Annotated in this window: 101 protein-coding genes and 1 pseudogene (2 of these 102 running past the window's edge); 54 read left to right on the top strand and 48 right to left on the bottom strand. The window is 61.5% G+C overall.

What is annotated here, in order from left to right; genetic code table 11:
• The 3 genes from FKV68_RS28405 to FKV68_RS28395 all read left to right on the top strand — a co-directional run.
• Positions 1-739, top strand: partial view of a dihydrodipicolinate synthase family protein gene (locus FKV68_RS28405; RefSeq protein WP_180943839.1) — the 3' portion only. 155 nt of this gene lie to the left of the window's left edge; the window shows 739 of its 894 coding nt (coding positions 156-894); its start codon lies off the left edge, out of view; the stop codon is at positions 737-739.
• Positions 736-2,082 (top strand): NAD(P)/FAD-dependent oxidoreductase, encoded by a 1,347-nt coding sequence (locus FKV68_RS28400; protein WP_180943838.1) that lies wholly within the window; start codon positions 736-738, stop codon positions 2,080-2,082. Before FKV68_RS28405 ends, FKV68_RS28400 begins: the two co-directional genes overlap by 4 nt.
• A 489-nt stretch (positions 2,083-2,571) precedes the next feature.
• Positions 2,572-4,104: an FAD-dependent oxidoreductase gene (locus FKV68_RS28395; protein ID WP_180943837.1), complete on the top strand. Its 1,533-nt coding sequence runs from the start codon at positions 2,572-2,574 to the stop codon at positions 4,102-4,104.
• Positions 4,105-4,282: 178 nt separating this feature from the next.
• Here FKV68_RS28395 and FKV68_RS28390 read toward each other — a convergent pair whose 3' ends face one another.
• On the bottom strand, positions 4,283-4,561 hold the full coding sequence (locus FKV68_RS28390) for a hypothetical protein (RefSeq protein WP_180943836.1): 279 nt from the start codon (positions 4,559-4,561) through the stop codon (positions 4,283-4,285).
• Between the two features lie 332 nt (positions 4,562-4,893).
• Between FKV68_RS28390 and FKV68_RS28385 the strand changes: the two genes are divergently transcribed.
• Positions 4,894-5,565 carry a protein-L-isoaspartate(D-aspartate) O-methyltransferase gene (locus FKV68_RS28385; protein WP_180943835.1) on the top strand — a complete coding sequence of 224 codons (672 nt, stop codon included), beginning with the start codon at positions 4,894-4,896 and terminating at the stop codon, positions 5,563-5,565.
• Here the strand turns inward: FKV68_RS28385 and FKV68_RS28380 are convergent.
• Positions 5,543-6,511: an AraC family transcriptional regulator gene (locus FKV68_RS28380; RefSeq protein ID WP_180943834.1), complete on the bottom strand. Its 969-nt coding sequence runs from the start codon at positions 6,509-6,511 to the stop codon at positions 5,543-5,545. The two genes, FKV68_RS28385 and FKV68_RS28380, sit on opposite strands and share 23 nt — an antisense overlap.
• Before the next feature lie 81 nt (positions 6,512-6,592).
• Here FKV68_RS28380 and FKV68_RS28375 point away from each other — a divergent pair, with 81 nt between their 5' ends.
• From FKV68_RS28375 to FKV68_RS28365, 3 genes are all read left to right on the top strand, one after another.
• Positions 6,593-7,555, top strand: a complete 963-nt coding sequence (locus tag FKV68_RS28375; protein ID WP_180943833.1) for an SDR family NAD(P)-dependent oxidoreductase — start codon at positions 6,593-6,595, stop codon at positions 7,553-7,555.
• Between the two features lie 534 nt (positions 7,556-8,089).
• The gene (locus FKV68_RS28370) at positions 8,090-8,527 is read left to right on the top strand and encodes a MarR family winged helix-turn-helix transcriptional regulator (RefSeq protein WP_180943832.1); all 438 of its coding nucleotides are present in this window, start codon (positions 8,090-8,092) and stop codon (positions 8,525-8,527) included.
• 136 nt (positions 8,528-8,663) lie between these two features.
• Positions 8,664-8,948 (top strand): hypothetical protein, encoded by a 285-nt coding sequence (locus FKV68_RS28365; RefSeq protein WP_180943831.1) that lies wholly within the window; start codon positions 8,664-8,666, stop codon positions 8,946-8,948.
• A gap of 293 nt (positions 8,949-9,241) precedes the next feature.
• Here FKV68_RS28365 and FKV68_RS28360 read toward each other — a convergent pair whose 3' ends face one another.
• The 11 genes from FKV68_RS28360 to FKV68_RS28310 are packed head-to-tail and all read right to left on the bottom strand — an operon-like array spanning position 9,242 to position 20,930.
• Positions 9,242-10,471: a CaiB/BaiF CoA transferase family protein gene (locus FKV68_RS28360; protein ID WP_180943830.1), complete on the bottom strand. Its 1,230-nt coding sequence runs from the start codon at positions 10,469-10,471 to the stop codon at positions 9,242-9,244.
• 2 nt (positions 10,472-10,473) lie between these two features.
• Complete coding sequence (locus tag FKV68_RS28355) at positions 10,474-11,619, bottom strand: extracellular solute-binding protein (RefSeq protein WP_180943829.1); 1,146 nt, start codon at positions 11,617-11,619, stop codon at positions 10,474-10,476.
• Entirely contained in the window at positions 11,616-12,479 is an 864-nt protein-coding gene (locus FKV68_RS28350) for an SMP-30/gluconolactonase/LRE family protein (RefSeq protein WP_245181460.1), read from the bottom strand. The genes FKV68_RS28355 and FKV68_RS28350 overlap by 4 nt, the downstream gene beginning before the upstream one ends.
• Positions 12,476-13,528 (bottom strand): ABC transporter ATP-binding protein, encoded by a 1,053-nt coding sequence (locus tag FKV68_RS28345; protein WP_180943828.1) that lies wholly within the window; start codon positions 13,526-13,528, stop codon positions 12,476-12,478. Before FKV68_RS28345 ends, FKV68_RS28350 begins: the two co-directional genes overlap by 4 nt.
• A 1-nt stretch (position 13,529) precedes the next feature.
• Positions 13,530-14,612 carry a hypothetical protein gene (locus FKV68_RS28340; protein ID WP_180943827.1) on the bottom strand — a complete coding sequence of 361 codons (1,083 nt, stop codon included), beginning with the start codon at positions 14,610-14,612 and terminating at the stop codon, positions 13,530-13,532.
• Positions 14,612-15,370, bottom strand: a complete 759-nt coding sequence (locus FKV68_RS28335) for an SDR family NAD(P)-dependent oxidoreductase (protein WP_180943826.1) — start codon at positions 15,368-15,370, stop codon at positions 14,612-14,614. Before FKV68_RS28335 ends, FKV68_RS28340 begins: the two co-directional genes overlap by 1 nt.
• Before the next feature lie 3 nt (positions 15,371-15,373).
• Positions 15,374-16,153 carry an enoyl-CoA hydratase/isomerase family protein gene (locus tag FKV68_RS28330; protein WP_180943825.1) on the bottom strand — a complete coding sequence of 260 codons (780 nt, stop codon included), beginning with the start codon at positions 16,151-16,153 and terminating at the stop codon, positions 15,374-15,376.
• A gap of 3 nt (positions 16,154-16,156) precedes the next feature.
• Positions 16,157-16,984 (bottom strand): carbohydrate ABC transporter permease, encoded by an 828-nt coding sequence (locus FKV68_RS28325; protein WP_180943824.1) that lies wholly within the window; start codon positions 16,982-16,984, stop codon positions 16,157-16,159.
• The gene (locus tag FKV68_RS28320) at positions 16,981-17,865 is read right to left on the bottom strand and encodes a carbohydrate ABC transporter permease (protein WP_180943823.1); all 885 of its coding nucleotides are present in this window, start codon (positions 17,863-17,865) and stop codon (positions 16,981-16,983) included. The genes FKV68_RS28325 and FKV68_RS28320 overlap by 4 nt, the downstream gene beginning before the upstream one ends.
• A gap of 58 nt (positions 17,866-17,923) precedes the next feature.
• The gene (locus FKV68_RS28315) at positions 17,924-19,141 is read right to left on the bottom strand and encodes an ABC transporter substrate-binding protein (protein WP_180943822.1); all 1,218 of its coding nucleotides are present in this window, start codon (positions 19,139-19,141) and stop codon (positions 17,924-17,926) included.
• Between the two features lie 28 nt (positions 19,142-19,169).
• The gene (locus tag FKV68_RS28310) at positions 19,170-20,930 is read right to left on the bottom strand and encodes a substrate-binding domain-containing protein (RefSeq protein ID WP_180943821.1); all 1,761 of its coding nucleotides are present in this window, start codon (positions 20,928-20,930) and stop codon (positions 19,170-19,172) included.
• A 242-nt stretch (positions 20,931-21,172) separates the two neighbouring features.
• On the opposite strand from FKV68_RS28310, the gene FKV68_RS28305 reads away from it, so the two are divergent.
• The 6 genes from FKV68_RS28305 to FKV68_RS28280 all read left to right on the top strand — a co-directional run bounded on the left by FKV68_RS28305 (position 21,173) and on the right by FKV68_RS28280 (position 28,279).
• Positions 21,173-21,625 carry a MarR family winged helix-turn-helix transcriptional regulator gene (locus tag FKV68_RS28305; protein ID WP_180943820.1) on the top strand — a complete coding sequence of 151 codons (453 nt, stop codon included), beginning with the start codon at positions 21,173-21,175 and terminating at the stop codon, positions 21,623-21,625.
• A gap of 47 nt (positions 21,626-21,672) precedes the next feature.
• Positions 21,673-22,074, top strand: coding sequence for a DUF1398 domain-containing protein (locus FKV68_RS28300; RefSeq protein WP_180943819.1), 402 nt, complete (start codon positions 21,673-21,675; stop codon positions 22,072-22,074).
• A 200-nt stretch (positions 22,075-22,274) separates the two neighbouring features.
• Entirely contained in the window at positions 22,275-23,573 is a 1,299-nt protein-coding gene (locus FKV68_RS28295) for an amidohydrolase family protein (protein ID WP_180943818.1), read from the top strand.
• A gap of 376 nt (positions 23,574-23,949) precedes the next feature.
• Positions 23,950-25,242 (top strand): dicarboxylate/amino acid:cation symporter, encoded by a 1,293-nt coding sequence (locus FKV68_RS28290; RefSeq protein WP_180943934.1) that lies wholly within the window; start codon positions 23,950-23,952, stop codon positions 25,240-25,242.
• A 290-nt stretch (positions 25,243-25,532) separates the two neighbouring features.
• Positions 25,533-25,922, top strand: coding sequence for a hypothetical protein (locus FKV68_RS28285; RefSeq protein ID WP_245181455.1), 390 nt, complete (start codon positions 25,533-25,535; stop codon positions 25,920-25,922).
• A 233-nt stretch (positions 25,923-26,155) separates the two neighbouring features.
• Positions 26,156-28,279 (top strand): mechanosensitive ion channel domain-containing protein, encoded by a 2,124-nt coding sequence (locus FKV68_RS28280; RefSeq protein ID WP_180943817.1) that lies wholly within the window; start codon positions 26,156-26,158, stop codon positions 28,277-28,279.
• Between the two features lie 112 nt (positions 28,280-28,391).
• Here FKV68_RS28280 and FKV68_RS28275 read toward each other — a convergent pair whose 3' ends face one another.
• From FKV68_RS28275 to FKV68_RS28265, 3 genes are all read right to left on the bottom strand, one after another.
• The gene (locus FKV68_RS28275; RefSeq protein ID WP_180943816.1) at positions 28,392-29,261 is read right to left on the bottom strand and encodes a sensor histidine kinase; all 870 of its coding nucleotides are present in this window, start codon (positions 29,259-29,261) and stop codon (positions 28,392-28,394) included.
• Positions 29,262-29,541: 280 nt separating this feature from the next.
• Positions 29,542-31,290, bottom strand: coding sequence for a PAS domain-containing sensor histidine kinase (locus FKV68_RS28270; protein ID WP_245181452.1), 1,749 nt, complete (start codon positions 31,288-31,290; stop codon positions 29,542-29,544).
• Between the two features lie 312 nt (positions 31,291-31,602).
• A complete protein-coding gene (locus tag FKV68_RS28265; protein WP_427916001.1) occupies positions 31,603-32,211 on the bottom strand; it encodes a response regulator transcription factor in 609 nt (202 codons plus the stop codon).
• A 223-nt stretch (positions 32,212-32,434) separates the two neighbouring features.
• Here FKV68_RS28265 and FKV68_RS28260 point away from each other — a divergent pair, with 223 nt between their 5' ends.
• The 7 genes from FKV68_RS28260 (at position 32,435) to FKV68_RS28230 (ending at position 41,739) form a co-directional block, all read left to right on the top strand.
• Complete coding sequence (locus FKV68_RS28260; RefSeq protein ID WP_245181451.1) at positions 32,435-34,267, top strand: ABC transporter substrate-binding protein; 1,833 nt, start codon at positions 32,435-32,437, stop codon at positions 34,265-34,267.
• A gap of 148 nt (positions 34,268-34,415) precedes the next feature.
• Positions 34,416-36,188 carry an ATP-binding cassette domain-containing protein gene (locus FKV68_RS28255; protein ID WP_245181449.1) on the top strand — a complete coding sequence of 591 codons (1,773 nt, stop codon included), beginning with the start codon at positions 34,416-34,418 and terminating at the stop codon, positions 36,186-36,188.
• An 8-nt stretch (positions 36,189-36,196) separates the two neighbouring features.
• Positions 36,197-37,039 (top strand): ABC transporter permease, encoded by an 843-nt coding sequence (locus FKV68_RS28250; protein ID WP_245181448.1) that lies wholly within the window; start codon positions 36,197-36,199, stop codon positions 37,037-37,039.
• Positions 36,943-38,031: an ABC transporter permease gene (locus tag FKV68_RS28245; protein WP_246452771.1), complete on the top strand. Its 1,089-nt coding sequence runs from the start codon at positions 36,943-36,945 to the stop codon at positions 38,029-38,031. Before FKV68_RS28250 ends, FKV68_RS28245 begins: the two co-directional genes overlap by 97 nt.
• A gap of 287 nt (positions 38,032-38,318) precedes the next feature.
• The gene (locus tag FKV68_RS28240) at positions 38,319-38,897 is read left to right on the top strand and encodes a helix-turn-helix domain-containing protein (RefSeq protein WP_180943811.1); all 579 of its coding nucleotides are present in this window, start codon (positions 38,319-38,321) and stop codon (positions 38,895-38,897) included.
• Between the two features lie 624 nt (positions 38,898-39,521).
• On the top strand, positions 39,522-40,700 hold the full coding sequence (locus FKV68_RS28235; protein ID WP_180943810.1) for a multidrug effflux MFS transporter: 1,179 nt from the start codon (positions 39,522-39,524) through the stop codon (positions 40,698-40,700).
• 781 nt (positions 40,701-41,481) lie between these two features.
• On the top strand, positions 41,482-41,739 hold the full coding sequence (locus FKV68_RS28230; protein ID WP_180943809.1) for a hypothetical protein: 258 nt from the start codon (positions 41,482-41,484) through the stop codon (positions 41,737-41,739).
• A 97-nt stretch (positions 41,740-41,836) separates the two neighbouring features.
• Here the strand turns inward: FKV68_RS28230 and FKV68_RS28225 are convergent, their stop codons facing one another.
• Both FKV68_RS28225 and FKV68_RS28220 read right to left on the bottom strand, forming a co-directional pair.
• A complete protein-coding gene (locus FKV68_RS28225; protein WP_180943808.1) occupies positions 41,837-42,838 on the bottom strand; it encodes a carbon-nitrogen hydrolase family protein in 1,002 nt (333 codons plus the stop codon).
• 20 nt (positions 42,839-42,858) lie between these two features.
• The gene (locus FKV68_RS28220) at positions 42,859-44,235 is read right to left on the bottom strand and encodes an aminotransferase-like domain-containing protein (protein WP_180943807.1); all 1,377 of its coding nucleotides are present in this window, start codon (positions 44,233-44,235) and stop codon (positions 42,859-42,861) included.
• Between the two features lie 176 nt (positions 44,236-44,411).
• Here FKV68_RS28220 and FKV68_RS28215 point away from each other — a divergent pair, with 176 nt between their 5' ends.
• Both FKV68_RS28215 and hemA read left to right on the top strand, forming a co-directional pair.
• On the top strand, positions 44,412-45,287 hold the full coding sequence (locus FKV68_RS28215) for a methylenetetrahydrofolate reductase (protein ID WP_180943806.1): 876 nt from the start codon (positions 44,412-44,414) through the stop codon (positions 45,285-45,287).
• Positions 45,288-45,450: 163 nt separating this feature from the next.
• Positions 45,451-46,674: a 5-aminolevulinate synthase gene (gene hemA, locus FKV68_RS28210; RefSeq protein ID WP_180943805.1), complete on the top strand. Its 1,224-nt coding sequence runs from the start codon at positions 45,451-45,453 to the stop codon at positions 46,672-46,674.
• A 110-nt stretch (positions 46,675-46,784) separates the two neighbouring features.
• Here the strand turns inward: hemA and FKV68_RS28205 are convergent, their stop codons facing one another.
• Positions 46,785-47,252 (bottom strand): SRPBCC family protein, encoded by a 468-nt coding sequence (locus FKV68_RS28205; protein WP_180943804.1) that lies wholly within the window; start codon positions 47,250-47,252, stop codon positions 46,785-46,787.
• Between the two features lie 252 nt (positions 47,253-47,504).
• On the opposite strand from FKV68_RS28205, the gene ric reads away from it, so the two are divergent.
• The 3 genes from ric to FKV68_RS28190 are packed head-to-tail and all read left to right on the top strand — an operon-like array spanning position 47,505 to position 49,720.
• Positions 47,505-48,164, top strand: coding sequence for an iron-sulfur cluster repair di-iron protein (gene ric / locus FKV68_RS28200; RefSeq protein WP_180943803.1), 660 nt, complete (start codon positions 47,505-47,507; stop codon positions 48,162-48,164).
• Positions 48,165-48,197: 33 nt separating this feature from the next.
• Positions 48,198-49,424, top strand: a complete 1,227-nt coding sequence (locus tag FKV68_RS28195) for an NnrS family protein (RefSeq protein WP_245181447.1) — start codon at positions 48,198-48,200, stop codon at positions 49,422-49,424.
• Positions 49,425-49,441: 17 nt separating this feature from the next.
• A complete protein-coding gene (locus tag FKV68_RS28190) occupies positions 49,442-49,720 on the top strand; it encodes a DUF6522 family protein (RefSeq protein ID WP_180943801.1) in 279 nt (92 codons plus the stop codon).
• A 68-nt stretch (positions 49,721-49,788) separates the two neighbouring features.
• On the opposite strand, the gene FKV68_RS33440 is transcribed toward FKV68_RS28190, so the two are convergent.
• From FKV68_RS33440 to FKV68_RS28150, 9 genes are all read right to left on the bottom strand, one after another.
• Complete coding sequence (locus FKV68_RS33440) at positions 49,789-50,346, bottom strand: IS630 family transposase (protein ID WP_245182071.1); 558 nt, start codon at positions 50,344-50,346, stop codon at positions 49,789-49,791.
• 1 nt (position 50,347) lies between these two features.
• Positions 50,348-50,740 carry a helix-turn-helix domain-containing protein gene (locus FKV68_RS33435; protein ID WP_246452504.1) on the bottom strand — a complete coding sequence of 131 codons (393 nt, stop codon included), beginning with the start codon at positions 50,738-50,740 and terminating at the stop codon, positions 50,348-50,350.
• A gap of 81 nt (positions 50,741-50,821) precedes the next feature.
• On the bottom strand, positions 50,822-51,817 hold the full coding sequence (locus FKV68_RS28180; protein ID WP_180943800.1) for an FAD:protein FMN transferase: 996 nt from the start codon (positions 51,815-51,817) through the stop codon (positions 50,822-50,824).
• A complete protein-coding gene (locus FKV68_RS28175; RefSeq protein WP_180943799.1) occupies positions 51,810-52,367 on the bottom strand; it encodes a nitrous oxide reductase accessory protein NosL in 558 nt (185 codons plus the stop codon). The genes FKV68_RS28180 and FKV68_RS28175 overlap by 8 nt, the downstream gene beginning before the upstream one ends.
• Positions 52,364-53,191 carry an ABC transporter permease gene (locus FKV68_RS28170; RefSeq protein WP_180943798.1) on the bottom strand — a complete coding sequence of 276 codons (828 nt, stop codon included), beginning with the start codon at positions 53,189-53,191 and terminating at the stop codon, positions 52,364-52,366. The genes FKV68_RS28175 and FKV68_RS28170 overlap by 4 nt, the downstream gene beginning before the upstream one ends.
• Positions 53,188-54,102: an ABC transporter ATP-binding protein gene (locus tag FKV68_RS28165; RefSeq protein WP_180943797.1), complete on the bottom strand. Its 915-nt coding sequence runs from the start codon at positions 54,100-54,102 to the stop codon at positions 53,188-53,190. Before FKV68_RS28165 ends, FKV68_RS28170 begins: the two co-directional genes overlap by 4 nt.
• Positions 54,099-55,475, bottom strand: coding sequence for a nitrous oxide reductase family maturation protein NosD (locus FKV68_RS28160; RefSeq protein WP_180943796.1), 1,377 nt, complete (start codon positions 55,473-55,475; stop codon positions 54,099-54,101). The genes FKV68_RS28165 and FKV68_RS28160 overlap by 4 nt, the downstream gene beginning before the upstream one ends.
• Entirely contained in the window at positions 55,475-57,394 is a 1,920-nt protein-coding gene (gene nosZ, locus FKV68_RS28155; RefSeq protein ID WP_180943795.1) for a TAT-dependent nitrous-oxide reductase, read from the bottom strand. Before nosZ ends, FKV68_RS28160 begins: the two co-directional genes overlap by 1 nt.
• The gene (locus FKV68_RS28150; RefSeq protein WP_425347621.1) at positions 57,394-59,655 is read right to left on the bottom strand and encodes a 4Fe-4S binding protein; all 2,262 of its coding nucleotides are present in this window, start codon (positions 59,653-59,655) and stop codon (positions 57,394-57,396) included. The genes nosZ and FKV68_RS28150 overlap by 1 nt, the downstream gene beginning before the upstream one ends.
• Positions 59,656-59,831: 176 nt before the next feature.
• Here FKV68_RS28150 and FKV68_RS28145 point away from each other — a divergent pair, with 176 nt between their 5' ends.
• Complete coding sequence (locus FKV68_RS28145; RefSeq protein ID WP_180943793.1) at positions 59,832-60,671, top strand: ferritin-like domain-containing protein; 840 nt, start codon at positions 59,832-59,834, stop codon at positions 60,669-60,671.
• Positions 60,672-60,931: 260 nt separating this feature from the next.
• The gene (locus FKV68_RS28140) at positions 60,932-61,369 is read left to right on the top strand and encodes a pseudoazurin (RefSeq protein WP_180943792.1); all 438 of its coding nucleotides are present in this window, start codon (positions 60,932-60,934) and stop codon (positions 61,367-61,369) included.
• A 66-nt stretch (positions 61,370-61,435) separates the two neighbouring features.
• On the opposite strand, the gene FKV68_RS28135 is transcribed toward FKV68_RS28140, so the two are convergent.
• The 3 genes from FKV68_RS28135 to FKV68_RS28125 form a co-directional block, all read right to left on the bottom strand.
• Complete coding sequence (locus FKV68_RS28135) at positions 61,436-63,604, bottom strand: methyl-accepting chemotaxis protein (protein WP_180943791.1); 2,169 nt, start codon at positions 63,602-63,604, stop codon at positions 61,436-61,438.
• A 203-nt stretch (positions 63,605-63,807) separates the two neighbouring features.
• Positions 63,808-63,999 (bottom strand): hypothetical protein, encoded by a 192-nt coding sequence (locus FKV68_RS28130; protein WP_180943790.1) that lies wholly within the window; start codon positions 63,997-63,999, stop codon positions 63,808-63,810.
• Between the two features lie 349 nt (positions 64,000-64,348).
• A complete protein-coding gene (locus tag FKV68_RS28125) occupies positions 64,349-64,795 on the bottom strand; it encodes a DUF2214 family protein (protein ID WP_180943789.1) in 447 nt (148 codons plus the stop codon).
• A 134-nt stretch (positions 64,796-64,929) separates the two neighbouring features.
• Between FKV68_RS28125 and FKV68_RS28120 the strand changes: the two genes are divergently transcribed.
• The 4 genes from FKV68_RS28120 (at position 64,930) to FKV68_RS28105 (ending at position 70,295) form a co-directional block, all read left to right on the top strand.
• Entirely contained in the window at positions 64,930-65,517 is a 588-nt protein-coding gene (locus tag FKV68_RS28120; RefSeq protein WP_180943788.1) for a TetR/AcrR family transcriptional regulator, read from the top strand.
• A 234-nt stretch (positions 65,518-65,751) separates the two neighbouring features.
• Entirely contained in the window at positions 65,752-65,994 is a 243-nt protein-coding gene (locus FKV68_RS28115) for a hypothetical protein (RefSeq protein ID WP_180943787.1), read from the top strand.
• Positions 65,991-69,128, top strand: coding sequence for an efflux RND transporter permease subunit (locus FKV68_RS28110; RefSeq protein WP_180943786.1), 3,138 nt, complete (start codon positions 65,991-65,993; stop codon positions 69,126-69,128). The genes FKV68_RS28115 and FKV68_RS28110 overlap by 4 nt, the downstream gene beginning before the upstream one ends.
• Before the next feature lie 15 nt (positions 69,129-69,143).
• Positions 69,144-70,295, top strand: coding sequence for an efflux RND transporter periplasmic adaptor subunit (locus FKV68_RS28105; protein ID WP_180943785.1), 1,152 nt, complete (start codon positions 69,144-69,146; stop codon positions 70,293-70,295).
• 80 nt (positions 70,296-70,375) lie between these two features.
• On the opposite strand, the gene FKV68_RS28100 is transcribed toward FKV68_RS28105, so the two are convergent.
• Positions 70,376-71,293, bottom strand: a complete 918-nt coding sequence (locus FKV68_RS28100) for a LysR family transcriptional regulator (RefSeq protein WP_209647322.1) — start codon at positions 71,291-71,293, stop codon at positions 70,376-70,378.
• A gap of 138 nt (positions 71,294-71,431) precedes the next feature.
• On the opposite strand from FKV68_RS28100, the gene FKV68_RS28095 reads away from it, so the two are divergent.
• The 4 genes from FKV68_RS28095 to FKV68_RS28080 all read left to right on the top strand — a co-directional run bounded on the left by FKV68_RS28095 (position 71,432) and on the right by FKV68_RS28080 (position 74,719).
• Complete coding sequence (locus tag FKV68_RS28095) at positions 71,432-72,250, top strand: sensor histidine kinase (protein ID WP_245181720.1); 819 nt, start codon at positions 71,432-71,434, stop codon at positions 72,248-72,250.
• A 120-nt stretch (positions 72,251-72,370) separates the two neighbouring features.
• Positions 72,371-73,003 (top strand): response regulator transcription factor, encoded by a 633-nt coding sequence (locus tag FKV68_RS28090; protein WP_180943782.1) that lies wholly within the window; start codon positions 72,371-72,373, stop codon positions 73,001-73,003.
• A 418-nt stretch (positions 73,004-73,421) separates the two neighbouring features.
• A complete protein-coding gene (locus FKV68_RS28085) occupies positions 73,422-73,901 on the top strand; it encodes a carboxymuconolactone decarboxylase family protein (protein ID WP_180943781.1) in 480 nt (159 codons plus the stop codon).
• Positions 73,902-73,960: 59 nt separating this feature from the next.
• Entirely contained in the window at positions 73,961-74,719 is a 759-nt protein-coding gene (locus tag FKV68_RS28080; protein ID WP_180943780.1) for an SDR family oxidoreductase, read from the top strand.
• A 257-nt stretch (positions 74,720-74,976) separates the two neighbouring features.
• Here the strand turns inward: FKV68_RS28080 and FKV68_RS28075 are convergent, their stop codons facing one another.
• On the bottom strand, positions 74,977-75,720 hold the full coding sequence (locus FKV68_RS28075) for an SDR family NAD(P)-dependent oxidoreductase (RefSeq protein WP_180943779.1): 744 nt from the start codon (positions 75,718-75,720) through the stop codon (positions 74,977-74,979).
• A gap of 539 nt (positions 75,721-76,259) precedes the next feature.
• Here FKV68_RS28075 and FKV68_RS28070 point away from each other — a divergent pair.
• The gene (locus FKV68_RS28070; RefSeq protein ID WP_180943778.1) at positions 76,260-77,234 is read left to right on the top strand and encodes an alpha/beta fold hydrolase; all 975 of its coding nucleotides are present in this window, start codon (positions 76,260-76,262) and stop codon (positions 77,232-77,234) included.
• 257 nt (positions 77,235-77,491) lie between these two features.
• On the opposite strand, the gene FKV68_RS28065 is transcribed toward FKV68_RS28070, so the two are convergent.
• Positions 77,492-77,911, bottom strand: coding sequence for an RrF2 family transcriptional regulator (locus FKV68_RS28065; protein WP_180943777.1), 420 nt, complete (start codon positions 77,909-77,911; stop codon positions 77,492-77,494).
• Positions 77,912-78,016: 105 nt separating this feature from the next.
• Here FKV68_RS28065 and FKV68_RS28060 point away from each other — a divergent pair, with 105 nt between their 5' ends.
• Both FKV68_RS28060 and hmpA read left to right on the top strand, forming a co-directional pair.
• Positions 78,017-78,697 carry a TehB-like domain-containing protein gene (locus tag FKV68_RS28060; protein ID WP_246452769.1) on the top strand — a complete coding sequence of 227 codons (681 nt, stop codon included), beginning with the start codon at positions 78,017-78,019 and terminating at the stop codon, positions 78,695-78,697.
• Between the two features lie 18 nt (positions 78,698-78,715).
• The gene (hmpA, locus tag FKV68_RS28055) at positions 78,716-79,930 is read left to right on the top strand and encodes an NO-inducible flavohemoprotein (protein WP_180943776.1); all 1,215 of its coding nucleotides are present in this window, start codon (positions 78,716-78,718) and stop codon (positions 79,928-79,930) included.
• Positions 79,931-80,798: 868 nt separating this feature from the next.
• On the opposite strand, the gene FKV68_RS28050 is transcribed toward hmpA, so the two are convergent.
• Positions 80,799-81,191 carry a response regulator transcription factor gene (locus FKV68_RS28050; RefSeq protein ID WP_180943775.1) on the bottom strand — a complete coding sequence of 131 codons (393 nt, stop codon included), beginning with the start codon at positions 81,189-81,191 and terminating at the stop codon, positions 80,799-80,801.
• A gap of 1,318 nt (positions 81,192-82,509) precedes the next feature.
• Between FKV68_RS28050 and FKV68_RS28045 the strand changes: the two are divergent.
• The 6 genes and pseudogenes from FKV68_RS28045 to FKV68_RS28020 form a co-directional block, all read left to right on the top strand.
• Positions 82,510-84,444, top strand: a pseudogene (locus FKV68_RS28045) (PAS domain-containing protein); the annotation flags it as partial.
• Positions 84,441-85,070: a response regulator transcription factor gene (locus FKV68_RS28040; RefSeq protein ID WP_180943773.1), complete on the top strand. Its 630-nt coding sequence runs from the start codon at positions 84,441-84,443 to the stop codon at positions 85,068-85,070. The pseudogene FKV68_RS28045 and the gene FKV68_RS28040, both read left to right, overlap by 4 nt.
• A 14-nt stretch (positions 85,071-85,084) precedes the next feature.
• Positions 85,085-85,462: a response regulator transcription factor gene (locus FKV68_RS28035; protein WP_180943772.1), complete on the top strand. Its 378-nt coding sequence runs from the start codon at positions 85,085-85,087 to the stop codon at positions 85,460-85,462.
• Between the two features lie 458 nt (positions 85,463-85,920).
• Entirely contained in the window at positions 85,921-87,972 is a 2,052-nt protein-coding gene (locus FKV68_RS28030; protein ID WP_180943771.1) for an MASE1 domain-containing protein, read from the top strand.
• Between the two features lie 350 nt (positions 87,973-88,322).
• Positions 88,323-89,357: an HlyD family secretion protein gene (locus FKV68_RS28025; protein WP_180943770.1), complete on the top strand. Its 1,035-nt coding sequence runs from the start codon at positions 88,323-88,325 to the stop codon at positions 89,355-89,357.
• Positions 89,354-91,135 (top strand): MFS transporter, encoded by a 1,782-nt coding sequence (locus FKV68_RS28020; protein ID WP_246452767.1) that lies wholly within the window; start codon positions 89,354-89,356, stop codon positions 91,133-91,135. The genes FKV68_RS28025 and FKV68_RS28020 overlap by 4 nt, the downstream gene beginning before the upstream one ends.
• Here the strand turns inward: FKV68_RS28020 and FKV68_RS28015 are convergent.
• Together FKV68_RS28015 and FKV68_RS28010 are read right to left on the bottom strand one after the other, a co-directional pair.
• Positions 91,028-92,482 (bottom strand): GntP family permease, encoded by a 1,455-nt coding sequence (locus FKV68_RS28015; protein ID WP_180943769.1) that lies wholly within the window; start codon positions 92,480-92,482, stop codon positions 91,028-91,030. The two genes, FKV68_RS28020 and FKV68_RS28015, sit on opposite strands and share 108 nt — an antisense overlap.
• A gap of 3 nt (positions 92,483-92,485) precedes the next feature.
• Positions 92,486-93,526: a patatin-like phospholipase family protein gene (locus tag FKV68_RS28010; RefSeq protein ID WP_180943768.1), complete on the bottom strand. Its 1,041-nt coding sequence runs from the start codon at positions 93,524-93,526 to the stop codon at positions 92,486-92,488.
• 241 nt (positions 93,527-93,767) lie between these two features.
• Here FKV68_RS28010 and FKV68_RS28005 point away from each other — a divergent pair, with 241 nt between their 5' ends.
• The 7 genes from FKV68_RS28005 to FKV68_RS27975 all read left to right on the top strand — a co-directional run bounded on the left by FKV68_RS28005 (position 93,768) and on the right by FKV68_RS27975 (position 100,444).
• Positions 93,768-94,241, top strand: coding sequence for a MarR family winged helix-turn-helix transcriptional regulator (locus FKV68_RS28005; protein ID WP_180943767.1), 474 nt, complete (start codon positions 93,768-93,770; stop codon positions 94,239-94,241).
• 115 nt (positions 94,242-94,356) lie between these two features.
• Positions 94,357-95,358 (top strand): nitrilase-related carbon-nitrogen hydrolase, encoded by a 1,002-nt coding sequence (locus tag FKV68_RS28000; protein ID WP_180943766.1) that lies wholly within the window; start codon positions 94,357-94,359, stop codon positions 95,356-95,358.
• 40 nt (positions 95,359-95,398) lie between these two features.
• Positions 95,399-96,334: an SDR family NAD(P)-dependent oxidoreductase gene (locus FKV68_RS27995; RefSeq protein ID WP_180943765.1), complete on the top strand. Its 936-nt coding sequence runs from the start codon at positions 95,399-95,401 to the stop codon at positions 96,332-96,334.
• Between the two features lie 189 nt (positions 96,335-96,523).
• A complete protein-coding gene (locus FKV68_RS27990; RefSeq protein WP_180943764.1) occupies positions 96,524-96,925 on the top strand; it encodes a cupin domain-containing protein in 402 nt (133 codons plus the stop codon).
• Between the two features lie 32 nt (positions 96,926-96,957).
• Positions 96,958-98,289, top strand: a complete 1,332-nt coding sequence (locus FKV68_RS27985) for an epoxide hydrolase family protein (RefSeq protein WP_180943763.1) — start codon at positions 96,958-96,960, stop codon at positions 98,287-98,289.
• Between the two features lie 98 nt (positions 98,290-98,387).
• A complete protein-coding gene (locus FKV68_RS27980) occupies positions 98,388-99,125 on the top strand; it encodes a response regulator (protein WP_180943762.1) in 738 nt (245 codons plus the stop codon).
• A complete protein-coding gene (locus tag FKV68_RS27975; RefSeq protein ID WP_180943929.1) occupies positions 99,122-100,444 on the top strand; it encodes an ATP-binding protein in 1,323 nt (440 codons plus the stop codon). Before FKV68_RS27980 ends, FKV68_RS27975 begins: the two co-directional genes overlap by 4 nt.
• A gap of 137 nt (positions 100,445-100,581) precedes the next feature.
• Here FKV68_RS27975 and FKV68_RS27970 read toward each other — a convergent pair whose 3' ends face one another.
• The 8 genes from FKV68_RS27970 to FKV68_RS27935 form a co-directional block, all read right to left on the bottom strand.
• The gene (locus FKV68_RS27970) at positions 100,582-101,217 is read right to left on the bottom strand and encodes a VOC family protein (protein ID WP_180943761.1); all 636 of its coding nucleotides are present in this window, start codon (positions 101,215-101,217) and stop codon (positions 100,582-100,584) included.
• A gap of 154 nt (positions 101,218-101,371) precedes the next feature.
• Complete coding sequence (locus FKV68_RS27965; protein WP_180943760.1) at positions 101,372-102,727, bottom strand: epoxide hydrolase family protein; 1,356 nt, start codon at positions 102,725-102,727, stop codon at positions 101,372-101,374.
• A 351-nt stretch (positions 102,728-103,078) separates the two neighbouring features.
• On the bottom strand, positions 103,079-104,125 hold the full coding sequence (locus FKV68_RS27960; RefSeq protein WP_180943759.1) for an alpha/beta fold hydrolase: 1,047 nt from the start codon (positions 104,123-104,125) through the stop codon (positions 103,079-103,081).
• A gap of 204 nt (positions 104,126-104,329) precedes the next feature.
• Positions 104,330-105,268, bottom strand: a complete 939-nt coding sequence (locus tag FKV68_RS27955; protein WP_180943758.1) for a GlxA family transcriptional regulator — start codon at positions 105,266-105,268, stop codon at positions 104,330-104,332.
• Positions 105,269-105,571: 303 nt separating this feature from the next.
• Positions 105,572-106,375: an SDR family NAD(P)-dependent oxidoreductase gene (locus tag FKV68_RS27950; protein WP_180943757.1), complete on the bottom strand. Its 804-nt coding sequence runs from the start codon at positions 106,373-106,375 to the stop codon at positions 105,572-105,574.
• A gap of 155 nt (positions 106,376-106,530) precedes the next feature.
• A complete protein-coding gene (locus tag FKV68_RS27945; protein WP_180944009.1) occupies positions 106,531-106,668 on the bottom strand; it encodes a hypothetical protein in 138 nt (45 codons plus the stop codon).
• Between the two features lie 116 nt (positions 106,669-106,784).
• Complete coding sequence (locus FKV68_RS27940) at positions 106,785-108,554, bottom strand: cytochrome c biogenesis protein DipZ (protein WP_180943756.1); 1,770 nt, start codon at positions 108,552-108,554, stop codon at positions 106,785-106,787.
• Between the two features lie 193 nt (positions 108,555-108,747).
• Entirely contained in the window at positions 108,748-109,422 is a 675-nt protein-coding gene (locus tag FKV68_RS27935; protein WP_180943928.1) for a type 1 glutamine amidotransferase domain-containing protein, read from the bottom strand.
• Between the two features lie 244 nt (positions 109,423-109,666).
• Between FKV68_RS27935 and FKV68_RS27930 the strand changes: the two genes are divergently transcribed.
• The 3 genes from FKV68_RS27930 to FKV68_RS27920 all read left to right on the top strand — a co-directional run bounded on the left by FKV68_RS27930 (position 109,667) and on the right by FKV68_RS27920 (position 111,775).
• Positions 109,667-110,599 (top strand): LysR family transcriptional regulator, encoded by a 933-nt coding sequence (locus tag FKV68_RS27930; protein ID WP_180943755.1) that lies wholly within the window; start codon positions 109,667-109,669, stop codon positions 110,597-110,599.
• Between the two features lie 142 nt (positions 110,600-110,741).
• Complete coding sequence (locus FKV68_RS27925) at positions 110,742-111,455, top strand: SDR family NAD(P)-dependent oxidoreductase (protein WP_180943754.1); 714 nt, start codon at positions 110,742-110,744, stop codon at positions 111,453-111,455.
• 80 nt (positions 111,456-111,535) lie between these two features.
• Positions 111,536-111,775 (top strand): tautomerase family protein, encoded by a 240-nt coding sequence (locus FKV68_RS27920; RefSeq protein ID WP_180943753.1) that lies wholly within the window; start codon positions 111,536-111,538, stop codon positions 111,773-111,775.
• A 152-nt stretch (positions 111,776-111,927) separates the two neighbouring features.
• Here FKV68_RS27920 and FKV68_RS27915 read toward each other — a convergent pair whose 3' ends face one another.
• The 3 genes from FKV68_RS27915 to FKV68_RS27905 form a co-directional block, all read right to left on the bottom strand.
• Positions 111,928-112,695 carry an SDR family oxidoreductase gene (locus tag FKV68_RS27915; RefSeq protein ID WP_180943752.1) on the bottom strand — a complete coding sequence of 256 codons (768 nt, stop codon included), beginning with the start codon at positions 112,693-112,695 and terminating at the stop codon, positions 111,928-111,930.
• A 248-nt stretch (positions 112,696-112,943) separates the two neighbouring features.
• Positions 112,944-114,779 (bottom strand): ABC transporter ATP-binding protein, encoded by a 1,836-nt coding sequence (locus tag FKV68_RS27910; protein ID WP_180943751.1) that lies wholly within the window; start codon positions 114,777-114,779, stop codon positions 112,944-112,946.
• A 41-nt stretch (positions 114,780-114,820) separates the two neighbouring features.
• On the bottom strand, positions 114,821-115,343 hold the final stretch of the coding sequence (locus tag FKV68_RS27905) for an aminotransferase class V-fold PLP-dependent enzyme (RefSeq protein ID WP_180943750.1). It continues 677 nt past the right edge of the window; only the last 523 of its 1,200 coding nucleotides appear in the window; the start codon falls outside the window, past its right edge; its stop codon occupies positions 114,821-114,823.

Raw genomic sequence — 115,343 nt, 5'->3', positions numbered from 1 at the left:
TGTTTACCTGTCCAAGGAAGAATCCAGGCAACTCGTTGAGCGCGGTGCAAAAATCATCAACGGGCGTGCGAAGGTCATAGCCCAGACTTCCGCGCTCCTCACCGACGAGGTTGTGGAGCGTACCCGGCACGCGGCCGGTTGCGGCGCGGATGGGGTCATGGTCCTGCCGCCGTTCTTCGAGGGGCCTACGGACGATCAGGGCATCATCGATTTCTATGCGGAGGTCGCGAAAGCGGGTCTCCCCATCATCGGCTACAACGTGCCGCAAGCCGTCGGCGTCGCGGTCACCCCGTCGCTTCTGAGGGAGCTCTGCGCCATCCCCGGCTTCTGCACCGTGAAAGATAGTAGCGGCGATCTCGGCAAACAGGCGTCGCTCATACGCACGGGTCTTCCCGTCATGAACGGCGCTGACCACCTCGTGCCTTACGCGCTCTACGCGGGCTGCAGCGGCCTCATCTGGGGTGGCGCGAACTTCGCCCCGCGAACGTGCGTTGCCCTGGCGGCGGCGGCTTCGGCCCAAAAGTGGGAAGACGCACGCGAAATCTGGTCCGCGCTCGAGCCGGTCATGTCCCTGCTATGGGAAGGCGACTACGTGCAATCGGTCTACGCGGCAGCCGAACTGACGGGCTACGGCGCGGGCAGCCCTCGCAAGCCTTTGAGGGGCTTGTCGGGGGACCGGATTGAAGCATTGCGGGCAGCCCTCGGGGACCTCGCCAGCCCGGAAGCGAGATCATTGTGAGCGGGAATTCAAAGAAAGTGTTCGTTGCCTCGAGACTCCCGAAGCACACGGGCGTTTCGGGCTGGGTTGCGATGCTTCCGGCTCGCGTCGAAAGACCTCGACTTGAAGGGTCTATTGCGACCGACGTCGTCATTATCGGCGCGGGTTTTGCCGGGCTGTCTGCAGCAAGGCGGGTCTCCCAGCTCGACCCCAATATCCGGGTCGCGGTTCTGGAGGCAGGCGTTGTCGGCGAAGGCGCTGCCGGACGTAACTCCGGCTTCATCATCGACTTGCCGCATGAGGTCTCATCCGACGACTACGGCGGCGACTCGGCAAGCAAGAGCAAGCAGGCGATCTTTATCAGTCGCAGTGCCATTGCGTTGGCTAAGGGGATGGCCGAGGAACAAGGATGGGGCGGGGAGATTTTCGACCCTTGTGGCCGATACAGCGTGGCGATCAGCAAGGAGGGTGATCGCCACCTCGTCGGCTATGCCGGACAGCTAGAAAAGCTTGGCGAAGAACATAGGCTCCTCGATGCACAGGAGATTGCCGCGATAACCGGCAGCCGTTCCTATACGTCCGCGCTCTTCACGCCCGGCACCGTCATCGTGCAGCCTGCTGCATACATTCGAGGTATGGCGGATTGCTTGACGCAGCCTGTCACGGTGTACGAGAAGACTCCGGCAGTGGCGTTTGAGAGCACCGGACAAGGATGGCTCGTCAAGACCCCTGCGGGCTCGATCAGCACCGACAGGATCGTCCTGGCCAACAACGGACACGCCGAGAGCTTCGGCTTCTTCAAAGGCCGTCTCTTGCACATATTCACCTATGCGTCGATGAGCCGAGAGTTCGACCCCGGCCGCCTGCCCGGCGAGAGGAAGTGGGCTGCCACCCCTGCCCTGCCAATGGGCACCACGGTTCGTCGCGTTCCCGGGCAGCGGGGCGATCGTATTCTCATTCGCTCCCGCTACACATACCACGCGGCTCAGATCGTCAGTGAAGGCGCACTCAGGCGTGCGGGCGCTCTGCATGATCGCAAGTTCAAGGCGCGGTTCCCGGGCCTAGACGATGTCAGCATGGAGTACCGGTGGGCCGGCGCCATGGCGGTGACCTGGAACTCGGTGCCGGCATTCGGCGAGATCGAACGTGGCGTGTTCGCCGCCTGCGGCTGCAACGGGGTCGGCGCCACGAAGGCAACGGCTTCAGGCATCGCCACCGCGGAATTGATGTTGGGCCACAGCACTGAACTTACCCAGATCTACCGGAGCTTCGAGGCGCCGAAGGCCCTTCCGCCTCAACCCTTCACAGCAATTGGCGTAAAGGCGAATCTGACGTTTCGCGAGTGGAACGCGGGTGACGAGTAGGACGCTGAAGCGAAAGGGGTTCCGTGGCCTCGGACCGGATCCCCTTTGGAGTCATGATCAGCGTTGCCAATGAAGTCGGCGCGATCCGCATCACGTGGGATCCGGCGCAGACCCCACATGTCCATGAAGATACTGCTGGCCTCTACCGGTATGCCATTGAAGACGGTGGGCCATTTGCTCGAGGGCTCGAGTACGGTTTAGATGTAACACGTCAATAGGTTAGAGATATCACTTTAAGCTTTTGTTTGGCGCGATCTCATCCGAAAGGTCTCCTACTTTTCGGTAGATGTGCCAGTGACGGCTCCCTCGGACGAGGTCCATTCGAGCTACGAGAGCGAACGCACCTGACTTCATCACAAAAATTCCACTCAACTTCAGGCCGAATTCATTTGCCTGCGAGCCGGAATAGCGGAAAATTCAAGGGAAGCTGCCTGCTAACCGAGCGTCGCAATGGGCGATACCGTCAGCTGCCCTTTGAGGGAGGAGAACATGGCCGGTAACCATTCACAGCCAAGCGGACCCGATCTCGCCCTCGGCATTGCGCTTGCCGATCTCCCCGATGGCGGCAAGCTGGTCGGCCATCGCGACGGCGAGTCCGTGCTTCTGGTGCGCCGCGGAGCGGAGATATTCGCCGTTGCTGCCGCCTGTTCGCATTATGGTGGGCCGCTGGTCGACGGCCTCGTCGCCGACGACAGCGTCCGCTGCCCCTGGCATCACGCCTGCTTCGACCTGCGCACCGGAGAGGCCCTGCGCGCGCCTGCCCTGTCTCCGCTCACCTGCTGGTCGGTCGAGCAGCGCGGCGAGAGGATTTTTGTTGGCGAGAAACGCAAGAAACCGTCGCCGGCCGCGCGCGAAAGCGATGCCGGGGCCTCTCCCGAAAGGATCGTCATCGTCGGCGGTGGCGCGGCCGGTTTTGCCGCCGCCGAGAGACTGCGGCGTGAACAATATCAGGGCGACATCGTCATGATCAGCGACGACGAGGCCCTGCCCGTCGATCGCCCCAACCTTTCGAAGGACTACCTCGCCGGCAAGGCTCCCGAAGATTGGGTCCCGCTGCGCAAGGAAGGCTTTTATGCCAGGAACGGCATCGACCTGCGCCTCGGAACCAAGGTTGCCGCCATCGATGTCCGTGCCAGCGAGGTCGTGATCGCCGACGGGGCACGGGTCGCCTTCGACAAATTGCTGCTGGCGACCGGCGCAGAACCGGTGCGACTGACGGTACCCGGCGCCGACCAGCCTCACGTCCACACGCTGCGCTCGCTGGCCGATTGCCGCAGGATCATCGCGCAGAGCGGCGCGGCGCGCCACGCCGTCGTGCTCGGCGCCAGTTTCATCGGCCTTGAGGTCGCCGCCTCTCTTCGCAGCCGCGGTGTCGAAGTGCATGTGGTGGCGCCCGAGGAACGGCCGATGGAACGGGTGCTAGGCCCTGAGATGGGCGACTTCATCCGTGCCCTGCATGAGGAAAACGGCGTCGTCTTCCACCTTGGGGATACCGCGGCCAGCATCGGCGCGGGCGAGGTCATGCTGAGCAGCGGCAGTGCGCTCGCCGCCGACATGGTCGTCGCCGGCATCGGGGTACGGCCGCGCGTCGATCTCGCCGAGAGAGCCGGTCTCGCCACCGATCGGGGCGTTCTGGTCGATGCCTATCTCGAGACCAGCGTGCCGGGAATATATGCTGCCGGGGATATCGCGCGATGGCCCGACCCCCACAGCGGTGAGAACATCCGGGTGGAGCACTGGGTGGTGGCACAGCGGCAGGGTGCTGCCGCTGCGCTCAACATGCTCGGACGGCGGAAGAAGTTCACCGACGTGCCGTTCTTCTGGAGCCAGCATTACGAGATTCCGATCAACTATGTCGGACACGCCGAGGGATGGGACGCGATCGAGATTGACGGCGACGTTGCCGCGAGGGATTGCCTCCTGCGCTTCAAGCGCGGCGGACGCGTTCTGGCGGTTGTCACGATCTTCCGCGATACCGAAAGCCTCGAGGCAGAACTGGCGATGGAGCAGAGCGAAGCCTAGCGCATCGGCCCGAAAATCGGAATCGATTTTCGGCAAGCACGATGCGTAGATTCAAAGACTTACAGCGTCCTTTGTGCGTCCTGATGGACGCACGGCGCTGTAGAGCATGGTGGGATCATGCCGCATGACCTCGGTCGGCAAACTGGCAATCCGAACAAACTTCAGGCGATGCGCGGAGCTAATGCACGGTGGACCGCGGCGTTCCACCTGGAAACAGCGAAAGAAGCGCGATGCCGTGCTGCAAGAGAAGCTCAGCCGCAGGCAGGTCGCTTGTCACGACGTCGCCAGCGCAGCCGCTTATGATCCTTGCCAGACTGATCGAGTTCGCCGCAAACCTGTCATTCCCCATCTCGTGCGCCTTCTCGGCCGTCGCCTCGAGCGCATCAGCGACTGACATCATCAAGTCCGACCGTTCGCGGAGTGTCATTGCATTGAGGGTCTTGGCAGATTCCCGCATGGCTACCTCTCTGTTCGTCGGGTGGGAATTGGTCGTCCGCGGCCGGGTCAGCCCGGGACGGACGTCTACCACCTTGATTGATCGATTATTGGAGTCCGGGAGCTCCAAAGCTGCTTCCCACCTAAGAGATCGGGGTTCGGGACGACTAATGCAAGGAATGGCTACTATGCGCATTCTGCATGCCGTGCAGTCCACACGTCTGAGAGCTTGCGTGTAAGCAGCCGCATCGCGAGGGCCACTTTTCGCATTTTGATCTTGCTATCATATATCCATGGTCTTTTAATGTTGAGAGGCCTGTCTGGCGACCAACTGTCAGAGGAGGGTCCGCCTTCATGAAGCCAATGAACGAAGAGCACCTCGCGATTCTGCGCAGGCACATGGTCGAGGTGATTGCAATCTATGCCGACCTTGAAAGCGAAGAACTGGGCAAGGCGGCGCTCGATGAACGGGTTATGGCAGCGATGCTGCGGGTGCCCCGCCACCTCTTCGTACCCGCTGCGGCTGCGCCCTTCGCCTACCAGGACATGCCACTGCCGATAGGCTTCGACAAAACCGTGTCGCAGCCCTTCATGGTCGCCCTCATGACCGATCTCCTTGCTCCCCAACCGCATGAGGCAGTGCTCGAGATCGGGACCGGCCTGGGCTACCAAACCGCAATTCTCGCGGAACTCGCCGGGCAAGTTTGGAGCGTCGAAATCATCGAGGAGTTCGCAAGCCATGCCGAGACTCTCCTGCAGGGCTTCGGCATTTCAAATGTCGGCATTCGTATCGGCGACGGAACACGCGGCTGGCCTGAGCACGCCCCATTCGACAAGATTCTGGTCACGGCGGCGGCTGAGGAGGCGCCGCCGGCTTTGCTTGAGCAACTGAAGCCGATGGGTCGTCTGGTTCTTCCTGTGGGATCTGAAGAACAGGTGCTGACGATCATCGACAAGGATTCGGCAGGACAACTGGAGGCGCAGCAACTCATCCCGGTCCGGTTCAGCCGGCTCGAGGCGGCCTAACGCGCGCGTGGACCTCTGGCTCAAGAGCCATCACGGACTCCCCACGCCGGCTCCGATATTGCCGCGGCGACATGCCCGTCACCCTTCGGAACATGGCGCTGAATCCGCTGTCCGTCGCAAATCCAAGTTCCATTGCGATGCGTGATATCGGGGCGTCACTTCTACGCAGCCGGGCAGCTGCCAATCGTACGCGCCAGCGCGCGAGATACTCGATAGGCGACAGCCCCACACGGGCGCGAAATCTGGCGGCAAATCCGGAGCGCGATTGCCCTGCGATACGCGCCAACTCGCTTACGGTCCAGGCGCGCATCGGCTCGGCATGAATGGCTTGCATTGCTGGCGCCAGGTTTCGGTCGATCAAGCCGTGCGGCCATCCAACCCCCTCACCGAGTTTCGCCAAATGAGCGCGCAACCCGTGAATGAAGGCAAGGCGCATCAGGTCGTTGCTGGCCAACCGAGCTCCCGGCATGCCGCTGTTCCATTCGCGGTCTAACTGTTCCAAAAGCCATCCGACCGGTGCCATTTCATCCGCTCGCATGACCACGACCGAAGGCAGTACACCGGTTACAAAGAGACTATCGACGGCGTCGAGTTGAAGCGTTCCGCCGAGGACAGCGAAATCCGGCGTGTCGCCAATTTGTGCGATGCCGCCTGTCGCAAACAGCTCTTGCGCGGGGATCGCGGGTGTATCCGGATCACTGGCAAGCTCATACGGCACACCTGCCACGATGACGCAATCACCGGCACCAATCCGCACTGGTTCGGCGTCCGAAAGGCGCAACCAGCATTCGCCGCGCCGGACCACGTCAAACTTGACTACCCGCGGGAGGGGAAAATGGATGGCCCATCTTCCGGCGGCCTCCAACCGCATCGAGCAAAGCGCACGCGCGTGCAAGCATTCTAGAACGGACGAAAGTACATCTTCTTTAGGCTTTTGGACGATCACGACAGTAACTTGGCGTTTTGACGATGGAGCCTCCAGGCTTAGTGCCGATATGTGGGCGGCACAAGCATCACGGAGATATCCATGCATAGTCAGCATTCCATTGCGACGCGTTTTGGCATCGCCAGCACCGCGAGCGAGGTGGTCACCGGGCTCGATCTCAACGGGACCACTGCGGTCATCACCGGCGGCTATTCGGGCCTTGGACTCGAGGCCACCCGAGCTCTTGCTGGCGTCGGCGCCGCTGTAATCGTTCCCGCCCGTGATCGATCGAAGGCCGAACGCAATCTCGCCGATCTGCCCAACGTGACGATCGTCGATCTCGACCTCACCGATTCTGGCCAGATCGCAGCATTCGGAGCCGGGCTCGTCGCCTCTGGGCGGCCGGTATCGATGCTGATAAACAGTGCCGGCGTCATGGCGACACCATTGTGGCGCAGCGCGGAGGGTCACGAGGGCCAGTTTGCGATCAATCACCTCGGCCACTTCCGGCTGACCGCTGCGATATGGCCCGCGCTTGTGCGCGCCAACGGCGCGCGCGTCGTGAGCGTTTCCTCTCGGGCCCATCAGGCGGGAGGCATCAATTTCGAGGACATTCATTTCTCGCGCCGAGCCTATGACAGTGTGCTCGCGTACGGCCAGGCCAAAACGGCGAACGCGCTGTTCGCAGTTGAGCTCGACAGGCGCGGCCGCGACGTCGGCGTGCGTGCTTTCTCGCTCCACCCGGGTCAGATTCTGACGGATATCGTCAGATACCTGACACCCGAGCACCTGGCACGCTTTGATGCATATGACGAGCTTGGAAACTTGCGCATTGATCCGGCGAACGGACGCAAAACCCCTGAACAGGGTGCTGCGACCATGGTCTGGGCAGCAGTCGGCTCTGAACTCGATGGTCTTGGAGGCTACTATCTCGAAGACTTCGACGTCGCCCAACTCTACAGCGGCGAATTGGGCAGTAAGGGAGTTGCCAATTGGGCAATCGATCCTGACGTCGCGCGGCGCCTCTGGGAGGTTTCAGTCTCCATGACGGGAGCCTTCGCCTGATCCTCACAGGTTTCAGAACGCTATGCCTCACGAAATCGCCAACAGCCCTAGCAGCACGACCACATAAGGGGCTGCGATAGCGCTCTCGGCTGGCTTGCCCACACCGTTGCGGCCTAGCGATCGGCCCGATTTCAAATCCTTTCGTTCCCAAAGATTGGGCGGCGCACGGTGCGCCGCCCGTCTTTCCGGATATCCGTTCAAGCTTTACTCGCCAGAGGGGCCATTTGCTGCCCGCGAGTGCATGCCCAAGCCGTGGTTGCAATGCCAAAGAGTGCCGGCAAGCTTGCAGCCGGAAAATCGCGCTGGGACTGACTTGGATAGTGCCAAAGCGAGATAATTGAGAAGCTCGACAAAAGAGCGAGCGAGCATCAAAGCCGTTTTCCAGGTGCCGATAAACGGGAACGGTCCATATCGTGCTACGACGTGAAACAAACCGGCTCGCAGTTGGCGGCAAATCGACCGCCGGCGGTCCTCTTGCCCGCCCTGACAAACACGGCCAAATAGGACGACGGGGAACAGATGAGGATTGAGATTATGGGCCGTTTGGAAGCGGAATTGACGCGAGCCGATTATGAGTCGCTGGCGACGCTTCGCTATACCTTGCGCAAATTCCTGGATTTCAGCACTTCGGCTGCCCAGGAAGCGGGCCTACCGCCGCAGCAGCATCAGGCGCTGCTGGCGATCAAGGGCCTTCCCGTCGGCGAGACCATGACTGTGGGGATGCTTGCCGAGAAGCTGCTCATTGCACCGCATACAGCAACGGAACTCGCGACCCGTCTCGTGAAGGCAGGTTACGTTTTGCGCGCGACGGACGCTGCCGACAAGCGGCGGCAAACTCTGAATCTGACCGAGAAAGCGGAGGCGAGCCTCCGGCACTTAAGCGCCATTCACCTGCGCGAGATCAAGATCATGGCACCAGAGTTGATCGCGTTGCTCGCGCGACTGAATGACAAGGCCTCCGCCCAAGAGTGACGGCGGCGTACTCGCGCCATACTGGCTCTCCCCTCGCCTTATGAATGGCACAGACGACGTCGGCCTCCGCCCGCGACCCTTGCCAGATATATCGTATTACGATATAAATTGGCTTGATCGGAAAGGGAGAAATACCTTGGACAATGAAATTCAGCATGCAGGAGCCGAGAGGAGAGCTCTGAATAACGACTTGGCCGGTTTCCGCAGTGCCGGAAGGTACGTTGCGGCCCTGTCGTTTCGGTTGTGGAGTGGCGACGCTCGGTCGGATGAGTTGAAGCAGAGGGTCGAAGCGGAACTTGCGTCTGGCGGAAGGGGCTGGCGCCTGCTCAAATTGGAGTGGCAGTACGATCTGGCGATCCTGATCGACAACTTGCGTGCGTGGATGAGCCGCCTCGACCAAGAGTTTAACAAGGCAGCTTAGATCATTTCATTGTTTCATATGAAACAGTAAAATGATCTAACTCTTTGAAACTACGCAATTCCGGACGAAAAACCGTTACGCACTTTTCCTGGAATTGCTCTAGCCAACGCATGCCACCGCGTTGATACACGACCCAACAGCCGCTCTACGGCCGCCATCCTCGCGGTTCCCATCACCATGCGACGTTTTGAGCGCCGCGAGACCTCGGGCGGAGGGGCGACCGTACGCTCGCACCTCCCCCGCCGTAAGGCTGATACGCCATCGACAGAAAGGTCCCCGGGAACACGCTCCGGCTATTCGCGGGCCTCATCGGCGTAGGCAACGCCAGAAGCGAGCCAGGAGTTGACCTGTTCTTCCGCAAAGCCGTATTCGCGCAGGATCTCGCGGGTGTGCTGTCCTACCAGTGGCGCAGGTTTACGGATTGTCGGCGGCGTCTCGGAGAGGCGTACCGGGGGCGCTATGACCTTGACGGTGCCCGCTCTGGGATGCTCGTAGCTCGTTACCAGCTCCATGTGGCGCACCTGCGGATCCTCCGCTGCCTGAAGATGCGATTTTACTTCGCCACACCAGATGTCTGCCTCCAGCAGGGCCTCCATCAGCGCCGCCGACGTCCATTTCCCGGTCTCCGCCGCCAGCTTGCGCCAGATCTCGTCGCGTTGCGCGAAGAGCTTTTCGGGGTCGTCGTAGACGAGCAGGTCGTCATTTCCAAGCACGCCCACCAGCGTGCGATAGGGGCTCATCGCGATGGTGACCCAGCCGTCCTGTGTCGGATAGGTGCCGAACGGAGCATCCATGCCGGGATGGCCGATGCCCGACCGCGGGCGCTTGAAGTCTTCGTTGAAGTTCAGCGCCATCACCATTTCCTGGTTCTGGTGGGCGAGCATTCCCGCCAGAAGGTTCACCTTGACCTCCTGCCCGAGCCCGGACTTCTCGCGCCAGTAAAGCGCCGAAAGGATGCCGTAGACCATGTTCATTGCGCCGATCTGGTCCGAGAAGCCGGCCCCAACCGGCGTCGGCGGTGCATCGGCCTGCCCCGTCGCCGCCATGATGCCCGTGAGCCCCTGCACCAGCATGTCCTGGCCGGGTCGGTCGACATAGGGGCCGTCCTCGCCATAGCCCGAACCGGAGCAATAGATGATGCGCGGATTGACGGCGCGGAAGTCCTCGTAGCCGTAGCCGAGCGCCTTCAACACGCCGGGGCGGAAGTTCTGGACCACGATATCGGCGGTCTTCGCCATCTCCATGATGATCGATTTCGCTTCCAGCGATTTGAGGTTCAATGCGATCGAGCGCTTGTTGCGGTTCCAGGCAAGGAAGTTCGGGCTCTCGCTGCCGCCGACCCATTTGTTGCGAAAGGTCAGCGAGCGGAACAGATCGCCCTTGCCGGGACGTTCGATCTTGATGACATCCGCGCCCATGTCGGCCAGGAGCTGGGTGGCGAAGGGCCCCTGCAGCAGATGCGAAAAATCGAGAATGCGAATGCCGGCAAGGGCGGCGGGTGCGGGGCTCTGGGTGTCGGTCATGTTCATCCTCTAACGTCGTCGAGTTGTCCCCTTGCCTCGCGGCGCGTGCGGCGCCAGAGGGTGCGAAGGGCGACAAGGGTGGTTTCGGGATCGTCGCGCTCATCGAGCGCCATGCGGATCCGTGCGGCCGCGGCCGTCTGGAAGGCGATGTAGCCGTCGAAGCGGGGGCGCAGGAGCGCGGTCTCCGCGGTGGCAAGCGTGTTGCGATAGAAATCGCCCCAGTTGCGGTTGACACCTGCATCCTGCCAGGCGGAGCGCGCCGACGGCTGGCCGCCAAAGGCAGGGAAGGTCTCGATCTGCGTCGATGCCGAGAGCAGCGACGCGATATGCGAGAGCAACTCCGGCGTCGGCCTGCACCGCCGCGAGAAGGCGATGCCGGTGCCGCCGATCACGCCTCCCTGCCCTCTGGGCGCCCGGATCGTGTCCGAGAAGGTTACGATCCGGGGCGCGTGCCCGCGAGCGGCATAGGTGACATAGCCGAAGACCAGCGGGATCAGCGCGATGTCCTCGCTCCGGGCCATGGCCTCGAGAAGGGCGATGGGATTGAGCTGTTCGCTGCCGGCGGGCCTCAGCGCGTAAAGCCGCTGCATGGTCTCGAGCGCTGTCGTCGCTTCGGCCTGTGGCAGGAAGTTCTCGCCGCCGACCGCGGCGCCGGCGCCTGCCGCCATCGACATCAGGCTGAGTACGGCATGCGGTCCGGCGAGCGACTGTGCCACCGGCAGGCGTGCCGCAAGTTCAATCAGGTCGTCCCAATCGGCCGGCGGCGCCGCGATCCGATCCGCCCGGCGAGCCATAACCTGCGTCGCCACGTCCAGCGGCAACGCCCATGTCCCGCCGTCCCAGCGGTAGCTGGCGGCCGAAGGGCCGATGCTGTCGCGGCGCCAGGCCTCAAGCAGTGAGGGCGGATAAAGCTCCTCAAGCGGCAGGAAGCAGCCCTCGGCGACAGCCTCGCCGATATGCGGGTGGTCCATCACCAGAAGGTCGTTGCGGTCCGCCAGTTCGGCGATGGGTGCGCTTTCGAAACCTTCGAGGGGTTGCTTGTTCCATTGGATCAGCGGCTCCGCGCGTCCCTGATTGATGCGCCGCGCCGTTTCCGCAAGCGCGTTGTAGCCGCGCGGGTGGTCCCAGGTCAGTCCGATGAAAGTCATGCGGTCGCCTTCCAGAGAGGGTCCGCGCCGATGTCGCAATCGATGGTCGCTATGTGCCACCGGCCGAGGTTGGCCGCGAACAGCCTTGTCCCGTCGAACGCGATGTTGGTCGGATGGCAGAGGACATGCGCGGTCGGGTCCTCGGCCAGCACGCGGATGACGCCATCGGCGCCGACGCGCAGGATGCGCGAGGGCTCATAGAGCGAAACCAGGAGGTTGCCCGCCTCGTCGAAGGCAAGTCCGTCCGGATAGCCCGGCAGGCCGGTAACGAACGGGTCGACCGATCCCGCGCTGCCGTCCGGCTCGATCCGGATCCGCGATACGCGTTGAGCGAAGGTCTCGCAGACGTAGAGCGCGTCGTCGCTAGGCCGCATCGCAAGGCCATTGGCGAAGGTGAAGTCGGCGCTGCACCACAGGCGGCCTGTCCCGCCCGACAAGTCGAAGGACCAGATGCCCGGTCCGGGCCGCGCCGGCTCGTGGCTGTCGGAGACGAGAAGCCGCCCCCGGCGCCCATCGACGACGGGATGGTTCGGAATGCGCAGGCCCGGCGCTTCGAGCCGCTGAAGCATGCGGCTCGCAAGGTCCAACCGGAACACCGCCGCGTGTTTCAGGTCGCAGGCGTAAAGCACCCGGTTTCCGTCGAAGGCGAGGCCGAGGATGAAGCCGCCGGTCGAGGCAACGCGCTCGATGCGCCTGCCGTCGGGCGCGATGCGGCAGATGTCGCCATCCTGGTTGCCGCACCAGATCCAGCCGTCAGGTCCGATCGCCACGCCTTCCGGGTGGCTGAGCCGCGGCTCGCTCCAGATACCGTCGAAGAAGACCTGCATACGGTCCGGCGATAGGATAGGCGCGGCCATCATGCCTCGCCCCTCCGCTCGCCAGTTTCCGTGTCGAAGAGATGCATGCGCCCTGTCTCGAATTTCAGGCTGACCGGCCTGCTCATCTCAAGCCCTGCCTCCGGCGGAAGCTTGGCTGCGATCAGCGCGTCGCCGGATTTGGCGGTGAGGATGGTGCAGTCGCCAAGCAGTTCCGAGGCAAACACCGTGCCGGTGAAATGGCCGGCTCCGTCGGGCGCGAGGCTGACGTGTTCGGGGCGAATACCGAGCGTCAGTTCGCCCCCGGCGTGGTCCAGCCGGAACTTTCCACCCTCGCTCTCGAACGATCCGCCCTCGACGCGTCCGTGCAGGAGATTCATCGGTGGTGAGCCGATGAATCCCGCAACGAAGGTATTGGCGGGACGGGCGTAGATTTCGGCCGGTGCGCCGATCTGCTGGATCACCGCCTTGTTCAGGACGACAATACGATCTGCGAGCGTCATCGCCTCGACTTGGTCGTGGGTCACATAGATCGTCGTAACGCCGAGGTCGCGCTGCAAATTTTTGAGCTCACCGCGCATCACCGTGCGCAGCTTGGCATCGAGGTTGGAGAGTGGCTCGTCCATCAGGAAGACCTGCGGCTTGCGGACGATGGCCCTTGCCAGTGCCACGCGCTGTCGCTGCCCGCCGGAAAGCTCGGCCGGACGCCGGGTCAAGAGATGCAGCATGTCCACCCGCTTTGCGGCGGCCCGGACCAGCTCTTCCCGTTCGGGTCGCGCGACCTTCCGGAGCTTCAGCGGATAAGCGATATTCTCGCCGACGGTCATATGCGGATAGAGCGCATAGTTCTGAAACACCATGGCAAGGTCGCGGTCACGGGCGGGCACGTCGTTGACGCGGCGCCCGTCGATCAGGATCTCGCCGGAACTCGGTTCCTCGAGCCCGGCGACGATCCGCATGGTCGTCGACTTGCCACATCCGGAGGGGCCGAGCAGCACGAGGAATTCGCCGTCGCCGATGGCAAGGTCCAGGTCGCGGAGCGCGGTATAGGCACCGAAATGCTTCGAGAGTTTGCGCAACTCGATTGCGGCCATGTCAATTCTGTCCTTCCAGGAAATCGCTGCGCCAGGGCAGCACCAGATGCCGCCCGGCTGCGTCCGCGATCGTGAGCCAATCGCCCTCGGCGGAGATCGCGGCTATTTCGGTCCAACCCGAGGGGCGCGGCACCGCACCCGTCACGTGCCGGACGACGTGGCGGTGCCCGTCGGCGAGCGCGAGGCCGGTCGCCACACCCTCGGCGGAAATCGGATTCGCCCGCGCAGCCGCGGCTTCTCCGGCAAGCCCGGGGCAGCAGCCGTCCTCGATGCCGGTTACGCCCAGATGCCGCCCGTTCCACGGCGCGTATTCGCGCCCGCCATTCGAGAACCACAGCATCGTAACCGGGAGGATTGCAGGATCCTTGAGGAAGAAGACGATGTCGTCCTCGTCCTCGCGGATCACCGCCGTCCAGCCCACGGCGGCGCCCGGCGCCTCGACGAGCGTCACGAAATCCTCGTTGCGACGAGCGATTGGCCACCGCGTCAGGTCCACCGTGCCGCCCTCGGCGCCGACCGCTTCTGTCAGGTCGACCGCGCGCATCGGATACGCAAGGCAGGACCGCCCGGGCTCAAGCGGCTGTTCGGGCGTGAGGATGGCGCGCTTCTTCGAGGTGAAGAATCGCCCTCGCCCGGAGAGATGCACCATCGGATGGTGGGAGACCGGCAGGATGCCCTGTCCGCCTTCGATCACGTGCTCCTGATAGAGGAGCGGTGCATCCTCGGCGATCCCGAGGTTTTTCGTGACTGTTGCCCCGGAAACGTCGCGGGCAAGGGCGAGACGCACGCGCCCCGCCTCGTGCTCTTCGAGAAGCCATGGGCTGTTGGCGGTCCAGCCATGGGCGGGCACGGCTGGATCGGCGGCGGCCGCGAAGGGAGCGCAGAAGAAGTCGCCCGCCAGCCGTCGTTCAGCGGGGGAAAGCGCCGGATCGGCCTCGATGTTCGGCTCATTCCTCCAGGGAGCGGCATGCAGCGGCTCGATCCAGCGCTCCGCCCAGTGAAAGCGTAGCCGGGGAATGTTGCCGACAGCCGGATCGAACTGCAGCGTGCCGCAAGCGCTCGTTATGGCGATAAAATCCTGCATTATTCTCCCCGGATGGCGAGGCCGCCGTCGCAACGCACGATTTCGCCGGTGATGAAGCTCGCCTTGTCCGAGGCGAGGAAAGCCACGAGTTCGGCGACCTCCTCCGGCTGGCCGAAGCGGCCGATCGGATGCGCCCGATTCCAGGTGTCGATCAGGGCCTGCGCGTCCTCGACCTCGTCGAAGATCTTCTCGTTCATGGGCGTCATGATCGTGCCTGGCGCCACGGCGTTGACGCGGATGCCCGCCTTGGCGAGGTCGATGGCGCATTGCCGGGTGAGTGCGATGATCGCGCCCTTGGTCGCGGCATAGGCCGGCCAACCCTGAAAGCCGATCAGGCCCTGGACCGACGAGAGGTTGACGACCGCGCCGCCGCCGCGCTTGCGCAACAGCGGCACGCAGGCTTTCAACGTCCGCCAGCAGCCGGTGAGGTTGGTGTCGATGACGGTCGTCCAGCGCTCCTCGTCGATCTCGTCGATGACGCCGTTGAGCGCAACCGCCGCATTGTTCACGACGACATCCAGTCCGCCGAAGCGCGCCTCGGCGAGCGCCGCCATGGCCTGCATGTCCGCCAGCTTTCGCACGTCGCCGCGAATGAAGACCACGGCGTCGCCGAGCGAAGCGGCGAGCGCCTCGCCGCCCGGCTCGTCGATGTCCGAGAACACCACCTGGCCGCCCCGCGCCGCGAACAGCTCGACGCAGGACCGGCCGATACCCTTGGCGCCGCCTGTGACGGCCACGACTTTACCCTTGAATTCCATCGCCTATTCCATCCTGAACTGGGGGTCACGCTTCTCGAGGAAGGCATCGATGCCTTCCTGACCGTCAGCGGTCGAATAGAGCCGGAACAATGTTTCCTGCTCCAGGCTTTTGGCCGTCTCGATGCCGGCGTCCGCACCCTCGCGCAGCAGCCGCTTCATCTCCGCCGCGGCAAGCGGCGCGATCTTCAGGCAGGCGCGCGCCCGGCGCAGGATCGCCTCGTCCATCCCCTCCGCGGGTGCGACTTCGGCGGCAATTCCGAGGGCCAGCGCGCGCTCGGCCGACATGCGCCAGCCCGCAAGCAGCAGATCGGAAGCGGCATATTTGCCGACCGCCCGCAGGAGCCTTTGCGTGCCGCCGCCGCCGGGGCACAGCCCCAGACGCCCCTCGGGCAGGCCAAGTTGGGCGGTTTCGGAGAGGAGGAGGATGTCGCAGCAGAGCGCGATCTCGAAGCCGCCTCCGAGCGCGAAACCGTCGATCGCGCAGATCACCGGCTTGGCAATGCGCTCGAGCCAGTCGAAGACGCGGCGGGAGTTGAGCTGGTAGGCGATGAACTCCGCCCGCTTGTGCCCCTGATATTCGGCGATGTCCGCCCCGGCGACGAAGGCCTTGCCGCCCGCACCGCGGAGCACGATGACCCTGACGTCGGGATCGGCAGCAGCCTCCTCCAGCGCGGATTCGAATTCGCGCATGAGTGGCGTAGACAGCGCGTTCAGCTTGTCGGGCCGGTTGAAGAGTATCTGCCGGACGCCGGGAATGAGGTCCGAGGGTTCGATCAGCGCCATAGCCTATCCTTTCACGGCGCCGGCGGTGACCCCGGCGACGAAATAGCGTTGGAGGAAGAAGAAGACGGCCATGACCGGAAGCGACACCATGACCGAGGAGGCCATGAGTTCGCCGTATCGGATGCCGTATTGGCCGATGAAGTCGTTAAGGCCGACCGGCAGGGTGCGCATCTCCTTCGTCGACGTGAAGGACAGCGCGAAGAGGAACTCCTGCCAGGTGACGATCAGCACGTAGACGGAGGTGGCGATCAGTCCGGGACGCGACAGCGGCACGACGATGTCCCAGAACACCCGGAGCGGCGTCGCCCCGTCGATCGCGGCGGATTCCTCCAGTGCTGCCGGAAGCTTGAGCAGGAAGCCTCGCAGCATCCATATCGCTACCGGCAGCGTGACCGAGACATAGGCGAGGATCAGCGACCAATAGGTGTTCAGGAGATCCGCGCTTCGCATCATCTTGTAGATCGGGATGATGATCGCGGAGTGAGGGAACATCTGCGCCAGCACCACCAGTCCGACCAGCGCCGAGATCGCGACGATTTGTGCTCGAGTGAAGCTGTAGGCGGCAAGCAGGCCAAGCGTCACCGTGATGACCACAGTGGCGAGGGAAACCACCAGCGAATTCATGAAATAGGTGCGGAACTCCGGCCGGAAGGCGGAGACGTAGTTTCCGACCGTCGGATGGTCCGGCCAGAGCCGCGCCGGGATCGCGAAGGGCTCGGTCGGCGGTTTCAAGCTGACCGATACCATCCAGAAGAAGGGCAGCAACACGACGAGCGCCAGCAGCACTTGCATCAGCGTCAACACGAGGCGGGTCGATCTCTTTTGCTTCATGCCACCACCCTCCGGCGGTTGGCCCGACCCTGAACGATCGCGTAGAGCGCCACGAGCACGGCCAGCACGAGAATCGAGAACACACCGTAGGTCGCGGCCTCGCCGAAGCGGAACTGGCCGAAGCCGGTCTCGTAGATCTTGGTCGGGAAGATGTGGGTCGCCGACTGCGGGCCGCCGCGGGTCAGCACCCAGATGATGTCGAAATAGTTGAATGTCAGGATCAGGGTCAGCACGACGTTGACGACGATGACGTCCCGGATCGCAGGCAGTGTGACATCGAGGAGCCGTCGGGTCGGGCCTGCACCGTCGAGCGTCGCCGCCTCGATCTGGCTCTGGTCCACGTTCTGCAAGGCGGCGAGATAGATCAGCATGGAGAAAGGAAAGCCCTTCCAGACTGCGGCGACGATCACCGAAGCCATGGCCATGCGGCTGTCGGCGAGCCAGGCGACGCTGTTCTCGATCAGGCCCATCTGCAAGAGAAGCGAGTTCACGAGGCCAAGCTGCGGATCGTACATGAAGCGCCAGAGGATCGCGGCCACCACGCCCGGAAGAATGAAGGGCAGGAGCACGATAGCGCGCAGGACGCCCTGCATGGGCAGGTTCTGGTTCAAGAGAAGTGCGGTCAGGAAGCCGAGAATGTTCTGCAGCAGCACGACGCCGAAGGTCCAGACGATCGAATTTACCACGACTTCCGCGAACGTGCGGTCGGCAAGGATGCGGCGATAGAGAGCGAGTCCGGCGAACTTCGGGTCCGGGCTCAGAAAGCTGGTTTCGTGAAAGCTCTCATAGACCGTTCCGAACATCGGATAGTAGAGCATGACCGCCATCAGGATGAGGGCGGGGGCGAGAAGAAGCCAGTGAAGCCGGCGATCTTTGCGCATCGGGAAAACCTTGTCCTATCGCCGCACCCCGGATCCCGGGGTGCGGCAGGCAGTTGGATCAGTCGAGAGCGTTGATGGCCTCGCACGCCTTTGCGGCGGCCGCGGCGGGATCGCCACCGGCGTAGATCTCCTGGAACATGGCGATCTGCGCATCGGCGAGCTCGAGGTAGCGCGGGGACAGGGGGCGCGCCTTCGCGTTCTCGAGATGCGCCATGATTACCTTGGGATCCTTGCGGTTCTTCTCGAGGAAGGCCGTGGCGGCTTTCTTGTTCGCGGGAATGAGGTCGACCACGTCGCCGTTTACGTCCTCACGCACCATGAACTGGATGAATTTCCAGGCCGCGTCCTTGTTCGGCGAGGACTCGAAGATCGCGAGATTCCAGCCACCGAAGGTTCCGACCGGCGTCTTGCCCTCGGGCGCCGTTCCGTTCACGAAAGCCCAGTCGAGCTTGCTTTTCTGCAGGGTCGGCTGTTCCAGCGCCGGCCAGAATTCGATCGCCAGCGAGCCGTTCAGGAACAGTTCTCGCATGTCGCCGGAGGAAGCATTGAGGATGCCGCCCGGCGCGAACTTCGATAGCTGCTGCAGATAGGTCAGCGCCTCGACGGCTGGAGCCTCGGTCAGGCCGCAGCTGCCGTCGTCGTTCAGGATCTTGCCGCCGTTCGAGAAGATGAAGGAATCGCCGACGACGACCGTATCCTCGCCCTTGTGCCCGAACAGGCCGACACCGAACTTGCCGTTTGTGGTCAGCTTCTCGGCGGCAGCCTTCAGACCGTCAAAGGTGCTGAGGTTGGCCGGATCGATCTTTGCCGCGTCGAGCAGCGCCTTGTTGTAGTAGCTGAACTGCCAGACATCGACATTGAACGGGATGCCATAGAGCTTTCCGCCAAGCACCGCCGAATCCCAGGCTCCGCCGAAGAAGTTGTCGCGTGCGAGACCCGCGGCACCGGCCTGCTCGGTAAGGTCTGCGACGGCACCGGCCTTGGCGAAGGCGCCAACCCAGATCTGATCCAGCGTGGCAATGTCGGGCGCATTACCGCCCTGGACGGCCGTCAGCAATCGCTGCTGATATTCGGGATAGGGAACGGTGGTGACCTCGATCTTGATGTCGGGGTTTTCCTTCATGAACCTCTCGACGGCGGCTTTCTGCACATCCGAAAGGCCGCTTTCGGTCTGCTGGTTGTCCCAGAATTGCAGGGTGACCTGCTGTGCCAGAACCGAACTGGTGCCAAGCAGCATTGCCCCCATCGTGACGGCCGTTAATAATGATCGCTTCATGGTTCTCCTCCCTCGCGATTGAATTGTTTCAGGGTTGGTTTCGATAATTCCCCACCGTGTCGACGGCCGGTTCGGGAAGCACTTCGCCCGCGATCAGCACGTCGACGCCGACCGACCGGAAACGCTGGCGGTCCTCGGGCAAGGCGCCGTCGTCAGTCAGCACCGACCGGATCTGCGCGGCTCCGGCGATGCGGTGGTTCGCATCCGAGCCGAGCGCCACGCTGTCCGCCAGAACGATGCTGACCTCGGCCGCGTCGATGAGCCGCTGGGCAGCAAGCGCCCGCCTTTCGTCGAGCGACGAGAGGCCGAAGCCTGGTGTCGCGCCGTCGACCGCGATGAAGGCGAGATGCGGGCGCACCCGCTCGAAGATCGCGCCAAGGCTCGGTCCGACAAGGCAGCGGTCGGCCTTCTGGTATTCACCGCCCGTCAGGATCACCTTGACGGTGGGGATTTCTTCGAGTGCGTTGAGGACGTCGAAGGAATTGGTCACGACGGTAACGCCCTGCAGGCGCTCCGGCTTGCTGGCGGCAAGGCTTCTGAGCTCTTCGGCAAGGAAGAGGCTCGCCTGCCCCTCGTTGAGCGCGACCACCATGCCCGCCCGTACGAGCAGCGTCGCGCTCTGGGCGATCTCGCGGCGCAGCCGGGCGATCTCGGCCGAGATCCCGTGGTGGGGTGGCGAGACCACGAGCGTTGCGCCATAATCCTGGCAGCGCGCCTGCATCGCGCTCGCCATGCTGCGATACCAATCATGCGCCGGGTAATGCGGCAGGAAACCAATCCGTCGTGAGCGCAGAAGCTTCGCATTGAACCCGAGCCGAACGCTGCTCAGCCGATCGAGGACATCTTCCTTGAGGCGCCACCCGTCCGGGCCGTCCTCGAAATAGTCGCCGAGGGTCCTCGGGGTGATGATCGCATGCGGCGTGACGGTGTCGGACAAGGACTGTCCAAGGATTCCGAGTACGGCCATGTCGATGCCGAGCCGGCCGACGACTTCGGGAAACAGCGCGCCGACCGCCTTGAGCGGGCCGGATTCGGCAAGCCGCGCCATGAAGCCCGCGCTCTCGCCTCCCATCGAATAGACGGCAACCTGCCTGTCGAGACGCTGGGCAGCCTCGATGCCCGCGATGGCCGCATGATCGTTGACGGCGAAGACGAGGTTGATCGTCTCATCGGCGACGAAGGCATCATGGGCAACGCGCAGGCCGATCCTGTAGCTGCCCTGGCCGTTGACCCGATGGATCGCCGCTGGCTTGACACCGGCCTCGGCGAGACCAGTCTCGAAGCCCGCCACGCGCTCACGCGTATTGGGGAGTTCGGCCACGCTGATCACCAGCATCGAGAACGGCTTGCCCTCGACCTCCCGCGCCGCCAGCCGGCCGAGTTCCACACCCGCGGCAAAGTTATCCGGGCCGAGATAGACGCCGCCCGGCTGGGGAGCGCTTTCCGCGATGAAGGGAATGCCGCGACGGATGATATCCCGCCGCAGCGCCTCGCTCCCCCTGCCCGAGATCGGTGGCAGAATGACCGCATTCAAGGAAGCGAGATCGGAGGCCAGCGGGCTGGCCTCCGCTCCCGGTAGTGGGCCCTTGGAGCGCACCAGCGACTCGTCCGGCAGCACGGCCCCGCCGTGACGTCTCCGGATCGCGCCGAGTTCGTCCAGCTGCGCTAGATCGCGTCTGAGCGTCACCGCGGCGACATCGGGCATGCAACGGCGCAGTTCTTCCATGCTCACGACGCCTTGCTTTCGGAGTATTGAGAGAATTCTTGCATGTCGCTGCTCTCTGATCATTCGATCTCCTTTCAATCAGGTTTTTGCGTAGTTTCGCTGGCGCATCAACAGCCGATGGGTTCGTAGCACGCAGCGAAACGGATCATTCGAAGTAAAGCGATCAAAAACGATCACGCGCCCTTTGGCCGTGCGCGGTTCGGCCGCAGACCGGTCGTTGCGCGGTCGGCAGTGCTAAGAAGAAAATTTGGTTGACTAGGAAACCAAATCGTGTAGTTTCCTAGTCAAGCAAACGAGGTAACGCCATGCCCTCCGTCTCGGACCTGAGCACGCATATCGGTTACTGGATGCGAATGGTTTCGAATGCCGTATCGCAAGACTTCGCCCGAAAGGTTATGGCCGAGGGGGTGACCGTCGCGGAATGGGCGTTCATGCGGGCGCTCTATGATGAGGACGCGTTGGCACCTTCGGCTCTGGCCGAGAAAATGGGCATGACCAAGGGTGCGATCAGCAAACTCGCCGACAGACTGTTGGCCAAGGGCCTAGTCGGACGAGTCGAAAACGAGAAGGATGGGCGCGCGCACAGCCTCTTCCTGACCGCAAAAGGGCGAGCCAATGTACCAGTTCTGGCTTCTCTCGCCGACATGAATGACGCCGAATACTTCGGCGTGCTGACGGCGGCGGAGCGCGAGGCACTCGTCCGGACATTAAAGGTGCTCGTAGAAAGACGCGGGCTGAAGAATATCCCGGTGGACTGATCGTCCTCCGGGGAATCCCGACACATCAACACGAAAGGAAAGCCGCCATGGACGCGGAACGCATTTCCACTGCGCAAGCCTGTCTGAACGCTGCGCATCACGGGAGCCTCAGCTTTCCGGAAATCGTGGGCAAGCTGATCGCTGCCGGTTTCGAAGGCTATACGGTGGATTACCGTCGCAACACCCAGGCATATTACCTGCCCGATGGCGATAGCGTAATGCTGGACATGCCGCCATCGGTGGGGCTGGTTGCGGCAGCTTTCGACGCGACCCAAGTCGAGCGGTTGGTGAGGTGGGCGCAGGCGAATGGGCCCGACTACAGCTACAGATCCTTCTGCGAACGGGCGCGGGCGGCGGGTTGCGCAGGCTATCTCGTCTCGTTCCTGGGGCGTCGTGTGGTCTATTTCGGGCGCACCGCCGAAACTCATATCGAGCATTTCCCTAAATAGTCGGAAGATGCAGAATCTCTGCCGGTCATGAACGCTCGGAGTTGTCTTGTCGCAGAAGGAGTTGCATCGTCGCTACTGATAAAAATATGCAGCAATTCAAAGCGCTACAGCGTCCTTCGCGCGTCCGATAAGGCGCGCGGCGCTGGAGTGCAACCGCGCCGCGCGGCAAGCGCCGAGCGAACATCCCGGAGGAGCCCCCCATGTTCGACCTGATCATCCGCAACGCGAACCTTCCGGACGGTCGCCAAGGTGTCGATCTGGGCCTTAAGGGCGGCAAGATCATCGCGATCGAGAAATCCATTTCTGCTCCCGGCGGCGAGGAGATCGACGCGACCGGTCGATTGGTCAGCCCACCGTTCTGCGACCCGCATTTTCATATGGACGCGACGCTGTCGCTCGGCATGCCGCGAATGAATGTCTCCGGCACGTTGCTGGAGGGCATTGCGCTTTGGGGGGAATTGCGCCCAACGCTGACGAAGGAAGCGTTGGTCGAGCGGGCCCTGCGCTATTGCGATCTCGCCGTCAGCCACGGCCTTCTTTACATCCGTAGCCACGTGGATACGTCCGATCCGCGTCTTGTGACGGCCGAAGCACTGCTGGAGGTCAAAGAGAAGGCCGCGCCCTATATCGACCTGCAACTGGTCGCCTTCCCGCAGGATGGCTATTACCGCGCCCCCGACGGCGTCCGCTCGCTCGAGCGTGCCCTCGATATGGGCGTCGGCATTGTCGGCGGCATTCCGCATTTCGAACGGACGATGGAAGATGGCACCCGCTCGGTCGAGGCGCTGTGCCGGATCGCTGCCGACCGCGGTCTGCCGGTCGACATGCATTGCGACGAAACCGACGATCCGATGTCGCGCCACATCGAAACGCTGGCTGCCCAGACGGTGCGCTTCGGCCTCAAGGGGCGCGTTGCCGGTTCGCATCTCACCTCTATGCACTCGATGGACAACTATTACGTTTCGAAGCTCATCCCGCTTATGGCGGAGGCTGAGATCAACGTGATCCCCAATCCGCTGATCAACATCATCCTGCAGGGTCGTCACGACACTTATCCGAAGCGGCGCGGCATGACGCGGGTGCGGGAGTTGATGGCCGCCGGGCTCAACGTCTCCTTCGGGCATGACTGCGTCATGGACCCGTGGTACTCGATGGGCTCGGGTGACATGCTGGAGGTCGCCCACATGGCAATTCACGTGGCGCAGATGGCCGGCATCGAGGACAAGCACAAGATCTTCGACGCGATTACGGTCAATTCAGCGAAGACGATGGGGCTCGAAGGTTACGGGCTCGAAATCGGCTGCAAGGCAGATCTCATCGTGCTGCAGGCGGCCGACGTCACCGAAGCGCTAAGGCTGAAACCGAACCGGCTGTTCGTCGTCAAGTCAGGCAAGGTGATCGCAAGGACAGCGCCGCGCATCGGCGAGCTGTTCCTAAGCGGCCGTCCGGCGTCTATCGATATCGCACGGGATTACCTGCCGCCAACGCCGCGGCACTGAACGCCATCTTCGTACGGCTCGCGCCGGGCCTCGATTTCGTGGACGAGGTCATCGTCACAGGTGTCGCTTCTCATCGGCCCTCGGCAGTTCGCACGTACCCGCCTTGCGAATATCAGCCGCGGGTGTCTACCCTTCCATGACGGCCAGGCGTTCACGCTATCAGCCTACGCAACAGCAGGCATCGCCGCGGTTACCGAGCGCGGCGGTGGCAACGTCGGCTGCCAATGGTAGGCGCTGTAGTGGGCTGCAGTCGATTATACAAAAGATTGGATATCATTAGGTCCGAATTTCAATCTTCATGGGAGATCCTGGAAGCATTACAGTCATGAAGGTCGCTGACTGGCGCCTTCATGAATACCTGAAGGCTGTAGCAACAATGATTTCCCTCGACGTGACGGCGACGCAGAAGTCCCATCCCTTCGGCCACCTCTATGTCCAGGTGATAATCGCAATTATCGCCGGAATATTGCTGGGGTATTTCCATTCCGAAATCGGCAGTAACTTAAAAATACTCGGAGATATGTTTATAAAGCTGGTGAAATTGGTCATCACGCCAGTTATATTCCTGACCGTCACAACCGGTATCGCCGATATGTCCGATTTGCAGAAGCTCGGCCGTGTCGCGGGCAAAGCGATAGTATATTTCCTTACGTTCTCGACGCTTGCCCTGGTGACGGGCCTCAGCATTGCCAACCTGATTCAGCCCGGGGCAGGCATGCATATCAGTCCGACTTCGCTGGATGCACAGGCGATTGAGGTTTATGCGACAAAATCTCACGCGATCAGCTTCATCGGCTTCCTGATCAACATCATACCGGACACGATCGTCGGAGCGTTTGCCCAGGGTGACATCCTGCAGGTCCTGTTCGTCTCGATACTGTTTGGAACTGCGCTCGGACTGGTGGGCGAACGGGGCCGCCCGGTGCTTGATTTGCTGCGCGCGATGTCGTTTCCCATCTTCAAAATGACCGCGATGTTGATGAAGATGGCACCGATCGGTGCTTTTGGCGCGATGGCTTTTACCATCGGCAAGTACGGCATCGCCACGATAGCGAACCTCGCCGTTCTCGTTGGCACCTTCTACTTAACCTCCGTCCTTTTTGTCGTGATCGTCCTAGGTGCGGTGGCGCACTACAACGGATTTTCGATCCTCAGGCTTATCCGCTATGTCAAAGAAGAACTCTTGCTCGTCCTTGGCACGTCGTCGTCTGAAGCGGCACTGCCCGGATTGATGGCAAAGTTGGAAGCGGCCGGCTGTGCGCGCCCCGTCGTTGGGCTTGTCGTCCCAACTGGTTACTCCTTCAATCTGGATGGTACCAATATCTACATGACGCTCGCGGCGATGTTCATCGCCCAGGCAACAGACACGCCTCTCAGCCTCAGCGACCAGGTCCTGCTTTTCCTGGTCGCAATGTTGAGTTCAAAAGGTGCTGCCGGTGTGACGGGTGCAGGTTTTATAACCCTCGCCGCGACGTTGTCGGTCGTGCCTTCAGTGCCGGTCGCCGGCATGGCGCTGATACTCGGAGTGGACCGTTTCATGTCCGAATGTCGCGCGCTAACAAACCTCATGGGTAATGCGGTCGCGACCATTGTCGTTGCTCGTTGGGAGCGTGAACTCGATTTCGCGAAGCTGGAAGCTGCCCTCGAGGGCAAGGGCGATAGTCCCTGATCTGCCGCGGGTTGCTCCAGATCGGAGGAGAGTCCGGGCCTGCAATTTGGCTGCGCTGTTCACGCCCCTCGGACGGCAATCCACGCGACCAGTCAACTGCGCCGCCAGCACACAAGTCTACTTCGTGACGATCACTTGATCAGGACCTGACCTGACGTGACGCGTGAGTTCCGTACACTATGCGAAAGTATAGACAACACCTTCGTACAATAGATTTCTCTCCAGACTTGATTGATCCTTGCCATAGCATCCAACTATCCAGATGCGTTCAGTGGAAAGGAAATCGTGTCATGAAACTCTCGTTTCTCATCACGCAGGTTCCGTCGAAGTTTCGCGAACTCGTCGCGTTTCTGTCCCTGGTCGCCGTATTTTTCGTCGGTGCATGGGTACTGCTCATAGCACCGAATGCCAGGGCGCATGACGCACTGCCAACCGCCGCACAACCGCATGGGTGGTCCTATCCCTTGTCCTGTTGCTCCGGCTACGATTGCCGTGAAGTCGCATACCATGCCGTCGCAGAGCGGCCCGAGGGCTACGTTATCAAGGGTACGGGGGAAGTGATCACCTACACCGACAGCCGCATCAAGAACAGTCCCGACGGCCTCTTTCACTGGTGTTCGGCGGCCGGGGCGAAGGACGGGCACACCATCTGCCTGTTTGTACCGCCGCATGGATATTGACCGCCACAACGGCTCGCCGAGGGATCACGTCCACACCTCTTCGGCACCAATCAATTACTTGGCTGATGGCGAAAAGTTCGCGGGCACCTCGATCGAGGTGCCCGCTCTGGCGTAAACTAAAGCTGTCATTTTGAGCTGCCACCAGCGAGGATGACCACGCGTATTCGGTTGACTCCCGTTGGCACCTGCATGTGCGCTGGACGGGCCAGGAGCGTTACATGACCCCCCGCTGCTTGTTGCTGCTCATCTTTGCTTTACTGATGCCGTTCCAATCAGCAATGGCTCAAGCGGCCCTCGACCCGGCCGCGCAGCCGGCATCCGTTGCTGCACCACCTGCGGAAGACTTGCGAAAGCTCGTCGACCTCTTGCAACGCCCCGACATTCAAGCATGGCTTCAGTCCCAAACGGCGAGCCGCCAGGTCGAAACGCAGGGTTCGGCCGAGTTCGCCAACGCCCGCGAGATCATCGTTGGCCGATTGAATGCTGCGCGCGCCTTCGTTCACGACATGGCGACCGTGATCCCGACACTGCCCGCCGAACTCGATAGAGCGCGTGTGGCATTGATGACGGAGATGAGGGACCAGGGATCCTTCGCTGCCGTTCTGCCGCTGATCTTTTTCTTGACGCTGGGGTTCGGCCTGGAGTGGCTCTATTGGCGCGCCACGTCCGGCTTCCGCAAGCGCATGATCGCGCGACACTTGGATACCGTCGACGACCGATTGCGCGCGGCGGGATCGCGTATCCTGTACGGTTTGGGCGTCCTTCTGGCCTTTGCAGTCGGAAGCATTGGCGCCTTCCTGCTGTTCGCTTGGCCGTCGCTCCTGGAGCACACAGTGCTGGCATATCTTCTCGTATTTCTGGCCGTGCGTTTGACGTTGGTTGCGGGGCGGATCGTGCTCGCTCCTGGCGCGGAACGGTTTCGGCTGATGCCTATGGCGACACGTACCGCTCGCTTCTGGTTTTTCTGGTCGGCGGTGCTGGTCGGCAGCTTCGCATTTGGGCACTTCACCTTTCAGTTGCTGCCCACGCTCGGAGTAGGACGCGAGGCCAACTACATTGTTGCGCTCGCATCCGGTCTGATCCTGTTCGGTCTGGCCATCGTCGCACTTTGGCGCTGTCCAACATTCGATGGTCTCGATCTGGTTAATCGCCGACACCGCGTCGGCACCGTGCTTGGGACGCTCTATATAATCGCCAACTGGCTGGTCGCGCTCGCCGGCGTCGCCGCCACGTTTTACATTGGCGTTGTACTTCTGGTTTTGCCGATCGCGATTTCGTGCGTGAATCTTTCGGTGCACCACATCATGCGTCCTCCGGGCACAATCGCCGCCGATGAAGGTGCTCCCTCGCTCACCGGGGCGGCATTGGAACGCGGCCTGCGCGCTCTGCTGCTGATCGGAGGCGCCTACCTCATTGCGTCGCAGCTCGGACTCGACTTCGGCGCGTTGGCCGCCAGGGACACGATGGTGACCCGTTTTATTCGAGGGCTCCTGAATGCCTTTGTCGTGGTCCTACTGGCCGATTTTACATGGCGGATGGCGAGCGCATGGATAGATCGCAAGCTGATGTTGACAGAGGGCGACGCCGACGAGTCACGGCGAAGCGCCCGGCTTCGCACATTACTTCCGATCTTTCGTAACATGTTGTTCGTTGTGCTGTTCGCGATGGCCATGCTGATGGCGCTTTCCAGTCTGGGCGTGGAGATTGGTCCGCTTATCGCTGGCGCGGGTGTCGTCGGGCTTGCTGTCGGTTTCGGTGCCCAGACGCTGGTGAAGGACATAATCTCCGGTATGTTCTTCCTCTTGGACGACGCCTTCCGGGTCGGCGAATACATCGAGAGCGGCAGCATCAAAGGCACCGTCGAATCCTTTTCGTTGCGCTCGATAAAGATCAGGCACCATCGTGGTGCGCTCCACACGATCCCGTTCGGCTCGCTCGACAAGATCACCAACTATTCGCGTGATTGGGCGATCGACAAGATCATGGTGAGCGTCACCTACGATACCGATTTGGACGTCGTAAAAAATACCATCAAGGAGGTTGGCAAGGAGTTGCTGACGGATGAGGAGATCGCTCCGTTCATCATGGAAACATTGAAGATGCAAGGCGTCGAGCAATTCGGCGATTTCGCCATTCAGATTCGCATGAAGATCATGACCAAGCCGGGCGAGCAGGCGGTGATCCGCCGCCGCGCCTATGCCCTGATCAAGAAAGCATTTGATACCAAAGGGATCAAATTTGCCGTTCCGACTGTCTCCGTCGCCGGCGGCGGGGATGCAAGCAACGCGGTCGCGCAGAAGGCGCTTGATCTCATCAAACCACCGCCGCAGACCGAGCAAGCGGCGCAAGGTGCATAGCAGTGGCTAGCAGGCAATCCGTGGCAGAGCGCAGTGCGGAGGATAGCCCAACGCGAGGATTCCTGCACTGGAAGCCAAGATCGAGCCCGGCAAGATGTTCGAACTCTGACGTTCAGAATTTCGGCCGGGCGAAGTCGGGCGAATAGCCTAGGATTGAAACCACCGACGCGTCGGCGTCCCCGGCTTCGTCGGAAATGTCCGCCCATGGTGCGCCTTCGCGTGGCAAATCGACATCGAGAATGGCCCCACGGGGGCCATTTGTTGCTCTGATTGTGCCTCCATGAGCTTCGACGATGGAACGGGAGATCGACAATCCCATCCCCATGCCTGTTCGCTTGGTTGAAAAGTAGGCGTCGAAGATCTGGCCGAGCAGCGGCTCGGGTATGCCCGCGCCATCGTCCTCAATCGAAATGCGGACGCCATGGAAGCTCTGTTTTGACTTCACGCAGATTTCCCGGCGCCCGGACGAAGTCAGCTCGATAGCTTGCACGGCGTTGATGAGCAGGTTGACGATCACCTGCTGCAGTTGCAGGGCATCGCCAAGGACCAGTGGGATTGCGGGGTCAAGCGAGCAATGGATCCGGATCGACCGTGACACGGTTTCGATAGCCATGAGTTCAATGGAATCCGAGATCACGCCATTGATGTCCACACTGGTACAGATCGGATCGCGCTTCGCCGCCATCTGCTTGATCCGATGGACAAGCTCACTCGCACGCCGGGCGCAGTCTTTCATTCGAGCCATGTTGAAACGGAGCTTTTTCAGGTCCGGGGTGTCCTGCGACAGCAGTCGCAAACTCGTGTCGGTATCCATCACAATGGCCGACAGTGGCTGGCGGACCTCATGGACGATGGAACTCACCATCTCACCAAGCATGCACAGTCGTGCTGCATGCGCAAAGTCCTCTTCGATCTGCCGTAACCGCGCTTCAGTATGCGTAGAATCCGGAAGAGCGTCGACCCTTAGAGCCACAGTACCCATTGATTGCCACCCCTGCGTGACGAGACTTCGGAAGACAGGACACTTCTGCGGCCGGTGGCGCCGCCAGAGCCTCAGCCTCCTCCGTAGAGTATTTGGAGCCGCCACGAAATTCGATAGCCTTGCAGGATTAATCGATCTATTCGCGGGTATAGGATGCCCCGACCGTGGGTTGGGTTTCGCGTCTCAACGCTTTGGCAGGATTTGCTGAAAGCCCGTCAGGTGCCCTTCGAGCGCACCCCGAATCCCCTGGCTGATGTAAGCGCAAAGTTACCTACGGCGCTCAAGCGGGCAGGCGCTTATTCTCATCGCCCGCTTGCGCTTCGTTTGGGATCAAGCTGCCGCCACCGATCAGTTCGCGGTCTCGCTCCTGCGATTCAACAGGCAGGCTGAAGGTGACAGTGGCCCCACGGCCGGGTGCATCCTCGGCCCAAACGCGGCCACCATGCGTTTCGACGACGGAGCGGCAAATCGCCAAGCCCATTCCGATACCGTCTTTCTTTGTCGTGAAGAACGCTTCGAAAATCCTGTCGGAATCGGCGATCCCATGACCCCGATCGGAAACTGCCACTTCCAGTATCTCGGGACTGCGTAGCCGCGTCGCGATGCGAAGAATACGGGCATGCACGGGCGTTTCATGCATGGCTTCAATCGCGTTTCTGACGAGATTGATGACAACCTGCTCGATCTGAACGCGATCCGCCCCAACGCTCGGCAGAGAGGGATCGAGGTCGACCTCGAGCCGGATCTTACCCGCCTGAAGTTTGTCGGAGATAAGCTCGCATACCTCATTGATGACCGTATTCAGTTGGATCAGTTGCCGTGAATGGCCGGCCTGGGTAAACAGCGCCCGAATCCGACTGACCACATCGGCGGCCGCGTCGACGTCTCGAATAATCCACTCGGCGGTGCGGCTCGCTCGTTCAAGGTTCGGCGGGTTTGCACGTAGCCACCGCTGGAACGCATTGGCGTTTGCGACGATCGCCTGCAGTGGTTGATTGAGTTCGTGCGCTATCGAAACCGACATCTCAGAAAGACTTGCCGCACGCAGGGCACGCGCGAGCCTCTCGTCCGCAAGACGGACAGCTTCCTGAGCCTGCATCTCGTCATGAATGTCGAGGCATACGCCATACCATTGAAGAATGCGACCATCGGTGTCGCGCAGGGGCTCGGCCTTGCCATCGATCCAACGATAGTCGCCGTCTGCCCTTCGCAGCCGGTACTTCAGCATGAACGGATCGCCCGACTTGAATGACTGGCCGAGAGCTGACTGAAATGAGGACCGGTCGTCCGGATGGACGGCTTCTATAATCGTCGCAGCCAATGGGCTCGCGGTTCCAGTCATCTCGCCGCTCTCAGACATGCCAGTCCAGCGCAGCAATGGTTCATTGAGGTAGGACGGCTTGCCGTCAGGTGTTGCGCACCAAATGAGTGCCGGCACAGTATCGATGAGCTGGCGCAGTTGCTGCTCGCTCTCTCGCAAAGCGGCTTCCGCCTTGCGCTGGTCATCGATATCGACGGTCGTACCGTACCAGGCGGTGATGCGGCCGTGCTCGTCTCGCGACGCTACCGCGGAGTCGCGAAACCATCGATACGTGCCATCGTGGCGGCGGACCCGCTGTTCGTCGATCAATGGCTCGCCGGTGCTCAAGCTGTGCTTCCACAGTGCTCGGCTTCGCTCGAGATCATCGGGATGTACGAAGCGTTGCCACCAAGCGGTGTCACCAGTCTCCATGAGCCTTTTCATTTCGTCGACCGTCAGCCCGACAAATTCCAGCGCCTTCGGATTAACGAAACGCATCCGCCCATCGGGATAGCAGGACCAACCAAGACCGGGAATATCCTCCATTGTCGGCTGGGTTTTCTTGTAGACTTGCTCGTAGAAGCTGACGACCCTGAAAAGCTGCACCACAAGCCATAGACCGAACGCGCTGGCCACAAACACCGCGACACGCAGCCACCCGTCCGTGGCCATGGTGTCGGAAGGCGCTTCAATCGCGGCTGCCGCAATGCCAGCCATCGCGATCGCCAACAGTCCTGCCTTCCAGCCGATGCAAATGCAGGCGGCGGCAACCGCGATCAACAAGCCCGTCGGATCTGAGGAAAACCACGCGAGGAGGGCGCCGATAGCACTTATGGCCGCTGCAAAGGCCCGCCGCTTTGTCGATGACATTGCTTCCATCGAACCTCTCCGCGCCTTCAGGCCCTGCTCAATGTGTATAGGTCATTTCATCCTAGCAGCCAGGTGATGGGTCTGAAAACCTATGCCTTGGGACAGACAACCAGCCGCGTGTCCGCGATTCGCCAGTGGCTTGGCACCAACCGCGCAGGCTTTGATGACCCATCACTCGTCGCCGCGTCGCACGCTTTCAGGTAGCGACTGCCAAGCCGCGAACAGCTGTGTAATGGAGTTTGCGTGCATCTTCTTCATCATATTGCTTCGATGAAGTTTGACGGTGATTTCGCTGATGCCGAGTTCGAAGGCGATCTGCTTGTTCAAGGAGCCGCCAACGACCAAGCGCAAGACCTGTCGTTCACGCTGCGTCAGCGTCTCGTAGTTGTCAGCATGCTTGCGCGCCGCAAGGGTTGCCTCCCGCCGCGCGATGTCGTTCGCGATGGCGTTGGAGACCGCGTCGAGGAAAGTCTGGTCACGCACCGGCTTCGTCAGGAAGTCGACGGCGCCTGCCTTCATCGCCTCCACGCTCATGGCAATGTCGCCATGTCCCGTCAAGAACACGATCGGTGTCTCTATGCCGTTGGCCTGGAGGTGACGCTGCAGATCGAGCCCGCTCAATCCCGGCATGCGCACGTCGAGCACGAAACAGCTCGGCCGATCCGGAAGTTTTGCCTCTAGAACTTCCCGGGCCGAAGAGAATAAAATCGTTTCGATCCCAACTGAGTTGAGAAGGTTGCTCATGGCCTCACGGACCTTGAGATCATCATCAACCAGCATCGCGATCGGTTTGTCTCCCGATCCGGAACATGATGGGTCCATGCCCTGCCCTTCAATTCAAGCTTCACGCGACATGTGCCCTGTCGCGGCCGCACCCCAGCCCGCGCTCAGAAGACACTGCGGATGGTGATTCTCAGAAAATTACCTGCAATATACCGTAAAGACGCAGGGGACTCGAATACGATTCTCGTCCTCGCCGGCGCAACCTGGTCCCGATCGCGGATTGATCGCGAGGATTGGTTTTCTTGGCCCTGCTCGAACCCTGCGCAAGTGGCTGGCCCAGCCCACGCTTATCCCCTGTTCGGCGTTATCACAGTCCGATTCTTCAATATTTTCTTGCCTTCAACCGCTACGCTTGAGGCGCCAAGCTTCGCTGGAGAGGCTGCGCCGCAGACTGGATCAAAGCACTGCCTCAAGCACTTGGTTTCGTTTAAATAATGATCAAATTTCGGTGATACCGATATCCCCGATGAGAATAGAGCGGACTGGGACGGGAATGCAAACCAACCATTCTGATGTTACTGCCCGACCGGCAACACTACGCCTCGGCGTTTTCCTGTTCGGGTTTGCAGTGGCGCTGCTGGCTCTGGTGATACCGGGCTATGCGAAAGAGGTTTTGCGCATTCCATACGCCATCGACATCGGCACTTTCGATCCTGACAATGGTTTCGAGATCGACGGGATAAGCGCGATCAACAATGTCTATGAGGGCCTCGTCGAATATGCGCCAGGATCTACGCAAATCGTCGGTTTGCTTGCCAAGCGCTGGGAAATTTCCGGTGACGGGCTCAGCTACACTTTTCATCTGCAGGATGGCGTCAAGTTCCATGACGGCACGGCCTTGACCGCCCAAGCGGTGGTCGGCTCGCTCGAACGCCGCCGCGACAGCGGGCTCGTGCTCAGCTATATGCTGGGCAATGTCGCTGATATCAGCGCACCGAATGACGCCACCGTAGCCATCCGGCTGAAGCATCCTCAGCCCTCGATCCTGCACTTGCTGGCAAGTGCCTGGGGACCGAAGGTGATCAGTCCGCAGGCACTCAACGAACACGACAAGTCTGACAAGGCTACAAACTGGCTCGGTGAGCACGCCGTCGGGACGGGCCCCTTCAAGCTCGCGGAATTCAAGCGCGGTGAGGGTTACGTACTCGAACGCAACGCCGACTATTGGGGCAAGCGACCGTACTTCGACAGGATCGAGATACCCGTGGTGCCAGATATTGGACAACAGATACTCCAACTGAAAGCGGGTGAGCTCGATGTCGTGCCAACCAACTTCCCGTTCGCGCAGTTGAGCCACCTGCCGGCAGAGCTTGAGGTCACGGCAGCACCGAGCATGATACAGTACGCCCTGTTCATTAAGCCCGGCTCGCCTCTCGATAATCCTGAAATTCGTCGCGCCGTGCTCAGCGCGATCAACCCGTCTATCTGGGTCAAGGACGTATTCGGGCCCTACGCGGAGTTGTCGAAATCAGTTTACCAGAACCTGATGCTCGACCCCACGGATCCAATCGAGTTTCCGAATGACATCGACGCTGCCAAGGCTGCGATCGCGAGACTTGGCGAAGTCAATCTCGTCATCGGTTTGCATAGCACGAAGGCGACGTATGCCCGCATCTCCGACCGTCTGATCGTCCAGCTCGCCCTGATTGGCGTCAAGGCAACGGCCCACGTCCTGCCGCCGGGAGCCGCTTTTGCGCTGAAAGGCGACCCTAACGCACCTGACGCCTTGCTCACCATTTCGAGCCCGGACGCAGCCCATCCGGAAAACCAGGTGCGGGCTTTCTTCACCAAGGATGCGCCGCTCAATTTTTATGGCAGGAGCCTGCCGGAGGCTGACGCCATTGTTGATGTCGCTGGCACAAAGACCGATATTGCCGAGCGTAACGCCCTCTACGAAAGAGCCGGACATCTATATGTCGAAGCCGGTCATGTCATTCCTCTGGTCGATGTGGAAGATGTCGTGGTCCACGCCAAGGGGTTGACTGACCTCGGGCTGCGCCCTGCCTTCCCACCCGGAAACATCGATTTTGCGACGGTACGATGGGCACGCTGATGCAAGGTTTGAATGGTTTGAAGGCGGTCAACGCGTGAGGCTAGGGACATGACCAGCATTCTCAAGCTTTGCAGTTCGCAGCCAGGCGCACCCGCCAATGCACTTCGGGAGGCATGCGTCGCTGAGTTTATATTCACTACCCAACGAGATGGTTGAACCAGTCCTCACTGTTGACAGGCTCGGGGTCGTTCTGGCCAGGAACCGCCAGCGGCACCGCGCGCTCGACGAGATCAGTTTCGCGGTGGGTCCGGGTGAAATCCTGGCTGTCGTCGGCGAAAGCGGCGCGGGAAAGTCGACGCTGGGCGCTGCGATCCAAGGTCTTCTGCCGGCCGAGAGCGCGCCGGAAGTGAGCGGCTCGATCCGGCTCGCGGGCCTGGAAATAGTCGGCTCACCGCCGCACCTGTTGCGCTCCGCGCGGCGTTCGCTCGTGCGCGCCGTTCCACAGGACCCTATGGGCGCGCTCAATCCCACGATGACCATCCGCCGTCAGTTGCACGAATCCGCAGATGGAGACGAGACGCTGATACTCGGTAGCCTGCGCCGCGCCGGTCTGAGCGACGCGCAGCGCATCGCCGGTACTTTTCCTCATCGTCTGTCGGGCGGCGAACGGCAGCGGGTGCTGATCGCAATGGCGATGATGGCGCGTCCGAAGCTCCTCATAGCCGACGAGCCGACAACCGCGCTCGATGTCACGACACAAGCACATTTGCTCCAACTCGTGCGCAATCTTGCCCGAGAAGAGCAGACCGCGATCATCTACATCACCCACGACCTCAATGTAGCGGCCACAGTGGCGGACCGCATAATGGTGCTTTTCGGTGGGCGAATGGCGGAGATCGGCACGCTGCGCGAGGTCGCGAGAAATCCGCAGCATCCCTACTCGGCCAGTCTCTTCGCCGCCCGCTACGATCTCAATTCCGACCGTTCACGTCCGTTGCCGACCCGGCAGCCTGCATTCAGGCATGACGAAACGAGCGATCGTGGTTGCGGCTATGTCTTGCACTGCCAGATTGCCCGGAGCGATTGTTCCAGCGTCCGCCCCCGAGAGCGCCGCGCTCAAGCGCATTCCGGTCTGGTCGCATGCCATCGTTCGGACGAAACGCCGTTCCCTGCCCTTCCTGTCGCGGCTGCCCGCGAGGCATGGGCTGGCGAGAAGGTCACGGACGGCCCGATGGCACTCGAGCTTGTGAATGTCCACAAGCACTTTCCTGCGGACAGGCAACGGGTCTGGGAAAGGCGGCGCCTGATCCCCGCGCTCAGAGGAGTGAATCTATCAATCCCGCTCGGCCAATCAGTCGCCGTTGTCGGCGAAAGCGGGTCCGGAAAATCGACCCTGTTGAGGATCGCCGCGGGACTGATGGCTGCTGACAGCGGGCGCGTCTCATGCCTTGACCGCCGGCCGCAGGTGATCTTCCAGGATCCGGTGTCGGCGCTGACACCCTGGCTGTCCGTCGGCGACCAGATCGGTGAACGCCTGCGTCCCCGCGTCACCTCTGCCGCCGAGCGTCGGCGGAGGGTCGGTGAATCCTTGCAGAGTGTAGGGCTCGATCCGTCGCTGATGCATGCCCTGCCGTCGGAGCTCTCGGTCGGCCAGTGCCAACGCGCCATCGTGGCCCGTGCCGTCGTGGTGCCACCCAAACTGCTTCTGTGCGACGAGCCGATCAGCGCCATGGACGTCCCGCTGGCGGCGGCAACTCTCAATCTTCTTAATGATCTTCGCCGGCGCCTTGGACTCGCGATGCTGTTTGTCACTCATGACCTTGCCGCGGCAAGGATTATTGCCGACCGTATCATCGTGTTAAACAAGGGGGTGGTCGTTGAGGAGTTTGAAGCCGACATGTTGCAGTCCCCTTCCCGTGGTGCTGTCACCCGTGCGCTGATTGAAGCCTGTCCAAGACTCGACGCGATGCTCGCTCGATGATCCGTGGGATGAATGAACATGCAAATTCGCTTTCGCGCCTTCACGACGGCTTGCGTATGGTCGGCTGGTCGGGTTGGGTCGGCATCGCCGGTGTCTTACTGATTACGGTGGTTGCCTTGTTGGCGACCTGGCTGACGCCCCATGATCCCTATTTGCGGATCGCAGAGGCTTATCTTCCTCCCTCGCAAACACATTGGTTCGGCACGGACGAGGTCGGTCGCGATCTGTTCGCGCGCGTGCTTGTCGGCGTGCAGTCCACCTGGCTGGCAAGCCTCGCGGTGATCTTGTTCAGCCTCGTGCTTGGCTCCCTCATCGGGGTTGTGTCCGGTGCCATTGGCGGCAAGGTGGATTTTATCGTTCAGCGTGTCGTCGACTTGTTCCTGGTGCTGCCCAGCACTCTTATTGCGCTTGCGGCGGTCGCAGTTTTGGGGCCGAGCCTCCTTCACAGCATCGTCGCGCTCGCCATCTTCTGGTGGCCCTGGTACGCCCGCGTCTCACGGGACGAAATTCGACGGCTATACGCGCGGCCGCATGTGGAGGCGGCACGCGCCGCCGGCGTGGCCGGCCCTCGCCTGATGCTACGCTATCTGCTTCCAGGAGCGGTCCCTGCTTTGATCATCGCAGCGACACTCGATGTCTCCAACATGGTCATGGCGCTGTCGGTGATGTCGTTTCTCGGCCTCGGCCAGCCCGCGCCATCGGCCGAACTCGGAGCCATGACGGCACGCTCGCTCGACAGTTTGACGGTTTTCTGGTGGATCCCGATCTTGCCCGCGGTTGCTCTCTTCCTTCTGTGCCTCTTCTCAAACCTCGCCGGCGATGGACTTCGCGCGATGCTGAAGGGCACCTAAGCATGGCCCTTTATTTCGCGAAACGGGCATGTAGTCTGGCCATCGTTCTCATGGTTATGAGCTTCATCGTTTTCTTGCTGCAAAGCGTCATCCCCTCTGACCCGGCGCGGGCCATAGCAGGTCCCTACGCGCCGTCGTCGACGATCGAAACCGTACGCGAGGAATTGGGCCTTAACGATCCGATTGCGGTCCAATACGGCCATTTCCTGTTGCGCGTAACCGCAGGAGACTTCGGCAAATCGGTTCGCACGCGCCAACCCGTAGGTGACGACCTTCTGCGGTACCTGCCCGCTACGCTCGAACTCATTCTGGTGTCTACAATCCTGGCGATGGGATTGGCGTTCAGCCTGACACTGCTTCTATTGGGCGGCGCACGGTCACAGATCCTGCGCCACGTGTTTGTTGCGCTGGGATCGATACCAATTATTTTGTTGGCCGTGTTGTTGGCCTATGTCTTCTGGTTCCGTGTGGATTGGCTGCCGGGAAGCGGTCGTCTTCAATTTCGCGACTTCGTTGGAACCACGGGCTTTTACGTCATGGACGGTCTTCTTGCGGGCCGGCCGGACGTCAGCATCGATGCGCTGGCACATCTGACGCTGCCTGCAACAGCTTTGGCCCTGCCATTTGCGGTAGCGATCGTTCGCAGCCTTGCAGGGTCACTGCACGATGTGATGCGACAACCCTATATCCGAACAGCGCGAGGCAAGGGTCTCGGCGAGGCGGCCGTTGTGTTGCGACATGGTCTCAGGAACGCCGCCTCCGCCCCATTGGCAATGACGGGCCTGCAGATAAGGCTGCTGTTCGGTAACCTGCTGGTGGTCGAATCGGTGTTTGGTTGGCCCGGCCTTGGGCTCTACATGACCGAATCCTTCGCCACTGCCGACCTGCCGGCGATACTTGGGGTCTCGATGGTTTTCGGGACGATCTATATCCTCGCTAGTATTGCCGTGGAAATCGCTCAATCGCTCACAGATCCGCGAATCGAACTGTAAGCGCAGCAGTATGATTCCTTAGATCGGAATCGATTTAAGGACAAAATCATGCAGCAATTCAAGGTGCAGCGACCTTTGGGCGTCCGTTTAGACGCACGGCGCTGTAGACAGCCGGCTCACCAAATCTGTCGGTTGTCGCGGCCGCTCCGATCTGTGAAGCAAAGGCGACCTATACCATCGTATAGGTCGACGATACTACCATACGATAGAACGCCGCCGGGATATTGAGGTCTAATCATGTTTGCTTGGAGCCATATGCTTATGGTGCCGCCGCGAATGGAGCAACCATGGACCGCCTTGTCCAGCCCAAAAACGTGAATGAAACACCGATGGGTCTAACGGATGGGGAACGTGTCACAGTCGCGCCTGGCTGTGTACGCGTATCCTCATCAATCGCGCTCGGATCCGAAGTTTTGCGTGATGGCAAGAATGATCGGACCGGGGCCGAGACCAGCGAGCCGGCCGTCGGTATTTATATCTATCCCGAGGGCGACACGGCACTCAGCGATCTCCAGCTCAAGCGTGTTGTGGCCTACGTATTGCGCAACATGGACGGCCCGCTCAGGGTTCGTGAACTGGCTGCGGAGGTCGGGCTCAGCCCCAGCCACTTCACCCGCGCGTTCTCGGTGCGTCTTGGAAAATCGCCATACGCCTTTATCATGGAACAAAGGATACGCCACGCCCGCAATCTGATGCTGAACACCGGTCAGACGCTCACCGAGATAGCCGGCAACTGCGGTCTGGCGGATCAAGCACATCTCACACGTATGTTCAGGCGGTTCGAAGGCACGACTCCGGCGAGATGGCGACGCCTTCGTCGGTCGGATCCAAAAGGGGACCGTCAAACGATGCGTACACCGGGCTAACGCGCCAGCCGCGACATGCATTCGTAGGGAAAGCGGTCGGGGCGGACAGGGGCGCTCCGGCTTCATGGAATTTCCCGACCAGCACCGCCGAAAGCAACGTGGCTAACCGCTGCATGAGCCGTGAACTATTCTAATGGGTTAGAGCAGGACGCGGGCGGAAAGCTGCGCACACTTTTCCTCATCTCGTCCTAAGCGTGGCGCCCCAATAGCGCCAGCTATGGAAGCACTATACTTCTGTACACTGACTGCGACAGCCGAGAGATAGTATATTCATCAAATCATCACTTGTCGCCGCTCCCAACAGGTGATGGTGCCCCGGTCCTCCCTCCGCTGTGGCACGACAATCAAGACTGATCCGCTCTCTTGGGCCGTCTGCTTCCGTCGCAGACGGCCCGTTTGTTTACTGTCGAGATACGCGACGCGTGGCGTCGGGCCGTCGGCAATCTGCAACCATCCGATCCGCGTGACGATCTGCGCGACTTTCGCTCTGGTCGCGGCCCATGAAATAGACGGATTGGACAGAGCGCGCACGATGGCTATACTGCCGCGATCGTTGCTTGAGGGCGCAACCTGAAATCGAAGAGCCTCTCCCGAAGAGAATTCGTCGCACTCGTCGCCGCTCTCATGGCCATCGAGGCGTTGGCGCTTGACATCATGCTGCCGGCGCTGCCTGATATTGGCACAGCATTCCAGGTGGCCGATCCCAACGACCGCTCGCTTGTCCTGACGGTGTTTCTCATCGGGTTCGGCTTGCCGCAAGTGGTGTTCGGGCCGCTGTCCGATCGCTTCGGCCGCCGCCGGCCGATATTGATCGGCCTCGCTGTCTATATCGCCTGCGCTCTGGCGTCGGCCGCCGTCCGCGACTTCACGGAGCTGCTTTCGCTTCGCTTTGCCCAGGGTCTCGCCGCGGCGGCGATCCGCGTCGGAATGATTTCGGCGATCCGCGACCGATACGAGGGTGCTGCGATGTCAGAGGTCCTGTCGGTCGCCTTATCGATCTTCCTGCTTATTCCTCTGTTTATGCCCGGTGTCGGGCAGATCATTCTTCTGCTGGGCCCGTGGGAGTTGATCTTCGTCGCCATGGGCGGGCTTGCGGCGATGATTGGTGTGTGGGCCTTCCTGCGCATGCCGGAGACCCTCACGCCAGCAAACCGCCGACCACTCGACTTCACGAGCATAGCGGACGCCTTTGCGATCGTGATCCGCAACCGGGCTGCGTTCAGTTACGGCCTGTCCAGTATGTTCCTACTCGGAATTATCCTCGCGCTGATCAACACGTCGCAGCAGGTCTATGTCGACATATACGGGCTGGGTCCCTACTATCCGCTCGCCTTCGCGGCCATGCCCGGCGCCGCCATCATCGGTTTCCTGGTCAACTCAGGTCTGGTGGCAAGGTTCGGAATGCGCCGGCTGGCGCACGGCGCAATGCTCCTCTTCCTTGCGGGGAGCGTTGCCTGGCTTGTCATGGTCCAGCTTGCAACGCCGCCGCTCTGGCTGTTTTTGCTCATGGTCGTGCTGGTTACTCCCATGGTCGCATTTGGTTTTCCCAATACCGGGGCACTCGCGATGGAACAGCTCGGGGAAGTCGCCGGCACGGCTTCCGCGATCTTCGGCGCCATCCAGACCGTTGGCGGCGCGATCCTGGGCTGGGCGGTGGCGCAAACCTTCGACGGAACACTGACACCGGTGATAGCGAGCCTTTGCATCTTCGGCACCTGCGTGCTTGCCTGCTTCCTGGCCGCCGAGAACGGCCGGCTGTTTGGCGACGGAGGGGCGCAGACTGCACCGGCAGCCGACGCCTGATCCGTACTACAGCGCCGCGCGTCTTATCAGACGCGCAAAGGTCGCTGTAGCATTTTGAATTGCTGCATGTCTCTTTGTCCTTAAACCGAGGTCGATTTAAGGAGACATGCAGTAGGACGGCAGTTTCCCATTTGTTAACCAAATTTGCTCATTGTCCGTAGTTCGAACTACAGCGCCGTGCGTCCTTTCAGACGCACGAAAGGACGCTGTAGCACTTTTGAATTGCTGATTTTTCCGTCCTTAAATCGGCTACGACTTAAGGAAACATGCAGCAGGAACCTCGGAGCACATGATGAGCTACGATTGGAGCGGCGAGCGGGCACGCCGAACGAGGATGCTGAGGATCAGTGGATGGGTCCTGATAGCTGCGGCGATCGTTGCCGTTGTGGCTGCCCTGTCCATCTAGCAGCCTGTCGCGACCACGCGAAGCTTCGGCTGGCGTGGGGCCAAGCTGCCGCATCTTCCTTGTTCGGGTAGACCGGGCATTCGCCGTCTTGTGGCGGCACCCACTTGATGCTCCGTTCCAGCTCCTGATGTCGCGAGTCCAGCATTGATGGCGAACATCGGTTTGCCGCGCTTCTCCACGCATCCGCAGATCTCGGCTGGACACCGACCGCGATATCTTGTCTCGACGACAGAGCGCTTAAGACGGGGGCCTCAAGATCTGACGAAGGTAGTAGCGGCATTTAAGCATACCACCATATACCTTGTCCGGACGCGGCAAAGGAAAGACGTTGGAGCTTCTTGAGGCGCTCTTATGGAGCCAGATCGGAGAACCAGCATGTGCAACAATTGCGAAACCTGCAGACGTTCCTGCCTTGGCGCATTGGCTGGTACCGCTGCCGCCGGAGCTTTTGCGGTCACGTCATCCGGAACTACTCGTGGCGCGGATGTTGGCGCGCACGGCGACCTGCCCAATGCCGCACTGCCGGCGACCGGTATGCAGCTTGATCTCAAACGCGTTGCCGTGATCGATCCGCGGGTCGATTTCATCGGCCCGAAAAGTCCCGCATGGCCTGTTGGCGGCGAAAGCATGTGACGAAGCGGGTCTGCTCCGCTCCTGCTTACCGATGCGGGTCGGCGCAGACCCGTTCGGAGCGTTCGATCCGTCCGCCTCGGAAAGCTGGCGAGAGCGGTCAATCCCGAGATACCGTCACGTGCCGTTCAAGCTCGGTCGCGGTCTCCTCGCCGGTCGATACCGGGACGGCCCCCATGAAGGCCACAGCAGACCGAGATCTGGTGTCGACCGAGAGCGTGAAGACGTCCGAGCGCGCATAGTGGCCGACAACATCGAGGTCGTACTTGCCGCGCGCGATGATGCGTCGATCGATCTCCGCAACCTTGATCGCTTCGCCCGTGAAGTCCGGTTCGATAAGAACGTTACCGAGCGGGTCGACAATGCAGGAACCGCCCCTGATCAAGACGGTAGCGGGATCGTCGCCCTGGATTGGGGCATAGCCGGCAGGCCCGTCCCCCCGCGTGAAATACTGGCAGGCCGAAATTACGAAGCACCGGCCTTCAAGCGCGATGGTGCGCATCGTCGGCAACCAGGTGTCGCGGTCATCGACCGTCGGTGCGCAGTAGAGTTCGATGCCCTGGGCATACATGGCCGTTCGCAGCAGGGGCATGTAGTTCTCCCAGCAGATGACGCTGCCGATGCGGCCGAGCGGCGTGTCGACCACGCCGATGGTCGAGCCGTCGCCGAAACCCCAGACCAGTCGTTCAAGCGCCGTCGGCATCAGCTTGCGGTGCTTGGAGATGAGCTTGCCGGAGGGCGCATAGGTCACTGCGCTGCAGTAGAGCGTCCCGCCGTCGCGTTCGATGATGCCGACGACGAGATGGATGTTGTTGTCGCGGGCGATTTCGCCAAGGCGTGCCGCCTCCGGCCCTGGCAGGGCGATGGCGCTCTCATAGTAGCGCCGAAAATCCTCGCGCCCCTCCGGGCTTCTCATGCCAAGACGTGCCCCGAAGTCGATACCCTTCGGATAACCGCCGAGAAACGCCTCGGGAAACACCACGAGCTCGGCCCCCTGTCCCGCCGCATCGCGTGCGAGATCGGCAAGCTTCGCGATCGTTTTCGGGGTGTCGAACAGAACAGGCCCGGCCTGAACGACGGCTGCTTTGATGGTTTTGGACATCGGATCAATCCTTGAAGAAACTAAACGACGGCTTTCGTGCCGAGCGACGGTTGAGAAATCAGGCTCGCGAGCAGCGTCAGGCCGTCCTCGAGATCGCCTCGGTCGGGGGCAATGCCCAGGGAAATCCTGACCGCTTCGATTGGATGGACGACGGTAGCGAAAGCCGAACTCGGCACGATCGAAACGCCCGCGCGGTCGGCATGTTCTGCAAAATCCGCGGCGCGCCAGTGGTCCGGTAGCCGGAGCCAAAGGTGATGACCATGGGGATCGGCGGCAAAGTGCAGGCCTCCGAGGATCGACGATGCGAGCTTCTGGCGTTCGGTGTTCTCGGCGCGGATCGACCTTGCGATCTCATCCAAGACGCCGTCGGAGATCCAGCGACTCGCCAAGGCCGACATCAGCGGCGGAGCCATCAACATCGTCGCTCGCAGCACGCCGGCAAGGCGCAATGCTCTTGTCGCGCTGGGCGCCACCACATAGGCGACCCGAAGAGCCGGCGTCGCGCATTTAGACAGGGTTGCAATGTGCCATGTGATGTCTGGCGCAAGCTCCGCCAGGGAGACGGTTCGGTCGGGTCTCAATGGCGCATATGGATCGTCTTCGACGATAGTGACGCCATGCCTTCGCGCGATGGCTGCCAAAGCCCCGCGGCGGTCTTCCGGAAGCGTCGCGGTCGTCGGATTATCTATGTTCGGAACAACGTAGAGCAGCTTGAGCGCAAGATTGCGGCAGGCCCCCTCGAAGGCATCGGGAACGATGCCGCTGTCGTCCATGTCCAGAGGCTCGAGCGCGAACCCTTTCTGGATGGCGACCGCCTTCAGGCCAGGATAGGTCATCGCTCCAGCGGCCACGACATCGCCGCGATTAAGCAGCAGCTCACAAACAGCGAACAGCGCACATTGAGCTCCACCGGTCACGACGATCCGGTCGGACGTTACTGCCTCGATCCGGGGACCGAGCCAGTTGGCGGCGGCCAGCCGGTCTGGTTCTGAACCGGTGCTTTCCTGATAATGGAGGTGCAACAGTCCCTTTGGACTTCCAAGGACGCCCGCAACGCTGTTCGGAAAGATCTTCCGGAAGTCGAGATCCATGGGCTGCGGCGGAATGTTCATGCTGAGATCAACTAGGGGCTGCACCCGATCGACCGCTTCCCCATCGCGCGTTTCAGCGATGAAGGTTCCGCGACCGGCCTGTGCCGCCACGAGCCCTCGGCGGCGTGCCTCGTTGAAGGCTCGCGTCACCGTAGTCAGGTCGACCCCCAGTGCTTCTGCGATGGCGCGTTGTGCAGGCAGCCGATCCCCCCGGGAAACCTGACCCGAGCGGATATCGGCCTCCAGCGCCTCGACGATGCCGAGGTACTTCATCCGGGCGCTCTCGATCAGTCTCGGCTTCCACATATCGTCGCCCTATGTGTATGGTACATTGACATACATTTCATTTAGCATGTATGGCCGCGTGAAGGAAGTGGCGATCGTGTTGGCGAGACCGATGCAGGACGCAACGCCGGCCTTACGCAAATTCAAGTTTTCATCAACTCGGCCGCATCATGCGGCCCGACCCAGGAAGCAAGCGTATGCCCTATGGTCACAAAGAAGCGTCCGAAGGCGGGCACTATGCCCTGGAGGTGACGGGGAAGGACATTGCACAAATCGAGGCCTCCAGGACTGCGATTCCGCCGGGAACGCAGATCAACATTGCATTCCTCGGAAACGAAGACCATGCCCACCGCATCAACGCAGCGCGGGTGATACGAGCATGTGGATTGGAGCCTGTCCCGATCATTTCATCGCGCCGGCTGCGCTCTGAACAGGACCGGGACTATCTGATCGGCGCCCTGATCGCGGAGGCGGCGCCGCGGCGGTTCATCCTTGTAGGCGGTGATCCGGCAATCCCCGCCGGCCCATTTGCGGACTCGCTGGCACTCCTGAAGAGCAACGTCCTGCAGCGCCATGCAATACGCCATGTGGGCATCGTGGCCTATCCGGAAGGGCATCCGAAGATCGACACGGAGACGCTCTGGCACGCCCTCAAGTGGAAACTCGGATTTCTTCAGGACAGAGGGTGCTCGGTCGAGATTACGACGCAGTTCGGATTTGATGCCGATGCCGTTGTGCAATGGATAGAGCGATTGCGCCACGAAGGGATCGGCGCACCTGTCCGTATCGGCGTACCGGGCCCAGCCGAAGTCGGAAAGCTCCTCAGATTTGCCAAGCAATTTGGCGTGGTGACATCCGCAGCGATCGCCCGGCGATATGGCCTATCGATGGTCAACCTCCTCCAGCGCGTCGGTCCGGAACGCTATTGGGATCGACTTGCTGCCGGGATCAACGCACGAAATCTCGGAACCGTCCTCTATCACCTCTATCCATTCGGCGGGATCATAGAGGGCGTTCGTTGGATGAACGGTCGCGTGCCGAACCACTATTCCATGCCGCCGACTGAGGCGTGAAATAACGGGCGCATCTCGGCGGAGCCGCGCAAGCCTTCAGTGACTGCGGCAACGAGTCAAACTTGCCATGTATGGTCTATAGGCGTACATAACTCTAGATGTGTATGGTCATGCACCGACTGGAGCTGATAAGCTCAGCCGGACAAGAGAGGTGTACGCGCACATGGACTACAGTGAACGGCTCCAAACCCTACTCTCGGAAATGAAGCTCGATGGTCGTTATCGAACTTTCGCGGAGCTCGAGCGCATCGCAGGGGAGTTTCCGACAGCGCTCCGGCATCGCCCGGACGGCCGGACGCAGCGCGTCACCGTCTGGTGCAGCAACGACTATCTCGGGATGGGGCAGCACCCGGACGTCCTTAACGCGATGCATACCGCCATCGACCTTTCCGGAGCCGGGACCGGCGGCACACGCAACATCTCCGGAACCAACCGGCAGCACGTCGCGCTGGAATCGGAGCTGGCTGATCTTCATGGCAAGGAAGCCGCTTTGATCTTCACCTCAGGGTGGATATCCAACCTCGCGGCTCTCGGTACGCTCGGTCGCGTACTGCCGGACTGCGCCATCTTCTCGGACGCACTGAACCACAACTCGATGATCGAGGGCATTCGCAGGTCGGGCGCCGAGCGTTTCATTTTCCGCCACAACGATGCTGCTCATCTGGACGAGCTGATCAGTGGCATTGATCCCAGCCGCCCCAAGATCGTCGCCTTCGAGAGCGTCTACAGCATGGATGGTGACATCGCGCCGATAGCCGAGATCTGCGATGTCGCGGAGAAACACGGCGCAATCACCTATCTCGATGAAGTGCATGCCGTTGGCCTCTACGGCCCAGGCGGCGGCGGGATCGCCGAGCGCGATGGACTGGCTGAGCGCCTCACCATCATCGAGGGCACGCTTGCCAAGGCATTTGGCGTGATGGGCGGTTACGTCTCCGGGCCAGCGCTGCTGATCGACGTCATCCGCAGCATGGCCGACAGCTTCATCTTCACGACCTCGCTCTGCCCACATCTTGCGGCCGGAGCCTTGGCTGCGATCCAGCATGTCAGGCAGCATCCGGAAGAGCGCGGCCGCCAGGCGGCGAACGCGGCGCGGCTCAAGGCGATGCTGGCCGATGAGGGATTGCCGGTGCTCGATACGCCGAGTCACATCCTTCCGGTCATCGTCGGAAACGCACATCTATGCCGCAGGATCAGCGAGCGCCTGCTCGACGAACACAGCATCTACGTCCAGCCGATCAACTATCCGACCGTGGCGCGCGGACAGGAGCGGCTTCGCATCACGCCGACGCCATTCCACACCGAAGACCACATGCGTTCGCTCGTCGACGCGCTCCTCGCTGTCGGCAGTGATCTGGGGTGGGCCGCCGTGCCGCAGGTCGCCTGATCCGGGTTCCGGTCGGGAGAACCTCTGGGCCCGGGGTGTGATGCCAGGATGCGTTGTGGGCCGATATGAGCCAGTTAACGCACCCAAGCCAACGCCAAAGCGGGATTTCTTCAAAGATCGCGGGCCAGGCGATGCACGAGACCTCGCCGGCCGCGTTCCATGACGACCGCGTGGTTCCAACTGAAGACAGGCTTCAGGATGAATGAAAGTCGGATCATCCAGGGCTTCGTGAGCCTGACGATCCAGTCATAGCGGACGTTGCATTTCGAGCCTTCGGGTTGCAGCGTCCATCGACCGATACCCTCAAGCTCGCCGTAAGCTCTCCCTTCGATGATGGATAACGGCACTATCCTGATCGTTTCGATTTCGAAGGTCAGATCATAAGGTAATGCAGTCGACCATTTCATTCGGTGGACGGCGCCGATTCCGATCTCGTCGCTTTCGCGCAAAAGCGTGACGTCTTTCACCGTGGGCCACCATTCCGGCCAAGTCTCGGGGGTGTTCAGCATCCGCCAGACATCCTCGACCGACGCGTCGATGACCCATCTCGTAACAAGCTGAAACTCGGTCGACGGCATTCAGAACCCCTTCCTGGCAGGCGAGCGAGGCGAACATTCTGACTTCATCGGCTCACTTGAGCCAGCTTGATGGGCTCCGTTTCTAGTCATTCAGACTTCGACCGCTTCAGTCTGTTTGCGCAGGCACAAAGACGAGACGGCATCTTCTTCGACAGAATGACGAACACATTCAGCTGTTGGATCATCGGGCCGGCTCCAGTCCTGGCGTCATCGGCTCGAAAGGTCCCGCCAGCAGGCATCAAGGAACAGACCATGACCGGAATAAGCCTCGATAAGACCGTCGCAACCATCGCCGCAGAGTTGCCGGGGGCCGCGGAACTCTTCCGCCGCCATGACATCAGCTTCTGTTGCGGCGGCAACGTCCGGCTCTCGGAAGCTGCCGTTAAGGCCGGCCTTGCGCCGTCGGCGCTGCTTTCCGAGCTGGAAGCACTGGTGGAGGCGGCAAGGCGGGACGCGCCTGAAGAAACCCCTGACCTCATCGCCCATATCCTTGCCAGGTACCACGAAACCCACCGCTCGGAGCTCGCCTGGCTCATTCCGCTCGCGCAGAAGGTCGAGCGGGTTCATGGCGACCATCCGTCGGCTCCGATCGGTCTTTCGCAGGCCTTGGAGCACCTGCGGGACGAACTTCAGAGCCATATGGTGAAAGAGGAACTCGTTCTTTTCCCGATGATGCGGTCCGGTGGCAGCGGGACAATTGTCCATCCGATCGCGCAGATGCGGCATGAACATGATGACGAGGCGGAGCACCTCCGCACGATCGAACATCTCACCCATGGGCTTTCGCTGCCGGCCGGGGCCTGTGGCTCCTGGACTGCGCTTTATACGGGACTGCGCAAGTTCACCGACGACCTCGTAGCGCATATGCATCTCGAAAACGCCGTGCTGTTTCCGCGTTTCGAACCGGCATGACGGGCCTGGATGGGTGCCGCACCCAAGACTTGGATGTCCATCTGGCAGGCGCCTCACCGGCCCTTGTTTCTTCTGGCGGGACTATGGGCGTTGGTCGCGCCTGCCGTCTGGCTGCTCCCGGAGGGAACACGTCCGGAGCCCGTCGCCTGGCACCGCCATGAACTTCTCTTCGGTATGACCAGCGCTGCGGCCGGAGGCTATCTTCTGACAGCCTTGCCTGCCTGGACGAAAGGCGGCGCCCTCGCGCCAGCCGTCACAATCCTTGTCACCTGCCTCTGGTGTGCCGCCCGCCTGACGGCTGCATTTTCAGCCCAGCTGCCGTTCGTCATCGCGGCTATAGGTGCATCCGCCTATTTCGTATGTCTGGCGGTGATCCTGGCGCATGGCGTGGCGTCCTCCGGGGCCTGGCATCGGCTCTGGGCACCGATCGGCATGGCCGTGCTCGGTGCCAACGCCCTGTTCCTTCTCGCTGAAGGTGTGGACACCACGATCACACCGCTCTTGTATATTGTCTTGATCATCCTGATCGGCGGGCGCGCCGTACCTGCCTTTACCCGTCGATGGCTCGACGGGACAGGTGCGAGCCCACTTCGCGATCGGCCCGCGCTCTCGTGCCTCGCGATAGTCGGCGTCCTCGCCACTGCCTTGATCGAGGCTTTCCGTCAGCATCCGGCATCGGGTTACGCGCTGATTTTTTCGGGCGCCCTGTTGCTCGCACAAATGAGCGGGTGGCAAAGCGTGAGGACCTACCGCTATCCTGCCTTGTTCATGTTGCACCTTGCTTTTGCCTGGACACCGGCGGGTCTTGTACTGAACGGTCTCGCGGTTGTCTTTCCCGACCGGATCCCGCCTGCCGCCGCTCTGCATGCGCTGACCATGGGCGCTATGGGAACGATGATGGCCGCCATGATGATGCGCTCGGCCATGAGACGAGATGGACAGACCCTGATCGCCAATGGGACTATGGCATGTGCATTCGGCCTCGTATCTCTTTCGGCGCTGCTGCGCGTTCTCGGCGGATTGCCGGGCGAAGCGCGTTTCGACCCCGTGGTTGCGGCTACGATCTGCTGGATGGCGGGTTGGACGCTCTTCCTGATCGCCTATATACCGGCCTTAATCGGTCCTGTTCCGAGACCGGTGTTCAGCGCGGCACTCAGCAACCGGGTCGAGGCCTCGACCGCAGGCGTTGGTCGGCCCGATACGCGCACGATTTTGTCACGCCGATCGGAATCGACGACAACAATCAATGGTAACGACTGAACCGCAGTGGAATGCCAATGTACATTGAACGCAATCAGACCGGGGACTTCATACTCGAATCCAACGAACTCGCAGGTCGGTTCGGATTGTCGAGCGAGGAGTTCCGCCAACACATGAGAAGAGGTTCGGTGATGAGCATCGTCGAGCGTGGCGAGGCCGAGGATGCCGGCACTTGCCGCCTTAGCGTACGGCTCGGAAACCGGGTGTGGCGCGCGATCCTGGACGGCCAGGGTCGTGTCGCGAGCGAAGAAATGACAATTCTTCGCGGACGCGTGCGGCCCCGATCCTCGGTGTGAGAACCAAGCCGATTGATAAACGACCGCCCCCCTGTCCCCGAACCGGACAAGCCTAAAGCGTATCGCGTTTAATCGGCCTCATATCCGGCAGCCTTGAAGTAGTTGCGGCATTCTGTGACGGAGAAGAGGTTGCAGATGTCGCCGAGCGCCTGTGCGATGGCGTCAAAGCTGCGGGCGGCGCGTTTTCGCAAGAGTGTCTTGAGTTTGGAGAAGGCCATCTCGATCGGGTTGAGATCGGGCGAATAGGGCGGCAGGAACAACAGCCAAGCGCCGCGCGCTTTGACCAGGTCCTCGGCCCGTTCGCTCCTATGGAAGCCGACATTGTCGAGAATGACGACGTCACCCGGTGACAGGGTCGGGGCGAGTTGCGTTTCGACCCAGGTGTCGAAGATGCGCCGGTTCATCGGCGCATTGACGATCCAGGGCGCAACCATTCCATGCGAGCGCAGGCCGGCGATGAAGGTCTGTGTTTTCCACGAACCGAATGGCGCGTGACTGCGGTAGCGCCGCCCTCTCGGTGACCATCCTGAGCGCTTGGTCAGCTTTGTGTTGGTCGATGTTTCATCGATAAAAATCAGCCGCGCCAGTGCCTTGTTGAAGAAACGCCGGCGCCGCCTGATCCACAACTCACGGGCTCGCGCGATCTCCGGGCGTCGATGCTCGCTTGCCCGCAGGCTTTTTTTTGTGGCTCAGCCCGAGCCGATGGAGAAAACGGCCGACATTGGAGCGGTGCACGAGGACGCCGCGGCCAGCCAGTTCCACGCACAGCTCGTCCAGCGTCAACTCGCCATTCTCCGCCAGGCGCTCGCGCATCCATGCATCATGGGCATTCAACTTGCCGCCACCCAGATGACCTTGCCGCCGGGGCGCAAGCGATCCGGTCGCGCGTTTCAGGATCATCAGATTGTTCACAAAACGCGGCGACACGCGGAAGTGCCGAGCCGCCTCTCGATGGCTATGGCCTTCCTCGACAAACGCAACAACACGCACACGCAACGCGATCGGATGTGATTTGCCCACGGCGCTCCTCCCTCTGTCAATCAAAGGGAATCACATCTCCACTGATTTGAGAATCCTGAATCTCAAAAGCCGCGACACGCTTTAGCCGAGGCGGCTGCGCTCACCCGAGATAGAGACGAGGTCGACGGCAAGATCAGGGTGCCGCTCGCGGACGCGTTGGATGTCGGACGTGTCCATCAGGCTGAACGCGGTTGAGAAGGCATCCGCCTCGGTCGCCGTCGGGGCTATGACACTGAGCCTTTTGAAGTGTCTTGGCACTTCCCCGCTATGCGGATCGACGATGTGGCCGGAGCGGCCTGAATCGCCGAAAACAAAGCCGTCCTGGCTCGAGGTGGCAACCGCCTTGTTGACAAGATCCAGAATGCTGTCCGGTGTCGATGTGTCTTCCGTGGGCGCAAGACCGACGCGCCATGGGGTGCCGTCGCTCCGCGCCCCGATTGCCCGTATTTCCCCCATACTGACGAGACTGGTTGCGACACCCGCGTCTTTTAGCAATTCGACGACACAGTCGGTTATGTAACCTTGCGCGACGCCGTTCAGTGTCAGCGCCATTCCTGGCCGGGTAAACACCACTCGGTCGCGGCCGAGCCTGAGCTTGTCGAAACCGACCCGCGCCAACGCTCGTCGCTTCTCGTCGTCGGACGGGCCTGCGGGATCGGCGCCGTCGACGGAGAAATGCCGTGCGTAAAGCGCCCACAGCGGCTGGACGGTGGGGTCGAAGGCGCCATTCGTCGCCTCCCAGCAACTACGGCACGCTTCAAGCAGGCGCACCAGATCGGAAGGCGGGGCCGCAATGGCTCCCGCCCGGTTCAGTTCCGAGAGGATCGAGTCGCTCCGGTAGAGGCTGAACACGCTCTCGAGCCGTGAGACTTCCGCGAAGACGCGGTCGATCAGGCGTTCCGCTTGTGCCTTGTCATCGAGGTGCAGAACCAGTGTCGCCGGCGCTCCCAGGGCCTGCCCTTTCCAGGTGACTGCGGGTGCGGCGGCTTTAGCACCTGTGCTTGACCCCAACAGTGGAAGTCCGGCAGCGGCGGCCATAATGCAGATGGCCCGGCGGCGCGTAATCGGATTACCCATGAGTTTGCCCTCTGCCGCGGCTGTCAATGTCCAAGCCCACGTCCTGATCGCCAGCATCGGTTCCCAGCACGTAGTCCTCGGGAAGGTCGGTAAATCCTGTCACCTGCCCGCCGTTCTTCGCAGCGAACTCCCGTGCGGCGCTTTCGGTGAGGAACGGTACAGCTTCCTCCGCGCCCATGCCGCTCTTCACGCTGCTGCGGATGACGTAAAACGCCTTCTTTGCGTCGATCCAATTCTCTGCACCAGGATCTTCCCAGCTCTTGGCAGAGCCCATGTCCGAGACATAGATGGCTGCGATGTCTTTGGGCTCCTCCGGCAGCATCGTGAATGCCACGGTGTCCCGCGCGGAGGAGAACCAGATCGGCTCGGGAATGTCCCGGAGGATGACCTGCCCCTTCGGCCCGGGATGTTCAAGGACATTCATGCCGCAATAGCGTCCCATGGCGTCGGCGGTAAGCGCGTAGGGAGCGGGCGTTTTCGCCTCCTCCTTTTCGCAACCGCCGAGGAGAAACATTGCGGTCAGCATAACCGCCGTGAGCGCCAGCCTCATAATTCCCTCCTTGAGAAGATCACTGTGGCGAAACCAAGTGGAGCAAGCGCCCAGAGCCCGAGGGCGGCAAGCAGAACTGGCGAAGAAAGGCCCGTATACTGCGCGACGCCGCCCATGGCCGAAAGGGTGCTTGCACCGCCAGAGCCAAGATTGAGCAGGCGATAGACGTCGGTGGGATTGGCGAGCAGGAACGCGTTGAGAACGCCCGCCGGGATTGTCTGCCCCTGAGCGGCAACGAGGCCACCAAGCAGCGCCATGTCATAGATCAGCACGAAGAACAGCCAGATCCCGATGGCGATGCCACCGGCCGTGCTCCGCTCGCTCGCCAAAGCACTCGTCAGGTAGCCGATTGCCGCGAACACCGCGCCGAGCAGGACCGACGACGCGATCATCGATGCGAAGGCACGCCAGCTTTCCGGTCCGATCTCGCTTCCTGTCGCCATCAGCGCAATGGCGGCCACGCCGTAGCCGAACAGCGTTGCGAAGGCGAGTATCGCCAGGTGCCCGAGGAACTTGCCGAGAACGATCTCCCGGCGTCCAATCGGGTAGCTCAGAAGAAGCAGCATCGTCCCCCGCTCCATCTCACCGACAATAGCGTCATGGGAAAGGAGGAGCGCAATCAAGGGTACGAGAAAGATCGTGAGGCTTGAAAGGCTGACGATGACGACATCGAGCTTGTTGACTCCAACCGTGCCGGTCGGCGCGCTTCCGAGAAACGCCAATGTCAAGGCAAGGGCAGCCATCAGCAGCGTCGTTGCGAGGACCCAGCGATTGCGGGTGCCTTCCTGGATCTCCTTCCCGGCGATCGTCAGAACATTTCTCATTTCGTCACCGGGGCTTTGAGAAAATGGGCGTAGAGGTCATCGAGCGTCGGTTCCGTGATCGCCAAACCGGAGATCAGCGCCGCGTCCGCGGTGATGTCGTGCAGCAGGCGGATTTTCCGGTCCGGCAAGATGTCCGCGTCAAGGACACCGTCCGCACCACGCCGCCAGTTCATGCCGCCATTCGCCCATTTTGGTGCTGCGTCAGTTTGCGAAAGTCTGACGCTGATGCGCGTTGGCAGTTGAGCGATGTGCCGCAAATCGTCGAGCGTCCCGTCGGCAATCGCCACGCCGTTGTTGATGATGATGACGCGATCCGTGCGCCCTTCGAGCTCGGTCAGCGCGTGCGACGAGAGCAACACCGTGGTGCCCTTCCCTCGCAGCTCCGAGATCAGATCGTAGAAATTCCGTCGCAACGCGGGGTCGAGGCCGCTGGTCGGTTCGTCGAGCAACAGGATCCGTGGTGCCCCGAGCAGAGCTTGCGCGAGCCCGAGGCGTTGACGCATGCCCTTTGAGTAAGTTCGAACGGGGCGATCGACGGCTTCCGCTGCGAGCCCTACCCGCTCGAAGAGTCCCTCTGCGGCGGCAATGTCGACGCGCTTCAGTCGCGCGTAGAAGCGCAAGGTCTCGCGTCCCGACAGAGCCATGTTGAACGAGACGCTTTCCGGCAGGTAGCCGAGGCGCTGACGCACCGCGAAGTCGCCGGTGGCGGGATCCTCGCCGAGGACACGCACCGCGCCTGTCGTGGGACGGATCAAGCCGAGCATCAGCTTGATGAGGGTCGTCTTGCCGGCGCCGTTGTGCCCGACGAGCGCGACCGTCTCTCCCGCGCGAAGCGTGAAGGATACGTCTTTGACCACGGTCGACTTCCCATAGCGCTTGGCTATGCCTGCAACCTGGACGGTTTCATTCATTGTTGTGCTTCCTTGCGTTCGGGCGACAGCATCAGCGGATGGCTGTCGATTACGCCGCCGGGCAGAAGCGCCGGAAACTGCGCCTGGGCCCAGCGAATGACCTGAACGGCGGGGCTGCTCGTCAGAAGCTTCGCCTGGGGTGATGTCCAAAGTACCCTGTCGATGAGATCGTTGGGCCTATAGGAACTGTCGCCGATCCCGTCGCCGTTGAGATCGAACGCCGGATTGTCGCTCCAATAGTTGCCCCTGCCGTCCGAGGACCAATCGAGGTGGCGCGTTCCGACATATTTGACCTGGTTGCGGTTGTTTATGAATGCGTTGCGGCTGATGTTGTTGCCTTCCGATCCTGCCGTGAAGTGAATGCCGATCGCGCACCCTTCGAATATGTTGTCCCGGAAGCGATTTTTGTTGGCGTTGTAGATGAAGACGCATTTTTCCGGTCCGAGGCGGCGGTTTCCGTCGGCAACCGAACTCCCCTCCTCTATCTTGGGCGTGCCGTGTTCGTCGGATCTCGTTCCTGCCGTTAACCAGCGCTCGGCCGGCTGCAGGCGGCCGACGACGACGTTGCCGGTGATCTCGGAACCATTCGCGTAGTTCAACAGAAGACCGTGATCACGGTCGCCATCTGAGCGATTGCCTTTTATTTTCAGGCGATTGGAAAACATGACCGCATAGCCGACGGCATTGCCCGTCGACACGTTGTTGCTGATCTCGCTATCGTTTGTGTACATGTAGTGGATCGCGAAACGCAGGTTGCTAAAGCGATTGCCGCTGAAGACATTGCGCTTGCTCGCGTTGGTCGAAATCCCGTCGCGCCCGAAGCTGATATCGTTGTCGAGAACCATCGAGCCGGGCGCATTCCATACGGTGACGCCATTTCCTGCTTCACTGAGGCGGCCTTCCTTCAGGCCGGCTATCCGATTTCTCCTGACGACGCTTTCTGGCGCTCCGTGAAGATAGACACCAATGAGATTGCCCGTGATCGTGTTGTCCTCGATCACGGCGCGCTTGGCGGTTTTTGCCGCAAAGACACCCGAATCGAGCTTCGCGAGATCAGTGCCGGAACCGCTCACCTGAAGACCGCGAACCGTCACGCCCTCCGCGACGATCGTGATGACGCTGCCTTTGCCGTTTCCGATGACGGATGCCTGCCCCTGCCCCACCAGCGACAGGGCCTTGTCGATCGTGATCGGCCCCTTGTACTCGCCCGCCTGCAACGTGATGACGTCGCCGGGCCTCGCCGCGTCGATCACCGCTTGCAGGGGCCGTACGTCGTCCGCTGCAACGACGCGGGTTTCCGCTCGCGCGAGCACCGGTAAGGCGGCCAATATGGCCGCCGTCCCGATTTGCACTGTCAGGGCTCGCAAGTTCATCATGCTGCCGTAGGTTCGACGAACATGCGTCCCTTCATTTCCATATGCATGGCGTGGCAGAACCACGAGCAATAATACCAGTAGACGCCTGGCTTGCTGGCCTTGAAGGTGACGGAAGCGGTCGCCTGTGGAGCCACTTCCATATTGATCCCGTAGTTGATGATAGAGAAGCCGTGCGTTAGGTCCTCGACCTCGTCGATGTTGGTCACGTAGACCGTGACGTCGTCGCCCTGCTTCACCGTGAAGCTTTCCAGGCCGAAGGCCGGGGCCGAGGACGTCATATAGACGCGCACCTTGTTGCCGTCGCGGATGACCTCCGAGTCGACCAGCAGATCGATGTTGTCCGCCTTGGCTTGAGCGACCGCGTCAGCGAAGAACGGGTCCTCGCGGTTCCAGACGTGTACGGGGTTGATCTTGGAGGCATGCACGATCGTCGCGTCATGGGGTTCGGCGAAGGTCGGGTTGTCGTGGACGATAACCATTTCGTCCCCGGAGATGTCGATCAGTTGATCGTTTTCCGGCTTCAGCGGGCCGACGTTCAGGTAACGGTCCTTGGAGAACTTATTTAGCGAAATCAGCCATTTGCCGTCGGCGTCCTTCGTCTGTCCCATGGAGGTGTGGTTGTGGCCGGGCTGATAGTGGACATCGAGCTTTTGGCGAATGGGATCGACCTTTTCACCCTTGAAGGCGCGCTTGGCGTCCTCGATGTTCCATTTGCAGACCTGGCTGTCGATGAACAGCGTCGTGTAGGCGTTGCCCTTGCCATCGTAGGCGGTGTGCAATGGGCCGAGGCCGAGTTCAGGTTCGGCAACGACGGTGTCGCGTGGCTTGATCTTGTCTTCGAAAAGATCATCGAACTTGCGCACGTCGAAGACGGTCACGGTCGGAGACAGCTTGCCGTTCGCGACGACGTGGATGCCGTCAGGTGCCGTGTTGATGCCGTGCGGGCTGTTCGAAACCGGAATATAGCGCGTGTAGGGCGAGCCCTTGCGGCCGTCGAGCACCGGCACACCGCCGATTTCCTTGTAATCGCCCTTGGCAACCGCTTCCTCGATGCGCTTGAGATTGAACACGACGACCCAGTCCTGCTCGCTGGCCATCATCTCCGCAAGGTTGACGCCTTCTTCGGAGTTGTAGCAGGTCGCAAAGCAATACTTGCCCTGATAGTCGGCATCGACGTTGTCGAGGTTACCGTCGACCATGACCTGCCAGGCCACCTTCATGGTTTCGCCGTCGACCGCGGTGAAAATCGCGTGGTACTGCTTGTGATCGTCGAGGATCTTGCCGTCGTTCGGGATCGGAACGCGATCCTCGCCGTTGCAGAAGACGTAGCCGGTCTTCGGATACTTCTGCACCCGAAGCCCGTGAACCGTGTGCTGGTTGGGAAGCTGGATGATTTTGTCGCACTTCATCACATCGAGCCGGATACGGCAAACGCGCGTATTCGCCTTGTCGTTGGCAAAGAGATAGCGCCCGTCATAGGTCCCGTCGGTGAACGAAGGATGCGGGTGGTGGAGATCGCCGTTGAGATAGATGCCGCCGCGCTCGTTCAGGAACTCCACTGTCTCGGGAAGCAGCCCTTCCGTCAGGATCTTTCGGCTTTCATTCGTCTGGCCCCAGCCCGTGGCGCTGCACCGGTTGAAGACGGGAATTCGCATCATTTCGCGCATGGAAGGTGCGCCGACGACGCGGACTTCGCCCGTCTGCCCCGATGAGAAGAAGACGTAGTATTCGTCGAGTTCGCCGGGCTTGACCTCGTAGCTGGAGCCGGATGTTTCCTGCGCCTTTGCCGGCGTTGCCGTTCCGCCCGAGAGCGTCAGCGCACCACCGGCGCCCATTGCGCCGGCCGCCGCCACGAACGCGGACGTGCCCAGCATTTGTCGTCTGTTCAGACGCATTTTGGTTTCTTCGTTTGACATTATGCCTCTCCTTGGATGTTGGCGTCAGACGGGATTTCCGGTGTCTTCTCGGGTCTCCTGATCGGGACCCCCTTGTGGGTCACGGCGGTTTTCGCCGGCGCCTCCCCCCGTGAAGCCGGGGTGGAAAGCGCCATGAACTTTTCGCGTTTCAGCCGCACCTGGATCATGTGCGGACAACGCTGATCGTCGTGGTAAAGCTCCTGGCAGTGCATGCAGTAGATGCACTCGTTGACGTTGATTCCGCCCTCCGGGTGGATCGACTGGACGGGGCATTCCTTCGCGCAGCGCTGGCAGGGCGAACCGCATTCCGGCCACCGCTTCAGCCACTCGAACATCCGGATTCGCCCTGGTATGGCGAGGGCGGCGCCCAGAGGGCAAAGGTAGCGGCAATAGAACCGTTCGATGAACAGCCCGGCGGCGAGCACGGTCAGCGCAAAGATGACGAAGGGCCATTCGCGCGCGAATTTCAGAATGATGGCCGTCTTGAACGGTTCCACTTCCGAGAACATTTCAGCAAGCGCGAGCGAATAGAGCGAAAGGCCGAACAGGCCGAGGAAGATGATGTACTTGATCGGCCAGAGGCGTTCATGCAGTCCCCAGGGTACGCGGACCTGCGGCACTTTCAGCCACTGTGCAATGTTGTTGGTCAGTTCCTGCAAGGCGCCGAACGGGCATAGCCATCCGCAGAACGGACCGCGCCCCCAGAACAGCAACGCGGCGGCAACGCTTGCCCACAGGAGGAAGACCAGGGGCGCGGAGAGAAAGAACTCCCAGTGGAAACCCGTCACAAGAGAGTTGAAGAAGGTCAGGACGTTGACGACGGAGAGCTGGGCATTGGCATACCAGCCGAGCCAGACAAGCGTGAAGGTGAGATAGCCACGCCTCACCCACCCGAACAACACCGGTCGTTTCACGAGCCAGTCCTGGAAGAAGAAGATGAGGGTGAGGACGAGCACCGCTGCGGCGGCAATCGCCACCGATGTGCGGTTCATATCCCACATCTTCATCCAAAGGGGCTCGCTTAAAGCAAGCGGTTCGCCCGGCTCGGCGGCGCTCGGCTCAACAGGCGGCGGCGGTGCCGGCGCTGCTTCGACCTTCACGTAAGCATCGGGAAGCGTGTAGCCAAGATTATAGGGAAGCACTGCCTTCTCGCGCCCTACCGAACTGCGCTGGACCAGCAACTGCAGTTCCCAGGGAGCCGTCACATCGAAGCCGAAGTCTGCCGGAACCACGAAAAGCGCGATTTCGCGAAGATGCGGAGCGCCGGCGGCTGCAAGTGCCGGCAGACGCGTGTGATAGCGGTCTCGGAACCGCAGCCCCTGGCCATCCTGCAGGAGCTCGATCCGGTCGAAAATGCCGCCTCGAACGTAACCTGATCCCTTGAATGAATAGGCGCCGTCCCCCGCCACGATGATCGCTTCTTCGCCGGGCTTGAGTTTGGCGCGCATCTGCTCATAGCGCGCTTCGCCCAGCAGCGACCGTCCAATGCTCGGGACGCTGACTGGCGCGATGTAAAGGTCGATGAACCTGTCACCCGGCTTGCGCGTCTCCGGGTGCTCGGCTGCGCTTGGCTGCCCCGCCTGCCGGAATGCATCCGACACCTCTCCGACCGTCAGCCGAAGGCTTCTGACCGAACCGTCACCGACAAGGGTCTGCCAATCGCTCACGTTGCTCGTGCCAGGATCCACCCGGCGGATCTCGGCGGAAGGCCCAGCCAGGGCAGCGGTCTCCGCGCCGAGCCTGTTGCTGCGGATGAGCTTGAGAGCGGAGCGGACGATGCTGTCGCCCATGACGAGGACAGTAACGGTTGCGCCGCTGACGATGTCGACCTGCGGCGGCCGTTCGGCACCTGCCGAGACGCGGCCCAGATCTTTGCCTATCAATGAATTGACGGAAGCGACAACCTTGGCCTCCGGAATGCCGATGAGGACGATCGGTTCCTTGTGCTCGACCAGCTTCAGCCCGCGTACGATGCCCTTGGGATCAATGCCGACGACAATATGGATCGGCTTGCCGGAATAGCCGACCGAGCTCGTAACGTCGGAGTTGAGAAAGGCGTATCCCAACAACTCCTCGCCGCGGAAAATCGGCGCAATCGGCGGGTCGCCTGTCGCCTCGCCGAAACGGGTTGCTCCAGGGAAGATTTCCCCCGGCTGCACCTTTTGAAGCTTTTCGGACAGCTGGCCGGCCATGCTTGGAAAGGCCACAAGCAGGGCGATACAGAGAACGGTGAGAGCGCGGACAAGGCTTTGCAAAGGCATTTGATTGATCGCTGTCTGGCACATCGAGTTTTCTGGCCGTACTCGGCCACTGCGTCGCAGCCATCTGACACGACCGAGACGGAGCTTCTTTGAGCCAAATCAACCCGATCAAATTCAATTTGGGCCAGTCTGCGCCGTCAGAGGAATCGTTTCGCGCGCGAGCCGGGAGAGCAGAAATGCCAGACAAGAAGACGGAACCATGGACAATGGCGTCGATGGACGAATTGCTCGCCTTTGCGCGGGCCATGGAACAAGAGGCGATCGACGGCTACGTTTCGCTGGCGGCGCGCATGCGGTTAGAAAACCGTCCCGATTTGGCGGCTGTGTTCGGCCGCCTGATCGCTGAAGAAGAGGGACATCTCGGGAATGTCGATCGGTGGCTCGGTGGCCGGACACCGCTACCCGTCACGCTGCCTGAACCGCTCTTCGACGACGAAGGTGCCGGGCTCGTTGCTCCGGAGCTGCTGACCTCGTACCGCGCTTTTTCCATGGCGGTTCGCAACGAGGAAAGAGCATTCGTATTCTGGAGCTATGCGGCCGCCCATGCGCCAAACGACGAGATAAGGCATGCCGCGGAGCGACTGGCCATGGAAGAGCTGGGCCATGTCGCAACGCTCCGGCGAGAACGACGCCGGGCGTTCCACGCAATGCGCCACGCCGACGCGCAGGCCGACAAGGGGAATTTGCCGACTCTGGAGCAACGACTTTCCAGCCTCCTGATGAAACAGGCCGATTCGGTTGGGGCACTGGTTGCGGAGCGCTTGCGCGCGCATTCGGCGGAAGCAGCCGAGCGGGCGCAGCATCTTTCGCGAGAACCATCCGCCGAAACGCCTCTCCTGCAGCACGTGCCGCAGAATGTCACGGAGCGATTGGTCCCGCTTTGTGAGTTCCTCCTCGATTGCTACCTCGACTTGGCGGAACGGGAGCGCACGGAGGCAGGACGGAAGCGGGCGCAGACGTTTGCGGGCGACATGATCCGCTGTCTGCAGGGTGTGCGGGCGCTTCCGATCCCGTAACGCATCCAAGTGGACTTCCCTCGACTATAGCGCCGCGCGTCTTGTCGGACGCGCAAAGGGCGCCGAGGCACTTTGAATTACTGCATGCTTTTTCCTTGAACCGATGCGTTTAAGGAAACATGCGACAGAGGGCAGCGAAGATTGCGGCGTTCTGACGCGAGCGAAATTTGCGTTATGTCAAAGAACGAGCCGGCCGCACGGCTTAGTCATCGTCCTTGCAAGGCGCCCATGCGGGGTGTCTTCCAGCAAGGAGAATTGCAATGCGTTCCATGACCAAGTTCCTCGTCGGTGCAGCGTTCCTGAGTGTCCTGAGCGTTCCCGCTTTTGCCGCCGACCATGAGATCAAGATGCTCAACAAGGGCGCGGAAGGCGTGATGGTCTTCGAACCGTCGATACTCAGGGCCAACCCGGGAGATACCGTGACTTTTGTGCCTGCGGACAAGGGCCACAATGCCGAAACGGTCAAGGACATGATCCCGCAGGGTGCCGAACCGTTCAAAGGGAAGATAAACGAAGCGGTTAAAGTGACCCTGACCCAGGAAGGCATCTACGTGGTCAAGTGCACGCCGCACTTCAGCATGGGCATGGTTGCCGTCGTTGTCGTCGGCGAGGCACCGGCCAATGTCGAGCAAGTCAAGGCCGCAAAGTTCCCGAAGAAGGCACGTGAACGAATCGACGCCGCGCTCAGCGACCTTTGAGGCTCATAAAGATTGCGACTCACGGCGAAGCAAAGATGTCGCCGTGATCGCAGGTTTGGCGCGGGGTCAGGCGGCATTGGCTTGCCAGTGCCTCTCCACCCTGCCCTGCCCCGTCTGGAAGGTCGCCAGTTGATTGCGCAGCTTGCCAGCCTCCACTGCCAGGCTTTCCGAGGCGGCTGTCGTCTCCTCGACCATGCTGGCATTCTGCTGGGTGATCTGGTCAAGCTGGCTGACCGTGGCAGTAATCTCGCCCAGCGCCGAGGCCTGTTCCTTGGCAGACTGTGCGATGGTGAGAACCTGCCTGCTGATAAGCTGCACGTGGCGCTCGATACCGGAAAGCGCCTCACCGGTCTTGCCCACTAGGGCGACGCCAGCCGAAACGTCGTTCGTCGCCTGGTCTATCAACGTCTTGATCTCCCGCGCTGCGGCGGCTGAACGCTGCGCCAGTTCTCTAACCTCCTGCGCTACGACAGCAAATCCCTTGCCCGCTTCGCCTGCACGCGCCGCCTCGACCCCGGCATTGAGCGCCAGCAGATTGGTCTGGAAGGCGATCTCGTCGATCGCACCGATGATCTGTCCAATCCGCTGCGAGGAATTGGCAATGTCGTGCATCGCGCCGACGGTTTCGGCGACGACACGGATCGCCTCGGCCGCATCGCTGCTTGCGATGCCGACCGAGCGCTGTGCCTCGTCAGCGCCAACCGATGACATCTTGACCGCAGTCGCGACCTCCTCCAGAGCGGCGGCCGCTTCCTCCAATGCTGTCGCCTGGCTGCCCGTGCGCCGCGCGAGGTCGTCCGCGGCCGTCCGCAACTCTGCGCAACTGCCGTCAATGACATTCGCATTCTCGCCAGCGAGAGAAACGAGCCGCTCCAGCGTCTCGACCGACCCGTTGAAGGCCGTCCGAAGCGCGTCGAAGTCCGGGGCGAGCGTCTGGGCGATCCGGAAGCGCAGGTTCCCCCGGGAAAGTTCGTCCAAACCGCGGTTTACATTGTCCAGCGCCTGTTCGAGGTCCCTTGCCCGTGCAACCCGCTCTTCATCGCGCGCCCGCGCCTCCGCCTGTCGTTCCGCCGCACGACGCTGATCCTCCTCGCGCTGTGCTTCCGCCTGGCGCCTGGCTACCTCTACGGCCTTGGCGACTGCGCGCCCCATGGCTCCAACCTCATCCTTGGCATCCGTCTGGCCTACTGTCGTCCCGGCATCGCCGTCAGCGAGACGCTCGATTGCCTTGGTGAGTTCCCGGATCGGTCGGACCACTCCGAGCGCGATCAGCACAGATACACAGGTGGCGGCGGAGAGCGCGACGGTCAGGCCGCCACCAATCGCCAGCAGAGCCGTCATCTGCCGTCGGGCGAGGTCACCCGCGTCCGCGCGCGTATCCTCGAGCAGCGCCTTCTCGACCTCGTGCATTGTGTTGATCCGTGCACTCGCCAGACGATACCATTCGGCGGCATCAAGGGCGGAGAGGTCTCCCCCTTCGCCGGTTGCCAACAGCACCTTCCGGATTTCCGCCAGCGGTGCCGAGGCCTCCGGTGTGACGGTTTTCGCCCGATCCGCGAAGGCCGGCAACTTGGTGACGAACTCATTGAGCAGCATCGTCTGTGCGCCATAGAGCTTGGCCAAGCGGAGCAGGCCCTCGCGATCAGCCAGACCTGTGGCGATCAACGCATTGCCTGCCGCCCGTTCCTGGCCCGCATATTCCTTCGCCAACGAGAAGAGGTTGTAGGCTTCCACCTTCCCGGCAAGCGCATCGTCGATGCGCCCGCCATTGGTGAGCGCCCGCAGCATGGCCAGCAAGCGGGAAACGAACTGGCTGTACTGCGCATTGCTCTCCGCCGGCGCCAACTCACGCCGGTCGACGCGCCCGCGCAGCGCTGCAAGCTGCTGTCTCGCCTCTCGCAAGGTGGCATCCTGATCGATGGCGAGTTTCGACGCGGCAGCCAAAGCCGTTTCCGCGCGCCCGTCGAAACCACGCCGCGCGGCACTCAGAGGTGCATCATCGCCACTCGGATTATTTGCGAGAAACAGAGCCGTCGCAGCGCGCTCCATCTGCAGGGAGTGTACTGCGTCCCCAAGGATCGATATGTAATCGCTGATCTTCACCAGGTGCGCGGCGTCCCGGTAGCTCGCCAGGCTCGCCTCGACCCGCCCATAGGCGAGCCAGGCAGCGACGAGCGCCGGCAGGGCAACACACCAGAGGATTCGCTTGGTCAGCGAGACGTCCGACAAACGCATGAGGCAACGCTCCAGAGGAAGTTCGACCTCATGCCGACGCGCCGCAATTCATTTTCGGCCCGGTGCACCTACACCGTTGCCGGGTGCATCTCTTTGATGCGGCACAAACAACGCGTCTCCCCTGCGAGGAAGACGAATCTTGGTAGCGGGCGGCAGCGCGTAGCGGCTTTCCGTCTGGAATTGGCTGATCTCAAAGCGTCAGATCATTCCCGAAAGATGCCCTTGTAGTAAGAACCGTTCCTTGGCGGGGCACCGCTTGCCCTGGGGTTGACCGTCCCGTTCCGGTTCTCGGCATTGGGCGCTATCGATGCCGTGTCAGGGTTCTCTGATACGCAGGCCACGCTGCCGACGCTGATTGCCACCGCCGTCAGTGCGAGAATAACAAACTTGCTCATCTCTACTTCCTCGGTTGAAGCTTGCCCGATAATTCCAATTCAAATCGGGTTCGGAAGCCAGGATCATCCGCTCGTCGTCCTAGGGACTGGGCGGTCGCGCCCCGGCGGCTGCGAAGCCGCGGATCTGCCTCGGATGGTTGTCGTCCAGATCCGCCGCACGAAGGATTTCCGGCACTACGGGATGGACGCCTCTGCCGGATCGACTGCGGCGTCAACCGCTTTTGAAGCGACCCCTGCCAATCCTGTTCAGGATGACTGTGCCATGGAGCTACCCTCCAAGTTTCGGCGTAAAATGTAAAGGGTGTGTGACACCCATGCCAAAACTCATCTGGCCGGCCCAGATGAACTTTCAATAACCGTAGCGAGCCATCGTCGCCGCCAGAACTGGAATGAGCGCGAAGACGCCGATCTGCGCCAGAATGGAGCCGCGCACCTTGGCAACGTCCTCGGGTAGCGGGGTGAACGCGCCTTCGTCCGCGTTCTTTCTCCACTTGCGGATTTGCAGCGTGGGCCTGATGGAGAGGAGCCCGACCACGACAAAGGCCGCCATCTTCAGCCAGAACGCCCAATTGTAAACATATGCTTCCCATCCCTTGAGTCCGAAGAGGACGCGGCCGATCCCGATGAGGAGCACAAGCGCGGCGGTCGCGCCGTAATACGCGTCGATACGGGAGAGGAACCTGGCGCCTTCCCCGGACATATCCGGCCGCACAATCACTGCTTCCATCGCGATGATCGCCGCCAGCAAGAAGACCAGGAGGTGGTGGGCGCTAGCGAGGACAAGATCCGTGAACATCTGAAATTCCCGCCTTTCCAACAAATGACCGCGGTCCGACATCGTGGGCCGACCTTGACTTTCGTGCGGGCACGTCGATCTTAACGTCGTCAACATAGCGGCGTTCTTAACAGTGTCAAGATTGGGTAGGCGGAATGAACTCGAAAACACAAGCGCGAGGATATCACCACGGTGATCTACGCTCCGCGCTGATCGAGGCAGGGTTAGTGCTGCTCGAGCGCGAAGGCCCAGCAGGAGTAAGTTTACGTGCCGTGGCGCGCCAAGCTGGTGTCAGCCAGGCCGCTCCTTACGCGCACTTCGCCGGCAAGCGCGAACTGATGTCAGCCATTGCCGCCGTGGGATTTTCTAGGCTGCGAGATATGATTGCGCCGCTTGCATCCGACCCCGCCAGCGGCATCGGTGATCTTGGCGTTGCCTACATCGACTTCGCAAAAGCCAACCCGGGCCTTTACACGCTGATGTTTGGATCCCGGGAACACATCGACAGCGGAGACGTGCATTTGTCTCTAGCCAGTCGTCAAGCCTTTGAACTTCTTGCCGTGAAGGCGGGTCGGAAAGGGCCGAATGCATTTGACGATCCCGGCCCGATTGCCGCTTGGTCTTTGGTGCATGGGCTCGTGACGCTTCTGATGAACGAGAAGATCCCGGCAGAAATGAACGAACGCCTGCCAGAAATCCTTCGGCTGCTGGAGCCGGGGATTGCCGAGCACACTCGCGAATGAGGTCGTCATCAGGTTCGGCCGGCCTATTTTCGTACGGAAAGACGCTTGACCGTGAACGCTGGTCCCGGATCGGTCGAGGGAGATCAAGGAGCAGCCGATTTCTCGAACGCTTCCGAGCGTGATGATAACCGCACGAAAAATTTCTGGCACAATGTCACAATGTCGGTTCGCCCGATCGTCAAACGTCTAGTTAACGACGGTGCAGATCGCGATTGCTGATGCTGGAGCCTGGCGATGCGCAAGCTGGATAGGCCGACGGCGGGAAAACTCCTTACCGACCGGATAAACCGCGTGTCGGTGACCGCGGAGAAGCTCGATTTCGGCGCGTTGAAGCCGCCCGGCAAAGCGCCCGCGAATGTCGCCCTCCGGGTCGACGACAGGTCGGATCGCGCGATATTCAAGGATGCACATCGGCCGTTGCCGGCCGGCGCGGCCCACGCTGGCGCCCGCGTCGTACATGGATTGATCGGGCCATGATCGAGTTCTTTATCCGCCGACCGATTTTCGCCTCTGCTATCGCCATCGTCATGACGCTTGCGGGCGCCATTTGCTATTTCCTGCTGCCGGTGTCGCAGTTCCCGGACATTACGCCGCCGCAGATCGTCGTCTCCGCCAACTATCCGGGCGCCAGCGCCCAGGTCGTCGCCGATACCGTCACCACTCCGCTCGAACAGCAGATCAACGGCGTGCCGGGCATGCTCTACATGTCTTCGACGAGCTCCAATGACGGCTCTTCGAGGATCATCATCTCCTTCGACGTCGGCTATCCGATCGACGTCGCGGCGCTCGACGTGCAGAACCGCGTTTCGCAAGCAGCGTCCTCGCTTCCGGCCCTGGTCAACCAGAGCGGGGTGACGATCGCCAAGCAGATACCGAACTTCACCGTGCTGGTCAGCCTCGATTCGCCCGATGACTCCGTCGATTTCGCGTCCGTCAGCAACTATGCCTACCTGCAGATCCTCGATCCGCTCAAGCGCCTGCCGGGTGTCGGCGATGTCCAGCTCTTCGGCGAGCGGCGTTACTCGATGCGCGTTTGGCTCGATCCGGACCGGATGGCCAATCTGGGCATCACCGCGGTCGACGTGCAGAACGTCATCGAGGAGCAGAACGTCCAGGTTGCCGGCGGAAAGATCGGGCAGTCCCCGGCGCCGGCCGGCACACCCTTCGAGATGCAGATCAATGCACTCGGGCGGCTGAGCGATCCCGAGCAATTCGGCGATATTGTGCTGCGGGCTGACCAAGGCACGGGGGCGACGATCCGGCTGCGCGACGTGGCACGCATCGAGCTCGGTGCCCTGCTCTATTCTTCATCGGTAACCTTCAACGGCAAGGAGAGCGTCGTCCTGGCAGTGTTCCAGGCGCCTGGATCGAACGCTCTCGATCTCCAGAGCCGGGTCAAGGCCAAGATGGACGAACTGTCGCAGCGCTTCCCCGAAGGTATCGCCTACCACATGTTCTACGACACCACGCGCTTCGTGTCCGCGGCGATGCAGGATGTGGTGATCACGCTGGTCGAGGCGCTGGCTCTCGTCATCGCGGTCGTCTTCATCTTCCTCCAGAACGTGCGCACCACGATTATCCCGACGATCGCCATTCCGGTGTCGCTGATCGCGACGCTCATCGTCATGTACCTGCTCGGCTTCTCGTTGAACATGCTGAGCCTGCTCGGAATGGTGCTCGCCATCGGCCTTGTGGTCGACGATGCGATCGTGGTGGTCGAGAACGTCGAGCGACAGTTAGAGTCCGGCCTGCCACCACTCGCCGCAACGCACAAGGCAATGCAGGAGGTGACGGGACCGATCATCGCGACGACCGCCGTGCTTCTGGCCGTCTTTGTGCCGGTCGCCTTCATTCCGGGTGTTGCGGGAAGCCTTTACAATCAGTTCGCCCTGACGGTCGCGATCTCGGTTGCGTTCTCCGCATTCAATTCGCTGACGCTCAGTCCCGCGCTCAGCGCCGCGTTCCTGCGCCATCGCGGAGCGGCGCGGTTCGTGCTGTTCCGCTGGTTCAACACCGGTTTTCACTGGCTCTCGCATGCGTATGCGCACAGCATTGCGAGACTCGTCCGGTGGCGTTGGGCGCTGTTCGGACTCTTCCTGATCGCCATCGGTTCCACCTACGCATTGTGGCAGCGCATTCCCTCGACCTTCCTGCCGGTCGAAGACCAGGGATATTTCTTCGTGGTCATCCAACTCCCCGACGGCGCGTCGATAGAACGAACCGAAGCCGTCGCGAGGCAGTCGGAGGAAATCCTTCGCGGCACGGCGGGCGTGGATTTCGTCGGCTCCGTAGTCGGCTTCAATTTCCTGAGTTTCGCAAGTCAGTCGAATTCCGCGGTGCAGTTTGCGGTCCTGAAGCCATGGGACGAGCGGCCCCCCGAAGAGGGCGCGTCGGCGCTGCGCGAAGCGGTGCAGCCGATCCTCTTGCAGATCCCCGACGCTCTGGTGCTCGCCTTCGATCCGCCGTCGATACAAGGGCTCGGCGCAACGGGCGGTTTTGAATTCCAGGTCGAGGACCTCGGCGGCCACAGCAGCGTGGCGCTGAACGACGCCACGCAGGCCCTGATCGCCGAAGCACGAAAGCAGCCGGAAATCAATCCGCACCAGCTCTTCACCGCGTTCAGCACGTCGAGCCCGCAATTCAACTATGACCTCGACCGGGACAAGGCAAAGCAGTTGGGCCTCAACCTGCCGGATATATTCAACACCTTGCAGATCTATTTCGGCTCGCTTTATGTCAACGACTTCAACCTGTTCGGTCGCACTTTTCGTGTAACGCTGCAGGCCGATCAAAGCGCTCGCTCCAATCCCGCCGACATTTCCCGGCTTTACGTGCGCAATTCGGCTGGCGACATGGTGCCGCTCAGCACGCTCGGGGCGCTGAAGCCGACCGTCGGCCCCGAAACCGTCAGCCACTACAACAACTATCCGTCTGCGCTCGTAAATGGCGCGGCCGCGCCGGGCTACAGTTCGAGCCAGGCGGTGGCCGCGATGGAGCGCGCCGCCGCGGCCACTCTGCCGCGGGACTTCGGCTTCGAATGGACGGGCATCACCTATCAGGAGATCAGGGCCGGATCGATCGCCGCGCTCGTCTTCGCGCTGGCAATAATCTTTTGTTTCCTGATCCTGGCGGCGCAGTATGAAAGCTGGTCGATGCCCTTCATGGTGCTGCTTTCCGTGCCGCTCGCTCTCCTCGGCGCCCTGCTCGCCCTGTGGCTGCGCGCCAAGCAGATCGACGTCTACTCGCAGATCGGCTTCGTGATGCTGGTTGGCCTTGCCGCGAAAAACGCTATTCTGATCGTCGAGTTCGCCAAGCGGCGCCGACAGGAAGGCTTGGACATCATCACGGCCGCTGCCGAGGCGGCCCGCCTGCGGCTACGGCCGATTTTGATGACGGCGTTCGCCTTCATTCTCGGCGTCGTCCCGCTGATGTACGCGACGGGCGCCGGTGCCGCCAGCAGGCAGTCGATCGGCACGACGGTGTTTGGCGGTATGCTCATGGACACCGTTCTGACACTTATTTTTGTCCCGGTTTTCTATGCTGTCATTGAGCAATGGCGGGAAGGGCTTAGCCCTGCCAAGGGGCAGCGGGAGCCCGAAGCGGCCGAATAGGGACTGGAGCTTGATATGCGCGGTTTGAAACTTGGCCTTGCCGCAGCAGTCGCGATCGCGGCTCTGGCTGCGGCCTATTCGTACACTGGCGGCAGGCTTGACCTGAACGGCGGTGACGCAGGGGCCGCGGTTGCGACGGCACCTCCTGCCATGCCTGTTCCCGTCGCCGCGGTCGTCAAGAAGACGATCCCCATTTACCTCGAGTATTCCGCGCGGACGGAGGCGATCCGCAACGTGACGCTCCGCGCTAAGATCTCCGGCTATATACAGTCGCAGGAAGTTCCGGACGGCTCCGACGTCAAGCAGGGCGAGCTCCTTTACCGGATCGACCCGCGCGACTACGAGGCGGAGCTCGATCAGGCGAAAGCCCAGATCCAACGTGACGAGGCATCGCTCGCCTATCTTCGCAGCAATCTCACACGCGGCAACGAACTGGCCACGACAGGCTACCTGGACAAGGACAGCTTCGACCAACGCGCAAGCGCCGTGCGCCAGGCGGAGGCGGCCCTGGCTATGTCGCGGGCGGCGGTTCGCACCGCCGAGATCAACCTCGCTTACACTGAAATCCGGGCACCCTTTGCAGGGCGGCTCGGGCGAAACCTGGCTCCCGAGGGAACGTTGGTCAGCGACACGGCCGGCACGCCACTCAACAATCTCGTGCAACTCTCGCCGATCTATGTCTCCTTCAATCCGAGCGAAGCCGAACTGGCGGACATTCAGAAGGCACGGGCGGCCGGGCGGGTTCAGGCCGAAGTGTTTTTGCCGGGGGACAGCGAGCCGCGCAACCGCGGCGACCTGACCTTCATCAACAACGCGGTCGAGCGCAGTACCGGCACGGTCGTGGCGCGCGCAACGATCGACAACACCGATCTGACCTTGCTGCCCGGCCAGTACGTCCGCGTCCGCCTCCGCGTCCGGGATGAACCGAACGTGCTAATGGTGCCGGAGACCGCACTCGGGTCCAGCCAGCTCGGGAAATATGTCTATGTCGTCGGCAAGGGCGACGTCGTCGAGCAGCGGCTGGTCTCCCTCGGCCCCAGCAATGGCGGCCTCGTGGGCCTGTCATCCGGGGTTTCGGAAGGCGACAAGGTGATCGCCGGGAACCTACAGAAAATCTTCCCCGGTGCGCCGGTGAAGCCGGTCCCGGCCGGCCAGGCGCAGAAGTAGGCAGGAGGAGCCTGCCGGTCGTTGGCCTCTCTCCGCGATGGTCCTATGGGTTATAGCGAAGCCGGCCCTCTCCGCTGGCGTTATCGGACCCTTTCCTGGCGTGGATCATGAAGGAACGGTTTGATTTGCTCCGCCACGAAGTCCATGAACAGTCGCGCCCGCAACGGTGGCGTCCTGCCAAAAGCATGAAGAAAATGAAGTGGCACGCGTTTGAGCGGGCGTGAAGGCAAGACGACTTCCAACCGGCCCGCACTGATGTCCGCTTCGACGACGCAACGCAGGAGATGAGCCACTCCAAATCCGTTTAACGCCGCGGCCCGAAGTGCGAATCCGCTGTCCAGATCAAGGCGGCCTTCGGGTTCGGTGATTTCACCATCCAGGAACCGGATCAGAAAAGGCCGCCCGCCGAGGACGTAGCGTAAGTGATTTGCGCGACCGAGTTCGTCGATGGAGGCGGGGCGCCCGATCTCGCTCAAGTACTCGGGCGACGCCACCAGGACCATCGGCAGTTCGCCGAGTGTGCGGAGATTGAGTTCGCTGTCGTCAGGCGCACCGGCGCGCAATGCCAGATCGTAGCCCTCGCGGATCAAGTCCACACGGCGATCCGCCCACCCCATTTCCAGCCTGATCTCCGGGTGCGCGCGCAGGAAATCGGTTGTAAGCGCATCCATCAAAATTCTTCCGAGCTCGCTTGGCATCGTCACGCGCAGCGTGCCGCGAGCGGTGGAGGCCGAACGAACCACTTCCTCCGCATCCTCAAGCCCGTGGAGCAACGGTACGATTCGCTCGTAGTAGGCTGTCCCTTCGACTGTTAGCGTGAGCGAGCGCGTGGAACGCCTGAAGAGTTTAGCTCCAAGGCGCTGTTCCAATCTGGCGACACTCTTTGAGACCGCAGATGGAGTGGTTCCCAGAAGCTTTGAAGCCGCGCTAAAGGAGCCGGTCTCCACCGCCAAAACGAAGGCCGATAATCCGGCAGTCTTATCACCAATAATCGCCATTACGGACATCCCAGCACAAATGCTGTGCCGAGCTAGGCACTTATGAGCCGGATTGTCCAGGGTGTAATGAGTATAGACTTCAAGCGCCGCACCGCCTGACCCACTCTGCAAAGGATGGCCGTGACTGGAACGAAACAGATGAATGCTTCCACCGACGTACGGCTATCAAGTGCTCGCCCCGATGAATTAATCGGGGATACGGAGCAGCGCCGCATTGAGCTGCAGTTGAGACAAATAGGGACGGATTTCGCCCATGCGGCACGGGTGTCGGCACTCGGCGAACTCGTGACGTCGATAGCTCACGAAGTGCGCCAACCGCTCTCGGTGATCGTTACCGACGCTGATACCGCGTCGAGATGGCTCGGGAGAACTGATCCCAACCTCGCGAAGGTTCAACAACTTGTTTCGCGGATCAAGGAAAATGCGCTCCGCGCGAACCGCGTCATACAACGCATCAAGGACATGGCGGTCCGCAGCGATCCCGTACGGCAAGCCATCGACATCAATGACATCGTCAAGGAGGCCGTTCTGTTCATAAAGGCAGAGACGGAGGCTCACTCGATCTCGCTGCGCCTTCAGCTGGCCGAGGAACTGCCAAGCATAACGGGCGATCGGGTTCAATTGCAGCAGGTTGCCGTCAATCTCTTGATCAACAGCATCCAGGCAATCACTCAAACGGCTACGGAAGACCGAGAAATCGTCGTCGACACCTCGCAAGCCGAAGGCGAGACCGTTTCGCTGACGATACGCGATACCGGCGGCGGTATACCCGCGGCAGCTCTCGAGCGGGTGTTCGAGGGCTTCTTTTCGACTAAGCCCGATGGCATGGGTATGGGCCTGGCAATTTGCCGCTCAATCATAACCGACCATGGTGGTATGATCAGGGCTGCCAACTGCGAGCCGCATGGCGCATTGTTTCGAGTGCTGTTGCCCGCGAGCGCGCCGGCGGAGGCCTGATCGCCCCCGCAGCCCGATACGAGGGCGGACTAAACCATTGTATACTTTGAAACAGGGTGCCTCCCGAGACAATTCAAGGCAGAATGCAACCACCGTTCCGGCATTCGAGGAGACAGCACAATGTCGACCGCACGCAAAATCGTAGACGCCCCGATCGAAGAACAAGTTGTGGTTGTAATTGACGACGATGCTGACATCCGTCTCTCTATGATCGATCTATTTGAGTCTGTGGGCATTAAATCATCGTCTTTCCGCGACGCTCTGGATTTCATCGAGAATGGTTGCCTGAACGCTTCAGGCTGCATTGTGCTGGATGTTCGGATGCCGGGCATGAGCGGCATCGAGTTTCAATCCCGGCTGGAGGATCTCGGATGCCAGACTCCGGTAGTCTTCGTGACAGGCCATGGCGACGTGCCAACGAGCGTGACAGCAATGAAGGCGGGCGCGGTAGACTTTCTGCTGAAGCCCTTCACCAATGAGGAACTGCTCGATGCAGTAGGCAGGGCTTTCGAGACTGATCGGTCCAGACGACAGGATGCCGTCGTCAGGAATGCCATCAAGCAGAAAGCATCGACTTTGACGCCTCGGGAAAAGGAAGTAATGCAGCACGTCACCGACGGCCTCATGAACAAGCAGATAGCTTATGAGCTCGGGATCAGTGAGATCATGGTCAAGATTCACAGAGCCAGCGTGATGCGAAAGATGGAAGCCCGCTCGCTGGCCGACCTCGTGAAAAAATCAGAGCTCATCTAATCCCTGCCACCATTAAGAAGCCACCCGAGCACAATTGCTCGGCATCACGGTTTCTCGACACGCCCGATTTACGCGAGCCACAACGCGGCCCGTCGGAGACGGCGGCGAAACGCGCTTGACGCAACGATACGTTGCGAAGCATTGCCCCCAATTCTCATCTACGCACAGGATCCGCGGCCACTCGGCAGGTGTGATCGCGTCATTCACGGCGCTCGTCAACTTCGACGCATCGCCGCCAGAGCGCCGGCATTCCAGTGAAAGCACAAAGTGCGCTCGAGCCTGGAAAGTGGATCCTAAACCAATGTTTAGGATCCCCGGGAAGAGCGTTCCAACTACTATCCATGATGTTCCAACACCTCCCATGTGCCGGCCGGTGTTCAGCCGGCATCCATAGGCGAATAAGCAAGGTAAGGTTTCAATGACACAGCGACTGAACTACGCACAGCAGTCCCCGGAGCTCTTCAAGAAGTTGATGGAGCTCAGCGCCGCAGTGAACAACAGCGCCATCGACCAGAAGACCCGAGACCTGGTGCAGATCCGGGCCTCGCAGTTGAACGGGTGCGCCTTCTGCCTGGACATGCATGTCAAGGAAGCAAAGATCCACGGCGAAAGCGAATTGCGCGTCCACCATGTGGCGATCTGGCGCGAGTCAAACCTCTTCGCCCCTCGCGAACGGGCTGCGCTGGCCTGGACGGAAGTGCTGACGAACCTGCCAGCCGGCGGCGTTCCGGATGATATCTACGAACGTGTCCGCGGTCAGCTGTCCGAGAAAGAGATTTCCGACCTCACATTCGCGGTCATGACTATCAATGCCTGGAACCGGGCCAGCATCGGGTTCAAAGCCGTGCCGGGATCAGCCGACAAGGCATTTGGCCTCGACAAGGCCGGTTTGAGCTAACTCGTCTCTCTTACTTGCTCGATTCCAAACGCGACTTGAGCTGCAACCGGAGGTATATTATGAAAATTGTCATTATTGGTGGGACCGGACTTATCGGTTCGAAGACCGCCGATCGCTTGCGCAAGCGCGGTCACGAAGTCATCGCTGCGGCACCAAATACGGGCGTCAACACGATTACCGGCGAAGGGCTCGCCGACGCACTTAAGAGCGCCGAAGTCGTCCTTGATCTCGCAAACTCCCCATCATTCGAAGACAAGGCCGTACTCGAGTTCTTCGAGAGATCGGGCACGAACCTGTTGGCCGCGGAGCAAATCGCAGGCGTGAAGCACCACATCGCTCTGTCCGTGGTCGGCACCGAACGCCTGCAAGAGAGTGGCTATTTCCGCGCCAAGCTGGCGCAGGAAAACCTGATCCGGGCATCCGGCATTCCTTATACGATTGTGCACTCCACGCAGTTCATGGAGTTCGTTAATGGTATCGCCCAATCGGGTACCGTCGGCGACACGGTTCACCTGTCGCCCGCTGCGATACAGCCGATCGCCTCGGACGATGTCGCGGACGCAATGACCGACGTGGCGCTGAGCCAACCGCAGAACGGCATCGTCGAAATTGCCGGTCCTGAGCGTGTGAAGCTCAGTGATTTGATCGGGCGTTATCTCAAGAAGATGAACGACCCGAGAAAGGTGGTAGCGGATCCGGAGGCACGCTATTTCGGCGCGCGTATCGACGACAATTCTCTCGTTTCGGACAAGAGCCCGCGCCTTGGTCGGGTTACATTCGAACAGTGGTTCGACGCCCAGCCGAAGAAAGTCGCGTAGCGATCTTCGGTCTAGAGCGTCGTGCCTTCGAATGAACGCACAAAGGATGCTCTGGCACTTCGATTCTAGAGCATATTATCCGCTTTCAACAATTCCATTGAAACTGGATGCTCTAGACGAGAACGCTTTTCCAACGACGCGCTATTGGCCGCGAGCACAAGGTTCGCGGCCAATTCCTGCAAATATCCAAGTGGACCATGCACACGCGTCAATGCATTCAATTGCGCGAGGCGGGCCATGGGGAGTGAGCCGATCTCTCAGACGACCGAAAGCCCTCCATCGACCGACAGAATTTGACCCGTCGTCCATGCCGCCTCCGGGTTCGCAAACATCGCTATCCATTGCGCGACGTCGTGCGGTGTGCCGCGACGCTTCAATGGGATCAGATTGCGCTCATACTCCTTGACGTTCTCCGCTTCTTCGGCAGTCAATCCCATCATCCCCGTCAGCGCCCCGGTTTCTGTCGGCCCGGCGGCAATTGCATTGACGCGCACTCCATGGGGTGCAAGTTCAAGCGCCCAGCAGCGCGTAAGGTGCTCGAGGGCCGCTTTGCTCGCCGCATAGTGCGAGAGGCCTGCAGCAGCCTTGTGCCCATAGGTGCTGGAGATGTTGGTGATCGCTCCGCCCCTCCCGCTCAAGTGCGGAAGGGCTGCAGCGGCCAAAAGACTCGGACCCGTCACGTTGACAGCGAAAATATCCTTTATGCGCTCCTCCGTTGCTTCCGCGAGCGGCATAATGCCACCTGCACCGGCGTTGTTGATCAGAACATCCAGCCTCCCCCAAAGACCGATTGCTTCCTCAACCGTTCGCCGGACGTCGGCCGGCTTCGCTACATCGGCAATAATACCTTTGATATTTTCCGATCGGGCGCAGACTTCATCAATTCCTGCCTGACGCCGTGCCGTTATCAGGACACGAGTGCCGAGTTTTGCTAATGTAATAGCTACTTCGCGTCCGATGCCAGAACTGCCACCGGTTACGATTGCGACTAGATCGCGCATCACTAAACCTCTTAATTTTGCTTAATCGTGGTCGTCATTGGCAACACCTGATCTTTGCCACATGAACGATTTGCTCTTCATTCCTGCTGACAGGAGCCAACTTTATCTATCATAAGCGGAGGTTTTTATTAGCCGTCGGCTTGGCACGTCGCCTTTGCCGCTTTGTCTTGAATGACCTCAACTAACCGGTGGCGCGCGCTTCTGTCGGCGCAGTCGCGACTACGGGCACCCTGCAGCAACCTGGCCCAACCGGGCAGCAGTTCGGCGCCGTTAATGACTCCGGCACGGTCAACCGTGACGCATTATTCCCGCGCAGGCAGCAACAGGACGAACGAGTTTCTCCCGCCCACCTGACTTAAGGTAAAGCGGGGCTCATGGGGACTTGCTCATCTTCCTGGGGCACCCAAACCTTTGTACATCTACAGTCGGCGAAGCCGGACGTTCATTTTCGCAAGCGCTCAGCCACCTCGTGGGCAGCATAAGCACGAAAACCGTCCAACATGCATCGACGCTTTGTTTTGCGGATGTAGGAGAAAGCAATGGAACCCAATACCAACCAGACCACTCGCCGTGGCGTAATGACCGCCGGGCTCGCCCTCGCCACTGCGACAGCTCTTCCCGTGGCGTCGGCGACACCAGCCTCCGCAACACCCGCTTCTCCCTCGGGGAGCGGCACGTTGCGCGCGAACAGAGTCACCACCGCCGACGGCGTCGAGATCTTCTACAAGGATTGGGGCCCGAGGAGCGGGCAGCCGATCATGTTTCATCACGGTTGGCCGCTCAGCTCCGACGACTGGGATGCACAACTGCTTTTCTTCATGGAGAAGGGCTACCGAGTCGTCGCTCACGATCGACGTGGGCATGGCCGATCGAGCGACATAAACGACGGCCATGATATGGACCACTACGCCAGCGACGCCGCGGCCGTGGTCGAGCATCTGGACCTTCGCGAGACGATCCACGTCGGCCACTCGACGGGAGGTGGCGAAGCAACCCGCTACGTTGCCCGCCACGGCAATGGGCGCGCGGCCAAGCTGGTTCTCATTGGCGCAGTCCCCCCGCTCATGGTCAAGACGCCGGAAAACCCCGGTGGGCTGCCGGTTGAAGTGTTCGACGGTTTCAGGAAAGCATTGCTGGAGAGCCGCAGCCAGCTTTACCGAGAGTTCGCAAGCGGGCCGTTCTACGGATACAACCGACCCGGCGCGATCCCTTCGAATTCGGTGGTCGAGAACTGGTGGCGGCAAGCAATGATGGGCAGCACAAAGGCCCAGTACGACGGCATCAAGGCGTTCTCGGAGACTGATTTCACCGAAGACCTCAAGACCATCGACGTGCCGACACTCATCATGCACGGCGATGATGACCAGGTCGTTCCGGTCGCCGACTCCGCGCTCTTGTCCGCCAAACTTCTCAAGAACAACGTACTCAAGGTGTACAAGGGGCTTCCGCACGGCATGGCAACGACCCATGCCGAGATCATCAATCGGGACATCCTCGAATTTATCAGCGCGTAACTTGCTGACGGCGTAACTACAGCCCCCGGTGATGCTGGGGGCTCCCAAATTGCCGATGAAGGCAATTTGTGGCGCGCACACGAACCGCCCCGGATATTAGTCAATCCGCCAGTCGCGCCAGGCGACCAAGTCCCTTCTTACGTTCGTTCCGTCAACTGCCTGGCTGTCACTTCATCCGCCCGGCCGCTTTTGCCTCGACGTCGACGATGATCGAGGTCGAACGATCAATCACCGCTTCTCCCTTCCGTCACGGCCGGCTATGCCGCCCGCAGCAATACCTGGAGGTCGCGTCTTCGTCGGAGAAGATCGGCGATGGTGTATTTCTCAAACACTGAGACAAAGGCTCTCGTTGCCTCCGAAAGTATTGGCGGGAGACTGCAGGCCGGAGCTATCACGCAGCCGGAACACTCAATGAGGTCAGTCAGGACCTCCGTGTGTCTGAGGAGGGCGCCGAGGTTTATTTCGCCTGCGGCCCTGGCAAGCTGGATCCCACCATTTCTTCCGCGCGTCGATTTGATGAAACCGGCGTTCGCAAGGTCCTGCACGACCTTCATCAGGTGGTTCTGAGAGATGTCGAATGCTTCCGCGATCTCGCGTATGGAGCAGACCTCGGCCTCGCGTGCGCCCAGGTATGTCAGCGTCCGGATCGCGTAGTCCGTGTATCGCGTCAGCCTCATATCCCCACCTGCGTCAAAACGCCTGCCCCAAAAAGATGTATTTCAATAGCATGTTTTTGTGCGACGCAATAGATGTATCTCAGAAGCATGTTATGGAGGCTTGCGGTGCAAAGAGAAAAACTCGACGAGCGCGAAATTCCGAAAATTCTCGCGCGGTTTTACGAGCGCGTGCGAGCCGACGCCGAACTTGGACCGGTCTTCGCCATCGTCGCGGATTGGGACGAGCACCTTGGCCGGCTGTCGGAATTCTGGTCGTCGGTGATGCTGACGACAGGCCGGTACAAAGGAAATCCAGTCTCCATGCACATGATCCACGCCGAACGGATCCGTCCGGAAATGTTCGATCGCTGGCTGGCTCTGTGGCGTCTCACGACCTCCGAGATGTTGCCGCAGTCCTTGGCGACTGAGATGCAAGCCAAAGCCACGCGTATAGCATCGCGGCTGTCGCGCGCAATTCACCCACAGGCACCACAAGCCTACTCGAAGCAACCGACCAACGCAGAAGAGCCCTGTAGTCCATACCGGATCACCTCGGCGTTCGACGAGGTTTCATTGCCCCAAGCGCTGCTTCGGTCGCACACGCTCAAACCCGGGACCTGGGGTGTAATTCGCGTCCACGGCGGCGCAGTGAAGTATCGCGCCGATGGCGCGACACACGCGATCCTCCTTGATCGCGACAGACCGGGGATCGTTCCCCCGGAAGTTCCCCATCGCCTTGAGCTTTCGGGGCCCGTCAACTTGCAGATCGAGTTCTACGATCGCAACCCAAGCATTGAAATCCGCTAAGAGAAGAAAGGACCTCTTATGCCACGTCCCCTGTCACCGCAGACTATGGAGCTCGTGAAACAGAGTGCGCCGGCGCTCGCCGCGCACGGCGGCGAAATCACCAAGCGCATGTATACGCTGCTCTTTCAGGATGAGCATATCCGAGCACTTTTCAATCACGCCAATCAAGGTGAGACGGGATCGCAAGTGCACGCCCTTGCAGCTGCGATCCTCGCATATGCCGAAAACATCGAGAACCTGGCGGTTCTCGGTCCGGCCATCGAACGCATCGCGCACAAGCACATCGGCTATCACATCCTGCCGGAGCACTATCCGTTCGTGGCCAAGGCGCTGCTTTCGGCGATAGCAGATGTTCTCGGAGACGCGGCGTCTCCCGCCTTGCTTGACGCCTGGGGTGAGGCCTATTGGTTCCTCGCCGATGTGCTGAAGGAGCGCGAAGCCGAGATCCGCACCGACCTCGACAGCAGGTCGGGCGGCTGGAATGGATGGCGAACATTCGCGATAGCCGAGAAGCGGAAGGAGAGCGACGTTGTAACGTCGTTCATACTTCGACCGACGGACGGCCAGCCGGTTGTCAGGCACAGGCCAGGGCAGTACCTGACATTCCGTTTCCGCCTCGCCGACGGTTCGGACGTGAAACGCAATTACTCGATTTCTTGCGGTCCAAATGACGAGTACTACCGGATTTCCGTGAAACGCGAAGCGCAGGGTCAGGGCGGTTCGAAATTCCTGCACGACCACGCGGAGGTCGGCACCATGCTCGAGGTCACCCCTCCCGCAGGTGACTTCTTCCTTCCGGAAGAACCGGGCCGGCCGGTTGTCCTTCTGTCGGGCGGAGTTGGGCTTACACCGATGGTGAGCATGCTGGAGGCAATTGCCTCCGATTATCCGGAGCTGGAGGCCCACTACGTTCACGGTGCGCTCAACAGCTCAACGCACGCGATGGACCGCCACGTTCGATCGCTTGCCAAAACACACGGCGGTGTCACGGTCCGGACATTCTACAGCGATCCCAGCGCGGCGGATGCTGTGGGCTATTCGCACGACCATGACGGGTTTATCACCGCAAACTGGCTGCAGGAGAATACGCCCTTCGCGTCGGCGGACTTCTATCTCTGCGGCCCCAAGCCCTTCTTGCGCTCCCTGGTCGGTGACCTGGCCCGCGCGGGAGTTCCGAGTGAACGCGTTCACTTCGAGTTCTTCGGGCCTGCAGATGAACAGATCGCTGCCTGATGCCGTCCGCCGGGGCTGCACAAGCCCCGGCGCCCCCGCCCGTTCGCTCGCTCGTAGACCTCTGGCGGCCGAAGTCCCGAAGATGACGGTATTCACGTCTTCACTTTGGCGCTTTACAGCGCCGTGCGTCCTTCAGGACGCACAAAGGATGCTGTAAGTCTTTGAATCTACGCATCGTGCTTTGCGAAAATCGATTCCGATTTTCGGGCCGATGCGCTAGACGCGGCGGGTTGCCGTGCTGGATCGTGCCGAGCGAGGGACTACCGGCTCGGCGCAGCGAACGTCACTTCTGGGCGGGTTCCGGGCGGCTCCAGAGGCCCCAACCCCAAACCAACGTTTAGTTACGCAGGCAGGCTTTTCTACGTACTCTAACAACGTGGCGCACCCGTTGTCCCCAAGGATGGTTCCCCTCCCCGTCCTAGGCGGCAAGTCCCTCCCCCTCCCCCGCCGCGGTGCAGCCAACCTGGCCGCCCCTCCCCTAAAAAGGGGCGGCCATTTTTGCGCGCCAGTGGAGGCATCGGTCCTCACGGGATCCAGGAGATCCTCCCGCCCCGCATGCAGATCTGCAAACTATTACCGACGACTGTCATTCCATTCGCACACAGGCGACGCACAACGCGCTGGCAGGCGCAGTGCGCTGCGCGTGGTGCACCAGCCCACGCGGGCGCTCTTCCGTCATATGTTCAGAGGAATGCGCCCGGATCCGAACTCAGCACTGGCTTCGCCGAACCTAGATAGCGATCCGAAGATACCTGTTGCCAGAGATAGAGGGCGCTCGTTCCGCGCAAGAGCCTCGTTCTGGTTTAAGTGTTCAAGAGAAATCGCCCAATGCCGCGGCGGCTTCGAAGGATGCAGCCAGGGTGAGCGGCTAATCCGTTTCCTTACCGCCACTGTGGTCGCCAACTGCAGACTCAAGCATTGCAACCAACTGATCGGAGTCGATGGGCTTGGACAGAACACCTAGAGCGCCACCTTGCTTGGCAGCCGTCGTTAACCGCTGATCGCGAAAGGCCGTCATGAATATGAGCGGCGTTCGGGCGCCTTTACCGTTCAATATATCCAACAACTGCAGCCCGTCGATGCCGGGCATTTTTACGTCGGAAATAATGCAGTGGATTGGGCACTGGCTATAAAGATCGAGGAATTCCGACGCCGATGGAAAAGCAATGGCGTCGTAGCCCAACGACTCTAACATATCCTTCATCGATTCGCGGAGGGCGTCGTCGTCATCAATAACAGCGATGGTGCATGATTGACTCAAGAACCTAACTCTAATTCGGGAACTACTTAGGCAGAAGGTCAATCCTTCATACCGTGACATGCTCAGGCGAAAACCAAATGCCGCCCGGGTTGGAGGATACAACAGGTCGCCAGCACTTCGAAATGCGATGCTACATTCATCTCTGCGCTCGGGACATCCCTACGAATGGATACGCCGGAAGAAGCTGACATTTCACACCCCGCATGCTGCCATCCAGGTCGAAACGCTAAAGTTTGTTGCCCGTTATTATTCAGGGAATGGTGCGTCTGTCTCCGACATCGGGGAGACGCGGTCAACGTATACCATACTCCAATCGTGTGAATTGCCGGGCCTCCTCCTTCAGTCCCGTCGCAAAACTATCACATCGAGACACCTATTCCGACTAAACGAAAGTTTAGGTTGTCAAAATCTTGGCCCACACCCCGGTCGCCCAATCACCCGGCTGACGCGTCGTCCGGCCCGCGTTCGCTCGCTCAGTACGATGTTGTCAGCGCATGCGTGGACCGGACGGGTTGGACACTCGCCTGCCGTTTCGTCGGCTGCAGGTGGATCTGGACATCGACCCGCACGCGGATCTAGACCGGCGAGTCTGCAAGTGACGGATGATCAGTTCGTCACGTCTCCCCTGCCCTGCACGGATGCCGTGAGTGCAGCTGGACAATGTCGGGATTAAAATAGGTCGCGTGAGTTCGCCAACCCGGATATTGAGAACAGGTGTTATAAGAGGCGCTGATGAGGCCCCGTAGCGCCGGCGTCTTTTCGGGCGCACAACGGTCGCTGCGGCCCCTTCGAATCGCTGCACACATTTATCCTTGAACCGGCCCCGGTCCAAGGAACCATGCAAAAGGCCTTCCTTGTCCGGCAGGAGCAGCCGATCATGATAGCAATGCCTCCGCAACAGCGCGTAGCCCTTATGCTCACGGCGTCCATCGTCGGGATCGCCGTGTCCTGGCTGACGACGACACCATTTGGCCTGCTGGCGCCGGTTGCCGCGCTGTTCGTCTATGCGCGTCTCCGCACGGCTCCGCTGCTGTTGGCGATATTGGGGACCGCATTCGCCGCTTCGATACTGGCCGCCTTTTTCTTTTCGGACGGTATGCGCGATGTCGCATCGTTGTGGGCGGCGTTCTTTGCCGTGGCGCTTTGCATCGGAGCCATCATCGCCGCCGGCATGTCTGCGTCTTCCGGCGCCGGCGTTACGCGGGCGGCGATGCGGAGCACGCCGGGCGAAGGAGCTTCAGCACGTGCCAACAAATGGATCGCGGGCGTGACCGGCGCCAGTTACGAAGAAGGGACCGCTCCTGGCGGGCCGCCATCCCTGAGCATCAAGAAGGCCGAAGAGGCGTTGTGGGTGCGAGAGCGTGAGCTCTCGCAACTCATCGACATGACGCCGAGCCATCTTTGGCGGCTGACGCCCGACGGCGAACCGACCTTCTTCAACAAGCGGATGGTGGACTTTCTCGGCATGGACGTAGCGGATACGGACAAGTTAGGCACGAGCCGACTGGAGGTGGTCATTGGGAGCGTCCATCCGGATGACGCCGCGGAATTTAGGAATGCCCTTAACCGCTGCCTCGTCACCGGCGAGGGCTTCGCCATGCGGTATCGCCTGCGGCGCGCCGACGGCATCTATCGCTGGATGTCGAGCCGCGCCGAGCCATTGCGGGATCAGGACGGACGCATCGTCCAGTGGTACGGCCTCTGCCACGACATAGACGACCAGGTGCATGCTGAGGAAGCGCTGCGGCGGAGCGAGCGCCAGTTGCAGCAGCTCATCGACGCCGTGCCAGCACTCATCTGGTGCATGACGCCAGAAGGAATACCTTGCTACCTCAACAAGCGGGTCACGGATGTGACCGGCATCAGTCTGAAGGATTTGCTCGCGCCCGACGGGTCGCGATACCTGACGGTCGTCCACCCGGATGACCGGGATGCGGTGGACCGCGGGCTCGCACGCTCGTTCGAGACGGGTGCGCCCTTCGTGGGGAGATATCGTCAACGCCGATCCAACGGCCCCCACCGTTGGGTCGAGAGCCGCGCGGAGCCCCTGCGTGACGAGTGCGGCGCGATTATCCAATGGTATGGCGTGTCCGTCGACATCGAAGACCTGATACGGGCGCAGGAGGCGTTGCGCGAGCGCGAGCGCGAGCTTTCGCAACTCGTCGACATGGTTCCGAGTCTCCTTTGGCGGCTGACTGCGGACGGCGAGCCAACCTTCTCCAACGAGCGTATGGTCGATTTCCTTGGCATGGACGTAGCGGATACGGTCAAACCGGGGAAGACCCGACTGGAAGCGGTCATAGAGGCCGTTATCCATCCAGATGAGAGAGCGGAGCTTAGGAAGGTCCTCGGCCGTTGCTTCGTGACCGGCAAGGGCTTTGCAATGCGGTATCGTCTGCGTCGCGCGGATGGGGTGTATCGCTGGATGTCGGGCCGCGCGGAGCCACTGCGAGATGACCGCGGAGAGATTGTCCAATGGTTCGGCCTCTGTCACGACATCGACGATCAGTTCCGCGCCGAAGAAGCGCTGCGGCGCACCTCCGACAGGCTCGCGCAGGCGACCCGGGTTGCGAGCCTGGCCGAGCTCTCCGCCTCGCTCGCTCACGAAATGAACCAGCCGCTGGCCGCGATCGTCGCGAGTTCCCACGCATGCCACCATTGGTTGTCCGCCGAACCGCCGAACGTCGAGCGTGCGAAGGTCACGGTCGAGCGCATCATCCGGAGTGCCGGCTCGGCGGCGGATGTCATCAGCCGGATCCGCGCTCTCTTCCGTCCGGCGCCGCAGAACAGGTCATCGGAAGACGTCAACCATCTGATCGGCGAAGTGTGCCGGCTGATGACGGACGAGATCGCCGCAAAGGACGTTCACATCCAGACAAATCTCGAGCCGAACCTGCCATCGGTGGCGCTCGATCGCGTCCAGGTGCAACAGGTCTTGGTGAACCTGATCCGGAACGCGATCGAGGCGATGGACGCCGTGGTTGACGCCTCTCGCGCACTCCAGATACGCTCGTGCCGTGACGGCTTGAACGCGATTCGCATCGAGGTTCGCGATGCCGGCACGGGTTTCAAGGACGCCGAGCGCGCCTTCGAACCGTTCTTTACGACCAAGCCGCACGGAATGGGTATGGGGCTTTCGATCTGCCGCTCGATCATAGACGTGCATGGCGGCCGCCTTTGGTCGGCCGATAACGAGACGCACGGGGCGACCGTCGCCTTCACGCTTCCGTTGGCAGTGGCCGAGACGTCATGAGCCCGCGCGACGAAATGGTCTTCGTGGTGGACGACGACGCCAGAGTCCGCGAGGCCCTCGGCGAGTTGCTGGAGTCCCTGGGATGGCGAGCCGAAACATTCGCCGCCGCGGCGGATTATCTTGCCTATGCGAAGCCCGATCTCCCTGCCTGCCTGATCCTCGACGTTGAACTGCCTGGCATCAACGGCCTCGAGCTTCAGAAGCAACTGTCCCGGGATCTCCATCCCCCGGTCGTTTTCCTTACAGGGCATGACGACATTCCATCGTCGGTGCGCGCCACTCAGGGCGGCACCATCGGCTTTCTAAGGAAACCGGTCGGGGAGCGCGATCTGGTCGCGGCCGTTCGGGCGGCAATCGACCGGGACCGCGTTCAACGATCAGCACGGACGGAGCTGATCGAGCTCGAACGCCGCTTGGCCGCGCTTACACCGCAAGGGCGCGAGGTGCTGCCGCTCGTGGTCAGCGGCCTCCCGGACGAGCAGTCGGCAGCCGAGCTCGGCATCAGTGAGATCACCGTTGCAATGCTCCGCAGCGAGATCATGCAGAAGATGCAGGTGACCTCACTTGCAGATCTGGCGCGAATTGCCGAAAGATTGCAAATTCCAGTCATTCGTTCCAGGCGTTGAGGAAGTTGGTACGTATGTTCAACTCAAAGTCCGTGGTGGCGGTCGTCGATGATGACCAGCGCGTGCTCGATTCGCTCCAGGATCTTCTCGAGTCGGCCGGGTACACCGTACGGGCATTCTCGTCGGCCCATACTCTTCTGGACAGCACTGCTTTGCCGGAGATCGATTGTCTGATCACCGACATTGGCATGCCTGGCATGGACGGCTTCGAATTGAAGCGCCTGATGAGCGAGAGGCGTCCCGGCTTGCCGGTGATCCTGATCACCGGCCGCCACGAGATCCCTGAGCCGCAGGAGGCAAAGCACAACCGGTTCTTTCGCAAGCCTTTCGACGGGCAGGCGTTGCTCGCAGCGATCAGTGACGCCCTTTCTGGAAAGGCGAACTCGCCATAAGCGCGAACTGTCAGAGGAGAATGCGCAACGGCTCTTGCCGCGCCGGCAATCGAGACGAGAGCTTTGCTCTCAGGCCTGCGATCCCTTTTGCATTGAGCCCACGATGCGGTGTACAAGTGGACCGGGTGCAACGTGGGTATGACCGTCTCGCGAGAGCAAGAAACGTATCACCAGATGGTTCGCTGCGTCGATTGATATCGACGCTTTCAAGAAAACCTAGGCCTCCAGGTTGCGCGGGTGGGAGCGCGGCTCTCACGGGTCATCAGCATGGTTTCGAGCCGTCAAATACGGAAGCGGGTTCACATCTCCGTGCGATGCGTGTCCGCGTGACACGCGGATTTTCCATGAGGTGCGGCTCGGGCCTTGGGGGGTTAAGGTTTGGGTGCGATTTCGCCATCCCGGATACCGGGGATAAGCGCTACAGTCCCCTGGCGTTCTTTGTCCGCTAGGAGCAGCCAATGATGAGCGTCTGGTTGCACCGCCCTCGATTCCTGCATCTCGGGCTTTTCATCGTCGCGTATGTGCTGGCCAGCGGATTTGCCCAGTTGCTCGCACTTGTGCCGGGAACCGGTATTTCCATTTGGCCTCCGAGCGGGCTTTTCATGGCTACCCTTATCCTCGCCTCCAGGCCGAGCTGGCCCTGGTGGGTACTGGGAGGCTTTCTGGCTGAACTCTCTGGCAACCTCTTGTGGTTCCACAATCCGCTGCCCGTCGCCTGCCTGATCTTTGCCGGCAACGCTCTGGAGGCGGTGGCCGGCGCGTGGCTCGTGAACCGGGCCTGCGGACGGCCCGTTCGGCTGGAAACCTTGGAGGAAGTTCTCGCCCTGGTCGCGCTGGGGGCTGGAGTTGCGCCTGTCGTAAGCGCGACGGTGGGAAGTGCGACGCTCGCATGGTTTGGCATACAATCCTTCGCCACGGCCTGGCCCCTATGGTGGATCGGAGACGCCACCGGGGTCCTGATTGTAGCGCCATTGGCGCTGGTCGTATTCCAGAACTGGGGCAGTGACGCCCATCTCTCGGTCGCGCGATGGATAGAGGCTGGCGTCCTGGCGCTGATCTTTCTCAGTATCGCCGCCCTTTCCTTGAGCGGTTATCTGCCCTTCGCCTACATCATCATGCCGCCCCTGCTTTGGGCCGCGACGCGGTTTGAGTTCAAAGGCGCAGCCGTCGCCTTGGCCCTCCTCGCTCTGATCACCGCGGGGTTCACAATAATCGGTGCGAGCCAATTTGCCGGCGATCCTGCGTCCCAGAAAGAAAAGCAGATCATGCTGCAGCTTTTTCTGGCCATCTCGGCATTCTCGGCGCTCATCGTGGCCGCCATATCCCGGCAGCACCAGCTGGCGACGCTCACATTGCGCCAGAGCGAGCGCTCGCTCAGAGAGCTCGTCGAGACGCTGCCGGCGCTCATCTGGTGTGCAGCGCCGGACGGCAAGCCCATATACTTCAGTCAGCAATTTAGTGGCTTCATCGGTTTCAACGTCGAGGACAAGGATGTCGCCGGCACCTCACGCCTCACGAGCGTGCTGAACGCGATCATTCATCCGGACGATCTTGCCACGGTAGGCAAGCTGCTCGCGCACTCCTTGGCCACTGGTGAACCCTACGCGCAGAACCACCGCCTGCGTCGCTTCGACGGCGAATACCGGTGGGTTGAAATGCGTGCAGCCGCAATGCGCAGTGACGACGGCGCGATCGTGCAATGGAACGGCGTCTGCCTCGATATTGAGGATCAGGTCCGTGCACGGGATGAATTGCGCCTGTCCCAGGAAAATCTCGCCCGCGCGAGCCAGGCGGCGAGCCTTGCCGAACTCTCCGCGTCCATCGCGCACGAGGTCAACCAACCTTTGGCGGCTGTCATGGCGAACTCGCATGCCTGCCAACGCTGGCTTATGGCCGAACCTCCAAATATCGAACGGGCGCAGAAGAGGCTGGAGCGCATCATCCAGGATGCGAGCTCGGCAGCGGATGTCGTCAGCCACACCCGCGCCCTGTTCAAGCATTCCATAGAAACGAGGACCAGCACAACGCTCGCCAGCGTCATTGCAGACGCGCGTAACCTCATGGTCGAGGAGGCGACCCGCCGCCGCGTTCGTATGGATGTTGAGGTCGAAAGCAACCTTCCACTTGTGGCCTTGGATCGCGTCCAGATCCAGCAGGTTCTGATCAATCTCATCCGCAACGGCATGGATGCGATGGATTCCACTGCAGGCGAGAGGGTCTTTGGAATACGTGTGCGCCGGATCGGGGATGTGATCCAGACCGAAATCAGTGACCGCGGCCCCGGCGTCGCGTTTCCGGACAGGATATTCGAACCGTTCTTTACAACCAAAGAGCACGGGATGGGCATGGGGCTCGCAATCTGTCGTTCGATCGTAGAGTCCCACGGCGGACGATTATGGGCGGAGAACAACGAACCGCATGGGGCGACGTTTATCTTCACGCTGCCGGTTCACGTGACGATGGAAGCGACGGCCTCCTATGCCGCAGGCAATCGGGGTCGTGCCCTTTGATCTGCGGGATCGTCGTGCATGCGCAGGCAATCACCACGAACTTCTCCGCGGATTCGCTTCAACCCGCACGTTCGAAGCTCGTCGCCGCCTACCGCGCCACGCGTCGTATCGGACGGCAAACGACGCTCTAGAACTTTGATTCTAGAGCATCTTATCGGCTTTCACGATTCCACTTGAAGGCGGGAGGCTCTAGCCAACCTTTGTATAGTCGACTGCAAATCCTTCAGCCACTACGCTCGTCAGGACAGGAAAAACGAACGCAAAAAATGCCGGTGGGCAATGCATCCCCTTGACGGGTAACAGCCATTACCGTAGATGTCCAATGGTAACGAACATTACCGGAGATCGTCGTGGCGCAGCTTAACAAGAAAAAGATCGTCGGCTTGGCGCTGTGCCTCGGCGCCGTGATCGTCGTGGCGGCCGGTTGGGCCTGGGCCCGTTCGACCGGCTCGACGTCGACCGATAATGCTTATGTCCGCGGCGATGTCACCTCGCTCGCCCCAAAGGTCGCTGGCTACGTCACGGCGGTAGAAGTCAAGGACAACCAGACCGTCCGGACGGGTGACGTCCTGTTCCGGATCGACGATCGCGACTACCGCGCGCGGCTTGCGCAAGCGGTGGCCAATGTCGATGCCGCCCAGGCTCGGCTCGTCAATGCCGACGCGGAGACGGAGCTTCAGCATGCCCTCATCCGGCAGGCCGAAGCCCAGAGACGTTCGGCCGTGGCCGAGTTGACTCTGGCGATAAAAGCCTATGATCGCCGCCGCGAACTGATCCGCAGCAACACCATCAGCCAGGCCCATGTCGACGAGAGTGACGCGGCGCGAACGAGAGCCGAGGCGAGCGTGTCGGCCGCCTCCGCGACGCTGGAAGCCCAACAGCAGCGCATCGCCGTCCTTGCCGCCCAGCGCGAAGCTGCCGTCGCGGCGGTGGCGCAGGCAGAGGCGGCGCGCGATCTCGCCCAGATCGATCTCGAGAGCACAGTGGTGCGTGCGCCCGTCGGCGGCGTTATCGGCAACCGCCAGGTCCGTGTCGGCCGGCTTGTGGCGCCGGGCGTCTCCCTGCTTGATATCGTTCCGGTCGACGACGTGTGGCTCGTGGCGAATTTCAAGGAAACCCAGCTCGAAAACATACACCCCGGGCAGCGCGCCCGCGTCATCATCGACGGCTACCCGAACGGAACGCTTGAAGGCGTGGTCGACAGCTTTGCGCCCGGCAGCGGGTCCGCCTTCAGCTTGCTGCCTGCCGACAATGCAACGGGGAACTTCGTTCGCGTCGTGCAGCGGGTTCCGGTCAAGATCCGGTTTGCCAGCAATCCGCTGGCTGGGCGCCTCGTGCCGGGCCTTTCGGCGCGTGTCACCGTCGATACAGGAAGCGGCTCGTGACCACCGTCGTCGCCATCGCACCGAGCCGCGGCAGTACAGAGACAGGGGCCCTTCTCGTCGCAGGCATCGTGCTTGCCACGCTCACGGAGGCGATCGCGAGTACCGTGCTGTCGCTCGGCCGCGGTGATATCATCGGCGACACATACGCGACGCCCGATGAGTTCGCCTGGCTGGACGTCGGATACACCGCTCTGAAACTTATCGGATTCATGACCGTCCCCTGGCTGATGAGCCGTATCAATCCGCTGAGTCTGATCATCGCCGCGACGCTCGCCATGGGCGCGGCGTGCGGCATCGCTGCCGTCACGTTCCGGCTGGATTTGCTGATCGCGCTGCGCATGGTTCAGGGCTTCTCCGGCGCCGCCCTGCTCGTCAGTGGCCAGGCGGTCATTTTTCTCGCCTATCGGCGATCCCGCCAGCCCATCCTTCAAGCCCTGTTTGCGATGGGGTCCGTCGTCGCCCCCGCGACGATCGCCCCTGCCCTTCAGGGGTGGCTGCTCGATAGCCAATCCTGGACATGGATCTTCTTCAGCATCATGCCGGTCGCGCTCGCGGCTGTTGGGCTCCTGCTTATCGCGGACGGCCCGATGCCCGCCAGAAGCGCACGGCGTCCATCTGACTGGGTCGGATTCTCGCTGGTATCGGTCATGCTTTTCTGCTTCACCTACGTCTTCAGCCAGGGCAGCCGGTGGGACTGGTTCGAGGAACCACGCATCCTGTGGCTGACAGTGATCGGTGTGGCCGCTCTGCTTACATTTCTCGGTCAACAGGTGTTGGCAAAGGGCCAAGGCCTGCTCGACTTTACCGTGTTCAAGTCGGACGATTTTCTCTTCGCCTTTATCGTCAGTTTTGTCGCCGGCGCGGCATTGTTCGGGAGCGCATTCCTGATCCCGTCGTTTGCGGTGTCCGTCCTCGCCTTCACCCCCACCGATGCCGGGCAGTTGCTGTTGCCGAGCGGCGCGCTTTTTGTCGGCGCGCTCCTCATTGCCGCCTTTCTCATGCAGGTTCGCCGCGTTCCTCCGTTCGCAACCGTACCCTTTGGCATCCTGATGATCACGGTCGCGATGTGGATGCTCTCCGGATCGACCAGCGAAAGCGGCGCAGGCGACATGATGGCAGCGATCCTGTTGCGCGGGTTCGGCCTTGGCTTCCTGTTCCTGTCGATCACCCTGATCGCCTTCAGCAATCTCGACAGCCGAAACCTCGCCTCCGGGATCGGCCTCTTCAATACGGGTCGCCAGCTTGGTGGCCTTGCGGGGGTCGCCGCACTCCAGACCCTGATCGACCACAACGTCGCCGGCAATGTCGCGGTCCTCGGTGCCAATGTCACCGCAGGGGGGCACGCGGTCATCGACCGGCTGACGGCGACGGCAGCGATGCTCGCGGCGAAAGGAATGGACGCCGCGGCCGCCGGCCGGGCTGCCGCGAGCCTGCTGGGCCGAGCCGTGACAGGCCAGTCCACCGTGATCGCCTTCGACACGGCCTTCAACGCGGTCGCCCTGCTCTTTGTATTCGCCGCACCCGTGCTGGTAGCCATCAAGATCGGTATCGCCCGGTATGCGAAAGTGCGCGCGGCGCGTTTTCTCGATACGCAGGGGTGCAGCCACGACCCGCAGTCCGGCGCTGAACCCGACGGTGGCTCAGGCGCAATCCCCTTTTTCACGGACGTATCAGAACGAGCCGAAAATCGTCCCCAAAACGATGACCAGGCTCAGGGCGAGGAGAGCACCGATGATTCCGACGATAACGATGTCGCGGTAGCTTTCTCCGTGGGTTGAGCCGCAGACAGCCAAAAGGGTAACGACTGCCCCGTTGTGAGGCAGGCTATCGAGGGTACCCGCCCCGATGACCGCGACGCGGTGCAACAGGGCCGGGTCGAGACCCGTTTCTTGCGCACGCATCAGGTAGGTGCTGCCAAGCGCGTCGAGGGCGATCGTGAGACCGCCGGAAGCAGAGCCGGTGAGGGCCGCAAGGATATTCGTGGCCACAGCGATCGAAACGAGAGGTCCGCCACCGATGCCGAGCACCCAGTCGCGTACGACCTCAAAGGCGGGCATCGCCGCGACAACCGCTCCGAAGCCGACCAGGCTGGCGACGGCGACCGCCGGGAGGACGGACGCGTTGGCACCTGCGTCCATCGTCGCGCGCAGTGCCGGCAGTCGCCGGAAATTAAACACGACGACTGTCGCAACCGCGGCTGCCAGCGCCGTAACGACGGCCCACACACCGCTGACTGCGGAGCGGGAGATCCCGCCCCAGCGATCATCCGCAAGAAACCCGAAGTCAAGCGCCGGCAGGATCAACAGCGCCATGCTGAGATTGACGATGACAACCACAGCAAGCGGCAGCACCGCGACCGTGATTGGCGGCCCGGCCTCGGCATGGCGGCCCCGTGCGATTTCGGCCGGGTCGAATTCCCTGCCCACCGTGGCGCGTTCGCGGAGCCGGTCGTCGGAAGCAAGACTTTCGGGCGTCGCGGGGGCGCCCTCCCCGAACCCTTCGCCGGCCCTGCGCGCCGCCGCCGCGACGCGACGAAGCCACCATATGCCGAAGGAAAGCATGATCGCCGAAGCGACGATGCCGAGTCCCGGCGCCGCAAACGGCGTGGTACCGAAGAAAGGCATCGGGATGGCATTCTGTATCGATGGCGTGCCCGGAAACGCCGACATGGTGAAGGTAGATGTTCCAAGAACGATCGCCGCAGGTATCAGCCGCCGCGGGACCCCCGTCGACCGGAACAGCTCCTGCGCCATCGGCACAAGGACGAAGAAGGCGACAAAAAGACTGACGCCGCCATAGGTGATCAGCGCACCGGCGATGACGACAGCAAGGATCGCGTGGTCCTTTCCCAGTCGCCGCATCATGAAATCCGCAATGGCGGTTACTGAACCGCTGTCCTCCATCAGCTTGCCGAAGAGTGCGCCGAGCAGGAACAGCGGAAAGAACTGAGCGAAAAAGCCTGCGGCGCTGTTCATGAAGGTCTGCGTCCAATGCGCCAGCAGTGGTTCGCGGGCAAAGAGCGCGGCAACGAGGGCGCCAAGCGGCGCCAGCAGCAGCACGCTCCAGCCGCGGAAGGCGAGCCAGATCAGTAGCCCGAGCCCGATCAGAATGCCGAGAAGCCCCACCCGTCAGACCCCTTCCAGCAAGATATCGAGATCGAGCGATGAGCGGTGGCCGAGATCGTCGCCGTGGGCGGCGAGGAAGGCATCGGCGGACCTGCGCCCCGCGTCTTGCAACATGGTAAGGAACTCCCATTCCGCATTGAGCTTTGAGGAGTAGCCGAGGTCGGTCATGGTGTCGCTTGCGACCCGATGGATGCGCATCGACGCCCAGCGCGCGCCCTCGTCATCCTCCAGCTGCGCTACCTTGCGAAGCAGGGCGATCATCTTCAGTTCCTTCAGAAGGACCGCGTTGAACGAGACCTCATTGACGCGGTTGAGGATCTCGCGCGCGGACCGAGGGGTGCCCGGCCTTTCAACCGGGTTGATCTGCACGAGGATGGTGTCCTGCGATGTGCATTCGCGAACCAGCGGCGTGATCGTCGGGTTGCCGGCGTAGCCGCCGTCCCAATAGGCCTCACCATCGATCTCGACTGCCTGAAACAGCGTCGGCAGGCATGCGGAAGCAAGCAGCACGTCCGGCGTCAGCTCGCCGTTGCGGAACACACGCCCGCGGCCGGTGCGGACATTCGTTGCCGTCACGAAGAGCTTGATCGGACTGGACGAGAGCCGCCCGAAATCGACGGTCTCCGCCAGTATGGCGCGGAGCGGGTTGGCGCCGGTGGGGTTGAGATTGTAAGGCGAGAACACCCGCGCCATCATGTCCATCGCCACGAAAACCGGTGAGTGGTCGAGCGTCCAGCGGCCGAGCAGGACATCGAGGGGGCCGCGCTGGAAGGGACTGAAGCGCGCCGCCTCCGATACCTTGCGCCAGAATGCCCCCAATGCCTCGCGGGCGCCTGCCGCGCCGTCGACGGCATAGCCGTGCGCCATGACCGCCGCGTTCATGGCTCCGGCGGAGGTGCCGGAAATTCCCTCGATTGCCAGCCATGGTTCCTCCAGAAGGCGATCGAGCACGCCCCAGGAAAAGGCACCATGGGCGCCACCGCCCTGAAGGGCAAGGTCGACGCGGAGTGGGACCCGTTGCATTGCCTTCGCGGTTGCCGGCATCAGCCCTGCCTGTTTCGAGATTGTGCGGCGCACAAACAGTATCGCAGAATTGCGCACCAGTCACCCTCTCCCGTATTGAGGGCAGGCAGAACTGACGTGATCCGCAAGATCCTCACGGCCAAGACCCGGAGGACGAGCCGCTTTGGTCGCGTTACATTCAGCATGACGTCAAGGCAATTGACAGAATGCTGCATATGCACCATATTGGGCTTGTTGTATATGCACCATAGCGAGAGTCCTGATGACCAGCACCGAAATCAAGACAGCCCATGCAGGCGTGGTAGTCGAAGTCACCCGCAATTGCGTGATGACGCGCACGCGTCGGATTTCGCGCGTCATAACCGGCATTTACGATCACGCACTTCGGCCGCACGGTGTCAATGCCTCGCAGTTCTCGCTGCTGGTGTTGATCGCGAAACTGGGTGGTGCAAGCCGCGCCGAGATCGGGCGGGCCAACTACCAGGACCGCTCGACGCTCACGCGCAATCTGGCGCCACTCCTGTCGGAGGGGTGGGTCAAGGAGATGGCTTCCGAAGCGGGCGGCCGGAGCCGCCCGGTCTTCATATCGGAAACGGGCAAGGAATTATTGGTTTCCGCGGCGCCTGCGTGGCGATCGGCCCAGGCCAAGGCACGGGAGTTGCTCGGCGAGGAAGGTGTCAATGCCATCATCGGCGTGGCCGACAGGCTCCCTCCTGATGAACTTGAAGGCCTTTGAACATAAAGCAATTCCGGACGGGGGCGATACCCACGTTGGTGGAATTGCTCAGAGTCGAATGTTGTATATGCAGCACGAGTTTGACCTCGTACCGTCAACCTGAAAGGAGAATAGCGTGAGTACCATCGTCAGAGCCGCCGCCGTGCAGATCAGCCCCGTGCTCTACAGTAGAGAGGGCACGGTCGCAAAGGTCGTGAAGAAGATCCGGGAACTCGGCAAACAGGGCGTCCGGTTCGCCACCTTCCCCGAGACGCTCGTCCCTTACTACCCCTACTTCTCTTTCGTGCAGTCGGCCCTCGACCTGATGCACGGGAAGGAGCATCAGCGGCTGCTCGAACAGTCGGTCACGGTTCCCTCTCCCGAGACCGATGCAATCGGCGAGGCTGCGAAGGCGGCGAGCATGGTGGTCTCGATTGGCGTCAATGAGCGAGCCGGTGGCACGATCTACAATACGCAGCTTCTCTTCGATGCGGACGGCACGCTGATCCAGCGCCGTCGCAAACTCACGCCCACCTACCACGAACGCCTGGTCTGGGGCCAGGGCGACGGGTCGGGCCTCGTCGCCGTCGACAGCGCCGTCGGTCGCATCGGGCAACTCGCCTGCTGGGAGCACTTCATGCCGCTGGCCCGCTATGCCCTCATCGCCGACGGCGAGCAGATCCACTCTGCGATGTACCCCGGATCGGCCTACGGCCAGCCGTTTGCGGACAAGATGCAAGTCAGCATCCGCCAGCACGCGCTCGAATCGGCCTGCTTCGTGGTCAACGCGACGGCCTGGCTTTATGCCGACCAGCAGGCCCAGATCATGAAGGATACCGGCTGCTCGATCGGACCGATCTCCGGCGGTTGCTTTACCGCCATCGTGAACCCGGAAGGCCAGATCATCGGCGAGCCGATCACGGAGGGCGAAGGCGAAGTAATCGCCGATCTCGACTTCGCCCTGATCGATCAACGCAAGAAGCTCATGGATGCGGCCGGCCACTACAGCCGTCCGGAAACGCTGAGCCTGCTTATCGACCGGACACCCGCACCTCACGTCCACGAGCGCACCGCTTCGTCGAGGGTCGAATTCCTGCGAGCGGCTGCCGACGAGCGCAAGACGATCGAGATCGTCTGAACAAACGGCCTCAACAAATTGTAATCGAAAGGAATTCATGATGACCACGATATCCGCGAATGAAAGGCCGATCCTGGTAACGGGAGCGGCCGGCGACCTTGGCGGCATCGGCCGCAACGTCACCGAAATGCTGCTGGCCAAGGGCAAGAAGGTGCGGGCGCTGGTGCGCAAGGAGGACGTGCGTGCGGAGAGCCTGAGGCGGCTCGGCGCGGAAGTCGTGCAGGGAGACCTGACCGATCTTCGATCGATGCACCGCGCCATGGAGGGCGTTTCCCGCATTTACTTCGGAATGTCCGTTTCGCCGGCCTATCTCGAAGCGACCGTCAACACGGCCGCCGTGGCGCGGCACCACGGCGTCGAAGCATTCGTAAACATGTCGCAGATGACGGTGACGCAGATGAGCATCACCGAAACCACCGCCAGCCCACAGCACAAGCTACACTGGCTTGCCGAACAGGCCCTGGCCTGGTCGGGGCTTCCGGTCGTGACCGTGCGCCCGACGGTGTTCCTTGAAGGCTTTTTCCTGCGGCTAGCCGCCGCAGGCGTCAAGCAGCGCGACGAGCTGGCACTGCCGCTCGGCGACAGCAAGACCTCGCCGGTCTCGGCCGTCGACGTGGCGCGCGCCGTCTCGATCATCCTCGACGATCCGGCGCCTCACATCGGCAAGATCTACAATCTGACCGGTTACGAGTCGGCGAACCTGGAACATTATGCACGAGTGTTCTCCGAGGCATTGGGCCGCAAGATAACCTATCGCAACGTCCCGCTTGCCCGCTGGATCGAGGCGCTGCGCGGCTTGGGTGTCCCTGATCACCTTGCCAGCCACCTTTCCGTGATGTCGAAGCTACACGCGGAAGACCGGTACGACCGCATGACCGACGACCTGTTCAAGCTCACAGGCAGAACGCCGACGAGCGTGTATGACTTCGTCAAGCTCCATGCCGCTGAATTCACGCAGCGTGAAGCTTCGGCCTGAGGGTAAGTCCAGTGCCGGCCGGGTCCGCGCCCGGCCCGCCGAAACGACGGTGGCATGTCGGCGCGGCCTGCGAATACATGCACTTACAAATCTCCCGCGCGCCCGACACATCACCAATACACGCCTTCGCTCAAATCGACGCAGGCCTCGAAGACGTAGGCTCGATCATAGGTGTGAAAGGATGACCTTATGAAATCCACTCGGATCATGGCCGCTGCCCTGCTGATCGTTGGCAGCGGATGGACGCTCAATGTTGCTGAGGCGCAGCAGCCGGGAATTCATCGCACCGATGTCCTCGAGGATGATCTTGGCACTCCCGGGCGCGAGGTCGTGCAGGTGCGTGTCGACATCGAGCCGGGCGCGGTCTCGATCAAGCATTCCCATCCGGGCGAAGAGGTCGCCTATGTCCTCGAAGGCGCGCTCGAGTATCAGCTCGAGGGCAAAGCGCCGGTAACGCTGCGCGCCGGCGAGGCCCTGTTCATTCCGGACGGGGTGGCCCACGTGGCGAAGAATGTCGGCAGCAGCAAGGCCTCGGAACTCGCAACCTATATCGTCACGAAGGGCAAGCCGCTCGTCGTGCCGGTCAAGTGAGCCTTTTTGCGATGAAATGGATACTGGGAACCATGGATAAACGGGATGCGAACTTGGCACCACCCAACTCGACCAGCGCTTTCACTCTCTCCCGGCGGGCCTTGCTCGTAAACGGAGCGGTTGCGGCAGGCCTTGCGGTCACGATGCGCTCCGTGATGGCTGCCGCCCCGTCGCCTCTGGCGGCAGACGCCGTCCGCCCTTTCCGCGTCGATGTGCCTGAAGCAGAACTCGTCGATCTCCGCCGTCGCCTTGCCGCGACGCGCTGGCCCGACCCGGAAACGGTGAGCGACCGCTCCCAGGGCGTGCAACTCGACAAGCTTCAGGAACTCGTGCGCTATTGGGAGACCGGCTACGACTGGCGCAAGGCAGAGGAGAAACTCAACGCGCTTCAGCAGTTCCAGACGAATATCGACGGCCTCGACATTCATTTCATCCACGTTCGCTCCCGTCACGCGAACGCCTTGCCGCTGATCATGACCCACGGTTGGCCCGGCTCGATTTTCGAGTTGCTGAAAACCATCGGTCCGCTGATGGATCCGACCGCGCACGGAGGGACGGCGGAAGACGCCTTCCATCTGGTGCTTCCGTCCCTTCCTGGCTTCGGCTTTTCCGAGAAACCCAAGGATAGCGGCTGGAACCCAGCCCGCATCGCCAGCGCCTGGGACGTCCTCATGAAGCGCCTTGGCTACAGCCACTACGTGTCACAAGGCGGCGACTGGGGTGCCATCATTTCGGATGCCATGGGACGCCAGGCACCCGCCGGTCTGCTCGGCATCCATGTCAACAGGATCGAGCGCTCCACCACGCTGCCGCCGGATGTTGCGAAGGCTCTTAAGGACGGGAGTCCTGCTCCGGCTGAGCTCAGCGCGGAGGAACGGGCGGTGTTTGATGAGGCCCGGGAGTTCCTCAACAAGGGATTCGGCTATGCCGCGATCATGGGCACGCGTCCGCAGACCGTCGGCTACGGTCTCGCCGACTCGCCAGTAGGCCTGGCGGCATGGTTCTACGACAAGATCGCTGACTGGGTGTTTACCCGTGGCGAACCGGAGCGGTCGCTCAGCCATGATGAGATCCTCGACAACATCACGCTGTACTGGCTGACGAATACAGGGCCCTCGAGCGGCCGGATTTACTGGGAAAACAATGCCGGCAACAACAAGCCGGCCGGCATCTCGATCCCGGCAGCAGTGACGATTTTCCCGGGCGAGGTCTACAGGCCGCCGAAGAGCTGGGCTGCGCGGGCGTACAAGGATCTCATCTACTACAACCGCGTGGATAAGGGCGGGCACTTCGCCGCGTGGGAAGAGCCGGATCTATTCAGCGCCGAGCTGCGCGCCGCTTTCCGTCCCCTGCGTCGGCTCTGAGGCTTCGCTTCGCCACAGGCGCAGGAGCTGTTTGAGTACCCCTACCGCGGCACGCTCATTTTGATAATAAATGGCAGTTCAACGGTGGAGATCGCCTCATGGAGCACATAGATCACATCCTGATCGTCGACGACGATCGGGAAATCCGGGAGCTGGTCTCGGCATACTTGACGAAGAACGGTTTACGCGTCACCGCCGTCGCCGACGGACGCCAGATGCGCACATTCCTCGAGGCCAATACGGTTGATCTGATCATTCTCGATCTCATGATGCCGGGCGACGACGGGCTTGTGTTGAGCCGCGAGTTGCGCGTGGGCAGACACAAGGCGACGCCCATCGTCATGCTGACCGCCCGCTCCGACGAAATGGATCGCATCATCGGGCTCGAAATGGGGGCGGACGACTACGTCGCCAAGCCGTTCTCGGCGCGCGAGCTGCTCGCCCGCATCAAGGCGGTCCTGCGGCGCGCGCGCATGCTGCCTCCGAACCTGCAGGTTTCCGAGGCCGGTCGACTGTTGCGTTTCGGCCAATGGAAGCTCGACACCACGGCCCGGCATCTCGTGGATGCCGAAGGCACGGCGGTTGCGCTCAGTGGTGCGGAATACCGGCTGCTGCGTGTCTTCGTCGACCATCCGCAACGTGTCCTCAACCGCGACCAGCTGCTCAATCTCACACAGGGACGCGATGCCGAGCTCTTCGACCGCTCCATCGATCTTCTGGTCAGCCGGGTTCGCCAACGCCTCGGCGACGATGCCCGGGAACCGGCCTACATCAAGACCGTGCGCAGCGAAGGCTATGTTTTTTCGATGCCGGTCGAAATCGTGGAGCCCCGCTGATGGCGCCCAGCGTTCTCAACGGAATTCGCCTGTGGCCGCGTACACTCAGAGCGCGGCTATTCGTTATTCTGCTTGCCGGCTTGGCGGTTGCCCACGCCATGTCGTTCGCGGTGCTGTTTTCGGAACGCTACATCGCCGCCAGGTCGGTGATGTTCAATACGCTCGAAAACGATCTCGCAACATCGATCGCCATCCTCGACCGGCTCCCCGCGGCCGAACGCGTCGCCTGGCTGGATCAACTTGGCCGCGGGTCCTACCGGTTCGTTTTGGGGGAAGGCACGTCCGGCAATCCCGTGCTTGAGGCGGATGACGCCGAGGTCGCCTCCAGGATCCAGAGCGCGCTGGGTCCGAAATACCCGATCGAGGTTGAATCGATCTCCGGCGGAGGCCGCCATTTTCAGGCGCATCTTCGCTTGAGCGACGGTGAACCGCTGACGATAGACGTCACGCCAAGGGGCGTCATGCCTGTGGCTGACTGGCTGCCTTACGTCCTCATCGCGCAGCTTTCGCTCTTGGTGCTGTGCAGCTGGCTCGCGATGCGTCTTGCAATCCGTCCCCTCGCCAACCTGGCGAGAGCCGCCGACACGCTTGATCCGAACAGCAACACGCCGCGGCTCAGCGAGACCGGACCAAGCGAAGTCGCCTATGCTGCTACCGCCTTCAATGCGATGCGGGATCGGATCGCGCATTACCTGGAGGAGCGCGTGCAGATCCTCGCGGCGATCTCACATGATCTGCAGACACCGATTACGCGCATGAAACTCCGTGCCGAAATGGCCGAAGATTCCATCGACAGGGACAAGCTCATCCAGGACCTCGGCGAAGTCGAACGTCTCGTCAAGGAAGGCGTCACCTATGCGCGCAGCGCCCACGGCAAAGAGGAAAAGGCGTCACGCATCGATCTCGCCTCGTTCATCGAGAGCCTTGCTTATGACTATCAGGATACCGGTAAGGCGGTAACGGTCAGCGAGCTCGGAGACGGGGCACTTGTGACCCGCCCGCACGCCCTACGACGAATTCTCACCAACCTGATCGATAATGCGCTCAAGTTCGGCGGCAGTGCCGAAATCGAGGTACAGCGTCGCGCCGACGACACCGTGCTGATTAGAGTGCTCGATCGTGGTCCGGGTATTCCGGAAAGCCAGCTGGAAGCCGTGATGAAACCCTTTTTCCGCTTGGAGCAGTCGCGCAACCGCGACACGGGCGGGACGGGTCTCGGGCTTGCCATCGCCCAACAGCTCGCGGCAGCAATCGGCGCATCGCTGACCTTGCGGAACCGCGACGGCGGCGGCCTGGCGGCAGAAATCGCCCTCCGCTAGTCGCACACATGTGGAATGTCTGAATTTCAAAGCGTTAGGCATCTTAACATCACGTAAAGCGTGAACTGGCGCTCTCCACGGCAGCAGGGCGGCATCGGCCGCCCTGCTCTCGCATTCATTCATGCGGCGGTCGCCGCTTATGCTGGTTGCCGCTCGCCGGCCTGTTCCCGGACGATGTACTCGGCGTACCAGTTAGGCCAGTCCTCGTCGCGGTGGCCGAGTTGCTTCTCGTATTCGCCGTGAGCTGCCTCCGCACGCCGGAAGGCGCTCGCAAGTTCCGCCCCCGAGGTAAATGTCGTGGCGCCCGCATCGACGCGGCCCGGCAAGCGCTCGGTGACCTCCTGCAGGAGCCAGCCGTTACCGTCCGGATCGCTGAATGTGGCGTAGGAGCGGTAGCTGCCCCGCTCCGGGTGCCGTCCGCTCACCGGCGGTTGTCCGGGGCCGGTGCGATGGAAGATTTCGCTCACCTCGGCGCCGTGTCTGATGAGTTCGGCGCGCGCCGCCTCGATGTCCGACACGACCAGGTACATCCCGCTCGCCGAGCCGGGCGCGGCCGAGGTGATCCCCTTACCGAAGTGAACAGAGCTCGGCGACCCTGGCGGTGTGAACTGCACGACGCGGAACGCGTCACCGACGGCGAAGTCGGCGTCCAGCCTCCAACCGAGACCGCCATAGAAACTCTTGGCACGATCGATGTCGGAAACAGGGATGACGACGACCTCGAGCTTGAGATCGACCGATGGCGCTCTTACGATGGTGGTTTCCGTTGCCATGTTTTTCTCCTTGCGTTGGAAAAGGGGCGGCACGGGCAACGCACCGCCCTGCAGCGCCGCGCGTCTTATCTGACGCGCGAAGGACGCCGTATCGCTTTGAATTGCTGCATGTTTTACCCTTAAATCGACTACGATCTAACGTGCAGTAGTTTTCTCAGATCGACTGACGCAGTGACTGGAACGAGGCTCTGAGTTCCCGGGCGAAGACGTCCGGCTGTTCCCAGGCGGCAAAGTGCCCGCCTTTCTCAAGCCGGTTGTAATGAATGAGCTTGGGGAACGCTTTCTCTGCCCAGGAACGCGGTGCCTGATAAAGTTCGTCCGGAAACGCGCTGACGGCAACCGGAATCGAAACACCCTTAGGAGCAAAAAACGCGAACTTGTTTTCCCAATAGAGGCGCGCCGAAGAAACGGCCGTGTTCGTCAGCCAGTAGAGAGTGATATTGTCGAGCACGTCGTCTCGTGTGAGGCCTTCGCGCTGGCCATCGAATACGCGGGCGATAAGCCCATAGCTGCGTGCATCGTGGTCGAGTATCCAGCTGGCGAGGCCGATTGGCGAGTCTTCAATGCCGTACAGTGTCTGTGGGCGCTTGCTCATCTCCTGAGCGTAGGCGAGCCCGTTCTTGTAGAAGAAATCGAGCTGCTCATAGGCGTGGCGCTCATCGGACGAGAGCCCCGACGGCGGCGAGCCACCGGCGTCGAGCGCCTTCTGGATTTCCTCCGGCACAGTCGCCGGCATGTTGGTGTGAATGCCGAGGAGTTCCGGCGGTGCCTGCACGGCCATCTGCTCGGTCACGGCATCACCCCAGTCGCCACCTTGTGCGACGAATCTGGTGTAACCCAGGCGCTTCATCAGCACCGTCCAGGCCCTTGCAATCCGGGCGGGATCCCAGCCGAGTTCGGTGGGCTTGCCAGAAAATCCGTAGCCCGGCAGAGATGGAATAACGATGTCGAACGCGTCCGCTTCGCTGCCGCCATGGGCTGTGGGGTTCGTCAGGGGATCGATTATCTTCATCTGCTCGACGATCGAGCCGGGCCACCCGTGCGTGACGATCACCGGCAAAGCGTTCTTGTGTTTTGAACGCACGTGAATGAAATGGATGTCGAGCCCGTCGATGTTGGTGACGAATTGCGGCAAGGCATTGAGCTTGGCTTCGAACTTGCGCCAGTTGTAATCCTTCGACCAATAGCGGGCGAGCTTCTCCATGGTGTCGAGTTGAACGCCCTGGGTGGCATCCCACACCAGTTCCCTCCCCGGCCACTTGGTTGCGGCGATGCGCCGCGTAAGGTCGGCAAGGGCCTCGTCCGACGCGTGGAACTGGAACGGACGGATGGATTCGTCGGCGGTCGACTTTGTTCCGTCCGTACCGGCTGTCGTGACCTGCGTCTGAATGCTCTGGGCAGGCGACGCTGTTTCGGCGAAGGTGTTGGCCGCGGGAAGAAAGATCCCGATTGCCAGGGCGGAGACCGCAAGACGATGGCGTTTGCCGCTCAGCGAAAAATGTCTGGGCATGATCATTCTCCTATTCTCTCAGGGCGGCGGGATGCCGCCGATGTGGTGTCGGCCCGAAAGGCCGGGATCTTAAAGTTCGCTGCATTCCGTTGACTTGGAGAGCCGATACTAAATCCAGAACCTGATGTCTCAAATGTCATATATGCAGCACTTTAGGCCACGCACACAGCGCGACAGGCGACGGATCGGCCTTCGGCCTACCGCCTCCGATCCGGAATCTCCTAGCTCCGCCAGGACGATGACGTTTGAGTGGTTTTCCAGGGACCGGCTTCGCCGATCCCACCAGGAGGAGTGCATCGGTGACGGCTGTCGTCGGGCATTCCCGGGTTCAACCATCACCGGCGAAGCGGATCAGAAACGATCGACGTCGACGACGGCCTGAGCAAAGGCCTGCGGCGCTTCCTGCGGCAGGTTGTGGCCGATGCCACCCGTGATCAGCCGATGCTCGTACTTGCCAGGGAATTTCTTGGCGTAAGTTGCAGGGTCCGGATGCGGGGCGCCGTTGGCATCGCCCTCCAACGTGATCGTCGGCACATCGATCGCAGGAAATTTGGCGAGTTTGTCCTCCAGATCGTCGTATTTCCGCTCGCCGTCCGCCACGCCGATCCGCCAGCGGTAATTGTGGATCGTGATGTCGACATGATCCGGGTTCTCGAATGCCGCCGCGCTGCGGTTGAAAGTGGCGTCGTCGAAGTTCCATTTCGGCGATGCCAGCTGCCAGATGAGCCTCGCGAACTCATTCCGGTTTTGCTCGTAGCCAGCACGCCCGCGTTCCGTGGCGAAATAAAAAAGGTACCACCAGGCAAACTCCGCCTTCGGAGGCAGGGGCTTCTTGTTGGCTTCACGGCTGCCGATCAGATAGCCGCTCACCGAAACCATCGCCTTGCAGCGCTCCGGCCAGAGAGCGGCGATGATGTTGGCGGTTCTTGCTCCCCAATCGCAGCCGGCGATGACGGCCTTCTCGATTCCCAGCGCATCCATCAAGGCGATGATGTCGGCGGCGACCGCCGACTGTTGACCATTGCGTGGCGTATCGGACGAAAGGAAGCGCGTCGTGCCGTAGCCGCGCAGATAGGGGACGATCACCCGATAGCCGGCCTCCGCCAGAAGCGGCGCCACATCGACATAGGTGTGAATGTCGTATGGCCAGCCATGCAGAAGGATGACCGGGGGCGCGTCACTGGCGCCGACCTCGGCATAGCCGACATTGAGGACGCCAGCGTCGATCTGCTTGAGCGAGGCAAACGATGTGTTGGTCCCGGGCGCGGTCGCTGAGATGCGGACGCGGCTGGCTGACTGTGCGTGGGCGAGACTTGTCACGCCGAACTGCGCGGCAGCGACGGTCAATGCCGCCATTCCCATGAAACGCCGCCGCGGCTGGTTGATTTCCTCTGTCATCGATTTTTTCCCCGACTGTTTGAAGACAACTGTAGATGCAGGCACGGACTTATCTCCGCTGTGTCCTCAGCCGGTGAAATTGAAAGCCTGTGTCGAAATCAGGCGAGCAGATACATTGAGATACAATTTGGCGGCGCTGCGTCAGCACGCGGCACGGTCGCGTGAAGCATCCGATACGCTGCTTCTTCGACGGCTCTCCACTGCCTATGCGCTCTCGCGCGCATTCCGCCGGATCGTTTGGGGCGGTTGGCCAAGCGTGCGAAGAAAGGCGCGGCGCATGCGATCGCGATCGGCAAAGCCGGTTTCTTCCGCGATCACGTCCATGGAATGGCGGCCCTGCTCCATCAACAGCCGCGCCGCCTCAACCCTGAGGTTCTCCACCGCCTTGGCTGGCGACTGTCCCGTCTCGGACCGGAACGCCCGGCTGAACTGACGCGCGCTCAAGCCGGCCGCATCCGCCAGCTCTTCCACCGAAAGGACCCCCCGCAGATTCGCCTTGGCGTAGTCGATCGATCTCTGGATCCGGTCCGACTTTGGATCGAGCTCGAGCAATGCGGAGAACTGCGACTGGCCGCCGGCGCGCCGATGATAGACGACCAGCTTGCGCGCAACCGCGCGTGCGACGTCCTGGCCGTGGTCCTTCTCGATCATCGCAAGCGCAAGGTCGATGCTCGCCGTCATTCCGGCCGACGTCCAGACGCTGCCGTCGACGATGAAGATGCGGTCCTCCTCAACCTTCACGGTGGGGAAGCGTTCCTGGAGCTGGCGCGCGAAGGCCCAATGGGTGGTCGCCCGGCGTCCGTCCAGAAGGCCGGATTCGGCGAGGACGAAGGCGCCTGTGCATGGGGCGGCTACACGCCGCGCCGTTTCGAGCGCATGACGCGCGAAGTTGATCAGTCCCGGTGTCATCGGCTCGATCGTCGAGCCGGCGCCGAACATGACTGTGTCGTAGGTAGCCTCATCGAAGGCCTTCGTGATGACGCCGAAGCCGGCGGATGACTTGACCTCGCCGCCGCTCTCCGAGAGCAGCTCTATCTCGTAGCACGATTCTTCCAGCGCGATATTGGCCATCTCGAAGGCCGTCACCGCCGCGAAGCCCATGACTTGGAACCCTGGAAAGACGACAAAGCCGATGCGATGCATGACGCAAATCCCTGGCCGGAATTGCTGTATATGTGGCATTTGCGACATAGCATAAACCCCTGCATTGCGAAAGTCTCGGCCGGCATCCCGGCTCACGTGTCGGCACTTGAATTAACGGCCGGTCGGCGTCCCGGCGCCGACAGGTCGGTTCCAGCACTTTCGCTCGCTGCCAGCGAGTCACCGTCGGATGAAGCACCCAGCGCCGCCGACATGCCAGGTCGCAAGCGGTCGAGGCATTCATCGATGGAGACGGTACGCGCCCGACCAGAATGCGCGTACCGTGTCGCTCCCCGTGCGGACGCGCTAGCCTGCCGCGGCCCGGTAGCGGGCGGCGGGCGCGCTGCGTGAAAGGTTCGGTATAAGCCTCTGACGCGCCGCCTCGTAGGCCTCCCAATCGGCAGCGTCCGGAAGCGCCGGAATGGTGATTTGCTCGCCCATGTCGAAGCCGGCGAGTGCCGCGTCCACCATGTCCTCGGCGGGCATGACCAGTTCACTCGGGACATGCTCTATCGGCGTTCCGGCGATAGCCCAGAAGTCGGTGGCTGTTGCTCCCGGAAGCACGGCTTGAATGCGGATGTTCTTGTCGGCCAGCTCGCTCTGGAGCGACCGCGTGAAGGCGAGCACAAAAGCCTTGCTTCCGCCGTAGACGCCATTCAGCCTTTCCGGCGCGATGCCGACGACCGAAGCAATGTTGATGATCTCACCGGTCCCGCGGTCAACGAAGCCCGGGACCACCGCATAGGTCAACCGCGTCAGCGCACTGACGTTCAGCGTGATCATCTCCTCCATCTTGTCGACATCAGAAGCGAGCAGCGGCGCAGTCGCGCCGATGCCGGCGTTATTGACCAGCAGGGTTATGCTGGCATCGGTCTGAAGGATGTGTTCGATGCGGCCGAGATCGGCCTTGTTGCCGAGGTCCGCCTGAACGACCTCGATTGAGCGGCCGGTCTCGTCGGCAAGGCGCCTGGCGAGTTCGTTGAGGCGGGCCTGGTTCCGGGCCACAAGGAGCAGATCATACCCCCTGCGCGCCAGGCGATCGGCATAGATCGCACCAATGCCGGAGGAAGCGCCGGTAATCAGCGCGGTACCTTTCGAGTGCTGGTTCATAACAGGCTCCATTTGCGTTGGATTTGGAGCCCCGATATTAGGCTGAACCGGCTATGTCTCAAATGTCATATATCCAGCAATTTGGGACACAGGTCGCCGTATGGCATGTCTCTGACTAGGATCTCGACGCACCCAATGACGACGGCCCGCCGGCATCAGCGGCCGGTCTCAACGGGAACCATCGACCCACCGAAGAGCGCGGCGATTGCGGACGGCTCCCGCGGATCGCTGTCCCAGGCACAGGGCGTGGCAGCGAGCGCAAGGATGGCAATGCCCATCACTAGAAGGCGCATTTGAACTCTCCTCTTTTGACCATTGTGATCGTGATGCTTGCGAGGCGCCTGAACTCTTCGCCGGTTCGCTGCGAACCCGCCAGGCCACGTCCTCGCTGTTCCGGGTTCTTGTTCGCTCATCCAAATGTGAAGACAAAGGCCTCGACGCCCGGATCAAGGAAGCGGATCTCGAACGTCCGCTCCCGCACTTCTGCCGACTGGCGAACCAGTTGATACAGCCGCGTTTCCGAGACTGTGCCGTTGCCATTGCTATCGATGTCCGACCCGTGATCCGGACCTGGTGCAACACCGTCGACCTTCACCTGAAAGCGTACCTTTCTCCCGTTGGCCCCTGGTCCAAGGACAAGGTGCAGATCCCGCGCGCTGAAGCGGTAGGTGATGCTTCCGTCGGAACGATTGAGCGTCGCTTGCTCGGGTCCCACGGTCCAGTTGCCGCCAAGGCCCCACTGATTGAGGTCGAGGTCCCCGACCGAGTAGTCGCGCGCCTCATCGGCCGCGACACCTTCGGGCGATGCGAAGTTCCCGGCACGCATGTAGCCGACATAGTCCTCGCCCGATTGGAGGTTGGCGAAATCGGGGGCGGATTCAGCACCTTTCGCCTCCGGCTTCACGGTGCCGCCGTCGTTCCCGCGGCTGCCTGCCGATTCCGCCAGGAGTTCCTGTATGACGCGCTCCGACTCCTCGTAATCACCCTCCCCGAAGTGATGGTGCCGGATGCGTCCCTCGGCATCGATGAAGTAATGTGCGGGCCAGTAGCTGTTTCCGAAGGCGCGCCAGATCGCGAAGTCGTTGTCGATCGCGACGGGATAGCCGATCTTGAAGTCCCGGACTGCCCGCTTGACGTTGTCAATGCGCTTCTCGAAGGCGAATTCGGGTGCATGAACGCCGATCACGACCAACCCCTGATCGCGGTACTTCTCTGCCCAGGCCCGAACATAGGGGATCGTCCGGATGCAATTGATGCAGGAGTAGGTCCAGAAATCGACGAGCACGACCTTGCCGCGAAGCTCTTCCACAGTCAGCGGCTCGGAATTGAGCCACTCGACGGCCCCGTCGAGCGAAGGAAAGGTCCCCTCCACCGGTAAGCTGCTCCGATAGGCTTGCTTGGCGCCATCAGTGGCCGACTTCTTGCCGTTGCTTGCTACCGTGCGGGTGGCTCCAGCGGGGTCGCCACGCAGGCTATTGAGGAGCGATTGCTCGAGGTTCGTGGTGCCCGCATAGGACAGGCGTGCCAGCAGACCTGTGTCGAGGCCAAGCGCAATGGCCGCGACTCCCGCGAGCACGGCAATACCGAGGCCCTGGCGAAGGCGCTCGCCCATGCCGAGCGATCGCTTCATCGCCGCGAAGATCCTTCCGCCGGCCAGCACAGCAAGGGCGAGCGAGGTGGCGGCGCCGGTAGCATAAGCGGTCAATAGCAGTGTGGTCTCGACGTTGGCGCCATGAAGGGCGGCGCCGGTCAACACCAGCCCCAGAATCGGGCCGGCGCAGGGCGCCCAAAGGAGGCCGGTAGCGACGCCAAGAAGCAGGGACGATCCGACACTCGTCTTCTGCCCGGCCGCTCTTCGTGAGAGGCGGTTGCCCAGCGCAACCACCGGCCGGGTGACCACGGCCGCGACTTGCGGTGAAAGCAGCATTACGCCGAAGACCGCGAGCATTGCGATCGCCACAAATCGGCCGGCCTCATTCGCTTGTACCGCCCAATCTCCGCCGAGCGCGGCAAGCGTTGCCACGGCCGCGAATGTCACGACCTTTCCGATCAGCATCGGAAGAACGCTCGTCGCGAATGGCTGACCGGCCCGAGAAAATACGAAGGGCAGGACAGGAAGAATGCAGGGGCTGACAATGGTCAGCACGCCTGCGACATAGGCAATAGTGAATAGGATCATCGTCGTCCCTCTACCGTGGACCGACGCCTTATCCGGTGTCGGTCGCGCTTGACACGCGCAGCAAGGGACCAGAGGGAAGTATCTCGCTTGTGTCCTCTTCAAAGCGGATCTGTATCAAAGTGCAGGAGGCCCGCGGGACCTCCTGTGCCTGCCAAGGATCGGCAGCCGGCAAAGCTGCGCGCGCCAGCAACGGCTATCGCAGAAGCTTGAGCAGTTCCTTGGCGGCCGATGTCGACGAAGACGGGTTCTGCCCTGTGACCAGCCGGCCGTCCACGACAGTGAAATCAGCCCAATCCGCGGCCTTTTCAAAGCGCCCGCCCAGGCGCTTCAACTCGTCCTCGACGAGGAACGGCACGACGTCGGTCAGTTGCACCGCCTCCTCCTCGGAATTGGTGAAGCCGGTGACGCGCTTCCCCTTGACGATAGACTGTCCCTGATGCGTGACCTCTTTGAGAACGGCCGGGCCATGGCAGACGGCCGCGACCGGCTTGCCGGCGTTGTAGAAGCCCTCAATGAGGGCGATCGAGTTCCTGTCGTTGGCGAGGTCCCACAGCGGACCGTGGCCGCCCGGGTAGAAGATCGCGTCGAAGCCGTCCGCTTTGACGTTGCCTAGCTTTACTGTATTTGCCAGTGCCTTCTGGGCCGCCGGATCGTTTCTGAACCGCTCCATTGCTTCGGTCTGATTGCCCGGCTCGTCGCTCTTGGGATCGATAGGCGGCTGGCCGCCCTTCGGCGATGCGAGCATGACGTCGGCGCCAGCATCCTTGAAGATATAATAGGGTGCCGCGAACTCCTCGAGCCAGAAACCGGTCGGCTTGCCCGTATTCCCGAGTTGGTCATGCGAAGTCAAAACCATCAGGATTTTCATCGTCATTCTCCCTCTCTTGAGGCGTCCCCAAACTCGGGATCGCCGGAACTATTCTCAAACTCAGAGTCTTGTGCCGGTTGGATGTCGCCTACGATGACGCGGCCTGACATCCTGGCTTCGCAGCCTATTCCTGGTACTTGGCAGTATATTGGCCGGCTCTTTCTGCTTGCAGATTTACTTCTTGCCGTTTTCGCGGGAATACTTGCTGCACGGCAATCACTCTCCCAAAAAACGGCAGAATAAAATGGATCGCATCGATGCAATGAAAGTTTTCGTGACGGCGATCGACGAGGGCAGCCTCGCCGCCGCCGCCCGGCGGCTGAAGCGATCGCCAACGGCGGTCAGTCGGGCGCTGAGTTTCCTGGAAGCCCATGTGGGCGTCGAACTCCTGCACCGGACGACACGCACACTCAAGCTCAGTGAGGCGGGGCAACGCTACGCAGCCGCCTGTCGGCGCGTGCTGACCGACCTCGAGGAGGCCGACATGCTCGCAGGAGGGGAGCGCTCCGCGCCCCGTGGGATGTTGACGGTTTCGGCCCCGCCGATCCTTGGCGAAGAGGTGCTTCGCCCTGTCCTGGACGATTTCCTCGATCGGTACCCCGCCGTGTCAGCACAGCTTCTCCTTCTCGATCGCTTCGTCAATCTGGTGGACGAAGGAGTCGATATCGCCTTGCGCATCGGCCATCTGGCGGATTCGTCGCTCATCTCCACCCGGCTTGGCGGTGAAGTCCGGCGCGTCGTGGTCGCCTCACCCCGATACCTCGCCAATCATCCCCGGATTGAAGAGCCGGCGGATCTTGCCAAGCATCAGATCGTGGCATTCACCAATTTCGGTCTCGAGTCCTGGAGCTTTACGCCGGCGAAGGGCTCGTCCATCCCCCGAACCGTCCAATTTGCGCCGAGGTGCATCGTCAACAGCGTCCGCGCGGCCGCGGCCTCCGCGTGTGCCGGGCACGGTCTGACCCGGCTCTATTCCTATCATGTCGCCGAATATGTCAGGGACGGACGCCTCAAGATCGTGCTCGCCGACGCCGAGCATCCGCCGCTGCCGACGCATATGCTCGCCCCTCAAGGCCGTATGTCGGTGCCGAAGGTCCGCGCCTTCGTCGACTTCGCCGCGCCGCGTCTGCGCTCCGAATTTGCGCGCCTGGCGGCGGAGGCGGGCATACTCAACTGATCATGCCGATTCTCGGTTGAGTGTCTGCCAAACGCTGGCAATTCTCTCGAATGCCGGATGGATCTAACTTCCATTGCACCAACGCCGAGGGCGGAGGGCGGCCGCAGAAAGCAGCCGCTGCAATCGAGAAAGGATCACATCCATGAGTACCGAACAGAAAGTCGTCATCATTACCGGTGCGTCGCAAGGCATCGGCGCCGGATTGGTTCGCGCCTATCGCGACCGGAACTACCGCGTCGTCGCCACTTCCCGGTCGATCAAGCCGAGTGCCGACCCCGACATTCTTGCCGTCGCAGGCGACATCAGCAAGCCGGAGACCGCGGAGCGGATCGTGCGCGAGGCGCTCGATCGCTTCGGCCGCATCGACTCGCTGGTCAACAATGCCGGCGTCTTCCTCGCCAAGCCGTTTGTTGAAATGACCCAGGAAGACTACGACAACAACCTCGACGTCAACGTGGCCGGCTTCTTCCACATCACTCAGCGCGCCGCCCAGGAGATGCTGAAGCAGGGCTCGGGCCACATCGTCAGTATTACCACCAGCTTGGTCGATCAACCGATTGCTGGCGTACCGTCCGCGCTCGCTTCCCTGACCAAGGGTGGCCTGAATGCGGTGACCCGGTCGCTCGCCATGGAGTTCTCGAAGAGTGGCGTCCGTGTGAACGCGGTCTCTCCGGGAATTATCAAGACGCCGATGCATCCGGTCGAGTCGCATTCGGCGCTGGCTGGACTGCACCCCGTCGGCCGCATGGGCGACATTCGCGACATCGTCGAAGCCGTTCTCTACCTCGAGAACGCCGGCTTCATCACCGGCGAGATCCTCCACGTCGATGGCGGCCAGAACGCCGGACGATGGTAACCCGCACATCGGAGAGCGGCCGCGCCATGGCGGCGCGGCCGCCGTCAACGACGCAACCAATTCTCATAAAGGAGACAGCAATGCCTATCGTCACCGTACAGGTTACCCGCGAGGGAAGCGCACCGGGCCGCAATTCGGTTACCGCCGAGGAGAAGGCCGCAATCATCAAGGGCGTCAGCGAGGTGCTCCTTAACGTCCTGAACAAGCCGCTTGAATCGACCTATGTCGTGATCGAGGAAGTCGACCTCGACAATTGGGGCTGGGGCGGCCTCCCCACGGTTCAATACCGCCAAAAACGGGCAGCAGGGACAAAGTCCTGAGCCGCCAGCTTGCACCCTTGCCGCCTGCCGGTGCGCCGCGCAGGCGGCGAGCCATGTCGCACGAGACCAACTCTTCTCGATACGAACGAACACTCACGGATGGCATGGTAAGGCGCGGCCATCCGCTCGCGTTGCCCGGGCGATGTCAATGGTCAAAGGCAGGTCGTGATCCCGCCGTCGACATAAAGCGTGTGTCCATTGACAAAGGATGATGCACGGCTGGCGAGGAAGACGGCCGCGCCGACGAGTTCATCGACCTCGCCCCAGCGCGCCGCCGGCGTCCGCTTTTCCAACCACGAAGAAAACTCTTCGCTGTCGACAAGCGCCTGGTTCAACGGCGTCTTGAAATAGCCCGGCGCAATGGCGTTCACCTGCAAGCCATGCTTCGCCCAGTCGGCGCACATGCCGCGCGTCAGGTTCTTCACAGCACCCTTGGTGGCCGTATAAGGTGCAATTCCGGGACGGGCCAGTTCGCTTTGCACCGAGGCGATGTTGATGATCTTGCCGGCTCCGCGCTTGATCATATGCCGGGCCACCGCCTGGCCGGCATAGAAGGCGCTGGAGATGTTCGTCTTCAGCAATTGCTCCCAGCGGTCAGCAGGAAAATCCTCGAGCGGCGTGCGAAACTGCATGCCGGCGTTGTTGATCAGGATGTCGATCGGCCCGATATCCCGCTCGATTGCGTCGACGCCGTTCTTCACTGCATCATAGTCGGTCACGTCGAAATCCGAGATGGCGACGTGATGACCGGCATCCTTGAGAGACCCGGCCGCCGTCATCAGCTTCGAGCGGTCGCGGCCATTGAGCACGATCGCGGCGCCGTGCTCGGCCAGACCGCGCGCCAGCGCAAAACCGATGCCTTGCGACGAGCCTGTCACAAGGGCCCGTGTGCCTGCGAGATCAAAAAGTGGAAAAGCCATAGCGTTGGTCCCTGCATGTTCGAGCGGAATACGCTCACATACGTGCACGCCATCGCTCTATCACTTTGTTTTTGCCGCATTTACGCGACGTCGGATGATTCCACCCGATTGCAGGATACTCCAACTGTCGATGCGGGGACTACGTATCAGTTTTCGACCACGAGGCTCTTTGCTCAGGATGGCTCCCGACTTGCCCGCCTCGTATGCGGCGCCGCTTCAGCGCCTTCCTTGGCCTCCGAAGTGATGCTCTAGACCTGGACAAAATGATCCTGTGCGACCTGGTGATAGCGCCGAATCTCCGGAACGTAGTCGGGCGCCCGCAAGGGGCTCTTCAGCTCGTCGCTTGCAACGTTCCGGCGCCTGTGGCGACGGGTCGGATCGGCGATCGGTACAGCCGCCATGAGCTTCTTCGTATAGGGATGCTGCGGGTTCTCGAAGACCTGTGCGCGCGGGCCGATCTCTACGATCTCGCCGAGATACATGACCGCAACCCGATGGCTGACGCGCTCGACGACCGCCATGTCGTGGGAGATGAAGAGATAGGCAAGCCCAAGGCTCGCCTGCAGCTCAAGCAGAAGATTGATGACCTGCACCTTGATCGACACGTCCAGAGCGGACACGGACTCATCGGCGACGATGACCTTCGGATCGAGCGCCAGAGCCCGGGCGATGCAGACGCGTTGGCGCTGGCCGCCGGAAAATTCATGCGGGTAGCGGGATGCCATGTCCGGCTGCAGTCCGACGCGCTCGAGCAGGTCGACGACCTTTTCGCGCGCCTGTTTCTGAGACCCGAGCTTATGCTCCAGGTAGGGCTCGGCGATCGCCGCGCCGACGGTCATGCGCGGGTTGAGGCTGGCGAAGGGATCCTGGAAGATCATCTGCATGGTCCGGCGCATTTCGCGGAGCGCCTTGCGGTCCATGGCGAGCACGTCCTTGCCGTCGAGCATGACGGAGCCGCTCTGCGGCTCGATCAGGCGCATGATCGCCCGACCGGTCGTCGATTTGCCGCAGCCGGACTCGCCGACGAGCGAAAGCGTCTCGCCCTGTTTGAGGCTGAAGGAAACATTCTCGATCGCGTGTACCCGGCCCTGCAGCTTGCCGAGCAGGCCGGCATGGACGTCGAAGCGCTTGACGAGGTTCTTCACCTCCAGGATCGGCTTCTGATCCGTCGCAACGGTGTTGGCGCCCTCTCTCGGCGCATCCGGGAGACCGGTTGCGTTGTCGATCTTGGGAAAGCGCAGAGGCTGCGCCTCACCCCTCATGGAGCCAAGCATCGGCACGGCCGAAAGCAGCGCGCGGGTATAGGCGTGCTTGGGTCGAAGGAAGATATCCTCGGTCCTGCCGGTCTCAACCGCGTCGCCGCGATACATGACGACCGTGCGGTCGGCAATCTCGGCGACGACACCCATGTCGTGGGTGATGAAGAGCACGGACGTCCCCTCCTCTTCCTGCAGCACCTTGATCAGATCGAGGATCTGCCCCTGGATCGTCACGTCGAGGGCCGTGGTCGGCTCGTCGGCGATGAGCAGCTTCGGCCGGCTCGCCAGTGCCATTGCGATCATCACGCGCTGGCGCATACCGCCGGAGAGGCGATGCGGATATTCGTCGAAACGCGAAGCCGCTGAGGGAATGCGGACCTTGTCGAGCAGGCGGATCGTCTCGGCCCTGCCCTCGGCTTTGGTCATTGGCCGATGACACAGGAGCGCCTCGGAGATCTGGTCGCCGATCGTGAACAGCGGATTGAGGCTGGTCATCGGCTCCTGGAAGATCATCGCGACGTCATTGCCGCGGACCTTGCGCATCTCGCTTTCCGGAAGCTCGAGGATGTTGCGGTCACCGAGGATCACGCGTCCCTCGGTGCGGCTCATGTCCTTCTGCAACAGGCGCATGACCGATAGCGACGTGACGCTTTTGCCGGAGCCAGATTCGCCGACGATGGCGACCGTCTCGCCGGGCGCCACCGAGAAAGAAATGTCGCGAACCACCGGCTTCCAGGCGCCGTCGACCAGAAACGAGGTCGTCAGGTTCTCGACAGAAAGAACGGGCGCCGTCTGGCGGACAGTCTGCGTGTCGGAGTGGGCCATGTCTAACATCCCTTGAGGTTCTGCTCGGTGGTCGCGACGCTTCAATCGGGCCAGCGCTTGAGGCTTGCGAAGCGGCGCGCGTTGCGTTCGGCAAGGGACGTCGCGATGATCTCGTTCGAATTCCTCGCCTTGGTGAGCTCGGCCGTGAGCCGCTCGGCGACGAGCGTCTCCTGTCCCGGATGCAGGTTGCAGGGGTCGAGGTAGAAATAGTTGTGCTCGACCTCGTGATCGCGCACGATCACCGGTGGCGTGCCGCGCGCGAGTGCATCCGCGAGATCCCAGGCGGTGATATGAGCCTCCTCAGGCGTGATGTTGACGCAGAGGCGGTCGAGCGGATTGCCGGTCGGGTCAGGTTCGACCACCGGCTTGACACCGGGGAGGCCCTCGAGCGTCTCGCGCCAGAGGTGAAGGTAGCCGGTCTCGCGTGCGCGGATGCCGGCGTGATCGCGCGTCTCCCAGGCCTCAAGCGCAGCCATGACGCCAACCATGCTTTCCTTGCCGACCTTCATGCCGCGGCCGATGCCGAGGTTTTGCAGGAAGGCGTTGCGCACCAGAGCCTTGGAG

Origin of the sequence: Sinorhizobium mexicanum, from assembly GCF_013488225.1 — a bacterium.
Lineage (GTDB): Bacteria > Pseudomonadota > Alphaproteobacteria > Rhizobiales > Rhizobiaceae > Sinorhizobium > Sinorhizobium mexicanum.
This window is presented reverse-complemented; position numbering and strand designations above follow the sequence as displayed.

What these genes read in the sequence shown, in the direction of transcription:
- FKV68_RS28175 (WP_180943799.1), bottom strand. Translation starts at nt 52,367, where the DNA reads ATGAGGCTGGCGCTCACGGCGGTTATGCTGACCGCAATGTTTCTCCTC.
- FKV68_RS28360 (WP_180943830.1), bottom strand. Translation starts at nt 10,471, where the DNA reads ATGACCGACACCCAGAGCCCCGCACCCGCCGCCCTTGCCGGCATTCGC.
- FKV68_RS27950 (WP_180943757.1), bottom strand. Translation starts at nt 106,375, where the DNA reads ATGAACCAGCACTCGAAAGGTACCGCGCTGATTACCGGCGCTTCCTCC.
- FKV68_RS28275 (WP_180943816.1), bottom strand. Translation starts at nt 29,261, where the DNA reads ATGGGTACTGTGGCTCTAAGGGTCGACGCTCTTCCGGATTCTACGCAT.
- FKV68_RS28195 (WP_245181447.1), top strand. Translation starts at nt 48,198, where the DNA reads ATGTCCATCTGGCAGGCGCCTCACCGGCCCTTGTTTCTTCTGGCGGGA.
- FKV68_RS27970 (WP_180943761.1), bottom strand. Translation starts at nt 101,217, where the DNA reads ATGGCAACGGAAACCACCATCGTAAGAGCGCCATCGGTCGATCTCAAG.
- FKV68_RS28115 (WP_180943787.1), top strand. Translation starts at nt 65,752, where the DNA reads ATGCGCAAGCTGGATAGGCCGACGGCGGGAAAACTCCTTACCGACCGG.
- FKV68_RS28350 (WP_245181460.1), bottom strand. Translation starts at nt 12,479, where the DNA reads ATGATGGCCGCGCCTATCCTATCGCCGGACCGTATGCAGGTCTTCTTC.
- FKV68_RS28330 (WP_180943825.1), bottom strand. Translation starts at nt 16,153, where the DNA reads ATGGCGCTGATCGAACCCTCGGACCTCATTCCCGGCGTCCGGCAGATA.
- FKV68_RS28180 (WP_180943800.1), bottom strand. Translation starts at nt 51,817, where the DNA reads ATGGGTAATCCGATTACGCGCCGCCGGGCCATCTGCATTATGGCCGCC.
- FKV68_RS27965 (WP_180943760.1), bottom strand. Translation starts at nt 102,727, where the DNA reads ATGCCCAGACATTTTTCGCTGAGCGGCAAACGCCATCGTCTTGCGGTC.
- FKV68_RS28100 (WP_209647322.1), bottom strand. Translation starts at nt 71,293, where the DNA reads ATGGCGATTATTGGTGATAAGACTGCCGGATTATCGGCCTTCGTTTTG.
- nosZ (WP_180943795.1), bottom strand. Translation starts at nt 57,394, where the DNA reads ATGTCAAACGAAGAAACCAAAATGCGTCTGAACAGACGACAAATGCTG.
- FKV68_RS28190 (WP_180943801.1), top strand. Translation starts at nt 49,442, where the DNA reads ATGTACATTGAACGCAATCAGACCGGGGACTTCATACTCGAATCCAAC.
- FKV68_RS28110 (WP_180943786.1), top strand. Translation starts at nt 65,991, where the DNA reads ATGATCGAGTTCTTTATCCGCCGACCGATTTTCGCCTCTGCTATCGCC.
- FKV68_RS27980 (WP_180943762.1), top strand. Translation starts at nt 98,388, where the DNA reads ATGGAGCACATAGATCACATCCTGATCGTCGACGACGATCGGGAAATC.
- FKV68_RS27935 (WP_180943928.1), bottom strand. Translation starts at nt 109,422, where the DNA reads ATGAAAATCCTGATGGTTTTGACTTCGCATGACCAACTCGGGAATACG.
- FKV68_RS28355 (WP_180943829.1), bottom strand. Translation starts at nt 11,619, where the DNA reads ATGACTTTCATCGGACTGACCTGGGACCACCCGCGCGGCTACAACGCG.
- FKV68_RS28165 (WP_180943797.1), bottom strand. Translation starts at nt 54,102, where the DNA reads ATGAATGAAACCGTCCAGGTTGCAGGCATAGCCAAGCGCTATGGGAAG.
- FKV68_RS28375 (WP_180943833.1), top strand. Translation starts at nt 6,593, where the DNA reads ATGCATAGTCAGCATTCCATTGCGACGCGTTTTGGCATCGCCAGCACC.
- FKV68_RS28040 (WP_180943773.1), top strand. Translation starts at nt 84,441, where the DNA reads ATGAGCCCGCGCGACGAAATGGTCTTCGTGGTGGACGACGACGCCAGA.
- FKV68_RS28235 (WP_180943810.1), top strand. Translation starts at nt 39,522, where the DNA reads ATGGCCATCGAGGCGTTGGCGCTTGACATCATGCTGCCGGCGCTGCCT.
- FKV68_RS28340 (WP_180943827.1), bottom strand. Translation starts at nt 14,612, where the DNA reads ATGCAGGATTTTATCGCCATAACGAGCGCTTGCGGCACGCTGCAGTTC.
- FKV68_RS28305 (WP_180943820.1), top strand. Translation starts at nt 21,173, where the DNA reads ATGCCCTCCGTCTCGGACCTGAGCACGCATATCGGTTACTGGATGCGA.
- FKV68_RS28170 (WP_180943798.1), bottom strand. Translation starts at nt 53,191, where the DNA reads ATGAGAAATGTTCTGACGATCGCCGGGAAGGAGATCCAGGAAGGCACC.
- FKV68_RS28220 (WP_180943807.1), bottom strand. Translation starts at nt 44,235, where the DNA reads ATGTGGAAGCCGAGACTGATCGAGAGCGCCCGGATGAAGTACCTCGGC.
- FKV68_RS28070 (WP_180943778.1), top strand. Translation starts at nt 76,260, where the DNA reads ATGGAACCCAATACCAACCAGACCACTCGCCGTGGCGTAATGACCGCC.
- FKV68_RS27925 (WP_180943754.1), top strand. Translation starts at nt 110,742, where the DNA reads ATGAGTACCGAACAGAAAGTCGTCATCATTACCGGTGCGTCGCAAGGC.
- FKV68_RS28315 (WP_180943822.1), bottom strand. Translation starts at nt 19,141, where the DNA reads ATGAAGCGATCATTATTAACGGCCGTCACGATGGGGGCAATGCTGCTT.
- FKV68_RS28090 (WP_180943782.1), top strand. Translation starts at nt 72,371, where the DNA reads ATGTCGACCGCACGCAAAATCGTAGACGCCCCGATCGAAGAACAAGTT.
- FKV68_RS28010 (WP_180943768.1), bottom strand. Translation starts at nt 93,526, where the DNA reads ATGCCGGCAACCGCGAAGGCAATGCAACGGGTCCCACTCCGCGTCGAC.
- FKV68_RS28325 (WP_180943824.1), bottom strand. Translation starts at nt 16,984, where the DNA reads ATGAAGCAAAAGAGATCGACCCGCCTCGTGTTGACGCTGATGCAAGTG.
- FKV68_RS28390 (WP_180943836.1), bottom strand. Translation starts at nt 4,561, where the DNA reads ATGCGGGAATCTGCCAAGACCCTCAATGCAATGACACTCCGCGAACGG.
- FKV68_RS28065 (WP_180943777.1), bottom strand. Translation starts at nt 77,911, where the DNA reads ATGAGGCTGACGCGATACACGGACTACGCGATCCGGACGCTGACATAC.
- FKV68_RS28105 (WP_180943785.1), top strand. Translation starts at nt 69,144, where the DNA reads ATGCGCGGTTTGAAACTTGGCCTTGCCGCAGCAGTCGCGATCGCGGCT.
- FKV68_RS27915 (WP_180943752.1), bottom strand. Translation starts at nt 112,695, where the DNA reads ATGGCTTTTCCACTTTTTGATCTCGCAGGCACACGGGCCCTTGTGACA.
- FKV68_RS27945 (WP_180944009.1), bottom strand. Translation starts at nt 106,668, where the DNA reads ATGCGCCTTCTAGTGATGGGCATTGCCATCCTTGCGCTCGCTGCCACG.
- FKV68_RS28135 (WP_180943791.1), bottom strand. Translation starts at nt 63,604, where the DNA reads ATGCGTTTGTCGGACGTCTCGCTGACCAAGCGAATCCTCTGGTGTGTT.
- FKV68_RS28160 (WP_180943796.1), bottom strand. Translation starts at nt 55,475, where the DNA reads ATGAACTTGCGAGCCCTGACAGTGCAAATCGGGACGGCGGCCATATTG.
- FKV68_RS28255 (WP_245181449.1), top strand. Translation starts at nt 34,416, where the DNA reads ATGGTTGAACCAGTCCTCACTGTTGACAGGCTCGGGGTCGTTCTGGCC.
- FKV68_RS28295 (WP_180943818.1), top strand. Translation starts at nt 22,275, where the DNA reads ATGTTCGACCTGATCATCCGCAACGCGAACCTTCCGGACGGTCGCCAA.
- FKV68_RS28215 (WP_180943806.1), top strand. Translation starts at nt 44,412, where the DNA reads ATGCCCTATGGTCACAAAGAAGCGTCCGAAGGCGGGCACTATGCCCTG.
- FKV68_RS28225 (WP_180943808.1), bottom strand. Translation starts at nt 42,838, where the DNA reads ATGTCCAAAACCATCAAAGCAGCCGTCGTTCAGGCCGGGCCTGTTCTG.
- FKV68_RS28140 (WP_180943792.1), top strand. Translation starts at nt 60,932, where the DNA reads ATGCGTTCCATGACCAAGTTCCTCGTCGGTGCAGCGTTCCTGAGTGTC.
- FKV68_RS28290 (WP_180943934.1), top strand. Translation starts at nt 23,950, where the DNA reads ATGATTTCCCTCGACGTGACGGCGACGCAGAAGTCCCATCCCTTCGGC.
- FKV68_RS27910 (WP_180943751.1), bottom strand. Translation starts at nt 114,779, where the DNA reads ATGGCCCACTCCGACACGCAGACTGTCCGCCAGACGGCGCCCGTTCTT.
- FKV68_RS28030 (WP_180943771.1), top strand. Translation starts at nt 85,921, where the DNA reads ATGATGAGCGTCTGGTTGCACCGCCCTCGATTCCTGCATCTCGGGCTT.
- FKV68_RS28335 (WP_180943826.1), bottom strand. Translation starts at nt 15,370, where the DNA reads ATGGAATTCAAGGGTAAAGTCGTGGCCGTCACAGGCGGCGCCAAGGGT.
- hmpA (WP_180943776.1), top strand. Translation starts at nt 78,716, where the DNA reads ATGCCACGTCCCCTGTCACCGCAGACTATGGAGCTCGTGAAACAGAGT.
- FKV68_RS28310 (WP_180943821.1), bottom strand. Translation starts at nt 20,930, where the DNA reads ATGATCAGAGAGCAGCGACATGCAAGAATTCTCTCAATACTCCGAAAG.
- FKV68_RS28385 (WP_180943835.1), top strand. Translation starts at nt 4,894, where the DNA reads ATGAAGCCAATGAACGAAGAGCACCTCGCGATTCTGCGCAGGCACATG.
- FKV68_RS27940 (WP_180943756.1), bottom strand. Translation starts at nt 108,554, where the DNA reads ATGATCCTATTCACTATTGCCTATGTCGCAGGCGTGCTGACCATTGTC.
- FKV68_RS27995 (WP_180943765.1), top strand. Translation starts at nt 95,399, where the DNA reads ATGACCACGATATCCGCGAATGAAAGGCCGATCCTGGTAACGGGAGCG.
- FKV68_RS28320 (WP_180943823.1), bottom strand. Translation starts at nt 17,865, where the DNA reads ATGCGCAAAGATCGCCGGCTTCACTGGCTTCTTCTCGCCCCCGCCCTC.
- ric (WP_180943803.1), top strand. Translation starts at nt 47,505, where the DNA reads ATGACCGGAATAAGCCTCGATAAGACCGTCGCAACCATCGCCGCAGAG.
- FKV68_RS28345 (WP_180943828.1), bottom strand. Translation starts at nt 13,528, where the DNA reads ATGGCCGCAATCGAGTTGCGCAAACTCTCGAAGCATTTCGGTGCCTAT.
- FKV68_RS28125 (WP_180943789.1), bottom strand. Translation starts at nt 64,795, where the DNA reads ATGTTCACGGATCTTGTCCTCGCTAGCGCCCACCACCTCCTGGTCTTC.
- FKV68_RS27990 (WP_180943764.1), top strand. Translation starts at nt 96,524, where the DNA reads ATGAAATCCACTCGGATCATGGCCGCTGCCCTGCTGATCGTTGGCAGC.
- FKV68_RS27955 (WP_180943758.1), bottom strand. Translation starts at nt 105,268, where the DNA reads ATGCATCGCATCGGCTTTGTCGTCTTTCCAGGGTTCCAAGTCATGGGC.
- FKV68_RS28370 (WP_180943832.1), top strand. Translation starts at nt 8,090, where the DNA reads ATGGGCCGTTTGGAAGCGGAATTGACGCGAGCCGATTATGAGTCGCTG.
- FKV68_RS28265 (WP_427916001.1), bottom strand. Translation starts at nt 32,211, where the DNA reads ATGCTGGTTGATGATGATCTCAAGGTCCGTGAGGCCATGAGCAACCTT.
- FKV68_RS28285 (WP_245181455.1), top strand. Translation starts at nt 25,533, where the DNA reads ATGAAACTCTCGTTTCTCATCACGCAGGTTCCGTCGAAGTTTCGCGAA.
- FKV68_RS28230 (WP_180943809.1), top strand. Translation starts at nt 41,482, where the DNA reads ATGTGCAACAATTGCGAAACCTGCAGACGTTCCTGCCTTGGCGCATTG.
- FKV68_RS28150 (WP_425347621.1), bottom strand. Translation starts at nt 59,655, where the DNA reads ATGCCTTTGCAAAGCCTTGTCCGCGCTCTCACCGTTCTCTGTATCGCC.
- FKV68_RS28205 (WP_180943804.1), bottom strand. Translation starts at nt 47,252, where the DNA reads ATGCCGTCGACCGAGTTTCAGCTTGTTACGAGATGGGTCATCGACGCG.
- FKV68_RS28005 (WP_180943767.1), top strand. Translation starts at nt 93,768, where the DNA reads ATGACCAGCACCGAAATCAAGACAGCCCATGCAGGCGTGGTAGTCGAA.
- hemA (WP_180943805.1), top strand. Translation starts at nt 45,451, where the DNA reads ATGGACTACAGTGAACGGCTCCAAACCCTACTCTCGGAAATGAAGCTC.
- FKV68_RS28095 (WP_245181720.1), top strand. Translation starts at nt 71,432, where the DNA reads ATGAATGCTTCCACCGACGTACGGCTATCAAGTGCTCGCCCCGATGAA.
- FKV68_RS27985 (WP_180943763.1), top strand. Translation starts at nt 96,958, where the DNA reads ATGGATAAACGGGATGCGAACTTGGCACCACCCAACTCGACCAGCGCT.
- FKV68_RS27960 (WP_180943759.1), bottom strand. Translation starts at nt 104,125, where the DNA reads ATGACAGAGGAAATCAACCAGCCGCGGCGGCGTTTCATGGGAATGGCG.
- FKV68_RS28240 (WP_180943811.1), top strand. Translation starts at nt 38,319, where the DNA reads ATGGACCGCCTTGTCCAGCCCAAAAACGTGAATGAAACACCGATGGGT.
- FKV68_RS28075 (WP_180943779.1), bottom strand. Translation starts at nt 75,720, where the DNA reads ATGCGCGATCTAGTCGCAATCGTAACCGGTGGCAGTTCTGGCATCGGA.
- FKV68_RS28395 (WP_180943837.1), top strand. Translation starts at nt 2,572, where the DNA reads ATGGCCGGTAACCATTCACAGCCAAGCGGACCCGATCTCGCCCTCGGC.
- FKV68_RS27920 (WP_180943753.1), top strand. Translation starts at nt 111,536, where the DNA reads ATGCCTATCGTCACCGTACAGGTTACCCGCGAGGGAAGCGCACCGGGC.
- FKV68_RS28085 (WP_180943781.1), top strand. Translation starts at nt 73,422, where the DNA reads ATGACACAGCGACTGAACTACGCACAGCAGTCCCCGGAGCTCTTCAAG.
- FKV68_RS28300 (WP_180943819.1), top strand. Translation starts at nt 21,673, where the DNA reads ATGGACGCGGAACGCATTTCCACTGCGCAAGCCTGTCTGAACGCTGCG.
- FKV68_RS28080 (WP_180943780.1), top strand. Translation starts at nt 73,961, where the DNA reads ATGAAAATTGTCATTATTGGTGGGACCGGACTTATCGGTTCGAAGACC.
- FKV68_RS28130 (WP_180943790.1), bottom strand. Translation starts at nt 63,999, where the DNA reads ATGAGCAAGTTTGTTATTCTCGCACTGACGGCGGTGGCAATCAGCGTC.
- FKV68_RS28120 (WP_180943788.1), top strand. Translation starts at nt 64,930, where the DNA reads ATGAACTCGAAAACACAAGCGCGAGGATATCACCACGGTGATCTACGC.
- FKV68_RS28145 (WP_180943793.1), top strand. Translation starts at nt 59,832, where the DNA reads ATGCCAGACAAGAAGACGGAACCATGGACAATGGCGTCGATGGACGAA.
- FKV68_RS28250 (WP_245181448.1), top strand. Translation starts at nt 36,197, where the DNA reads ATGAATGAACATGCAAATTCGCTTTCGCGCCTTCACGACGGCTTGCGT.
- FKV68_RS27930 (WP_180943755.1), top strand. Translation starts at nt 109,667, where the DNA reads ATGGATCGCATCGATGCAATGAAAGTTTTCGTGACGGCGATCGACGAG.
- FKV68_RS28035 (WP_180943772.1), top strand. Translation starts at nt 85,085, where the DNA reads ATGTTCAACTCAAAGTCCGTGGTGGCGGTCGTCGATGATGACCAGCGC.